The 115,343-nt window shown below is 64.1% G+C and carries 92 protein-coding genes, 2 tRNA genes and 3 pseudogenes (1 of these 97 running past the window's edge); 54 read left to right on the plus strand and 43 right to left on the minus strand.

The features are described 5' to 3' along the window. Positions 1-2: 2 nt before the first annotated feature. Both ASF61_RS05570 and ASF61_RS23920 read left to right on the plus strand, forming a co-directional pair. A partial coding sequence (locus ASF61_RS05570) for an IS66 family transposase (RefSeq protein WP_229205731.1) occupies positions 3-1,437 on the plus strand: 1,435 nt, incomplete at its 3' end. 1 nt (position 1,438) lies between these two features. After that, positions 1,439-1,643, plus strand: a pseudogene (locus ASF61_RS23920) (transposase domain-containing protein); the annotation flags it as partial. 393 nt (positions 1,644-2,036) lie between these two features. Here the strand turns inward: ASF61_RS23920 and ASF61_RS05575 are convergent. Continuing rightward, on the minus strand, positions 2,037-2,435 hold the full coding sequence (locus ASF61_RS05575; protein ID WP_156369469.1) for a hypothetical protein: 399 nt from the start codon (positions 2,433-2,435) through the stop codon (positions 2,037-2,039). A 1,210-nt stretch (positions 2,436-3,645) separates the two neighbouring features. On the opposite strand from ASF61_RS05575, the gene ASF61_RS22590 reads away from it, so the two are divergent. Further along, complete coding sequence (locus tag ASF61_RS22590) at positions 3,646-5,388, plus strand: retron Ec67 family RNA-directed DNA polymerase/endonuclease (protein WP_162241971.1); 1,743 nt, start codon at positions 3,646-3,648, stop codon at positions 5,386-5,388. A gap of 182 nt (positions 5,389-5,570) precedes the next feature. Here the strand turns inward: ASF61_RS22590 and ASF61_RS05585 are convergent, their stop codons facing one another. The 7 genes from ASF61_RS05585 to ASF61_RS05610 form a co-directional block, all read right to left on the minus strand. Next, complete coding sequence (locus ASF61_RS05585) at positions 5,571-8,987, minus strand: DEAD/DEAH box helicase family protein (RefSeq protein WP_056152580.1); 3,417 nt, start codon at positions 8,985-8,987, stop codon at positions 5,571-5,573. Between the two features lies 1 nt (position 8,988). Next, positions 8,989-10,107 carry a restriction endonuclease subunit S gene (locus ASF61_RS22595; protein WP_082491234.1) on the minus strand — a complete coding sequence of 373 codons (1,119 nt, stop codon included), beginning with the start codon at positions 10,105-10,107 and terminating at the stop codon, positions 8,989-8,991. Beyond that, positions 10,104-11,654 carry a class I SAM-dependent DNA methyltransferase gene (locus tag ASF61_RS05590; RefSeq protein ID WP_056152267.1) on the minus strand — a complete coding sequence of 517 codons (1,551 nt, stop codon included), beginning with the start codon at positions 11,652-11,654 and terminating at the stop codon, positions 10,104-10,106. Before ASF61_RS05590 ends, ASF61_RS22595 begins: the two co-directional genes overlap by 4 nt. Before the next feature lie 499 nt (positions 11,655-12,153). Continuing rightward, positions 12,154-12,229 (minus strand) — tRNA-His (locus tag ASF61_RS05595). Positions 12,230-12,371: 142 nt separating this feature from the next. Then, positions 12,372-13,211 carry a glutamate racemase gene (gene murI / locus ASF61_RS05600; RefSeq protein ID WP_056152269.1) on the minus strand — a complete coding sequence of 280 codons (840 nt, stop codon included), beginning with the start codon at positions 13,209-13,211 and terminating at the stop codon, positions 12,372-12,374. Continuing rightward, entirely contained in the window at positions 13,211-14,740 is a 1,530-nt protein-coding gene (locus tag ASF61_RS05605) for a fumarate hydratase (RefSeq protein WP_056152272.1), read from the minus strand. Before ASF61_RS05605 ends, murI begins: the two co-directional genes overlap by 1 nt. Positions 14,741-14,774: 34 nt before the next feature. Further along, positions 14,775-15,371 (minus strand): YqhA family protein, encoded by a 597-nt coding sequence (locus ASF61_RS05610; protein ID WP_056152274.1) that lies wholly within the window; start codon positions 15,369-15,371, stop codon positions 14,775-14,777. A 195-nt stretch (positions 15,372-15,566) separates the two neighbouring features. Here ASF61_RS05610 and acs point away from each other — a divergent pair, with 195 nt between their 5' ends. Next, positions 15,567-17,555 (plus strand): acetate--CoA ligase, encoded by a 1,989-nt coding sequence (gene acs, locus ASF61_RS05615; RefSeq protein WP_056152277.1) that lies wholly within the window; start codon positions 15,567-15,569, stop codon positions 17,553-17,555. A gap of 16 nt (positions 17,556-17,571) precedes the next feature. Here the strand turns inward: acs and ASF61_RS05620 are convergent, their stop codons facing one another. Beyond that, complete coding sequence (locus ASF61_RS05620) at positions 17,572-19,638, minus strand: PAS domain-containing sensor histidine kinase (RefSeq protein ID WP_056152280.1); 2,067 nt, start codon at positions 19,636-19,638, stop codon at positions 17,572-17,574. 291 nt (positions 19,639-19,929) lie between these two features. Here ASF61_RS05620 and ASF61_RS05625 point away from each other — a divergent pair. Together ASF61_RS05625 and ASF61_RS23700 are read left to right on the plus strand one after the other, a co-directional pair. Further along, positions 19,930-20,019, plus strand: a tRNA-Ser gene (locus ASF61_RS05625). 379 nt (positions 20,020-20,398) lie between these two features. Further along, a complete protein-coding gene (locus ASF61_RS23700; RefSeq protein ID WP_200919807.1) occupies positions 20,399-20,572 on the plus strand; it encodes a hypothetical protein in 174 nt (57 codons plus the stop codon). A gap of 1 nt (position 20,573) precedes the next feature. On the opposite strand, the gene ASF61_RS05630 is transcribed toward ASF61_RS23700, so the two are convergent. The 7 genes from ASF61_RS05630 to ASF61_RS05655 form a co-directional block, all read right to left on the minus strand. Next, positions 20,574-21,707: a PQQ-dependent sugar dehydrogenase gene (locus ASF61_RS05630; RefSeq protein ID WP_082491235.1), complete on the minus strand. Its 1,134-nt coding sequence runs from the start codon at positions 21,705-21,707 to the stop codon at positions 20,574-20,576. A gap of 192 nt (positions 21,708-21,899) precedes the next feature. After that, entirely contained in the window at positions 21,900-22,103 is a 204-nt protein-coding gene (locus ASF61_RS24535) for a GNAT family N-acetyltransferase (protein ID WP_373994533.1), read from the minus strand. Positions 22,104-22,117: 14 nt separating this feature from the next. Next, entirely contained in the window at positions 22,118-22,345 is a 228-nt protein-coding gene (locus ASF61_RS23575; RefSeq protein WP_162241970.1) for a GNAT family N-acetyltransferase, read from the minus strand. A 25-nt stretch (positions 22,346-22,370) separates the two neighbouring features. Then, complete coding sequence (locus tag ASF61_RS05640; RefSeq protein ID WP_056152282.1) at positions 22,371-22,790, minus strand: YeeE/YedE family protein; 420 nt, start codon at positions 22,788-22,790, stop codon at positions 22,371-22,373. 9 nt (positions 22,791-22,799) lie between these two features. After that, entirely contained in the window at positions 22,800-23,267 is a 468-nt protein-coding gene (locus ASF61_RS05645) for a YeeE/YedE family protein (RefSeq protein WP_056152285.1), read from the minus strand. Positions 23,268-23,380: 113 nt separating this feature from the next. After that, positions 23,381-25,123 carry a methyl-accepting chemotaxis protein gene (locus ASF61_RS05650; protein WP_056152288.1) on the minus strand — a complete coding sequence of 581 codons (1,743 nt, stop codon included), beginning with the start codon at positions 25,121-25,123 and terminating at the stop codon, positions 23,381-23,383. A 240-nt stretch (positions 25,124-25,363) separates the two neighbouring features. Beyond that, positions 25,364-26,935, minus strand: a complete 1,572-nt coding sequence (locus tag ASF61_RS05655) for a glycoside hydrolase (RefSeq protein WP_056152291.1) — start codon at positions 26,933-26,935, stop codon at positions 25,364-25,366. A gap of 211 nt (positions 26,936-27,146) precedes the next feature. Between ASF61_RS05655 and ASF61_RS05660 the strand changes: the two genes are divergently transcribed. From ASF61_RS05660 to ASF61_RS05715, 13 genes and pseudogenes are all read left to right on the plus strand, one after another. Next, positions 27,147-27,584, plus strand: coding sequence for a hypothetical protein (locus tag ASF61_RS05660; protein ID WP_056152294.1), 438 nt, complete (start codon positions 27,147-27,149; stop codon positions 27,582-27,584). A gap of 124 nt (positions 27,585-27,708) precedes the next feature. Then, complete coding sequence (locus ASF61_RS05665; RefSeq protein WP_056152297.1) at positions 27,709-31,263, plus strand: GDSL-type esterase/lipase family protein; 3,555 nt, start codon at positions 27,709-27,711, stop codon at positions 31,261-31,263. Between the two features lie 157 nt (positions 31,264-31,420). Beyond that, positions 31,421-32,620, plus strand: a complete 1,200-nt coding sequence (locus ASF61_RS05670; protein WP_056152301.1) for a DNA-binding transcriptional regulator — start codon at positions 31,421-31,423, stop codon at positions 32,618-32,620. A gap of 119 nt (positions 32,621-32,739) precedes the next feature. Next, positions 32,740-33,846 (plus strand): annotated as a pseudogene (locus ASF61_RS23705) (fumarylacetoacetate hydrolase family protein); the annotation flags it as partial. A gap of 105 nt (positions 33,847-33,951) precedes the next feature. Continuing rightward, a complete protein-coding gene (locus tag ASF61_RS23710; RefSeq protein WP_304438291.1) occupies positions 33,952-34,668 on the plus strand; it encodes an SDR family NAD(P)-dependent oxidoreductase in 717 nt (238 codons plus the stop codon). 71 nt (positions 34,669-34,739) lie between these two features. Further along, entirely contained in the window at positions 34,740-36,530 is a 1,791-nt protein-coding gene (locus ASF61_RS05680) for an IlvD/Edd family dehydratase (RefSeq protein WP_056152587.1), read from the plus strand. A gap of 73 nt (positions 36,531-36,603) precedes the next feature. Continuing rightward, positions 36,604-37,608 carry a D-xylose ABC transporter substrate-binding protein gene (xylF, locus tag ASF61_RS05685; RefSeq protein WP_056152305.1) on the plus strand — a complete coding sequence of 335 codons (1,005 nt, stop codon included), beginning with the start codon at positions 36,604-36,606 and terminating at the stop codon, positions 37,606-37,608. Between the two features lie 90 nt (positions 37,609-37,698). Continuing rightward, on the plus strand, positions 37,699-39,219 hold the full coding sequence (gene xylG, locus ASF61_RS05690) for a D-xylose ABC transporter ATP-binding protein (RefSeq protein ID WP_056152309.1): 1,521 nt from the start codon (positions 37,699-37,701) through the stop codon (positions 39,217-39,219). Positions 39,220-39,260: 41 nt separating this feature from the next. Beyond that, entirely contained in the window at positions 39,261-40,403 is a 1,143-nt protein-coding gene (locus ASF61_RS05695; protein ID WP_056152312.1) for a sugar ABC transporter permease, read from the plus strand. Between the two features lie 405 nt (positions 40,404-40,808). Next, positions 40,809-43,799: a TonB-dependent receptor gene (locus tag ASF61_RS05700; RefSeq protein WP_056152315.1), complete on the plus strand. Its 2,991-nt coding sequence runs from the start codon at positions 40,809-40,811 to the stop codon at positions 43,797-43,799. Between the two features lie 12 nt (positions 43,800-43,811). After that, entirely contained in the window at positions 43,812-45,458 is a 1,647-nt protein-coding gene (locus ASF61_RS05705) for a DUF5597 domain-containing protein (protein ID WP_056152593.1), read from the plus strand. Between the two features lie 39 nt (positions 45,459-45,497). After that, entirely contained in the window at positions 45,498-48,374 is a 2,877-nt protein-coding gene (locus ASF61_RS05710; RefSeq protein ID WP_056152319.1) for a TIM-barrel domain-containing protein, read from the plus strand. Positions 48,375-48,388: 14 nt separating this feature from the next. Next, positions 48,389-50,764, plus strand: coding sequence for a glycoside hydrolase N-terminal domain-containing protein (locus ASF61_RS05715; RefSeq protein WP_082491237.1), 2,376 nt, complete (start codon positions 48,389-48,391; stop codon positions 50,762-50,764). 42 nt (positions 50,765-50,806) lie between these two features. Here ASF61_RS05715 and ASF61_RS05720 read toward each other — a convergent pair whose 3' ends face one another. Further along, positions 50,807-51,571 (minus strand): alpha/beta fold hydrolase, encoded by a 765-nt coding sequence (locus tag ASF61_RS05720; RefSeq protein WP_200919808.1) that lies wholly within the window; start codon positions 51,569-51,571, stop codon positions 50,807-50,809. A gap of 156 nt (positions 51,572-51,727) precedes the next feature. Between ASF61_RS05720 and ASF61_RS05725 the strand changes: the two genes are divergently transcribed. Then, on the plus strand, positions 51,728-52,579 hold the full coding sequence (locus ASF61_RS05725) for an alpha/beta hydrolase (RefSeq protein ID WP_056152322.1): 852 nt from the start codon (positions 51,728-51,730) through the stop codon (positions 52,577-52,579). Between the two features lie 14 nt (positions 52,580-52,593). Here ASF61_RS05725 and ASF61_RS05730 read toward each other — a convergent pair whose 3' ends face one another. Together ASF61_RS05730 and ASF61_RS05735 are read right to left on the minus strand one after the other, a co-directional pair. Continuing rightward, positions 52,594-53,985: a DUF3422 family protein gene (locus ASF61_RS05730; RefSeq protein ID WP_056152326.1), complete on the minus strand. Its 1,392-nt coding sequence runs from the start codon at positions 53,983-53,985 to the stop codon at positions 52,594-52,596. A 253-nt stretch (positions 53,986-54,238) separates the two neighbouring features. Then, positions 54,239-54,994: an HAD family hydrolase gene (locus ASF61_RS05735; protein WP_056152329.1), complete on the minus strand. Its 756-nt coding sequence runs from the start codon at positions 54,992-54,994 to the stop codon at positions 54,239-54,241. A 96-nt stretch (positions 54,995-55,090) separates the two neighbouring features. Here ASF61_RS05735 and ASF61_RS05740 point away from each other — a divergent pair, with 96 nt between their 5' ends. The 3 genes from ASF61_RS05740 (at position 55,091) to ASF61_RS05750 (ending at position 57,210) form a co-directional block, all read left to right on the plus strand. Beyond that, positions 55,091-56,044, plus strand: coding sequence for a LysR substrate-binding domain-containing protein (locus ASF61_RS05740; RefSeq protein WP_056152331.1), 954 nt, complete (start codon positions 55,091-55,093; stop codon positions 56,042-56,044). Between the two features lie 119 nt (positions 56,045-56,163). Then, the gene (locus ASF61_RS05745; protein WP_056152334.1) at positions 56,164-56,763 is read left to right on the plus strand and encodes a LysE family translocator; all 600 of its coding nucleotides are present in this window, start codon (positions 56,164-56,166) and stop codon (positions 56,761-56,763) included. Positions 56,764-56,823: 60 nt separating this feature from the next. After that, positions 56,824-57,210, plus strand: coding sequence for a hypothetical protein (locus ASF61_RS05750; protein ID WP_056152337.1), 387 nt, complete (start codon positions 56,824-56,826; stop codon positions 57,208-57,210). A gap of 381 nt (positions 57,211-57,591) precedes the next feature. Here the strand turns inward: ASF61_RS05750 and ASF61_RS05755 are convergent, their stop codons facing one another. Then, positions 57,592-59,100, minus strand: a complete 1,509-nt coding sequence (locus ASF61_RS05755) for a CYTH and CHAD domain-containing protein (RefSeq protein ID WP_056152340.1) — start codon at positions 59,098-59,100, stop codon at positions 57,592-57,594. Between the two features lie 20 nt (positions 59,101-59,120). Continuing rightward, positions 59,121-60,044, minus strand: coding sequence for a tRNA glutamyl-Q(34) synthetase GluQRS (gluQRS, locus tag ASF61_RS05760; protein WP_056152343.1), 924 nt, complete (start codon positions 60,042-60,044; stop codon positions 59,121-59,123). A 116-nt stretch (positions 60,045-60,160) separates the two neighbouring features. Between gluQRS and ASF61_RS05765 the strand changes: the two genes are divergently transcribed. Beyond that, positions 60,161-61,801, plus strand: coding sequence for a M28 family peptidase (locus ASF61_RS05765; protein ID WP_056152346.1), 1,641 nt, complete (start codon positions 60,161-60,163; stop codon positions 61,799-61,801). Between the two features lie 273 nt (positions 61,802-62,074). On the opposite strand, the gene ASF61_RS05770 is transcribed toward ASF61_RS05765, so the two are convergent. Beyond that, positions 62,075-63,235 (minus strand): MFS transporter, encoded by a 1,161-nt coding sequence (locus ASF61_RS05770; RefSeq protein ID WP_056152349.1) that lies wholly within the window; start codon positions 63,233-63,235, stop codon positions 62,075-62,077. Between the two features lie 370 nt (positions 63,236-63,605). Then, entirely contained in the window at positions 63,606-64,616 is a 1,011-nt protein-coding gene (locus ASF61_RS05775; RefSeq protein WP_056152602.1) for an LLM class flavin-dependent oxidoreductase, read from the minus strand. Positions 64,617-64,903: 287 nt separating this feature from the next. Here ASF61_RS05775 and ASF61_RS05780 point away from each other — a divergent pair, with 287 nt between their 5' ends. Continuing rightward, entirely contained in the window at positions 64,904-65,824 is a 921-nt protein-coding gene (locus tag ASF61_RS05780) for a TraB/GumN family protein (protein ID WP_056152353.1), read from the plus strand. 25 nt (positions 65,825-65,849) lie between these two features. Here the strand turns inward: ASF61_RS05780 and ASF61_RS05785 are convergent, their stop codons facing one another. The 3 genes from ASF61_RS05785 to ASF61_RS05795 all read right to left on the minus strand — a co-directional run bounded on the left by ASF61_RS05785 (position 65,850) and on the right by ASF61_RS05795 (position 68,230). Next, positions 65,850-66,416 carry a hypothetical protein gene (locus ASF61_RS05785; protein WP_156369472.1) on the minus strand — a complete coding sequence of 189 codons (567 nt, stop codon included), beginning with the start codon at positions 66,414-66,416 and terminating at the stop codon, positions 65,850-65,852. A 339-nt stretch (positions 66,417-66,755) separates the two neighbouring features. Then, positions 66,756-67,148 (minus strand): VanZ family protein, encoded by a 393-nt coding sequence (locus ASF61_RS05790; RefSeq protein ID WP_056152358.1) that lies wholly within the window; start codon positions 67,146-67,148, stop codon positions 66,756-66,758. 320 nt (positions 67,149-67,468) lie between these two features. Then, complete coding sequence (locus ASF61_RS05795) at positions 67,469-68,230, minus strand: SDR family NAD(P)-dependent oxidoreductase (RefSeq protein ID WP_056152361.1); 762 nt, start codon at positions 68,228-68,230, stop codon at positions 67,469-67,471. A gap of 93 nt (positions 68,231-68,323) precedes the next feature. On the opposite strand from ASF61_RS05795, the gene pyrF reads away from it, so the two are divergent. Beyond that, positions 68,324-69,142 (plus strand): orotidine-5'-phosphate decarboxylase, encoded by an 819-nt coding sequence (pyrF, locus tag ASF61_RS05800; RefSeq protein ID WP_056152364.1) that lies wholly within the window; start codon positions 68,324-68,326, stop codon positions 69,140-69,142. 412 nt (positions 69,143-69,554) lie between these two features. Here the strand turns inward: pyrF and sbcB are convergent, their stop codons facing one another. After that, the gene (gene sbcB / locus ASF61_RS05805) at positions 69,555-70,997 is read right to left on the minus strand and encodes an exodeoxyribonuclease I (RefSeq protein ID WP_056152367.1); all 1,443 of its coding nucleotides are present in this window, start codon (positions 70,995-70,997) and stop codon (positions 69,555-69,557) included. A gap of 79 nt (positions 70,998-71,076) precedes the next feature. Between sbcB and ASF61_RS05810 the strand changes: the two genes are divergently transcribed. After that, positions 71,077-71,754, plus strand: coding sequence for a DUF5610 domain-containing protein (locus ASF61_RS05810; protein ID WP_056152369.1), 678 nt, complete (start codon positions 71,077-71,079; stop codon positions 71,752-71,754). Between the two features lie 117 nt (positions 71,755-71,871). Here ASF61_RS05810 and ASF61_RS05815 read toward each other — a convergent pair whose 3' ends face one another. Then, on the minus strand, positions 71,872-72,855 hold the full coding sequence (locus ASF61_RS05815) for a GGDEF domain-containing protein (RefSeq protein WP_056152372.1): 984 nt from the start codon (positions 72,853-72,855) through the stop codon (positions 71,872-71,874). Positions 72,856-73,061: 206 nt separating this feature from the next. Here ASF61_RS05815 and ASF61_RS05820 point away from each other — a divergent pair, with 206 nt between their 5' ends. Next, a complete protein-coding gene (locus ASF61_RS05820; RefSeq protein WP_056152605.1) occupies positions 73,062-73,838 on the plus strand; it encodes a helical backbone metal receptor in 777 nt (258 codons plus the stop codon). A 24-nt stretch (positions 73,839-73,862) separates the two neighbouring features. Here the strand turns inward: ASF61_RS05820 and ASF61_RS05825 are convergent, their stop codons facing one another. The 4 genes from ASF61_RS05825 to ASF61_RS05840 form a co-directional block, all read right to left on the minus strand. After that, positions 73,863-74,240, minus strand: a complete 378-nt coding sequence (locus ASF61_RS05825) for an HPF/RaiA family ribosome-associated protein (protein WP_056152376.1) — start codon at positions 74,238-74,240, stop codon at positions 73,863-73,865. A 99-nt stretch (positions 74,241-74,339) separates the two neighbouring features. Continuing rightward, positions 74,340-74,999, minus strand: a complete 660-nt coding sequence (locus ASF61_RS05830) for a DUF1345 domain-containing protein (RefSeq protein WP_056152379.1) — start codon at positions 74,997-74,999, stop codon at positions 74,340-74,342. Between the two features lie 10 nt (positions 75,000-75,009). Next, on the minus strand, positions 75,010-76,269 hold the full coding sequence (locus ASF61_RS05835) for an MFS transporter (RefSeq protein WP_056152381.1): 1,260 nt from the start codon (positions 76,267-76,269) through the stop codon (positions 75,010-75,012). A gap of 61 nt (positions 76,270-76,330) precedes the next feature. Continuing rightward, positions 76,331-77,374 (minus strand): CDP-6-deoxy-delta-3,4-glucoseen reductase, encoded by a 1,044-nt coding sequence (locus ASF61_RS05840; protein ID WP_056152385.1) that lies wholly within the window; start codon positions 77,372-77,374, stop codon positions 76,331-76,333. Between the two features lie 12 nt (positions 77,375-77,386). Between ASF61_RS05840 and ASF61_RS05845 the strand changes: the two genes are divergently transcribed. Then, complete coding sequence (locus tag ASF61_RS05845) at positions 77,387-78,277, plus strand: SDR family oxidoreductase (RefSeq protein ID WP_056152388.1); 891 nt, start codon at positions 77,387-77,389, stop codon at positions 78,275-78,277. Positions 78,278-78,559: 282 nt separating this feature from the next. After that, a pseudogene (locus tag ASF61_RS05850) lies at positions 78,560-78,796 on the plus strand (hypothetical protein); the annotation flags it as partial. Positions 78,797-78,902: 106 nt separating this feature from the next. Here ASF61_RS05850 and ASF61_RS05855 read toward each other — a convergent pair. The 4 genes from ASF61_RS05855 to ASF61_RS05870 all read right to left on the minus strand — a co-directional run bounded on the left by ASF61_RS05855 (position 78,903) and on the right by ASF61_RS05870 (position 83,583). After that, on the minus strand, positions 78,903-79,094 hold the full coding sequence (locus ASF61_RS05855; protein WP_056152391.1) for a hypothetical protein: 192 nt from the start codon (positions 79,092-79,094) through the stop codon (positions 78,903-78,905). 54 nt (positions 79,095-79,148) lie between these two features. Further along, positions 79,149-79,751 carry a glycine-rich domain-containing protein-like gene (locus ASF61_RS05860; protein ID WP_056152393.1) on the minus strand — a complete coding sequence of 201 codons (603 nt, stop codon included), beginning with the start codon at positions 79,749-79,751 and terminating at the stop codon, positions 79,149-79,151. A 76-nt stretch (positions 79,752-79,827) separates the two neighbouring features. Further along, positions 79,828-81,666 (minus strand): CHASE domain-containing protein, encoded by a 1,839-nt coding sequence (locus ASF61_RS05865; protein WP_200919809.1) that lies wholly within the window; start codon positions 81,664-81,666, stop codon positions 79,828-79,830. 141 nt (positions 81,667-81,807) lie between these two features. Continuing rightward, the gene (locus tag ASF61_RS05870; protein WP_056152396.1) at positions 81,808-83,583 is read right to left on the minus strand and encodes a glutamine--tRNA ligase/YqeY domain fusion protein; all 1,776 of its coding nucleotides are present in this window, start codon (positions 83,581-83,583) and stop codon (positions 81,808-81,810) included. 175 nt (positions 83,584-83,758) lie between these two features. Here ASF61_RS05870 and ASF61_RS05875 point away from each other — a divergent pair, with 175 nt between their 5' ends. From ASF61_RS05875 to ASF61_RS05890, 4 genes are read left to right on the plus strand one after another with little or no spacing between them, the layout of a single operon-like run. Then, entirely contained in the window at positions 83,759-84,052 is a 294-nt protein-coding gene (locus ASF61_RS05875) for a DnaJ domain-containing protein (protein WP_056152399.1), read from the plus strand. A gap of 29 nt (positions 84,053-84,081) precedes the next feature. After that, positions 84,082-84,582, plus strand: coding sequence for a hypothetical protein (locus ASF61_RS05880; protein ID WP_056152401.1), 501 nt, complete (start codon positions 84,082-84,084; stop codon positions 84,580-84,582). 3 nt (positions 84,583-84,585) lie between these two features. Next, positions 84,586-85,365, plus strand: coding sequence for a hypothetical protein (locus ASF61_RS05885; protein WP_056152404.1), 780 nt, complete (start codon positions 84,586-84,588; stop codon positions 85,363-85,365). 14 nt (positions 85,366-85,379) lie between these two features. Continuing rightward, positions 85,380-86,288, plus strand: coding sequence for a hypothetical protein (locus ASF61_RS05890; protein ID WP_056152406.1), 909 nt, complete (start codon positions 85,380-85,382; stop codon positions 86,286-86,288). A gap of 145 nt (positions 86,289-86,433) precedes the next feature. Here ASF61_RS05890 and ASF61_RS05895 read toward each other — a convergent pair whose 3' ends face one another. After that, positions 86,434-87,324 (minus strand): LysR substrate-binding domain-containing protein, encoded by an 891-nt coding sequence (locus tag ASF61_RS05895; protein WP_056152409.1) that lies wholly within the window; start codon positions 87,322-87,324, stop codon positions 86,434-86,436. A 102-nt stretch (positions 87,325-87,426) separates the two neighbouring features. Between ASF61_RS05895 and ASF61_RS05900 the strand changes: the two genes are divergently transcribed. Together ASF61_RS05900 and ASF61_RS05905 are read left to right on the plus strand one after the other, a co-directional pair. Then, positions 87,427-88,701: an MFS transporter gene (locus ASF61_RS05900; RefSeq protein WP_082491240.1), complete on the plus strand. Its 1,275-nt coding sequence runs from the start codon at positions 87,427-87,429 to the stop codon at positions 88,699-88,701. A gap of 119 nt (positions 88,702-88,820) precedes the next feature. Then, positions 88,821-89,159 (plus strand): hypothetical protein, encoded by a 339-nt coding sequence (locus ASF61_RS05905; RefSeq protein ID WP_056152412.1) that lies wholly within the window; start codon positions 88,821-88,823, stop codon positions 89,157-89,159. A 253-nt stretch (positions 89,160-89,412) separates the two neighbouring features. Here ASF61_RS05905 and ASF61_RS05910 read toward each other — a convergent pair whose 3' ends face one another. Further along, a complete protein-coding gene (locus tag ASF61_RS05910; RefSeq protein ID WP_056152415.1) occupies positions 89,413-90,642 on the minus strand; it encodes a CaiB/BaiF CoA-transferase family protein in 1,230 nt (409 codons plus the stop codon). Between the two features lie 107 nt (positions 90,643-90,749). On the opposite strand from ASF61_RS05910, the gene ugpQ reads away from it, so the two are divergent. The 6 genes from ugpQ to ASF61_RS05940 all read left to right on the plus strand — a co-directional run bounded on the left by ugpQ (position 90,750) and on the right by ASF61_RS05940 (position 98,604). Continuing rightward, positions 90,750-91,502 (plus strand): glycerophosphodiester phosphodiesterase, encoded by a 753-nt coding sequence (ugpQ, locus tag ASF61_RS05915; RefSeq protein WP_056152418.1) that lies wholly within the window; start codon positions 90,750-90,752, stop codon positions 91,500-91,502. An 83-nt stretch (positions 91,503-91,585) separates the two neighbouring features. After that, positions 91,586-94,195: an alanine--tRNA ligase gene (alaS, locus tag ASF61_RS05920; protein WP_056152421.1), complete on the plus strand. Its 2,610-nt coding sequence runs from the start codon at positions 91,586-91,588 to the stop codon at positions 94,193-94,195. 262 nt (positions 94,196-94,457) lie between these two features. Further along, a complete protein-coding gene (locus tag ASF61_RS05925; protein WP_026637260.1) occupies positions 94,458-94,685 on the plus strand; it encodes a sulfurtransferase TusA family protein in 228 nt (75 codons plus the stop codon). Between the two features lie 193 nt (positions 94,686-94,878). Continuing rightward, positions 94,879-95,628 carry an electron transfer flavoprotein subunit beta/FixA family protein gene (locus tag ASF61_RS05930; protein ID WP_056152426.1) on the plus strand — a complete coding sequence of 250 codons (750 nt, stop codon included), beginning with the start codon at positions 94,879-94,881 and terminating at the stop codon, positions 95,626-95,628. A gap of 10 nt (positions 95,629-95,638) precedes the next feature. Next, on the plus strand, positions 95,639-96,577 hold the full coding sequence (locus ASF61_RS05935) for an electron transfer flavoprotein subunit alpha/FixB family protein (protein WP_056152429.1): 939 nt from the start codon (positions 95,639-95,641) through the stop codon (positions 96,575-96,577). Between the two features lie 236 nt (positions 96,578-96,813). Then, positions 96,814-98,604 (plus strand): acyl-CoA dehydrogenase, encoded by a 1,791-nt coding sequence (locus ASF61_RS05940; protein ID WP_056152433.1) that lies wholly within the window; start codon positions 96,814-96,816, stop codon positions 98,602-98,604. Positions 98,605-98,649: 45 nt separating this feature from the next. On the opposite strand, the gene ASF61_RS05945 is transcribed toward ASF61_RS05940, so the two are convergent. The 4 genes from ASF61_RS05945 to ASF61_RS05960 all read right to left on the minus strand — a co-directional run bounded on the left by ASF61_RS05945 (position 98,650) and on the right by ASF61_RS05960 (position 101,247). After that, complete coding sequence (locus ASF61_RS05945; RefSeq protein ID WP_156369473.1) at positions 98,650-98,901, minus strand: hypothetical protein; 252 nt, start codon at positions 98,899-98,901, stop codon at positions 98,650-98,652. A 150-nt stretch (positions 98,902-99,051) separates the two neighbouring features. Continuing rightward, a complete protein-coding gene (locus ASF61_RS05950) occupies positions 99,052-100,113 on the minus strand; it encodes a TIGR03118 family protein (protein ID WP_082491241.1) in 1,062 nt (353 codons plus the stop codon). Between the two features lie 103 nt (positions 100,114-100,216). Next, entirely contained in the window at positions 100,217-100,807 is a 591-nt protein-coding gene (locus ASF61_RS05955) for a glycine zipper 2TM domain-containing protein (RefSeq protein WP_056152442.1), read from the minus strand. A 23-nt stretch (positions 100,808-100,830) separates the two neighbouring features. Next, complete coding sequence (locus tag ASF61_RS05960) at positions 100,831-101,247, minus strand: NINE protein (protein WP_056152446.1); 417 nt, start codon at positions 101,245-101,247, stop codon at positions 100,831-100,833. A gap of 238 nt (positions 101,248-101,485) precedes the next feature. Between ASF61_RS05960 and rpsP the strand changes: the two genes are divergently transcribed. From rpsP to ASF61_RS06000, 8 genes are all read left to right on the plus strand, one after another. Then, entirely contained in the window at positions 101,486-101,731 is a 246-nt protein-coding gene (rpsP, locus tag ASF61_RS05965; protein WP_019921707.1) for a 30S ribosomal protein S16, read from the plus strand. Positions 101,732-101,745: 14 nt separating this feature from the next. Further along, on the plus strand, positions 101,746-102,306 hold the full coding sequence (rimM, locus tag ASF61_RS05970; protein ID WP_056152449.1) for a ribosome maturation factor RimM: 561 nt from the start codon (positions 101,746-101,748) through the stop codon (positions 102,304-102,306). A gap of 22 nt (positions 102,307-102,328) precedes the next feature. Further along, complete coding sequence (gene trmD / locus ASF61_RS05975; RefSeq protein ID WP_056152452.1) at positions 102,329-103,087, plus strand: tRNA (guanosine(37)-N1)-methyltransferase TrmD; 759 nt, start codon at positions 102,329-102,331, stop codon at positions 103,085-103,087. A 106-nt stretch (positions 103,088-103,193) separates the two neighbouring features. Beyond that, positions 103,194-103,583, plus strand: coding sequence for a 50S ribosomal protein L19 (gene rplS, locus ASF61_RS05980; RefSeq protein WP_056152455.1), 390 nt, complete (start codon positions 103,194-103,196; stop codon positions 103,581-103,583). 65 nt (positions 103,584-103,648) lie between these two features. Further along, complete coding sequence (locus ASF61_RS05985) at positions 103,649-104,317, plus strand: CoA pyrophosphatase (protein WP_056152458.1); 669 nt, start codon at positions 103,649-103,651, stop codon at positions 104,315-104,317. 83 nt (positions 104,318-104,400) lie between these two features. Then, a complete protein-coding gene (locus ASF61_RS05990) occupies positions 104,401-105,366 on the plus strand; it encodes a CobD/CbiB family protein (protein ID WP_056152460.1) in 966 nt (321 codons plus the stop codon). 167 nt (positions 105,367-105,533) lie between these two features. Continuing rightward, the gene (locus tag ASF61_RS05995) at positions 105,534-105,869 is read left to right on the plus strand and encodes a DUF3579 domain-containing protein (protein ID WP_056152464.1); all 336 of its coding nucleotides are present in this window, start codon (positions 105,534-105,536) and stop codon (positions 105,867-105,869) included. 95 nt (positions 105,870-105,964) lie between these two features. Beyond that, positions 105,965-108,706, plus strand: a complete 2,742-nt coding sequence (locus ASF61_RS06000) for a pitrilysin family protein (protein WP_056152467.1) — start codon at positions 105,965-105,967, stop codon at positions 108,704-108,706. A gap of 7 nt (positions 108,707-108,713) precedes the next feature. On the opposite strand, the gene ASF61_RS06005 is transcribed toward ASF61_RS06000, so the two are convergent. Continuing rightward, complete coding sequence (locus ASF61_RS06005; RefSeq protein ID WP_056152470.1) at positions 108,714-109,838, minus strand: mechanosensitive ion channel family protein; 1,125 nt, start codon at positions 109,836-109,838, stop codon at positions 108,714-108,716. 181 nt (positions 109,839-110,019) lie between these two features. Between ASF61_RS06005 and ASF61_RS06010 the strand changes: the two genes are divergently transcribed. From ASF61_RS06010 to ASF61_RS06025, 4 genes are all read left to right on the plus strand, one after another. Then, positions 110,020-112,308: a trehalose-6-phosphate synthase gene (locus ASF61_RS06010; RefSeq protein ID WP_056152473.1), complete on the plus strand. Its 2,289-nt coding sequence runs from the start codon at positions 110,020-110,022 to the stop codon at positions 112,306-112,308. After that, entirely contained in the window at positions 112,308-113,078 is a 771-nt protein-coding gene (gene otsB, locus ASF61_RS06015) for a trehalose-phosphatase (protein ID WP_082491242.1), read from the plus strand. Before ASF61_RS06010 ends, otsB begins: the two co-directional genes overlap by 1 nt. Then, complete coding sequence (locus ASF61_RS06020) at positions 113,075-114,940, plus strand: glycoside hydrolase family 15 protein (protein WP_156369474.1); 1,866 nt, start codon at positions 113,075-113,077, stop codon at positions 114,938-114,940. The genes otsB and ASF61_RS06020 overlap by 4 nt, the downstream gene beginning before the upstream one ends. Positions 114,941-115,006: 66 nt before the next feature. Beyond that, on the plus strand, positions 115,007-115,343 hold the 5' portion of the coding sequence (locus tag ASF61_RS06025) for an Rrf2 family transcriptional regulator (RefSeq protein WP_056152476.1). Its footprint extends 128 nt past the window's final position; only the first 337 of its 465 coding nucleotides appear in the window; its start codon is at positions 115,007-115,009; the stop codon falls past the right edge of the window.

A 115,343-nucleotide genomic window follows, 5' to 3' on the forward strand; every position in this document is an offset into this window, starting at 1 on the left:
GCATGCTCAGCCCAGCCGACCTGCCCAACGACATCGCCGCCTTGAAGGCGCTGCTGCTCGCCCAAGACGTTGTGGTGGAAGGGCTGCGTGAACAACTGAACACGCGCGCCGTCGAGATCGAGCATCTCAAGCTGCAGATCGCCAAATTGCGGCGCATGCAGTTCGGCCGCAAGTCGGAAAAGCTCGACCACCAGATCGAGCAGCTGGAGTTGCAGCTGGAAGACTTGCAGGCCGACGAGGCCGAGGCGGCGCGCGAGATGCCGGCGGTCGACCAGGCACCGCGCAAGAAATCGGTGCGCCGACCGTTGCCCGATCATTTGCCGCGAGACGAGAAGGTCTATGCACCGACGACCGATGCCTGCCCGGCCTGCGGGGGCGGCCTGCGGCCGCTGGGCGAGGACGTGGCCGAGCAACTGGAATTCGTGCCGGCCAGCTTCCGCGTGATTCGTCATGTGCGCCCCAAGCTGGCATGCGCCTGCTGCGACGCCATCGTCCAGGCCCCGGCACCGAGCCGGCCAATCGAGCGCGGCATCGCCGGCCCAGGTTTGCTGGCGCACATCCTGGTGGCCAAGTTCGCCGATCATCTGCCGCTGTATCGCCAGTCCGTGATTTACGCGCGCGAGGGCGTCGACTTGGATCGTGCGCTGCTGGCGAGCTGGGTCGGCGCAGCCAGCGCGTTGCTGCGCCCGTTGGTCGACGCCATTCGCCGCCACGTACTGGCGGCATCGAAGTTGCATGCCGACGATACGCCGATCCCGGTGCTGGCACCGGGCAACGGCAAAACCAAGACGGCGCGCCTGTGGACTTATGTGCGCGATGACAGGTCTTCCGGCGACACCACGCCCCCAGCGGTCTGGTTTGCCTACACGCCCGACCGAAGGGGCATCCATCCGCAGACCCACCTGGCCAAGTTTGAAGGCGTGCTGCAAGCGGACGCCTACGCCGGCTTCAACGCCTTGTTCGAGGACGGCACGATCCGCGAAGCGGCATGTTGGGCGCACGCGCGGCGCAAATTCCACGATCTGCACGCCGCCCGCGCGACGCCGCTGACCACCGAGGCGCTGCGCCGGATCGCCGAGCTCTATGTGATCGAGGCAGAGATCCGGGGCAAGCCGCCCGACGAACGAAAACAAGTTCGACAAGTCCGCTCGCGCCCGCTGCTCRACGATATGGAGCGCTGGCTGCGCGCCACGCTCGATACTTTATCGCGCAAATCCGACACGGCGGCTGCGATCCTGTACGCGCTCAAGCTGTGGCCGGCACTGCTGCGCTACCGCGACGACGGCGCAATCGAGATTGATAACTCGGCGGCAGAACGCGCCTTGCGTGGTGTCGCCATCGGCCGCCGCAACTACCTGTTCGCCGGCGCCGACAGCGGCGGCGAACGCGCCGCTGCGATCTACTCGCTGATCGGCACGGCTAGGCTGAACGGTGTCGNCGGCCGCCGCAACTACCTGTTCGCCGGCGCCGACAGCGGCGGCGAACGCGCCGCTGCGATCTACTCGCTGATCGGCACGGCTAGGCTGAACGGTGTCGCCGCCGAAGCCTGGCTGCGTCACGTGCTAACGCATATCGCCGATCATCCCGTGAACCGGGTTGATGATTTCTTGCCTTGGAACTGCAACCTGCCAGCAGCCCTCTGAGATTACGCCGCTTCCCAGCGGTGTGACGCCATCATCGATCAAAACGCCCCTGCGCTCAATACGGCGCTGAGCGGGCGCTTACTGCCAGCAGCCCTCTGAGATTACGCCGCTTCCCAGCGGTGTGACGCCATCATCGATCAAAACGCCCCTGCGCTCAATACGGCGCTGAGCGGGCGCTTACAGAAAATCGAAGCCTATAGGGTTTGATGCCCCCGCAGCCTTCGAAAATGAGCAAACCCTATCCTGTGTAGGGTTCGACAAATTCGTGCCACCTTTTACATTTCCAAACGAGCCAGCCGGCGTCAGCAACGGAATGCAGTGATGACTGAAGCGAACGTCGTGAAACTGTGCAACGATGAGCTAACACGGCAACGCATTCAGTCTGTCTTTGGCTCAACTGTATCGACCCACCTTTTTCGCAAATTCGGCAGTAAACCAGTCCTTTGCAGCGGTTTTGGCCTGCATTATGAGGGGGTAGTAAGGACATTCTGGGTCGGTGTACTCCTTTGCCAGCGCAGCAAGTCGGTCGGTTACTGCCTTGTCGTAGAAATTCACGTCGCCTTTCGCTGCCAGCGAGAGAAAATCGCCATTGACCGAATCATCGGATTCTTGCGCATTTTCGGTCTCGGTGCTTACGGGCGCTACCTGCACTTCTGGCTTGTGTTTTTTTTCCTCGGCGATGCTTTCCGGTGGCTCGCCTTCAATAAACAAATTGAACACTAGCTCGCTGTCCCATACACCATCTTCGGAAGACTGCACTGCGCTGTGGTCTCGTTCTTCTAGTTCACTCATCAAATCATCCAATGTTGGGGCGATGTAAATACCAACGTTCTTGGACTGGCAAAAGCCATACATCTCGGCCGGTTCCAGCGTGTCGAATCGAATCAGCTCGAACCCAACCCAGCGATGGAATTCAGGGATAGGTAGCCCTTGAAATAGGTAAATGCGACGGGTAGCAGTTGAGCTGACTCAATGCTACATCCAATCGGTGCTGGCTGCCAATGCTCGATTTGGTGGCAGCATAATGTAATGCGCAGTTACCTACTGCGCACTGGAAGGCGAGGCTGGATGGGCGAGCGAGATAAGGCGCGAAGCTTGTCAACAAGATGCCGGTCCGTACACGCCTTCAAACCCGACGTGGTCCGGTAGGCCCGAGGTTGATGGCGAGGCCATTACCTCATGTGTAGCCGCGCCTGATATGGCTATTGATGCGGTTTAGCGGGCAAAGCCGCCGAGCGGCGGAAAACAAAAGATTGCATTGAAAACGTTGGCCCAAATCGTTGTCAAAATCTGAGGTGTTCAACAAAGACGGGGCACCAAATGGACACCATGCGTCCAAACGGATGATGCTACGAGCTTCATTGCCGCGCGCTCGACGTGCGAGACTAAACGCCGCACAGAACGTGCTCAACAATCGCTGACCGTACAGGTGGCAACGGAGGTCTTCAGATTGAACGGGGAATGGCTGTGGCGTGCCTAATCGCCGCCCGCTCCATTAGAACCTACGAAGATGCAACATACTGAATCTCCCGCTCATGTTCTCGCTATTTCCCACCCTATATAGGGTGTGTGGGGAAAACGGAAAATGACACCTCCCACAAAATCCTCAAACTAGAGCGTGCGGGAAACGGGAAGCGTCTGCACCCACTTGCTGCCGTTATTGGTAACGCTGCTCTGCGGCGGCCAACGATGTTACGGGGCGAAACTTTCGGGAATTTTCTTACCCACATGCGCGTGCGTGCGCGTACGCGCGCGAACGGAAAATTGCTAGCTTTAATCTGCCGTAGGGGAAAACGGTTGGGCCAACGCGCGTGGCTTTTCCTGTTGCAAAGAGTCTTTTCCCATAGTATATTGCACTTGCTTGCGGATAGATTTTTTGCCATTGTTTCATGGCATGTGAAATAAATGTTCCCGGGATATGCCCCTCGGTATCCCTCTGTATCGTCATCCGATAGTAGCGCGAGGTTGCGTAAGAGTATCCGCAAGCATCTTCCTTATAATAATGTCTTCTCTCCAAGCCCTTAAAGCAGCGTCCGCACGTCGAGACTTGGCTGATTTGCTCGGTGTAAAACCAGGTATGCTTACCTATGCAATTTACATCACACCAGAAGCCGACAGATATACTCGTTCAACTATACCCAAAAAACATGGCGGCGACCGTGAAATATGCGCTCCAAATAACGACCTTAAGTTGATTCAGCGTCGACTTTCTACTTTGCTTCAAGATTGCCTCGATGAAATCAATGTTGCAAGAGGTCACAAAGAGGACAGGGTACGATTCGGAATTGCACACGGTTTTAAGCGCAACCACACGATTATGACGAATGGGCGCGCTCATATTACGCGGCGGTTCGTTTTTAACGCGGACTTACATGATTTCTTTGGAACCATAAATTTTGGTCGCGTTAGAGGATTCTTTTTAAAGGATAAGAATTTTTCCCTTCAGCCGGAGGTCGCAACAACGATTGCCCAGATAGCGTGCTTTGAAAATAAGTTGCCTCAAGGCAGTCCGTGTTCGCCGATAATTTCTAATTTCTTGGCCCACCCGCTCGATATCCGTCTCGTCCGCCTCGCGGCGAAACACGGCGTCACTTATACTCGGTATGCTGATGACCTAACATTTAGCACAAATAAACCTGCTTTTCCGGTCGAGATTGCCTCGCCTATTGACTCCCATGGATGGATTCCCGGGCCGGAACTGGAATGCGTCGTAACAGAAAGTGGGTTTAGTTTTAACCCTTCCAAAACTCGCCTGCAATATCGCGATTCGCGACAAGAGGTGACTGGACTCACGGTGAATCGTAAAGTCAATGTCCCTGCGACATATCGTTATACGGTCAGGGCGATGGTAAATACCCTCTTCAAAACGGGTTCATTTGAGTTTATTTACCGAAAAAGGGGCGATGACGGAAAGGTGACAAGCGAGAATCGGGAGCCAGGCACAATGCCGCAGCTGCTGGGAATGCTTTCATACATTGACCAAGTTGATTTATTCAACGAAAAACTTTGCAAGGACAATGACCGAGAGCCACAGCCAGTGGTTGGAAGAACTGCACTTTTCCGCCGTTTTCTCTACTTCGATACATTTTTTTCTGCGCAACGTCCTACTATTGTCTGCGAGGGAAAAACAGATAACGTTTATATGCGTTGCGCGATTAAGAGTTTGGCTGCCGCATACCCTCGGTTAATCGGCGGCGAAAAGCTGCTTGTTCGTTTTTTTAAGTACACAGAATCTAGGACTGGCCGGGTTATGGACCTGACCGGCGGCGTCGGAGGTATCTGCAATCTGCTCAAAAGCTACCATGAAGATTTGAAGTTCTATTTCAAAGCGCCAATTTCCAAATTTCCGGTTATCGTGCTGATTGATAATGATAGCGGGGCGCATAGCATTTACGAAGCAGTTGCGGGTATTACCAAAAAGAAAAAGCCTCAAGGCGTCGCAGATTTCATTTACGTAACGGGGAATGTCTACATTGTGCCAACGCCTTTTGGACCTGGTAAATCCTTCACAGCAATAGAGGATTTTTTTGACGCCAAGACGTTGGCTACCGAGCTAAACTCAAAGAAATTTAATCGGAAAAATAAGAAAGAAGACTCGGAAGATTTTTACAGCAAAGCGGCGTTTGCTCGCGATGTAGTTGCCAAGGGCGCTAGTACTATCGATTTCGGCAATTTCAAGGTTATTCTAGATAGAATTGAAAAGGTACTTGATGACTATGCGGTCCGACGAAAGACAATGACGTAACTGCGTCTGGCGGGCCTAAGTAGCTTAAGGTGTTCCGGTAGGAGAAAGCGGAACCCTGAGTCGCAAGCAGATGCTGGTCTTTGTTACCGTCGCTCGTCAAAGATGTCAGGGCATTTCTTAGCCGCAACAACACAAGTCACTCGTTCCCGCCACCACGCGCTTCGAATTCTGGCGATGCTGTGTTATCCGACGGCATGCTGACGGATTTCCTCTAGCACCCGAACCATCTCGGTTACGCGAAGAGGCAAGAATAACGCCTCCGGCCCGTGCTGACTGATATCGGTAAACGGAGATTCATACAGCCGTGCAGCATCCATAACGCCGTTCTCCGTCAGATATTGCACTATGAGGTCAATGAACTCCAATTGACTGGCGGTGACGTTGGTACCAACCACAAATTGGCTGAACGCCTGCTTGGCTGTCTCCCGGTCCAAGCCCACTAGCGAGCGGATGAAGATTCCCAGACCATGGCTTTCTTTTGTGGCCTGCTGAATAACTTCGGACGAACCGCCAGCGTCCTCCAGCATGCGCCCCAGCTCTTCGAGGTCAGATGGCGTCAATGGTTGGTTGCGGCGCAGCCGCTGCAAAGACAGGTGACTGTCATGCGCTCGCAGAAACTGCCGGGCCTTATCCTTGAATTTGACGAGATTCATACCTGTACTGACACCCGGCAGCGTGATGGTGGTCTCCGCGCCAAACTCGTCCTGAAAGTCAGTGTAGACGATGTTCTTCTTACCTTTTTCAATCAGCTTGACCAAAGCACGCAACTTCTTACGGGCGTTTTCAAGCATGGAGATGGTCACGTCTACCCACCAGTCCTCGCCAGCAATCGACTGAATCAACACCATGTGCTCCCGGATGGCAGGAATGGCCTCCTGCTCTTCGAGTGCGCTGGCAATAGCCTGCATACGCTCGCGCAAGACCGGATATTCAAGTCGAGCCTGCAAAATCGCCAGTTGGGTACGCAATACCAACAAATCGAAACGCTTGGCCTCTTCATCGTTGTCCAGTAGGCTCGACGGCAGGGTAGCGACCCGCTGGTTTAGTTCTTCTAAACTGCCGCCGTCGAGCTTGTTCCAGGCTTCCATCTTGGTGAATTTCTCGACGTATTTTCGTTGAGGTCGCACCACGAAGTTGTCCACGTTCATTGCAGTGACCTGCTGGTTCAGCAAGCCGGTCAACTCGCCGCGCAACTGCGCATCGGTTAGCTGGTTGCCGTATGTGGAAACTGTCTCCGCAACCTTCGGCACGTCGTCATTTCGGCTGTCGAGTTCGGAAATCAATTCGAGCCGAGCGCGGAACAGCAAGGTACTCAGCGGCACAGGAGCCTTGCCTGAATCGGGCGGCAACTCTTGGCTGAAATACTCCAGGTTCTGGCAGTAGTCAAAGACGTTGAAAAACTGCTTGTGCTTTCCAGGCCCGTACAGATTGAGGCACAGGCGCGTTCCCCGTCCTATCATTTGCCAGAACTTGGTCTTAGACCGGATGATTTTGAAAAACACCAGATTGACCACTTCGGGCACGTCGATGCCGGTGTCGAGCATGTCCACCGAGATGGCGATATGGGGCGCGTCCTCCTTCCGCGAGAATTCGTCAATCAGGCTCTGGGCGTACTCGGTCTTGTAGGTTACAACCCGGGCAAATTGCCCCTTGTAGTGCGGGTAATTGATATTGAAGCGCGCCGCAATAAAGTCGGCGTGAGCATTGCTCTTGGCGAAAATGATGGTCTTGCCCAAGCGGTCGCCCCCGGCCACCTTCTCGCCGTTGGTCATCAGGTGTTCGAGCACCTTGTCCACGGTGTCGATATTGAAAAGCCACTTGTTCAGCGCTGCTGAGTCGACCGCGTCAGGCACATTGCCATCCTCGTCCCACTCCAGCGCGTCCCACTGCTCTTTTTCTTCATCCGACAATTCAATGTACTTGATGCCTTCCCGCTGGAATTTGAGCGGTACGGAAACGCCCCTGGGCGGAACCAGATAGCCTTCCGAGACCGCCTCGTCCAGGCCATACACATCGGTCGGAACACCACTCTCCAGGTCGAACAGCCCGTAGGTATTGTGGTCAATTTCGTCTTTTGGCGTAGCCGTTAATCCAACCAGCATTGCATCGAAATAGCCAAAAATCGCGCGATATTTCTGGTAAACAGACCTATGGGCTTCGTCGATGATGATAAGGTCGAAATGGCCCACGCCGAAGCGACGCTGGCCATCGGCAGCATCATCAATCAGCCCCATCATGGTTGGGTAGGTGGAGACGTACACCCGGCCTTCGGTATTTTTCTCGGACACCAGATTCACGGGTGCAGAATCAGGCAAGTGTTTCTTGAATTCCCCCACCGCCTGTTTGACAAGCGCCACACGGTCGGCCAGGAACAGGATGCGCTTCGCCCAGTTACACCGCATCAGCAAGTCAGCCAGCGCGATAACTGTGCGTGTCTTGCCGCTGCCGGTCGCCATGACCAACAAGGCCTTGCGCTGGTTTTCTACCTCGAACGTTTCCCCTATCCGGCGTACCGCACGATGTTGGTAGTAGCGCTCGATAATGCCGTCATTGATGACGCCTTCGGCCAGCTTCTTGCGACTGGTGCGCCGCTGAATCAATAGTTCCAGTTCGGGCTTCTTGAAAAAGCCTTGCACCGGGCGCGGCGGGTAACTGGCATCGTCCCACATCCAGTGCTCATAGCCGTTGGAATAGAAGATGATGGGACGTTGGCCGTATTGCGCTTGCAAGCAATCGGCATAAAGCTTGGCCTGTTGTTGGCCCACCATGGCATCCTTGCGGGTTCGCTTGGCTTCCACCAGCGCCAGCGGTTTTCCGTCGTCACCCCACAGTACATAGTCCACGAAACCGATGCCCTGATTGTTGGGCATGCCGGTGACTTCTATCTCGAAATTCTTGGCATCGACTTGCCAACCTGCCTCCTTCAGAAGCAGGTCGATGAAGTAGTCCCGTGTTTCGGCTTCCGAATAATCATGCGTGTCAGGCTGGGCCGCGTTGACCTTTTTGGCAGCGGCGACCTCCTCGCGTAACGCCTTCAGCTCATCGTCCAGCGCCGCCTTATCCGAAAGCAGCAGAGACAGTTTCTCGTCGCGCTCCCGCAACTGAATTTCAAGTTTCTGGAGTTGCTCAATCGACTGCGCGGGAGCGACCGATTTCGCCGGTGACTGCGGGGCCTGCGGCATTAAGGAAGGGTCGAAGCGCAGACAAGGGTCGGGACGGTTGCGCTGCCCATAGGTGCGCGCCAGCCAGTAGCAAATATGGAAAAGTTCGCGTGTCGTAACTAGGGAGTCGTTGCGCGAGATAAGCCGCGTGCTGTGCACCGCCTGGTTACCCACGTCTTTAACCAGCTTTGCCTTGGTGAAAATGGCGTCGCCCACAGCAGTCTTAAAGCTGGGTTCGTGAATCAGCGCGCTTAGATGGTCCTGGTATGGCAGTCGCAAGGACTTGTCATGTTTATAGAGCCAGTCCACCGCAAGTTCGAGCGTACGCCTGGCATAGAAGCAGGACGTGCGTGCGTCCGTGTTCGCCATTTCCTCGGCCTTGGTGGCCGAACCGTATAGGGAAGACCACTCAGACTGAAGGAAGACGAAATTACTCATTTTATAATTCACCTCGGAAAGCGCGATATTGGAGGGCACTGAAAAGGGCATCCAATTCAGTTTGGGCGGCGCGATGCTGTGTTCTTAGTATTTCTATCGAATGAACTAATGATGTGAACGCCTTTTGAAGGTTCTCGGGAGGTTGCAGCACGCGGATTTCCCTCAAGCCCGCAGCGTCCAGCCGTTTAGTACCATGTCCAGCTTCCGAAACTTGCTTCAGTACAAACTCTGATTGGGCGCGGAGGCAAGCCGCTAAGTACTGTGCGTCTAGCGGCTTCTTAGGCAAGAGTGCTTTCAAGTCCTGATTAATCGTTGCCGGGATTCTTAACACCGAGACAGGAAATGTATGAGCCAAAATCATTCCCCGAACACAAATTGTGACTGTGTTTGCTGGGAGTAATTTCAAGCTCGTAGTTTCTGGAACGGACTCTGCAATGTGGTCCTGTGAATCAAATAGGTCGTTTTTTTTCAAGTCTTTCGCACTGAACCACGGCAACTTACCCAGCCACAACTCAGTGAGCGCCTTGGACGGCGTACCACCACTGTAGCAATGACAAATGTCGGTCAAAGACACCACTGGCCATCCTTTTGGATTGGTAACTGGGTCGCCAAACATCTCCAGGAAAATCGACTGCGACAAACTGTCCAGTTGCGCCAAGGCTTCCCTGCGTTTGCCTCGTAGCGCATCGGCTTTGTCCAAGATGGCTGAGATGCGTCGTTGTTCTTCGGGCGAGGGGAAACGAATCTTCAATGGAGCTAAAGACTGACGTGTAATTTGGGGCTGTGCCGCGCCAGTTATCACAGCGGTCAGGTTCAAACCGCCTTTAAATAGGTGTTTAAGATAGTCAAGTTCTACCGACGGCCCCCTTGGTTTGACGACCATTGCGTTTCCGTTAATCCAAGAGTTCGGCTGGGAAATATTTACCGAGCCGCACGTTGCTCCCCGACAGGTAACGAGAAGCTGAGGCTCCGCATGGTTAAATTTATTAAACCGCCCAATCACTCCATTTGCGCCATAAACGGCGTACTCGCCGCCATCCACCAAGTCGGCTGATGAAATGGTCTTTGGTTGGTAAAGCTCGCAGACATCGCCAAGCGTCGTTTCTTGCCAATGCATCATCCGAGCATACCTTCAAGCTCTTTCGTTCCTGCCTGAATTTCAGCTTCCAGAACTGCCAGTTTCGCCAAAATTTCTTTCGGCGGAAGGTGCTCACTGACCGAGTGCACGACTTCCTTGTAGCGATTAATCGACAAGTCGTAGTCGTTACCGACAATGTCGCATTTGGGTACGCAGAAGCTCTGGTCGGTGCGGCCGCGTGCTAGTTCGGAGTCACCCCGTTGTCTCCAGCGAGTCAGTAAATCGGGCAAATTGTTTCGGGCATGGTCGGCATCTGATAATCGAGTATGCCCCGCTAACAGTGACTGTAAGCCCAATTTAGCTTCAGACAACAACGGTTGGCGTTTGTCGTCCAAGCCCCATCCATCGGCCTTCATATCGTAGAACCAGACGTTTTCCGTCCCACCCGAGTTTGTCTTGGTGAATAGCAGTATTGCCGTGGACACGCCTGCATATGGCTTGAACACGCCTGATGGCAGCGAGATGACGGCGTCGAGTTTCTGGTCCTCCACAATCAAGCGGCGAAGTTCTTTGTGGGCCTTGGAAGAACCAAATAACACGCCATCGGGCACGATGACTGCGGCCCTGCCACCAGGTTTAAGCAGGCGGAGGAAGAGCGCTAAGAACAGCAGCTCGGTCTTCTTGGTCTTGACGATGTCCAGCAAGTCCTTCGCCGTTCCCTCATAGTCGAGCGAGCCGGCAAAGGGAGGATTTGCCAAAATCAAGGAGTACTTTTCTTCGTCCCCTGCATGGTCCTGCGCTAACGAGTCCTGATAGCGGATATTCGGATTATCGACGCCATGCAGCGCCATATTCATGCTACCGATGCGAAGCATGGTGTTGTCGAAGTCGTAACCATGAAACATTCCATGGTGAAAGTGCTCGCGTGCTTTCGCATCGCGCAACATTTCCGGGTGGTTCACGCGCAGGTACTCACCAGCAGCAACGAGGAAGCCGCAGGTCCCACTTGCCGGGTCACAAATCACGTCCTTGGGGGTGGGTGCTGTCAACTCCACCATTAGCTGGATGAGGTGACGCGGCGTACGGAATTGGCCATTCTGTCCTGCGCTGGCAATCTTTCCGAGCATGTACTCGTATAAGTCACCCTTGGTGTCGCGGTCCTCCATTGGCACATGGTCCAGCATGTCGACCACTTTGGAGAGCAAGGCAGGCGTAGGAATGGTGAAGCGTGCATCCTTCATGTGTTGCGAGTAAGTGGAGCCGTCGCCTCCCATTTCACGCAGGAATGGGAACACACGTTCGCCCACCACTGCGTACATCTCGGCTGCAGCAAAGTTCTTGAAACGCGACCATCGCAGGTCGTTGTAGTCGCGTCCCTTGTCGTCTACGCCCTCAGGGAAGGTGCGGCGCTCGATGGGCTTTCCCAGACGCAGCGACTTGTTCTCTTCTAGTGTATGCAGGTCGTCGAGGCGGCGCAGGAAGAGGAGATAAGTGAGTTGCTCCATTACCTCCAAAGGGTTGGAGATGCCGCCGGTCCAGAATGCGTTCCAGATGGCGTCGATTTGGCTGCGTAATTCGCCAGTAAGCATGTAATGTATTCCTTGGTATGGGCCTGCTCGTTCCTGCGTCATCAGACAGGCAACGCCGCGCCAAATGGGTTCGCCCCTAGTTGTTGGCGAGAATAGGCTGCTTCGCGTATCACCGAATTCATGCACTGGCCATCGACGAAAAACGATACAGTGAGTAAGTGAGCATAATGGGGCGACAGTTAATGCGTGTCAACAAAGTTCCCCGCACCTTGCCAGTTCTTGTCGGTGAATAGGGCGCCAGAAGTAGCGCGCGACAAACAGGTGCGCAAGTTGCGCGGTTCGACTGCGAGGCTGCGAAATTCCGCATCCGCTGAAAGCGCCGGTGGGGCAGTGAACCGAAGGCAGGTTGCCACTGTCATGTCCCAGACGACTGCACAACTAGGCAGGAGTATTTATTGAATCGGGTTACACAGCGGTTACATGGAAGGACATGCGACGCTGAAAACAAAAAAGACTCACAAGCCGAGGCGTGTAAGTCTTTGATTTTTTGCGTATTCTTTGGGGTGGCTGATGGGGCTCGAACCCACGACAACAGGAATCACAATCCTGGACTCTACCAACTGAGCTACAGCCACCACTGACTTACGACACTTCTTTACTACACCGTTTTACTACCTTGTCTGCTTCGCGCTTTGCTGGGCAGGTGCCGCATTATACAAGCCAGTTTGGAAACCTGCAAATCTAAATGCGAGGTTTTTTTCGCGCCGGCCGTTTTTTCTAAACATCGGCCTCGGCGACCGGCGGGTCGAGATCGAGCAGGGCGCGGAATGCTGCCGACAGGGCGGCCGGCCTGGCGGTCGTGTAACCGTGCAGCGTGGCAGCGCTGTCCGGTGAGGCCGGGCGCAGCAGCGCGGCGGTGTCGAGCAGGCGCACCAGCTGGCGCGCCACGGCGTCGCCGGTGTCGATCAGCGCCACGTCGGTGCGGCCATGCGCTGCCAGCACCTGTTCGATGCCGCTGCGCACGAACGGGTAGTGGGTGCAACCGAGCACCAGGGTATCGGCGCCCTGGTCCAGCAGCGGCGCCACGTATTGTTCGAGCAGGGCAGCGATGGCCGGCGCCTGCAGGTCGCCCAGTTCGATCTGGTCCACCAGCCCCACGGCCGGCTGCAGCAGGAAGGTGGCGCCGGTGCTGGCCGTGACCTGTTCGCGCAGTTGCAGGAATTTGTCGCCCTTGAGCGTGCGCGCCGTGGCCAGCACGCCGACCTTGCCGTTGCGGCTGGCCGCCGCAGCCGGTTTCAGGCCCGGCTCCACGCCCACCACCGGCAACTGTGGATAGCGCGCACGCACGGCCTTGATGGCGGCCACGGTGGCCGTGTTGCAGGCCACCACCAGCGCCTTGGCGCCCAGGTCCAGCAGAAAGGCCGTGACGGCCAGCGCGCGCGCGACCACGAACGCCTCGGTCTTGTCGCCGTACGGCGCGTGGCCGGTGTCGGCAAAGTACAGCAGGTGTTCAGCGGGCAGCTGCGCGCGGATATGGCGCAGCACGGACAGCCCGCCCACACCCGAGTCGAACACGCCGATCGGGCTGTCGGCGGGGTGGGGGCGGGGGACGTTCATCAGGCCGTGACGATGGGCACGTTCAGCTGCTCGATCCTGGCCTTCCACTCGGCAGGTCCGGTGGTGTGGACCGAGGTGCCGGCTGCATCGACCGCCACGGTGACCGGCATGTCTTCGACGTCGAACTCGTAGATCGCTTCCATGCCCATGTCGGCAAAGCCGAGCACCTTGGCGCCCTTGATCGCTTTCGAGACCAGGTAGGCCGAACCGCCGACCGCCATCAGGTAGGCCGACTGGTGCTTCTTGATCGATTCGATTGCGACCGGGCCGCGCTCGGCCTTGCCGATCATCGCGATCAGGCCGGTTTTCTCGAGCATCATGTCGGTGAACTTGTCCATGCGGGTGGCGGTGGTCGGGCCGGCCGGGCCCACCACTTCCTCGCGCACCGGATCGACCGGGCCGACGTAGTAGATCACGCGGTTCCTGAAATCGACCGGCAGTTCTTCGCCGCGGGCCAGCATGTCCTGGATGCGCTTGTGGGCGGCGTCGCGGCCGGTCAGCATTTTGCCGTTCAGCAGCAGCGTCTGGCCCGGCTTCCACGAGGCGACTTCTTCCTTCGTCAGCGTGTTCAGATCGACGCGCTTCGATTTCTCCGTGTCCGGCGCCCACGAGACGTCGGGCCAGGTGGACAGCGGCGGCGGCGTCATGTACGCAGGGCCGGAGCCGTCGAGCACGAAGTGGCCGTGGCGGGTGGCGGCGCAGTTCGGGATCATGGCCACCGGTTTCGATGCCGCGTGGGTCGGGTGCATCATGATTTTCACGTCCAGCACCGTGGTCAGGCCGCCCAGGCCTTGCGCGCCGATGCCGAGCGCATTGATCTTGTCGCACAGCTCGATGCGCAGTTCTTCGAGCTTGCTCTGCGGGCCGCGCTGTTTCAGCTCGAACATGTCGATGTCTTCCATCAGCACTTCCTTGGCCATCAGCATGGCTTTCTCGGCCGTGCCGCCGATGCCGATGCCCAGCATGCCGGGCGGGCACCAGCCGGCGCCCATGGTCGGCACGGTTTTCAGCACCCAGTCCACCAGCGAGTCGGACGGGTTCATCATGATCATCTTCGACTTGTTTTCCGAGCCGCCACCCTTGGCAGCGACCTTGACGTCCACGGTATTGCCTTCGACCAGCTCCATGTGCACCACGGCAGGCGTGTTGTCCTTGGTGTTCTTGCGGTCGAAGTGCGGGTCGGCCACGATTGAGGCGCGCAGCTTGTTGTCGTCGTAGTTGTAGGCGCGGCGCACGCCTTCGTTGACGGCGTCGGTGACGGTGCCGCTAAAGCCTTCGAAGCGCACACCCATGCCGATCTTCAGGAAGACGTTGACGATGCCGGTGTCCTGGCAGATCGGGCGCTTGCCTTCCGCGCACATGCGCGAGTTGGTCAGGATCTGCGCGATGGCGTCCTTGGCGGCCGGACTCTGTTCGGATGCATACGCGCGCGCCAGGTGCTCGATGTAATCGGCCGGATGGTAATAGCTGATGTACTGGAGGGCGGCGGCAACCGATTCGATCAGGTCTTCTTGCTTTATGATGGTCATGATGTTCTCGCGTGGTGGATGGGATGGTTCGGTATCAGTGCGACTTGCTGTCGTGGTGCGTCAGCGTGGTCAGGCGGTCGGTGTAGGCGATCGCCATGGCCGACAGCAGGAAGGCGATGTGGATCCCGGTCTGGGCGATCAGCACCTTGGCGTCGTAAGCGCTGGCGTTGATGAAGGTCTTGAGCAGGTGGATCGACGAGATGCCGATGATGGCCATCGCCAGCTTGGTTTTCAGCACCGACGCATTCACGTGCGACAGCCATTCCGGCTGGTCCGGGTGGCCGTCGAGGTTCATGCGCGAGACAAACGTTTCGTAGCCGCCGATGATGACCATTACCAGCAGGTTGGAAATCATCACCACGTCGATCAGGCCCAGCACCACCAGCATGATGGTGGTTTCGTTGAGGCGGGTGGGGGCCACCGTGCCCGGCACGGCCACGGCCTGGATGATGTGCTGCAGCGCTTCCTCGTTGCCCATGGCTGCGCCGATCAGGTCTTTCAGTTCCACCCAGAAGTGGAACACGTACACGCACTGGGCCAGGATCAGGCCCACGTACAGCGGCAGCTGCAGCCAGCGCGTCATGAAAATGAAGTGGGGAAGGGGACGCAGCTTGGGCTTGTGCTCGGACATACGGCGGGACTCCGGAAAATGGTGCAGACTATGAGATGGCGACATTTTACACGCGCAGCCCGGCTGTGGCACCGCGGCGTCGGTCGCCATGCCATGGCGGAAATATTGATAGAATCATCTGCCAGCGGCATGTAAGGGCGCAGTAAGCGATCAAGTTTATGTTTGTGGCAAACGATTCCAACAACGGAGACTAGTATGAGCAGCACGACCACCCAGCAAGGCCCACAGGAAACCCGCGTCTTCGCGCCGCCAGCCGCCTTCGTGGCGCAGGCCGCCGTGTCCGGCATGGACGGCTACAACGCGCTGTGCGCGCAAGCCGAAGCCGACTACGAAGGCTTCTGGGCGCGCCTTGCCAACGAACACCTGACCTGGCAGACCCCGTTCACCCGCACCCTGAACGAAGACGACGCGCCGTTCTACAAATGGTTCGAAGGCGGCAAGCTCAACGTTTCGTACAACTGCCTCGACCGCAACCTCAGCAACGGCAATGCCGACAAGACCGCCATCATCTTCGAGGCCGACGACGGCAAGTCGGTCCATGTCAGCTACAAGGAGCTGCACGAAAAGGTGTGCAAGTTTGCCAACGGCCTGAAGTCGCGCGGCATCAAGAAGGGCGACCGCGTCATCATCTACATGTCGATGTCGGTCGAAGGCGTGGCCGCCATGCAGGCGTGCGCGCGCATCGGCGCCACCCACTCGGTGGTGTTCGGCGGCTTCTCGGCCAAGTCGCTGCAGGAGCGCATCATCGACGCCGGCGCCGTGGCCGTGATCACCGCCGACGAGCAGCTGCGCGGCGGCAAGCAGCTGCCGTTGAAGGCCATCGTCGACGAAGCGCTGGCGCTGGGCGGCTGCGACACCATCAAGGACGTCATCGTCTACCAGCGTACCGGTGGCAACATCGCTTTGACCGAAGGGCGCGACCTGTGGCTGCACGAGCTGGTGGCCGACCAGTCGGCCGACTGCGAGCCGGAATGGGTCGATGCCGAGCACCCGCTGTTCATCCTGTACACGTCCGGCTCCACCGGCACCCCGAAAGGCGTGCAGCATTCGAGCGGCGGCTACCTGCTGTGGGCCGCGCTGACCATGAAGTGGTCGTTCGACATCAAGCCGGACGACGTCTACTGGTGCACTGCCGACATCGGCTGGGTCACGGGCCACAGCTACATCGCCTACGGCCCCACCGCCGTCGGCGCCACCCAGGTGATCTTCGAAGGCGTGCCCACCTACCCGAACGCCGGCCGCTTCTGGGAGACCGTGGCCAAGCACAAGGTCAGCATCTTCTACACGGCGCCCACGGCGATCCGCTCGCTGATCAAGGCGTCCGATGTCGATCCCAAGGTGCATCCGAAAAATTACGACCTGTCGTCGCTGCGCCTGCTGGGCACGGTGGGCGAGCCGATCAACCCGGAAGCGTGGATGTGGTACTACACGCAGGTGGGCGGCGAGCGTTGCCCGATCGTGGATACCTTCTGGCAGACCGAGACCGGCGGCCACATGATCACGCCGCTGCCGGGCGCCACGCCGATGGTGCCCGGTTCGTGCACGCTGCCGCTGCCGGGCATCATGGCCGCCATTGTCGATGAGGCGGGCGCCGATGTGCCGAACGGGCAGGGCGGCATCCTGGTCGTCAAGCGTCCGTGGCCGTCGATGATCCGCACCATCTGGAACAACCCGGACCGCTTCAAGACCAGCTACTTCCCCGAAGAACTGGGCGGCAAGATGTACCTGGCCGGCGACGGCGCCATCCGCAACAAGGACACCGGCTACTTCACCATCACCGGCCGCATCGACGACGTGCTCAACGTTTCCGGTCACCGCATGGGCACGATGGAAATCGAGTCGGCGCTGGTGGCCAACCCGCTGGTGGCCGAAGCAGCCGTGGTCGGCCGTCCCGACGACACCACCGGCGAATCGATCTGCGCCTTCGTGGTGCTCAAGCAGGCGCGCCCGACTGGCGACGAGGCGAAAAAGCTGGCGCTCGAACTGCGCAACTGGGTCGGCAAGGAAATCGGACCGATCGCCAAGCCCAAGGAAATCCGCTTCGGCGACAACCTGCCGAAAACCCGCTCGGGCAAGATCATGCGCCGCCTGCTGCGCGTGCTGGCCAAGGGCGAGACCATCACGCAGGACGTCTCCACGCTGGAAAACCCGGCCATCCTCGAGCAGCTGAAGGAAGCGTCGTAGCCGCTAGCGTTAGCGCCTAATGCTGCGGTGGCGTGCCCACCGCAGCGAGCAGTTCCGCCACCCGCGCCGCCAGCGCATCGATATCGAACGGCTTGGTCATCACGGCCATGCCGTCGGCCAGCTTGCCGTTGCCCAGCACCGCCGTTTCGTCATAGCCGGTCAGAAACAGCACGCGCAGCTGCGGCCTGCTGCGCAAGCCCAGCTCCGCCATCTGCCGCCCGTTCATGCCGCCAGGCAGGCCGATATCGCTGACCAGCAAATCCACCTGGGCGTCGGACGCCAGCACCGCCAGACCGGCCGCGCTGTCGGCCGCCTGCAGTACCGTGTACCCCATGCCGGCCAGGACATCAACGATCAGCAGGCGCACGCCCGGTTCGTCGTCCACCACCAGCACGGTGGCATTGCGGATGGGCTGCGTCACGGCGGCCGGGCCGGTGGCGGCGTCGCCGTCCTCGGCCGGACCTTCGTGGCGCGGCAGGTAGAGGCAGACGGTGGTGCCGGCGCCCGCTTCCGAGTAGATGCGCACGTGGCCGCCCGACTGCCTGGCGAAACCGTATACCATCGACAAACCGAGGCCTGTGCCTTCGCCGACCGGCTTGGTGGTGAAGAACGGTTCGAACACGCGTGCGATCAGTTCCGGTGCAATGCCGGTGCCGGTGTCCTGCACGCTGAGCGACAGGTAGGCGCCGGCCGGCAAATCGTCGGTCTCGGCAGCCTCGCCGGTCAGCCAGTGGTTGGCCGTGGTAATGCGGATACGGCCACCGCCCGGCATGGCGTCGCGCGCGTTGATGCACAGGTTGAGCAGCGAATTTTCCAGCTGCGACGGATCGACCAGCGCGGTCCACAAATCGTCGGCGCCATGTGCCTCCACCTGCACTGCCGGTCCCACGGTGCGCTGCACCAGCTCTTCCAGGCCGCGCACCAGCCGGTTGACATCGGTGGGCTTGGGATCGAGCGTCTGCTGGCGCGAGAACGCCAGCAGACGGTGGGTGAGGGCGGCCGCGCGCTTTGCGGCGCCGCTGCCGACTTCCACGTAACGCTGGATGTCGCCATAGCGGCCCTGGCTCACGCGCTGGGCGATCAGGTCGAGACTGCCCTGGATGCCGGCCAGTAGGTTGTTGAAATCATGGGCCAGCCCGCCCGTCAGCTGGCCTACCGCTTCCATCTTTTGCGCCTGGCGCAGCGCATCCTCGGCCGCGCGCAAGGCCTCGGCCTGTTCCTTCTCGGCCGTGACGTCGCGGCCCACCGCGTAAATGCTCTCGGCATCCGGGCGGATCGACCACGAAATCCAGCGATAGCTGCCATTGCGGTGGCGGTAGCGGTTGTCGAAGCGCCGCAGCGTGCCGCCCTGGGCCAGCAGTCGCGCCGCATCGGCGGTGCGGGCCACATCGTCGGGATGGATATGATCGATCAGATTGGTGCCGACCAGTTCGCGCTCGTCCAGTCCCAGCACGTCCTGCCAGGCCGGGTTGACGGTATTGATCAGGCCATTGAAGGCGCAGCGCAGCATGATGTCCGCCGACAGTTCCCACAGCCGGTTGCGGTCGCGCGTGCGCTCGTCCACGGCGCGCACCAGGTTGGCCTGCAGGTGGTGCGTCTCGCGTTCCTTGCGCACCTGCTCAGTGATTTCCTGGCCCTGGTTGAGCAAGCCGGCCACCGTGCCATCTTCGCCGACGATGGGCGTACCGGAAAAATTCCAGAAGGTGCGTTCGCGCTGGCCATGCCGTTCGATCAGCAGTTCGACATAGTTATGGGAAAACCCCAGGCCGGTCGCCATGGCCCGGTGAAAATCGGGCGCCACCTGGTGCCACGCGCTGCCCCACACGCTGGCGACCGGCTGGCCCAGCGCAGCGGGATGACGATCGGCCAGCGACTCGGCATACGCATCGTTGTAGAACATGTACAGCTCGGGACCCCACAGCACCGCCCCTAGAACGGGCGAATTGAGGCAGGCCGACAGCGAAGACCGCAACGATTGCGGCCAGGTGCGGGGATTTCCCAGCGGCGTACGGTCCCAGTCGTGGGCCCGCATCAAGGCGCCCATGTGGCCGCCGTTATCCAGGAAAGAAAGCGAACTCGTCATAACTGATCATCAGAACCCGGGTTGACCCACGCTGACAGTAAGCGCAGTGAGGTTATACGGAGTAGCGAATGCAGCACGCTGATCGGGGCGGTAGCGGGGAGCCAGGACGGGAGCGGGGACCTGGCAGAGGTAGGGTCGTAGCCGTGAAGTTTGGGCCGGGAAGGCGTCGGGCAGCGACCGCGTCATTGTAACTTATGAAATCACTATCACAGAAGGAGTGGCCAAATAAAGTTGGTGCTGTGTGGATTCTTTGCTATAATTCGCGGCTTCTCCGACAGGGGAAATGATGCAGGAGAGGTGGATGAGTGGTTGAAGTCGCACGCCTGGAAAGCGTGTATAGGGTCAAACCTATCGGGGGTTCGAATCCCCCTCTCTCCGCCAAGGATAGAAATGTGAAAAAGGCTACCCTCGGGTAGCCTTTTTTTATTTCTTTCGTGGCGGAGAGAAGCAAGGCCCCTGCGGGCCTTGCGCGGGGGATTCGAAAGGCATGGCCCTGCAGGGCCATCCCGCTTCGAATCGTCGATCTGCCACCGCAAAGCGGTGGCGCGCCGCAGGCGCCGCGCGAAGCGCTTGCAAGACTGCCGCATCGCGCCTGCCGCAGCGCTGCAGCGAGACGCGCTGCGTCATCGATATCCCACTTGGAAATACCGCGACCATCGCGCATGATTGCATGATGTTTGACGCCTGTTCTGGGATACACTACAGCGGATGAACTTCGGCCTCCGGCCAGAAGCCTTTCGACGCCACACCAAGGGATACCATGAACGACGCACGCGACCAGAAAACAAGCCGATTCATCGCTGCCGGACTTGCTCTTGGTGTAGCGATCGGATGTGCCATCGGTGTCGCGATCGGCAACCTTGCGCTTGGTATCGGTCCGGGCATCGCGATTGGTTTCGCGGGCGGTATCCTGCTGTCGAAATCCAGGCGCTGAGCTATGTCTTCGGTGTCAGCATCAGCAGCCGGCCGCGCGGGCCGTCTTCCAGCAGCCACAGCGCGCCATCCGGCCCCGTGCGCACAGCGCGGATGCGTTCGCCCATATCCCAATGGTCTTTCTTGGTCGCGTTCTCGCCGTCGAGGGCGATGCGGTCCAGCGACTTGCCGGAGAGACCGGTGATGAACAGGGAATTCTTCCACTTCGGGAACAGGTCGGCATCGTAATAGGCAAGGCCGCCCGGCGAAATGGCCGGGTTCCACGATACTTTCGGGGCTTCGAAGCCGTCGCCCGGCGCATGGTCGGGGATGTCGCGGCCATCGTAGTGGCTGCCGTTCGATGCCTTGGGCCAGCCATAGTTGAGGCCTGGCTTGATCAGGTTGATCTCGTCGCCGTGGCGCGGGCCCATCTCCATTTCCCACAGGCGTCCCTGCTTGTCGAAGGCGATGCCCAGCAGGTTGCGGTGGCCGTATGACCAGACGGCCGGATCGAAGCCCTTGGCCGCGAGCGGGTTGCCGGCGGCCGGCGTGCCGTCGAGGTTCAGGCGCAGCACCTTGCCGAGCGTCGATTTTGGATCCTGCGCCGGATCGAACAGCTGGCGGTCGCCACTGGTGAAGAACAGATACCTGCCATCCGGCGAAAAGCCGATACGGCCTGAATAGTGCCCGCCGGTCGACGCATCCTGGCCGCGGAAAATCGTCTTGGTCTCCCTGAGCGTGCCGCCTGCCTGATCCAGTACGGCAGTGGCAAGCGCGACGCGGCTGCTGTCACCGGAACCCGCTTCCGAATAACTGAAGTAGAGCCGCTTGCTGGTGGCGAAATCCGGGGCGGGCACGATATCCATGAGGGCACCCTGGCCCTTGCTGCTGACGGCCGGTGTACCGGCAACCGTGCGCCTGCTGCCGCTGGCGGGATCGAACAGGATCATCGATCCTTCCTTTTGCGACACCAGCAGGTTGCCGTTGGGCAGGAACGCCATCGCCCATGGGCTGTTGAACGTCGCAAGCGGCTTGACCTCGAACGGCAGGCCGCCGGTCGCTGACGCACCGGCCTGCGCGTTGGCGGCCACCGGGGCGGCAACCGCGAGCAGGGTGAGCGAGAAGGTGGTGGCAAGGCCGGGCATGTTCACGTTCATGTTTTTCAGATCTCCCTTTGCAGAATTGATGGCAGGTTGTTGTGGCGAAAAGTATGCCTGCCAAGATTGCGCTCTATATCGTGCCAGCACCTGATCCCAGCTTTGGCGTGAAAAGACGGACGTTCACGCAGCACGCTACAACACCCTCGACCAAACTGCCGAGGTATCGGCTGCCTCAATCCGGACAAACCCTCAACCCGAAAACAACCGTTCCGACCGTGCGTTCCCTACATCGATCTCGGCTTCCAGCCGCACCAGACCAATGTCGTGCGCGAAACCCAGTAATGCCGACAAAGCCTCTGTCATCAATCTCTGTCCCCAATACCGTCTGGCCAACAGACATCCAACCTCCGCCTGGCTTCCCTCGAAATGATGAAGTCCCATCACGCCTATCATCGTGCCGCTCGACTTTAGCACCAAACCCCATTCGATGGCGATTCTTTCCACCAGCTTACGCTTGATACTGGCACCGTCTGCAGGTCATCTGCATCCTGTGAAAAAGCCGGATCCGAGCCGTAGCGCATAACGTCGGGATCGCCATACACGGCCCTTAAATCATCGATATCATCCATGGTGACCGCGCGCAGGACCAGGCGCGCGGTGTGCAGCACAGGCAGAGAGGAGGGCAGGGCCGGCATGCCATTCATTCGCTGCTTGGCCGTTTCAGCTAGGCCGCCAGCGCTCGACCACCTCGAAACACCCCATCCCCACCAGCATCGCCGCCACAAACAGCAGCACCTTGGCGTTGCCGGTAACCAGCAGCGCCAGCGCCGGACCCGGGCACAGGCCGGCCAGTCCCCAGCCGGCGCCGAAGGCCAGTGCGCCTGACACCAGGCGGCGGTCGATGCGGGTGGCGGTGGGCAGTTGCAGCGGGGCGCCGGACAGCGTGCGCTGGCGCCTGGCGGCGATCGCGAATGCGGGCAGCGCCACCGCGATGGCGCCGCCCATCACGAACGCCAGCGACGGGTTCCAGCGGCCGGCCAGGTCGAGAAAGCCCAGCACCCGCGCCGGGTCGGTCATGCCGGAAATAATCAGGCCCAGCCCGAACACCAGGCCCGCCAGCAGGGAAATCAACAATGGCATGGTCCGCTCCTAGGTCAGCACGTGGCGCACCACGTACACGGTGACGAAGCCGGCCAGCATGAAGGTGGCCGTGGCTGCCATCGAGCGGGGCGAACGGCGCGACAGGCCGCACACGCCGTGGCCGCTGGTGCAGCCGGCGCCGTAGCGCGTGCCGGCCCCCACCAGCAGTCCGGCGCTGATCAGCACGACGGTGTCTGTATCGATCGTGGAGGCGGGCAGGGGCGCTGCCAGCCCGTACACCACCGGTGCGAGCAGCAGGCCGCCGATGAAGGCGGCGCGCCAGCCCAGGTCTGCGCCTTTGGCGGTTACACGATGGCTCGACAAGCGATCCATCAACCCACCAAGCAAGCCGCCGAGCACGCCGCTGATGCCCGCGATTTTGCCATTGAATAAAATCAGCGCGGCACAGGCGGCGCCGATCAGCAGGCCGCCGGCCAGCGCCGGCCACGGGGCGAAGTTGATCCAGTCTATCGTCATGACATCCTCTCCAAGAAGTCAGCTTGTAGCGGCATCGGACCGGTGGCAGCGGGCAAAAAAAATGCCGCAGCGGCAGGGGCCGTGCGGCATGGCTCAGCGCAGACAGCGCTGGCTCAGAATTCTTCCCACTCGCCTTCCGCTACCTTGCTGGCGCTTGTTGCAGCTGCGGCCGGCCGGCGCGGTGCGGCGTCGAGCACGGGCTTGATGGACGGCTTGACGGATGGCTTGAGCGCGGGCGCCGGGCGCGCCAGCTGTGGCGCCGGCGTCTGCCTTGCGGCGGATGCGGCCGTCGGCGATGGCGCTGCCATGCCATCGAGCTTGAACACGCTGACCACCTGCGCCAGCTTGCCGGCCTGTTCCTGCAGGGCGGACGTGGCGGCAGCCGCTTCTTCCACCAGTGCGGCGTTTTGCTGGGTCACGGTATCCATGGCCGTGATCGCTTCGTTGATCTGCTCGATGCCCACTTCCTGCTCGTGGCTGGCGGCAGTGATCTCGCCGACCACGCCAGTGAGCTTCTGCACGCTGGCGACCACTTCGTCCATGGTCACGCCGGCGCTGCTCACCAGCTTGTTGCCCGCTTCCACTTTTTCCACCGAGTCGCCGATCAGCACCTTGATTTCCTTGGCGGCGCTGGCCGAGCGTTGCGCCAGGTTGCGCACTTCCGACGCCACTACTGCGAAGCCGCGTCCCTGTTCGCCGGCGCGGGCCGCTTCCACGGCCGCGTTCAGCGCCAGGATATTGGTCTGGAAGGCAATGCCGTCGATCACCGAGATGATGTCGACGATCTTGCTGGCCGACGTGTTGATCGACTCCATGGTCTGCACCACTTGCGATACCACGTCGCCGCCCCTGACCGCCACTTCGGCGGCAGACCGGGCCAGCTGGTTGGCCTGGCGGGCATTGTCGCTGTTCTGCTTGACGGTGGAAGTGAGTTCTTCCATCGACGAGGCGGTTTCCTCCAGCGCACTGGCTTGTTCCTCGGTGCGCGACGACAGGTCCATATTGCCGTTCGCCACTTCGGTGGTGGCAGTGGCGATTTCCTCGGTGCCGTAGCGAACTTCGGTGACGATGCTCTTCAGGCTGTCGTTCATCTCGGACAGCGAGGCCAGCAGTTTGCCGATCTCGTCCTTGCTATCGACCGTGATGCGGCTGGTCAGGTCGCCGGCTGCCACGGTGCGCGCCAGGTCCACCGCGCGGTTCACCGGCACCGTGATCGAGCGCGTGATCAGCCAGCCGATGATGAGGGCGGCGATTGCTGCAATGCCGGACAGCACCAGCGTGAAGACGATGGCGGCATGGCCGTGATCACGCGCCTCGTCGGCCGCTTCCTGCATCATCTTTTCCTGCAGCGCTACCATGGCTTTGAGTTCGTCGAAGAACTTGTTCTGTGGCGGACGCAGGTCTTTCAGCACATACTTGCCCGCTTCCTCGGCCTTGCCTTCGCGTAGCAGCTTGGCGGCCGTGTCGCGCGCCCGGCCGTAACCGGCGCGCGACTCGATCAGCGCGTCGAACTGGCGCCTGCCGGCGTCGCTGTTGATCATGCCCTTGAACTGCTCGAGCATTTTGGTGTTTTTCTGGATCGAGTCTTCCAGCTTGGCCAGTGACGAGCTGACCTCGGACGGATCGCTGGCGCCGATCGTGGCGTTGCGGATGTACCGGGCCTGGACATTGACCTCGTCCTGTACATTCCTGATCAGGTTGACCTTGACGTAGCGGTCTTCCAGGATGGTGTCGGTGGCGCTGTTGATTTTCTGGATGCGGGTGATGGCCATCGCGCCCACCAGCACCAGCAGGAGCAGCACGATGCCGAAACCGGCGGCAAGCCGGGTGCTGATGTTGAGATTGGAGATTTTCATGTGATTGCCCCGTAGGGTAAGGAAAAGTGCTGGATCCCGGGGGCGAGGGGAATGGCTGTGTCGTAGTGGGTCCAGGCGCAGGTGGCGGGCGGCTGGACGCGAGATTAACTGTTCCCTCAGTCTATTTAACTAATTGCCGCAGCACAAGTGTTAACGGAAATCGCCTGCGCTGCCGTTGTAAAAACAGCAGCGCAGGCGATGACGGACAAAGGCTGACCAAAGCAGGCTCGTGACGCCCGCTCAGCGCTGTACTCGCTGCAGGTTGAGCAAATACACATCGTTTTCGCGCAGCGGCAGGCTGGTGGCGTAGCGGCCGTCGGCGCCCACCTGCACCGTGGTGCGCGACGACGGCTGACCGGTCGCCGTGGCCTTCAGTGCCTGCACCTGGCCGCGCGTCAGCTGCGCGGGCGACCCCATGCCGATGTAGGCGCTATAGGCGTCGTTGCGGCGGTAGCCCACCTGCGAAATGCTGAGCGTGTAGGCGCCCGGCGTCAGGCCGCCCACATTGACGGTCACCTTGCCCTTGTCCCTGGCCGGCAGGTCCTGGATGAAGTACTGCTGGTTGTTGATCTTGTCGGGCAGCGTATGCGTGTAGTCCCACAGCAGCACCAGGGCGTTGCCGGCCTGGTCGGTGGTGGCGTAGGAGCGGGCGTCGGCGTTTTTCAGCTCGGTCGGCGCCAGCTGGTGCAGGAACTGGTAGGCGAAGTACGCGGGCTTCTTGATGCCCTGCGTGTTCATCAGGCCGAAGCCGCCGTGGAACACGCTGCTGCGCGGCCCCGCCTCCTCGAAGATGTCGGTAAAGACCCAGTACGACATCGACTGCGCCGCCGTGCCCACCTGCTTGAGCTTTTGCAGGATGTAGGCCGCCTGGTGGTAGCTGTCGTGCGACGGATCGGACGGCGTGTACGACGAGCTCCATTCCGTGTAGTGCAGCGGCAGCGTGGGCATGGCCGAAGCGCCGATCTCCTTGCGGTTGCGCAGCACGTCATCGCTGATCGCGCCATCTTCCTTGTTCAGCACCGTGCCGGTGGTGCCGTATTCGTCGAGGAAGCCGCGGCTCACGCCGTAGGTGTGGGTGCTGACGAAATCGAGCGGCACCTTGTGTTGCGCGGCGTAGGCGATGGTTTCGGGGATCCACGCGGCGCCGGCGGTGGCGGGGCCGCCCACGCGGTAGCGCGCATCGACGCTCTTGATCGCGCGCGCCGCGTGCGCATACAGCTTGAAGTAGTCGGCCTGGCTGCCGGCCCAGAAGCCATCGAGATTCGGTTCGTTCCACACTTCGAAGTACCAGCTGGCCACTTCATCGGCGCCATAGCGCTCGGTCCAGTGCGCGGTGAGCGCCTTTACCAGCCGCTCCCACGCTTCGTAGTTCTTCGGCGGCGTGACGTTCCCGCGCCACCAGAAGATGGTCTTGTCGCCGCTGGCCATCTGCGACGGCATGAAGCCCAGCTCCACGAACGGCTTGACCTTGATGCTCAGCAGGTAGTCGTACAGCGCATCGATGTACTGGAAGCTGTAATGCTCCTTGCCCTGGGCATCGACGCGGTAGACGCCCATGTCGTCGGACAGCAGGCCGTGCATGCGGATGTAGCGAAAACCCGCGTCGCGCTTGATCTCGGCCAGCTGCTGCTGCCAGTCGGCGCGCAAGCCTTCGTTAGCGCGGCCGGCGCCCACGGCGAAATTGAAGGTCGTCGGCAGCGGGCCGGCCACCTGGCTGACGTTCACGTCGATCAGGCGGTTCTGGGCGCCAGCCAGCACGGGCGCCAGGCAGGCGGCAGTGATGATCAGTTGCGTAATTTTTTTGATGGTCATGCGTCTTTGTCTCCCTTTTTTATCCATACCGGCGCCAGGGCCAGCGGTGTTCCATTCTGAGAGCGACGCATGCTTGCCGCAACACCGAAAATGCGCAGCCGGGGTTACGAAATTCGCCAACCGGTTACAACGAATCGGCATTTACAAGGCGATATGAAAATACTATATTGATAAGTCTTCGCCATCTGGCGCGTCTTAGGAGAAGAACATCATGGCCATCCGCACGCTCAACGTCACCTGGAACGCCGCTGACGGCAGCACTGGCAGCGCCACTGCCGTCATCACGCTCGATACCGACCTGGTGACCACCTCGCCGGGCAATACCATTCCGATCGGGCAGATCCAGGACCTGACCGTGACGGTGCAGGGTGCGCGCGCCGGCAATGGCACCTATGGCAAGGCCGATTACACCGGCGTGCAGTTCTACGCCGGCTTTGCGCTCGACTTCAGCCAGGAGCTGGTCGGCCAGACCGGCGACGCCGGCAGCCTGGCTTACGGCACAGCCGATGCGCAAGGCGGCGCCGGCGACTTCAACCTGGCCTCGGCCGGCGGCGCCACCGCACCGGCCGGCGTGGCCGCATTCACGCTGGCCACCAATGGCCGCAGCGACCCGTCCGACGTGCTGGTGGTCGCTTCCATCCGGCCCTGACGCCACGCGGCCGTCGCCTGCGGCAGACGGCCAATATCATTCGTCCGCTTGGTGAATTTCGCAATTGCGGCAGCCGTGCGCTGCTTGCAGAATGATCGCAAAATAAAACCAGGCGAGATACTTCATGACGTATTCCCTCGCGCGTGCCCGTGCCCGCGGTCTGTTCACGCCCGCGCTGCTGTCCTTTCTTGCGCTGGCCGCGCCTGTTGCTGCATCGGCCCACGCCGGCGCGCCGGTTGCCACTATGCCGGCCGCGAAGCCGGCAGCCGCCAGCTCCGGCCCGCTCGCGATTTACGCCGGTGCGCCGCTGGCCGGCTATCGTCTCACCATTGCCGATGACGAATCGAGCACCGTGCTCGCTGGCGACTCGGCTTCGGTCGCACCGCCGGCCGCCACGCCCACGCGGCAGGTGCGTGCCACCCGCAGCGGCAAGGAGCTGGCGCTGCAGTGGAAGGACGCCTGGTACGCGGCGCTGCGGGTCGATGGCGGCGCGCCGCGCGACTTGCGTCCCTATCTGGCGCGCGGCGTGCTGTCGCTCGAGGTCAGGGTCGACGAGCTATCCAACGGTGGCCTGGCCTTCAAGGTGGGCTGCGGCGAACAATGCGAGCGCGCCGTCTCTTACGTGGTGCCGGCGCGGGCAGCGCAGGGCAAGGGGTGGCAAAAGCTGTCGTACGCGATGCGCTGTTTTGTCCGCGACGGCGCCGATTTCAGCGCCGTGCGGCAGCCGTTCGCACTGGAAGCGACCGGCGCCGGCAAGGTGGCGATCGCCAACGTGCGCATCCTCGCGCAGGGCAGGCCGAATATGACATGCCCCGATTACCGCACGGCCTCGGTCACGCCCGATAAACTGAACGAGTCGTGGTCGGTGGGCTGGTGGACCGGACGCCACGAGCAAAAGCTCAAGGAAGCCGCTGCCCTCGGCAAGAAGGCGCAGGTGGTATTCATCGGCGACTCGATCACGCAGGGCTGGGAAAAGGATGGCGCGCCCGTGTGGCAGCGCTACTACCAGCCGCTCGATGCGCTGGCGCTGGGCTTCGGCGGCGACCGTACCGAAAACGTCCTGTGGCGCCTGCAGCACGGCGAAGTCGACGGCCTCTCGCCCAAGGTGGCGGTGCTGATGTTCGGCACCAATAACACCGGCCACCGCAAGGAAAATCCGGCGACCACCGCTGCCGGCATCAAACGCAATATCGACGAGCTGCGCCAGCGCCTGCCGGACACCAGGATTTTGCTGCTGGCGATCTTCCCGCGCGGTGCCACGCCCGACGATCCGGGGCGGCGCCTCAACGACCAGGTCAACGCCATCATCGCCGGCTATGCGGACAACCGCCACGTGTTCTACCGCGATATCGGCCCGGCTTTCCTGGCGCCCGACGGTACGCTGTCCACCGACATCATGCCAGACCTGCTGCACCCGAACCGGAAAGGATACGAGATCTGGGCGCGCGAGATGGCGCCGATGCTCGATCAGCTGCTGGGCCGCCAGGCGGATGCCAGCGGCAGTGCCAGCACCGGTACCGGCGTCAGCGCCAACGCCAACGCCAGCGCCAGCGTCGCCGCCCCCTATGCCTGGCGCCCGATCGCCATCGGCGGCAGCGGTTTCATTTCCGGGATTGTCCCCAGCAAGACGCAGAAAGACCTGGTCTATCTGCGCACCGACGTCGGCGGCGCCTACCGCCGCGATCGCGCCAACGGGCGCTGGGTGGCGCTGCTGGACTGGGTGTCGGACCGCGAGACCGGCATGCTGGGCGTGGAGTCGATCGCCACCGATCCGTCGTCGCCGAACAAGCTCTATCTGTCCACCGGCATCGCCTACCTGAACGGCGGCGCCAGCACCATCCTCAAGTCCGACGACTACGGCAACACTTTCAGGAAAATCGACGTCACCGGCCAGTTCAAGGTGCACGGCAACGGCATGGGCCGCGGCAATGGCGAGAAGCTGCAGGTCGATCCGGCCAACGGCAGCATCCTCTACATCGGCACGCGCGCCAACGGCCTGTTCAAGAGCGTCGACGAGGGCCTGAGCTGGCAGCACCTGCCGGGACTCGATGTCGGCGCCACGCCGCCCAACAACAACGGCGTGAGCTTCGTGCTGCTCGATCCGGCCAGCAAGCGCCCTGGCGCCAACGGGAAAGCGGAAACCGGCCGCCTGTTCGTCGGCGTATCGCGCTACGGCAAAAACGGCCCGAACATGTTCGTCTCCGACGACGCCGGCCGCACCTTTACGCCGATGGCGGGCGGTCCGGCGCACCTGATGCCGCACCGCGCGGTGCTGGCCGCCGGCGGCCTGGTGGTGACCTTTGCCAGGGGCGCCGGTCCCTGGGGCGACGTGGCCAACGGCGAAGGGCTGGAGGCGGGCGGCGTGTGGCGCTACGATATCGCCGCGCGCACCTGGCGCGACATCTCGCCGCCGCTCAACCGCGCCTATGCCGGCATCACCGTCGATCCGGGCAATGCGCAGCACATGATCGTCACCACCATCAACTACTACCGCTACAGCAAGGGGCGGATGGGCGACCAGTTCTACGAGACGCTGGACGGCGGCAAAAGCTGGCGCAGCATCGTCGACCAGGGCGTGAAAATCGATCCGAATGGCGTGAGCTGGATTGCCGGCAGTTTCATGCACTGGGCTGCCAGCATCGAGTTCGATCCCTTCGATGCGCGCAAGCTGATGGTCGTCTCCGGCAACGGCTTGTTCGTCTCCAGCGATGTCCACGCAGCGCCGGCAATCTGGAAGTTCGACGACGACGGTATCGAGGAATCGGTCCCGCTCAACCTGGTCAGCATTCCTGGCGGGCCGCTGATCTCGGCCATCGGCGACTACGACGGCTTCCGCCACACGGACGTTACGCAGTACGCACCGATCCACACGCCGACCATGGGCACCACCTGGGGCCTGGACTTTGCGGCGCAGCAGCCGAGCGTGGTGGCGCGCGCCGGCAGCGCCATCTACCTGTCGCGCGACATGGGCGTCAGCTGGAACAAGGCCGCCACCATGCACGGCACCAAGGGCCAGCTGGCGCTCGGCAGCGACGGCGCCACCATCATCCACAGCCCGGAACACTCGCAGCGCAGCTTCGTCAGCCGCGACGGCGGCGACAGCTGGACTGCGGTCCCGGGCCTGGACGGCGCGCGGCCGGTGGCCGATCCGCGCGACGCGCGCCGCTTCTACGCCGTCAGGGAGCGCAGCTTCCTGGTCAGCCGCGACGGCGGCGCCACGTTTGCGTCCGCCGCCACGCTGACGGCAGCGCCCCCTGGCGACGCGATGGCGCGCGCCGTGATCAGGGCCGTACCGGGCCGCTCGGGCGACGTCTGGGTGCCGTTGTACGACGGCGGCCTGGCGCGCACGGTCGATGGTGGCGCCACCTTTGCCGGCGTGCCGGGTGTCCGCTACGCCGCTGCCGTCGGCTTCGGCAAGGCGGCGCCTGGCGCCGATTTCCCCACCGTGTACCTCTGGGGCGCAGTCGACGGGGCAGGTGACGGGCGCGGCATGTTCCGCTCGACCGACGGCGGCGCCAGCTGGCTGCGGATCAACGACGACCGGCACCAGTACGGCGGCCCGGGCGACGCCCAGTTCGTGGTCGGCGACGCCAATACCTTTGGCGTGGTGTACATGAGCACCGCCGGCCGCGGTATCGTGGCCGGCCGGCCTGCTGCCAGCACCATGACGGGAGACTAGCCAGCCAGCAACCAACCATCTCTGCGGGCATCTGCCGGAAGTGACGGGATTTGCCCGATTTTCTCAGTTCGTGACGGAACCATGTCACAATACCGGTCGCGTCAAAATTCTGGCGTGCTGGATTGTCTCGTCCCGATAGAGGTGGTTGAAGATGCAGATGAAGTCTCATCGTATCGCACTGTTATTTAACGCAAACAAGATTTTCGACCGCGAGATCATCGCCGGCGTGGCTGCCTACCTGGGCAGCACCCGCGCTGCCTGGGATCTGTTCCTGGAAGAGGATTTCCGGCTGCGCCTGTCCGGCCTGGAGAGCTGGCACGGCGACGGCATCATCGCCGATTTCGACGACCCCGCCGTGGCGGCAGCGCTGTCGCGCAGCCGCATCCCGGTGGTGGCGGTCGGCGGCTCCTATGCCGACGACAGCAACTATCCGGTGGGCGTGCCGTATGTCGCCACCGACAATTTCAAGCTGATCAAGCTCGCGCGCGACCACCTGATCGAGGCGGGCCTGCGCAATTTCGCCATGTTCAGCCTGCCCGAAGCGCAGGAAAACCGCTGGGCCCAGGAGCGCGAGCGGGCCTTCCGCACCGTAATGGCCGACGACAAGATGGAAGCCCAGGTGTACCGCGGCCTGGGCACCAGTGCTGCCGCCTGGGACGAGGCGGTGGAGCAGCAGATCCAGTGGCTGCACAGCCTGCCCAAGCCGGTCGGCATCATCGCCGTCACCGACGCCCGCGCGCGCCAGCTGATGCAGGCCTGTATCATCGCCGGCATCGAGGTGCCGGAGCAGGTGGCGCTGATCGGCATCGACAACGATCCGCTGGCGCGCATGCTGACCCGGATACCCCTGAGTTCCGTGATCCAGGGCGCGCAGGAGATGGGCCGCACCGCTGCCCAGCTGCTCGACCAGATGCTCAACGGCGCGCGCCTGCAGGGCACGCGCGTGCTGGTGCCGCCGATCGGCATCAATGTCCAGACCTCCACCCGCCACGAAGCGCCCAAGCATCCGCACGTGATGCGCGCGCGTCACTTCATCCGCCAGTACGCGTGCCAGGGCATCAAGACCCACCAGGTGGCCGAATACGTGGGCATTTCGCGCTCGTCGCTGGAATCGTATTTCCGCCAGGAGCTCGACTCCAGCGTGCACGACGTGATCCTGCGCTTCAAGCTCGATGCCGCCACCGCCATGCTGGCGCAGGGCGACCGCACGATTGCCGACGTGGCGCTCAGCTGCGGGTTCACGTCGGTGCAGTATATGCACGCGGTATTCAAGCGCGAACTCGGATGCACGCCGCGCGCCTACCAGGACCAGGCCCGGCACCGGGCGCCGGGCGAACAGCTGGCGGGTTGCGCGTAAATCATGAACGCGCTTGGTGAGTTTCATAATTGCCGCCCCCGGGGAATCGGGTCAAAATCCTTTCGCTGTTTGCCTGCAAGCCTGGAGAGAGAGAGACCTTGGAAAATAATATCAATGCAATGCTGCCGGACGACCTGAGCCGCGCAGTCATGGTAGGCCGTGTCTGGAATAACGACGGTCCCTGTGTGGTCGCGGTACGCAACGGCGAGGTGGTCGACATCTCCGGCCATGCTCCCACCATGTCCGACCTGCTCGAACGCGACGACGCGCTCGACATCGCGCGCAGCGCGCCCGGCCCGTCGCTGGGACCGGTGCAGCAGCTGCTGGCCCATGCACTCGCACGTCAGGCCGGCACGCCGCAGCTGCTGGCGCCGTGCGACCTGCAGGCCGTCAAGGCCTGCGGCGTGACGTTTGCCGTCAGCCTGCTCGAACGCGTGATCGAGGAGCAGGCCAAGGGCGACCCGGCCCGCGCCGCCGCCCTGCGCGCCGACATCCAGACCATCATCGGCTCCGACCTGTCGGCCATCCGCCCCGGCTCGGACGAAGCGCTGAAGCTCAAGGAAAGCCTGATCGCACGCGGCCTGTGGTCGCAGTACATGGAAGTGGGCATCGGCAAGGATGCCGAAGTGTTTTCCAAGTCGCAGCCGATGTCCTCGGTCGGCAGCGGCGCCGACGTGGGCCTGCACCCCGATTCGAAGTGGAACAACCCCGAGCCGGAAATCGTTTTGGCCGTCAACAGCCGCGCCGAAGTGCGCGGCGCCACGCTCGGCAACGACGTCAACCTGCGCGACATCGAGGGCCGCAGCGCCCTGTTGCTGGGCAAGGCCAAGGACAACAACGGCTCGTGCGCGATCGGCCCATTCATCCGCCTGTTCGACGAACACTTCACCATCGACACCGTGCGCAACGCCGAAGTGCGGATGCTGATCGAAGGCCTCGATGACGACTTCCGCCTCGAGGGCAGCAGCCGCATGCGCGAAATCAGCCGCGACCCGCTCGACCTGGTGCGCCAGACCTGCGGCGCGCACCACCAGTATCCGGACGGCTTCATGCTGTTCCTGGGCACGATGTTCTCGCCGATCAAGGACCGCGATGCGGCCGGCGGCGGCTTCACCCACCACCTGGGCGACCGCGTCACCATTGCCACGCCGGCCCTGGGCGCGCTGGTCAACACCGTGCAGCGCAGCGACCAGATCGCGCCGTGGACCTACGGCACCCGCGCGCTGCTGCACCGCGCCCGCGGTACCGGCGTCGCCGCGCCAGGCGCTGCCCAGGCCAAGCCGAACACCACGTTCGAGCAGCCGATCTACCCCAGCCTGGCCGGCAAGCGCGTGATCGTCACCGGCGGCGGCAGCGGCATCGGCGCCGGCATGGTCGAGGCGTTTGCCCGCCAGGGCGCCCGCGTGCACTTCCTCGACATCGCCGACGCCGATTCGCGCGCGCTGGAAGCCAGGCTGGCCGGCCTGGCCGTGCCACCCGTGTACCTGCCGTGCGATCTGACCAACCTCGAGACCGTGTCCCGCGTGTTCGCCACCATCGGTCCGGTCGATGTCCTGATCAACAACGCCGCCAACGACGACCGCCACACGCTGGCCGACGTCACCGCGCAGTACTGGGAGAACCGCATGGCCGTCAACCTGCGCCACCAGTATTTCTGCGCCCAGGCCGTGGCCAAGGGCATGCAGGACCAGCGCGACGGCGTGATCCTCAACTTCGGTTCGATTTCATGGCACCTGGCGCTGCCGGACCTGACCCTGTACATGACCGCCAAGGCAGCCATCGAGGGCATGACGCGCGGCCTGGCCCGCGACCTGGGCCAGCACAATATCCGCGTCAACTGCATCGTGCCGGGCGGCGTGCGCACGCCGCGCCAGGAAGCGCTGTGGCACACGCCGGAAGAAGAAGCGCGTATCCTGGCCGGTCAATGCCTGAAACAGCGCGTCGAAGTCGATGACGTGGCAGCGCTGGCGCTGTTCCTGGCGTCGGACAGCGCGCGCCGTTGCAGCGGCCGCGATTACTATGTCGACGCCGGCTGGTACGGCGCCTGAACACTGTCACTACGGTGAATACGATAAAGACCATGAGCAATCAGACCAACGACCAGAACGAGATGAACGACATGAGCAAGCGGGAGGTCGGCGAAGCGCCGCGCCGCTACCGCTCGCAGGACTGGTTCGACAATCCCGACCATATCGACATGACCGCGCTCTACCTCGAGCGCTTCATGAACTACGGGATCACGCCGGAAGAGCTGCGCTCGGGCCGCCCCATCATCGGCATCGCCCAGAGCGGCAGCGACATCAGCCCGTGCAACCGCATCCACCTGGAACTGGCCAAGCGCGTGCGCGACGGCATCCGCGACGCCGGCGGCATCGCCATGGAGTTTCCGCTCCATCCGATCTTCGAGAACTGCCGCCGTCCCACGGCCGCCATCGACCGCAACCTGGCCTACCTAGGCCTCGTCGAAATCCTGCACGGCTATCCGATCGATGCGGTGGTGCTGACCACCGGCTGCGACAAGACCACGCCGGCGCAGGTGATGGCCGCATCGACGGTGGACATTCCTGCCATCGTGCTGTCCGGCGGCCCGATGCTCGACGGCTGGTTCGAAGGCGAGCTGGCCGGCTCCGGCGCGGCAATCTGGAAGGGCCGGCGCCAGCTGGCCGCCGGCGCCATCGACAACGAGAAATTCCTGCAGATCGCTGCCGCCTCGGCGCCGTCGGCCGGCCACTGCAACACCATGGGCACGGCATCGACGATGAACGCGATCGCCGAAGCGCTGGGCCTGTCGCTGACCGGCTGTTCGGCGATTCCGGCGCCTTACCGCGAGCGCGGCCAGATGGCGTACGAGACCGGCCGCCGCATCGTCGAGATGGCCAAGCTGAACATCAAGCCGTCGAGCATCCTCACGCGCGACGCCTTCCTCGACGCCATCGTCACCAACGCCGCCATCGGCGGTTCCACCAACGCCCAGCAGCACATCGTGGCCATGGCGCGCCACGCGGGCGTGGAACTGAAGTCGAGCGACTGGATGGAATACGGCCATGCCGTGCCGCTGCTGCTGAACATGCAGCCGGCCGGTAAATTCCTCGGCGAGCGTTTCCACCGCGCGGGCGGCGTGCCGGCCGTGATGTGGGAACTCGAGCAGCAGGGCATGCTGCGCTCGGACCGCGCCACCGTCACCGGCCGCACCATGCGCGAGAACCTGGCCGGACGCGAGACCACCGACCGCGAAGTGATCTACCCGTTCGCCGCGCCGCTGAAAACCGATGCCGGCTTCTTCGTCCTCAAGGGCAACCTGTTCGACTTTGCCATCATGAAGACCTCGGTGATCTCGGAGGCGTTCCGCGCCCGCTACCTGAGCGAGCCGGGACGCGAAAACGTGTTCGAGTGCCGCGCCATCGTGTTCGACGGTTCGGGCGACTACCACGCCCGCATCAACGATCCTGCGCTCAACATCGACGAGGACTGCATCCTGGTCATCCGTGGCGCCGGCCCGGTCGGCTGGCCCGGTTCGGCCGAAGTGGTCAACATGCAGCCGCCCGATGCGCTGGTCAAGCGCGGCGTCAACTGGCTGCCCACGCTGGGCGACGGCCGCCAGTCCGGCACGTCCGACAGCCCGTCGATCCTCAACGCCTCGCCCGAGAGCGCGGTAGGCGGCGGCCTGGCCTGGCTGCGTACCGGCGACCGCATCCGCGTCGACCTGAACGCCGGCCAGTGCGATGCGCTGGTGCCGGAAGCGGAATGGGAAGAACGCAAGAAGGGGCCGATTCCCGCCTATCCGGCCAGCCAGACGCCGTGGCAGGAACTCTACCGCAGCACGGTCGGCCAGATGGAGCAGGGGGCGGTGATGGAAATGGCCATACCGTACCGCGCCGTGGCCGAGACGCTGCCGCGCCATAACCACTGAGTCAACCACCAAGTACGAGCCGGGCGCAGACCCGGCATACCGACAAATAACAGCATTCACAGGAGACGAAACAATGAAAAAGCTGCTCACTTCCGCCGCCGTTGCGGTGATGATGGTCTGCGCCGGCGGCAACGCCATGGCGGACGCCAAAAATCCGAAGATCGGCTTCTCGATCGACGACCTGCGCCTCGAGCGCTGGGCCCGCGACCGCGACTACTTCGTCGCTGCCGCCGAGAAGCAGGGCGCAAAGGTGTTCGTGCAATCGGCCGACGCCAGCGAACAGCGCCAGATCGCCCAGATCGAAAACCTGATTTCGCGCGGTGTCGACGTGCTGGTGATCGTGCCGTACAACGCCACGGTGCTCAACAACGCCATCCGCGAAGCGAAAAAAGCCAAGATCAAGGTCGTGTCGTACGACCGCCTGATCCTCAACGCCGATGTCGATGCCTACATCTCGTTCGATAACAAGAAGGTCGGCGAGCTGCAGGCCAAGGGCGTGGTGGCCGTCAAACCGAAGGGCAACTACTATCTGCTGGGCGGCGCGCCGACCGACAACAACGCCAAGATGCTGCGCGAAGGCCAGCTGGCCGTGCTGCAGCCGCTGATCGACAAGGGTGACATCAAGGTCATCGGCAAGCAGTGGGTCAAGGACTGGAGCCCGGCCGAGGCGATGTCGATCATCGAGAATGCGCTGACCGCCAACGGCAACAAGCTCGATGCCGTGGTGGCCTCGAACGATGCCACCGCCGGCGGCGCGGTGCAGGCGCTGGCCTCGCAAAAACTCGACGGCAAGGTGGCCGTGTCGGGCCAGGACGCCGACCTGGCCGGCGTGCGCCGCGTGATCGCCGGCACCCAGACCATGACCGTCTACAAGCCATTGAAGCTGATCGCCACCGAGGCGGCCAACCTGTCGGTGCAGCTGGTGCGCGGCGAGAAGCCGGCCTTCAACGCCAAGATCAACAACGGCTTCAAGCAGGTCGATGCGCGCCTGCTGGAACCGACCCTGCTGACCAAGGCCAACGTCGATACGGTCGTGACCGACGGCTTCTACACCAAGGCCCAGCTGGGCGCCAAGTAAGCCGGCGCCAGCGCTCTGTACACCGCGCTTCCTGCGCGCGGAGGGCATGCGCCGCATGCCCTCCCATCTTCACCTCTGCGAGAACTTTGTATGTCCGGCTATTTGCTAGAAATGAAGGGTATCGCCAAAAAATTTGGCGGTGTCCCTGCGCTCGACGGCATCGACCTGTCCCTGCGGGCCGGCGAGTGCATCGGCTTGTGCGGCGAGAACGGCGCCGGCAAATCGACGCTGATGAAAGTGCTGTCCGCCGTGTACCCGCACGGCACCTGGGACGGCCAGATCCTGATGGACGGCAAGCCGCTCGAGGCGCAGTCGATCCGCGAAAGCGAAGCGGCCGGCATCGTCATCATCCACCAGGAACTGATGCTGGTGCCCGAGCTGTCGGTCACGGAAAACCTGTTTCTTGGTAACGAGATCACGCTGCCCGGCGGGCGCATGGATTATCCGGCCATGAACCAGCGCGCCGAAGCGCTGCTCAAGGAACTCAATCTCACCGACGTCAACGTCGTACTGCCGGTATCGACCTACGGCGGCGGCCACCAGCAGCTGATCGAGATCGCCAAGGCGCTCAACAAGAACGCCCGCGTGCTGATCCTCGACGAGCCGTCGTCGTCGCTGACCGCCAACGAGATCGCGGTGCTGCTCAATATCGTGCGCGGCCTGAAAGCCAAGGGCGTGGCCTGCGTGTACATCTCGCACAAGCTCGATGAAGTGGAAGCGATCTGCGACACCATCGTGGTGATCCGCGACGGCAAGCACATCGCCACCACGCCGATGGAGAAAATGGACGTGGCCCAGATCATCGCGCAGATGGTCGGGCGCGAGATGAACCAGCTGTATCCGTCGCTGCCGCGCACCCCGGGCGAGGTCGTGTTCGAGGCGCGCAACGTCACCTGCTACGACGTCGACCGCCCCGAGCGCAAGAAGGTCGATGACGTCTCGTTCTCGCTGCGGCGCGGCGAGATCCTCGGCATCGCCGGCCTGGTGGGCGCCGGTCGCACCGAACTGGTGACGGCGCTGTTCGGCGCCTACCCGGGCCGCTGCGAAGCCGAGGTATGGCTCGAAGGCCGGCGCATCGACAGCCGCACGCCGTTGAAGGCGATCCGCAGTGGCCTGGCGCTGGTGCCGGAAGACCGCAAGCACCACGGCATCGTGCGCGACATGGACGTCGGCCAGAACATCACCTTGTCGGTGCTGGGGCGCTTTGCGCGCTTCACCCGCATCGACCGCGAAGCGGAACTGGCGGTGGTGAGCGAGGAAATCGCCCGCCTGGGACTGAAGACGGCCAGCCCGTTCCTGTCGATCACGTCGCTCTCGGGGGGCAACCAGCAAAAGGCCGTGCTGTCGAAGATGCTGCTGACCAAGCCGAAGGTGCTGATCCTCGACGAGCCGACGCGCGGCGTGGACGTGGGCGCCAAGTTCGAAATCTACAAGCTGATGCTCGAGCTGGCGGCGCAGGGCATGTCCATCATCATGGTGTCGTCGGAACTGGCCGAGGTGCTGGGCGTGTCCGACCGCGTGCTGGTGATGGGCGAGGGCAAGCTGCGCGGCGATTTCGTCAACGACAACCTGAGCCAGGAAACCGTGCTGGCCGCCGCGCTCACGCATTGAGCGCACAGTAAAAAACACAGCACAACCGAACCGTGAAGACCATGCAAACCAATAAATTCAAACAGCTGTTCACGCAATATAAAATCCTGGCGCTGCTGATCGCGATCGCCATCATCTGGGCCTTCTTCAGCTGGAAGACCGAAGGCGGCTTCACGTCGCCGCGCAACTTGTCGAACCTGATGCGGCAGATGGCGGTCACCGGCATCGTCGCCTGCGGCATGGCGTTCGTCATCATCGCCGGCGAGATCGACCTGTCGGTCGGCTCGCTGCTGGGCTTACTGGGCGGGATCGCGGCCGTGCTCGACGTCACGCATGGCATGCCGCTGCCGGCCACCATTGCGGTGGTGCTGGCCTGCGGCCTGGTGCTCGGCCTGTTCAACGGCTACCTGACCGCCTACAAGGGCATCCCGTCGTTCATCGTCGGCCTGGGCGGCATGCTGGCCTACCGCGGCATCGTGCTCGGTGTGACGGGCGGTTCCACCATCGCGCCGGTGTCCGACCCGCTGGTGAACCTGGGGCAGGGCTACCTGTCGCCGCAGATGGGCGTGGTACTGGGCGTGGCGCTGTTCGTGCTGGCGGCCGTGCTGACGCTGCGCCAGCGCGCCAGCCTGGCGCGCCATGGTTTGCCGGTGCACCCGGTATGGCAGGACGGACTGCGCCTGGTCGCCATCGGCGCCGTGCTGTTCGCCTTCGTGCGCACCCTGAACAGCTACGAGGGCATTCCGCTGCCGGTATTGCTGCTGCTGGCGCTGCTGGGCATCTTCAGCTATGTCGCCACCCAGACCGTGTTCGGCCGCCGCATCTATGCCGTCGGCAGCAATATGGAGGCCACCCGCCTGTCGGGTGTGAACGTGCAGGCGGTCAAGCTGTGGATCTTCGGCCTGATGGGGCTGATGTGCGCACTGGCAGGCCTGGTCAACACGGCGCGCCTGGCGGCCGGTTCGCCGTCGGCCGGCACCTCGGGCGAACTCGATGCAATCGCCGCCTGCTTCATCGGCGGCACGTCGATGCGCGGCGGCTCCGGCACCGTGTACGGCGCCCTGATCGGCGCACTGGTCATGGCCAGCCTCGATAACGGCATGTCGATGCTGGACGTGGACAGCTACTGGCAGATGATCGTCAAGGGCGCCATCCTGACGCTGGCGGTGTGGGTCGATGTGGCGACCCGTTCGGCGCGCAGGTAAGCGAGCGCAGCGCGCGAAACTTCACCTTGTTTAGCAAACGGCCCGCTGTTGCGGGCCGTTTGCTTTCTGGTCGTCCGATTATCGCGACGCTTATTCATTATCATTCCCGCGCTTGGTGAATTTCGCAATTGCCGCACGATTGGGTAACTTGCAGAATCTCGGCTTAGGTCGCCGGTTGCCTGCAGCCCTGCAGCGTCGGACGACAAAAAAATAAATCACAGCGAGACACACACACCTGACGACGATCGCGCTTCTGCGCCGGTGAGCACCACTGAGCGACGCTGAGGCACGTGCCTGCCCCGCTTTGCAAACGATTTCACGTGCAGCGTTGCTGCCAACCGCAGTCTTTGCACCGCCTTTGCGCGACGCAGAACCCGATCGGCCGTTTAACCTGAGAGAGCATCGATGAACCACACCTTCAAAAAAACCGCCATCGCCATGGGCCTGGCCCAGATGACGATGATGCTGGGCGCCGCGACAGCACAGGCCCAGACCACCGACAACACCGCCGGTACTGGTAGCGCTATCAACAGCGCCGACGCCAACAAGCCGCCGGTCTCGGTGGTTGTCACCGGCCAGCGCGCAGCGCTGCAATCGGCGCAGAAGATCAAGCAGAACGCCGACGAGGTGGTCGATTCGATCGCCGCCGACGATATCGGCAAGCTGCCGGACCGCTCGGTGACGGAAGTGCTGCAGCGCGTCTCGGGCGTGACCATCGACCGCGCCATGGCGCGCAACGACCCCGATCACTTCTCGGTCGAAGGCTCGGGCGTCTCCGTGCGGGGCCTGAGCTACGTGCGCTCGGAACTGAACGGCCGCGATTCGTTCTCGGCCAACGGCGGGCGCTCGCTGAACTTCGAGGACGTGCCGCCGGAGCTGATGGCGGGCGTCGACATCTACAAGAACCCGTCGGCGGAGCAGGTGGAGGGCGCCATCGGTGGCCTGATCAACCTGCGCACCGCCATGCCGTTCGACTACAAGGGCTTCAAGGCCGCGATCTCCGGCTCCGAGACCCACTCCGAACTGCGCAAGGGCAAAGCCTCGCCATCGACGTCGGGCATGGTGTCGAACCGCTGGAAAACCCCGTTCGGTGAAGTCGGCGCCCTGATCGACCTGGCCTATTCGGAATCGGCCACCCGCACCGATGCCGTCCAGGTCGAGCCGTACTACCAGATTCAGGACAACGGCCGCACCGTGTGGGTGCCCAAGGGCGCGCAATGGCGTTCGCTCAACTTCGACCGCACCCGCGAAGGCGCGTACGGCGCCCTGCAGTGGAAGCCGAACAGCACCCTGACCACCGGCCTGACCTTCTTCAAGTCCAAGTACAAGATGCAGTGGGACGAGCAGGCGATCTTCGGTTCGGCCGATCCGTATGCGATCAAGGTCGTCGATGGCGTGTATGGCGACAACGGCGCGCTGCTCAAGGGCACGCTGACCAACAGCGATCCGACCAAGGGCATCAACTTCAACAACGACACGCGCACCGCCTGGCGCAAGTCCGACACCACCGACATTTCGTGGAATGCGCGCTGGCGTCCGAACGACCGCTGGACCATCGTCGCCGACCTGCAGAAAATCCGCGCCAATACCCACAGCGTCGATTCGACCGTGGCCACCGGCCTGAAGATGCCGAAGGAGCAGCTGGACCTGACCGGCAGCGTGCCGACCATCTCGTTCGACGCCACCGACCGCGCCTACCTGGCCAACCCCAATAACTACTACTGGGCGTTCACGATGGAGCACCTCGATCGTGCGAAAGCCGATTCCAAGGCCGGCAAGATCGACCTCAAGTACGACTTCGACAGCCCGGTCCTGCGCGACATCCGCTTCGGCGCCCGCATGACCGACCGCGATTCGACCACAGAGAATTCGAACCCGAGCTACAACTGGCAGGGCATCACCCAGGACTGGATGGGCGGCCTGCAGGGCAAGCTGGCCTACCTCGGCGACCCGCGCTTCTCCGGCTCGACCAACGTCCATTCGTTCAACAATTTCTTCAACGGTAAGATCGATGTGCCGGCGGTGGCCTTCCCCGATGTGTCGCTGGCCCAGGGCTACCCGGACAGCTACGCCAAGCTGCACGCGTACCGTGGCATCCTGTGCGCCGAAAACGGCACTACCTGCGATCCGTGGACGCAGGCCACCTTTGGCGGCGATCCGCGCGGCATCAACCAGCAGTCGGAAAAGACCAAGGCCTTGTACGCCCAGGCGCGCTTCGGTTTCGACGAGCTGAAATACCCGATCGACGGTAACGTCGGCCTGCGCATGGTGAAGACCGATTCGCACGCTGCCGGCTACACGCTGTTCAGTTCTTCGGCCACGCCGGGTCCCGGCATTCCGGTCATCGTGCCGTTTGCGCGTCCCGAGAATTTCGATAACTCCTACCGCAACTGGCTGCCCAGCCTGAACCTGCGCCTGAAGGCGACCGACAACCTGCAGTTCCGCTTCGCCTTTGCCTCGGCGCTGTCGCGGCCCGACCCGTCGCAGCTGCAGGCCTACACCAAGCTGACCCAGAGCGTGGACAACAACTCGCAGGTGGTCAGCTACACCGGCGAAGCCGATGGCAATCCGAACCTGCGGCCGATCACCGCCAAGCAGGTGGACCTGACCGCCGAGTGGTATTTCTCGCGCGTGGGTTCGGTCACGCTGGCCGTGTTCAACAAGCGCCTCAAGGACGTCATCGTCAAGCAGACCACCATCAACCAGCTGCCCGACACCGCCGGCGTGCTGCATGACTTCACCACCACCGCGCCGGTCAACGGCGCCAAGGGCCGCGCACGCGGTTTCGAACTGGCCTACCAGCAGTACTTCGACATGCTGCCGGGCGACTGGTCGGGCCTGGGCCTGCAGGGCAACTTCACCTTCGTCGACAGCAAGCGCACCTTGTACAACGGCGTGTACTCGCCGTACTGCACCGGCGCCGCCGGCGGCGCGGCCAACCTGAACCTGAACCTGAACGGCTGCGATACCAACGGCACCACGTTCGGCAATCTGCCGCTGGAAAACCTGTCGCGCCAGTCGTACAACCTGGCCCTGATGTACGACAAGGGACCCTGGTCGGCGCGCCTGGCCTACAACTGGCGTTCCAAGAGCCTGCAGGCGGTCAACGTGAGCGGCACCAATGGCACCGACGGCACCGACACCAACCCGGCCAGCGCCACCTTCGGCCAGCGCAACCTGGCCTGGGGCGTGCCCACCTGGGCCGACGACTACGGCCAGGCCGATGCCTCGGTGTCGTACAAGATCAATGACCGCATCCAGATCGGCCTCGAAGCGCAGAATCTGACCGACGCCAAATACAAGGTCCTGATGCAGCAAAGTACCGGTATGATGGGCCGCTCATGGTTCTCGTCGGGACGCCGCTACACCGCCCGTCTGACCTACAACTTCGAATAAGGAATGCAGCGCATGAAAACAACCGCCCGCCAGCTGGTCGTATCGCTTGGTCTTACTGTTATGGTGGCAGCTGGCGCGGCAGCCGCGCCGATTCCGGAACTGGTGCAAAAGGATGGCCGCTATGCGCTGATGGTGGACGGCGCGCCGTTCGTCATGTTCGGCGGCCAGGCCCAGAACTCCAGCAATTACCCGCAGGCGCTCGACAAGGTGTGGGCCGCCATCAGGGACGCCAACGCCAACACGCTGGAAATCCCGGTGGCGTGGGAGCAGATCGAACCGGTCGAGGGCAAGTTCGATTTCAGTTACGTCGATACGCTGGTGGCGCAGGCGCGCCAGAACAAGGTGCGCCTGGTGCTGCTGTGGTTCGGCACCTGGAAAAACACGGGACCGAGCTACACGCCGGAATGGGTCAAGTTCGACAACGCCCGCTTCCCGCGCATGCTGGACCAGCAGGGCAAGCCGATCTACTGCCTGTCGCCGCAAGGCGAGCAGACCCTCAACGCCGACAAGAAGGCCTTCGTGGCGCTGATGGCGCACATCAAGAAGATCGACGAGGTGCAGCGCACCGTGATCATGATGCAGGTCGAGAACGAGGTGGGCACCTACGGCTATGCGCGCGACTACGGTCCGAAAGCGCAAGCGCAGTTCGACCAGCCGGTGCCGGCCGAAGTGCTCAAGCATAAAAAGTCGCCGGTGGCGCTGGCCGCCAGCGGCACCTGGAAGCAGGTCTATGGCGATTATGCCGACGAATACTTCCACGCCTACTCGGTGGCGAAATACATCGGCGATATCGCCAAGGCCGGACGCGCGGTGTACAACCTGCCCATGTACGTCAACAACTCGATCCGCGACCCGCTCGAGCAGCCGCTCAAGCCGTGGAACAAGAACTTCGCCAGCGGCGGCCCGACCTTCGACGTGATCGACATCTACAAGGCGGCCGCACCGGCAATCGACTTCGCCGCGCCCGACATCTACAGCCCGGACTACCGCAAGTTCGTCGCCACGCTCGACAAGTTCCAGCGTCCCGACAATCCGCTGGCGGTGCCGGAGATGAGCAACGGCGCCGATTACGTGCGCTACGCCTACCTGGTGCTGGGGCGCGGGGCGATCAACTTCTCGCCGTTCGGCATCGACTACGCGGACTACAGCAATTACCCGCTCGGCCACAAGGCCACCGACAAGACCATGACCGCGCCGTACGGCAAAATCTTCGGCGCGTTCCGGCCGATGGAGCGCCAGTGGTCGAAGTGGGCGTTCGAAGGCCGCACCTACGGCGTGGCCGAAGGCGACGACCGTCAGCCGCAGCAGATCGCCATGCAGGGCTGGAAGGCGACCGTCTCGTTCCGCGAATGGCAGTTCGGCGAAAAGGAGTACTTCAAGGACGTCAAGGACCTGCCGGCCAACACCGAGCGGCCCAATGGCGGCGTGGCGATGGCGCAGATCGCCGACAATGAATTCATCATCGTCGGCCAGCATGCGCGCGTCAAAATCGATAGCGCGGACGGCAAACCCACGATGTGGGCCCGCGTGGAAGAGGGGCGCTTCGATGCGTCCGGCAAGTGGATGATGGAACGTAACTGGAACGGCGACCAGACCGATTATGGCCTCAACCTGACCGGCAACCCGGTGGTCTTGAAGGTCAAGGTCGGCACCTACTGAGCGCCGGTCCGGCGACACTATAAAAACTGAGGAGAAAACATGCAATTCAAAGCTATCGTGCCTGCGGCGTCCTGCCTGGCGGTGCTGATGTCGGGCCACGCCATGGCCGGCACCTTCGAGAAGACCGCCACCGGCGTCGTGGTCAAGCCCGACAGCGGCGCCAAGGAAGTGCGCCTCGAGGTCATGAACGACAACATCATCCACGTCGTCAAGACCGACCAGGCGGGCAAGCAGCTGACGCCGTCGCTGATGACGGTGGCCGCGCCGGTCCAGGACAATTTCCAGGTCACGTCGCAAGGCAAGGACAAGGTCACACTGAAAGCGAAAAAAATCTCGGTGGCGGTGTCGCTCGCTACCGGCCAGGTGCAGTTCTTCAACGCCGCCGGCAAAGCCTTCCTGACCCAGGCCGCCGAGAGCATGACGCCGGTGCAAGTGGGCGGCAAGCCGTTCATGGCAGTCACCCAGGGTTTCAACCACGGCACCAAGGACGCGTACTATGGCCTCGGCCAGCACCAGAACGGCCAGATGAACCTGAACGGCGAAGACGTGCTGCTGATGCAGCACAATATGGTCATTGCCGTGCCGTTCGTGGTCTCCGATAAAAACTACGGCGTTTTGTGGGACAACAATTCGATCTCGCGCTTCGGCGATCCGAAGCCGTACGGTTTCCTCTCGCGCGACCTGAAACTGGCCGACGCCGACGGCAAGGCCGGCGGCCTGACCGCGCGCTACTACGTCAACGACAAGCTGGTGCTCACGCGCCAGGAAAAGGACATCGATTACCAGTACCTGAAGGACGTGGCCGAGCACTGGCCGAAGGAACTGGGCGACCCGAAAACCGCTACCGGCGTCAAGGTCGTGTGGGACGGCACGCTCACGTCCGACAAGCCGGGTGTGCACAAGATGCAGCTGTATTCGTCCGATTACGCCAAGCTCGATATCGACGGCAAGCAGATCATGGATGTCTGGCGCCAGGGCTGGAACCCGTGGTATCACAATTTCGAACTGTCGTTCGAAGCGGGCAAGCCGCGCAAGCTGCACCTGGAATGGAAGCCGTCGGGCGGCATGATCGCCATGACCCATAACGATCCGCTGCCGGCGCCCGAACGCCACTCGCTGACCTTCTCGTCGGAAGTCGCGCAGAGCATCAACTACTACGTGATCAACGGCGAAACCAGCATCGACAAGGTGATCGCCGGCTATCGCCACCTGACCGGCGAAGCGCCGATGATGCCGAAATGGGCGTACGGCCTGTGGCAATCGCGCCAGCGCTACGAAACCCAGGAGCAGCTGCTGGGCGTGCTCAAGGAATACCGCAAACAGGGCTGGCCGATCGATAACATGGTGCAGGACTGGTTCTACTGGCCGCAGGATGGCTGGGGTTCGCACGACTTCGACAAGGTCCGCTTCCCGAATCCGAAAGGCATGGTGGACGAAGTCCACAAGAACAATGCGCGCGTGATGATTTCGATCTGGGGCAAGTTCTACGAGAACACCAAGAACTACCAGGAGCTGAAAAACGCCGGCTACATGTGGACCAAGAACGTCGAGAACGGTGACCTCGACTGGGTTGGCCCCGGCTACAAGAACAGCCACTACGACCCGTACACCAAGGGCGCCCAGGACATGTACTTCCGCCAGATGAAGCCGAAGCTGGTGGACCTGGGCTTCGACGCCTGGTGGATGGACAACACCGAACCGGACGTGCTGTCCAACACCCGCCTCGAAGACTTTAAAAAGCTGATCGGTCCGACCGTGTACGGCGCCGGCGAAGTGACGTTCAATCCCTACAGCCTGGTGCACACCGAGGGTTTCTATAACCACCTGATCAAAGACCAGCCGCAGAAGCGCCAGTTCATCCTGTCGCGCTCCGGCTTTGCCGGCATCCAGCGCAACGGCACCGCGCTGTGGAGCGGCGATACGGTCGGCCGCTGGAACAACCTGTACGACCAGATCTCGGCCGGCGTGCAGATCTCGATGTCGGGTATTCCGAACTGGACCCACGATATCGGCGGCTACGCCCAGGAGCTGCGCTTCCAGACCGGCGACGTCGGCGCGGCCCAGGAAAACCGCGTCGTCGCTGCCAACCAGGGCACGCCGGAAGACCTGAAGGAATGGCGCGAGCTGAACCTGCGCTGGTGGCAGTTCGGCGCATTCTCGCCGCTGTTCCGGTCGCACGGCGAAGTGGTCAAGCGCGAGATCCACATCATCTCGCCCGAAGGTTCGCCGATGCGCGAATCGATGGTCTGGTACGACAAGCTGCGCTACCGCCTGATGCCGTACATTTACTCGACCGCCGCCACCACGCACCACGAGTCGGGCACCATCATGCGCGGCCTGGTGATGGACTTCCCGAACGACGACGCGGTGAAGAACATCGCCGACCAGTACCTGTTCGGCCACAGCTTCCTGGTGGCGCCGGTGTACGAGTACGGGGCGCGTGAACGCAGCGTGTACCTGCCCAAGGGCGCGGACTGGTACGACTTCTATACCGGCGAGCTGCACAAGGGCGGCACGCGGGTAGCGATCAAGGCGCCGGAAACGCGCATGCCGCTGCTGGTCAGGGCGGGCGCCATCATCCCGGTCGGGCCGGTCACGCAATACGTCGACGAGAAGCCCGATGCGCCGATCACGTTCAATGTGTATGCCGGCGCCGACGGCAGCTTCAGCCTGTACGAGGACGACGGCGTGTCGAACGCCTACCTGCGCAAGGAGTTCAGCCGCATCCCGGTCAGCTACAACGACAAGACCGGCGTGGTGACGATCGGTGCGCGCGATGGTGCGTACAAGGGCATGATAGCCAAGCGCGAATTCCGCGTGCGCTTCATCAAGCCTGGCGTGTCGAGTTCGGACAACTTCGACGCCGCCGACAAGGTGGTGGCCTACGAAGGCAAAGCCGTCACCGTCAAGCGTTAAGTCCCGGAGCCGCTTTGTTCAACTTCGTGAATAGGGCGGCGCCGTGGCTGGCGTTGTCTTGTGCCCTGGTGGGCGCCAGCCCGGCAGCGCTTGCCGTCTCGCGTCCCGACGGCGCTGCTGCCAACCTCGCGCTGCGCTACCTGCAGCCGGCGCCGGACACCGACGCCGGCTGGGAGCGCGAGGCACTCCCGATCGGCAACGGCCGCATCGGCGCCATGCTGTTCGGCCAGCTGGCGCGCGAGCGCATCCAGTTCAACGACATCACGCTGTGGACCGGCGACGGCCAGGCGATGGGCGCCTACCAGCCATTCGGCGACGTGTACATCAACCTGCCGGGCCACGACAAGGCGACCCAGTACGCGCGCCAGCTCGACATCGGCAACAGCGTGCACCGCGTCAGCTATACCCACCGGGGCGTGCGCTTCACGCGCGAGGCGCTGGCCAGCTATCCGGCCCAGGTGATTGCCGTGCGCCTGTCGGCCAGTCGGGCGGGCCAGTACACCGGTTCGATCGAACTGGCCGACATGCACGGCGCGAGCATCGTCGCCGATGGCAACCGCATCACCGCCACCGGCAACCTGCGTGGCAAGGGCAGCACGCCGTCCGGCAACGCCATGGACTATGTCAGCCAGGTGCAGGTGCGCCACGAAGGCGGCCGCATCGCCATCGACGGCAACACGATCACCTTCACCGCTTGCGACGCCGTGACCCTGGTGCTGGGCGCCGGCACCAGCTACGTGCTGGACGCGGCAAAGAAATTCCAGGGTCCGCATCCCGGCGCGCGCGTGGCCGCACAGGTGGCTGCCGCACCGGCGTGGCCGGCGCTGCTGGCGCAGCACCGCCAGGACTACCGCAGCCGTTTCGACCGCGTGGGTGTGGACTTCGGTCGCACTGCCGCCGCGCGCCGCGCGCTGCCCACCGACCGCCGGCTGCAGTCCTACACGGCGCACGGCGGCGACCCGGAACTGGAAGCGCTGTTCTACCAGTACGGCCGCTACCTGCTCATTTCGAGCTCGCGCGATGCGCTGCCCGCCAACCTGCAGGGCTTGTGGAACAACAGCCTGACGCCGCCGTGGAATGCGGACTACCACACCAATATCAATGTGCAGATGAATTACTGGCCGGCGGAGACGGCCAATCTGTCCGAGCACGCACTGCCGTTCCTCGACTTCGTGCAGGGCGTGGCGCCCGTTTACCGAAGCCTGCTCGCCGACACCGCCGCGCGCGCGATGGCCGATCCGGCGTCGGTGCCGATGGCGGCGGCAGACCTGAGCGGCGCCGCCGTGCAGCGCGAAGAAACCTTCGTGACGGCGGCCGGCAAGCCGGTGCGCGGCTGGACCCTGCGCACCGAATCGAACCCGTTCGGCGCCATGGGCTATATCTGGAACAAGACCGGCAACGCCTGGTACGCGCAGCATTTCTGGGAGCATTACGCGTTCACCCAAGACCGCGCCTATTTGCGCGATGTCGCCTACCCGGTGATGCGCGAAGCCGTCCACTTCTGGCAGGACACGCTCAAGACGCTGCCGGACGGGCGCCTGGTGGCGCCGCTGGGCTGGTCGCCCGAACATGGGCCGATCGAGGATGGCGTGACCTACGACCAGGCCATCGTCTGGGATCTGTTCAACAACACGGTCGAAGCGGCCGGCGTGCTCGGCGACACCGCATTCGGCACCGAGGTGGCGGCGCTGCGCGACCGCCTGGTCACGCCGCGCGTGGGCAGCTGGGGCCAGCTGCTCGAATGGATGGACGAGAAGCGCGATCCGGTGCTGGACCAGCCGGGCGATACGCACCGCCACGTGTCGCACCTGTTCGGCCTGTTCCCGGGACGGCAGATATCGCCGACCACCACGCCGGCGCTGGCCGCTGCCGCGCGCGTGTCGCTGGCCAGCCGCGGTGACGCCGGCACCGGCTGGGCCATGGCGTGGAAGACCGCCTACTGGGCGCGCCTGCTCGATGGCGACCATGCCTACACCATGTTGCGCGGCCAGCTGGCCACGCCGGGCGCGCGCGCCGCGCAGCAGGCGGGGCAGGGCACGGAAGTGAACAATGCGGGCGGCACCTACGCCAACCTGTTCGACGCCCATCCGCCGTTCCAGATCGACGGCAATTTCGGCGCCACGGCAGCGATCAACGAAATGCTGCTGCAGTCGCAGAACGGCGAGCTGCATCTGCTGCCGGCCCTGCCGTCCGCGTGGAAGACCGGCACCGTGCGCGGCCTGCGGGCGCGCGGCGGCTACGAGGTCGATATCAGCTGGCGCGACGGACGGCTGCTGACCGCCACCGTGCGCCGCACGGCCGGCGTGGGCGCCACGCGCGTGCGCTACGGCGACACGGTGCTGCCGCTGACATTGAAGGTTGGCGAGCGACGGACAGTGGTGTTCAAGTAAGTTTCGATCCCCGCCGCACGGGCAGGAGGCCAGCGCCGGCGGTCAATGCCGGCCTAAAAATTCTGCGATAACGGGATTGATCGCGTCCGCATGCGTGATCGGTCCCATGTGCGCGCCGCATGTTTCCAGCATGGTCGCATTGGGCAGGGCGGCGGCCAGCTTCGGCGCCAGGCCGCGCGTGGAGATGGGGCTGTGCTGGCCGGCCATCACCAGCGTCGGCACCGTGAGCGCGGCCAGGTCGGCGAACGACACCGGTTCGCCCAGCAGCGCCTCGAAGTCCAGCCGCACCTTGGCGATCATGGCGATCATCTTGTCCTGCGCGGCCGGCGGCGCGGCGTCGAAGGCGCCCGGACGGTTCCAGTAATCGATGAAGGTGCGGGTGGCGTCGCGGTCCGAGCCGGCGCCGAGGATGGTGCCGACCACGCCGGTGATTTCCATTTTCGACGGATCGTCGTCGGGCAGCAGGTGGAAGGCCACCGGCTCGTGCAGCGCCAGCGACAGCACGCGGTCGGGCATGCTGCGCGCCAGGTGCAGGGCCGAGACGCCGCCGTACGAGTGACCGACCAGGTGAAACGGCTCGTCGGGCGCCAGCGTGGTGGCCAGCGCCGCCTTGATCGCCTCGGCCTCGTGGGCCAGCGTGTGGACGTAACCGCTACCGGCGCCGGCGCCGGCCGGGAACGGCGCGGCGCCGTAGCCGAGCAGGTCGAGCGGCAGGCAGCGGTAGGTGTCGGCCAGTTGCGCCGTCAGGGCAGCCCACTGGGCCTTGGAACTCATGGAACTGTGGAGCAGGACGATGGCCGGTTTCATGGTACGCACGCGGTAACGGGGAAGCGGCGATTATACCGATTATGCCGATAGCTGCGGGCGTGGTCCGCTCGCGACGGTTTTCCCGGGTTCCCTTGAGGGAAAACGTTTTGTACGTTTGTGAACCGACCATCGGGCGAAAAAGAGTAAAGTGTCGGTATGAAACCAATTAAGAAAGTCGCCGGCCTGGCCGGCATGCTGGGCGTGGTCTGGCTGGGCTTGACGGCTGCGGTGGCGGCCAGCCAGAGCAGGCTTCTGTTCAATCCGCTGGGCAGCCGGCGCGAAGTGCGCAACCCCTACAGCGCCGGCCACCGCACGCGCGCGGTGGTGATACGCGCCAAGGATGGCACGCGCCTGTCCGGCTGGCTGATGACGCCGCGCCTGGCCGGCCCGCATCCCGGTGTCGTGTATTTTGGCGGGCGGTCGGAAGAAGTGTCGTGGGTGGCGCGCGACGCCGGCAAGCTGTTTCCGGGCATGGCCGTGCTGGCCGTGAACTACCGTGGCTACGGCGACTCGCACGGCGACCCGGCCGAAACCCATTTCGTCGAGGACGGGCGCATGCTCTACGACTGGCTGGCCGACCGCCATCATGTCGATGCCAGGCGCATGGCAGTGGTGGGGCGCAGCCTCGGTTCGGGGGTGGCGGTGCAGGTGGCGATCGACCGCGAGCCGTGCGCCGTGGTGCTGCTCACGCCCTACGATTCGATCCTGGCGATCGCCAAGCGCCGCTTCCGCACGCTGCCGGTCGAGTATGTGCTGCGTCACAAGTTCGAGTCGGTGAAATACGCGGAAAAGATCAGTGCGCCCGTCTACGTGCTGCGTTCGGAACACGACGACATCGTGCCGCATGCGCATACCGACCTGCTGGTGCAAAAACTGGGCACGCTGCAGGCCGACGAAATCGTGCCCGGCTCCAATCACATCAACATCCCCTACCTGCCGGAGACGCAGGAGCGCATCGCCTACTTCCTGACCGACCGCTTCTATCCGCAAGCGGTATTGCCGGTGTAAGGGCTGCGAGCTTTTCAGGCCGGGTGGCGCGGCGTGCCGGCGCTGCGCTCGGCGATATGGTGGTGCACGCGTCGCAGTCCCAGCCACACGGCCGCGATCACCACCGGCACCGCCACCCCCTGCAGGATGTCCGGGTTGACCGGCATGCCGGCAGCCTTGAGCGCCTTGCCGGCGTAGCCGATCAGCCCCAGCGTGTAATACGAAATCGCTACTGCCGACAGGCCTTCCACCGCCTGTTGCAGGCGCAGCTGCTGGGCCGCGCGGGCGTCGAGCGATTGCAGGATGCGGCGGTTCTGGCCTTCCTGCTCGATGCCGACGCGGGTGCGCAGCAGGTCGTTGCTGCGGCCGATACGCTTGGCCAGCGCTTCCTGGCGCAGCGCCACCGAAGTACAGGTGTGCATGGCCGGCGCCAGCCGGCGGCCCATGAATTCGGCCAGGGTCTGGATGCCGGCGATCCGTACTTCGCGCAGTTCGTGGATGCGCGCCTGCACCAGGCTGAAATACGCCTGCGAGGCGGCGAAGCGGTAGCTGTTGTTGACCGAGATTTTTTCCAGCCGCGCCGCCAGGCTGGTGATGTTGTGCAGCAGGCGGCTTTCCTCGCGGGCGTCGATGCGCGCGGCCGGCGCGGGCTGGTCGGCCTGCACCAGCGTGGCGGTCAGGTCGGCCAGCTCGCCTTCGATGCCGTTCAACAGCGGCTGCGACGCTTCCGCGTTCGGTAGTCCCAACAAGGCCATCATGCGGTAGGTTTCGATTTCCAGCAGGCGGCTGACCAGGCGCCCGGACTGGAACTCGCGCAAGCCGAGGTCGCGCACCACGAAGCGGCTGAAGCCATCGGGCTGGATCAGGAAGTCGGTCCACACTTCGGCTGCGCCGGCCGCATTGCTGCCGACCAGCGATTTGCCGTGAAACAGGGCTGCAATCGATTCGGTCTTGTCGCTGCCGGCCACGCCGCTGCACAGCAGCACATGGGCCGCGACGATGATCTTGCCGTGCAGGCCAGCCAGCCACTCCTGCGGCACGTGCCGCAGCGGCACCTGCTGGAACGCCTGGCGGAAATCGGGATCGATGTCGGCGCCTTCCACGAACGTGAAGGTGGCAAACTCGGTATGGCATTCCCACTTGAGGCGGAAGCGGCCGAAGTCGTGATAAAAGTAGCGCGCCTGGGCGCCCGGCGCCGCCACGCCATAGTGGCCGCACAGCTGCTGCAGGATCGCGTGCTGGGTGCTGCGGTGCAGCTGTTGCGACGGATGGTCTTGCTGCACGTACAGCGCGAAATGGGTCAGGCTTTCCGGCGCCTGCAGCTGCAGAAACGGGCGGGAATGGATCTCAGCCGACAGCGGCACCCGCAGCGGGTGATTGAGCCTGGCAAAATCGGCAGTGGCGCGGTAGGCAAGCGGCTGGGGCATGACGTCCTTGGGAAGTAAGTAAATATGTTGCAGTGCAGTATATGACGGCCGCACGCGGGCCACAACCGCGCGGTATGGACACGGGTCAACAGCGTTATCGGTAGGCGGCTGGCAGATGGCGCGCACCGGCGTTGCGCGCCAGTCGCCCGCACCAGGTGGTGAGACGCGCCGCGCCTGCCGCGATCGCGGGTTGAACTGCGCTGCGTCGGCTTGCGACGTCACCGCGTGCGGCGTAGCGTCGCAAGTGGTCGCATCAGGCAGCGAGCTTGCGGGCCGGTGCAGCCGTCGCCGCTGCCGGCAGCGGCGCCGACATCGGCGCAGGCTGCGGCGCCTGGTGGCCGTACGGGCCGCCGTGCAGCTCGCGCAGCGCATCGTAGGTGATGAACTGGCGCGGGCGCACCACGTCGGCGCCATGCCCGGCCGGGGCGATGCTGACCGTCCACAGGCCGGCAGCTTGCGCTGCGTCCAGGGCCGGGGCGCCAGCGTCGATGGCGATGGCGTCCGACGCGTGCACGCCGATGGCGTGCAGGGCGCGTGCATACGGGCCGGTGCCGGCCGGGCCGTCGAAACTGGCGCCGCCCGTGACCACCGTAAACAGGCTGTTGACGTCGGCGCCGAACGCGTGCGACAGCAGCGCGGATGCGGTGGCGGCAGGCAGGTCGGTCACGATGCAGATCTTGCAGCCGTCGGCGCTCGCATCGGCGATCAGGGCCAGCGCCGCCGACAGCGCCGGCAGCGGCGCGGCGACGATCGCCTGGTGAAACGCGCGGTGCTTGTCGTGCTCCATCGCGGCTGCGCGCTTGCGGTCGCGGGCCGCCAGGTTCGGTGGCAGGGCGCCGCGGAGGGCGCAGGCGTAGCCACAGGTGGCAGCGGCGTGGCGCAGGGCGCGCGCGTCCCAGTGCAGCGACAGGCCGGCCGAGGCGAAAGCGGTATTGCAGGCTGCCAGATGGGATGCTTCGGTGTCGAACAGCACGCCGTCCAGGCCCAGGAAGATCACGTCTATGCTCATGGAATACCTCGCTAAACTGTGTCAATCCCGCCAATATACCGGTAGTATGGACAAAAGAAAAATTAAAGATTTTCAGTAATTGATAAGGATAGACTGATGCAATACCCGAGTTTCCGCCAGCTGCAATCGCTGATCCTGGTGGCGCGCCACGAGAGCGTATCGCGCGCGGCCGATGCGATGCACGTCACGCAGCCCGCCATTTCGCTGCAATTGCGTACGCTCGAGGACATCGCCGGCCTTGCGCTCACGCGCAAGGTGGGGCGCAATATCCAGCTGACGGCAGCCGGCGAGGTGATGCTCGATTTTTCCGAACGCATGCTGCGCCTGTGGCAGCAGGCCGAGGAAGAACTGGCGGCGCTGCAGGGCGTCACCAGCGGCACGCTGCGCATCGGCGCGGTCACCACTGCCGAGCACCTGCTGCCGCCGCTGCTGGTGCCGTTCACGCTCGAGCGCCCCGACGTCCGGCTGAAGCTCCAGGTAGGCAATCGCGCCGAGATCATCAGCATGCTGGCGCGCCACGAGATCGACCTGGCCATCATGGGCACGCCGCCGCGCGAACTGCGCACCAACGCGGCCCGTTTCGCGCGCCACCCGATGGCCTTCGTGGCCAGCCCGGCCCACCCGCTGATGAAGAAGAAGCGGCTGACGCTGGCCGATGTGAAGGGCGCCAACCTGATGGTGCGCGAGCGCGGCTCGGGCACCCGCACCGCTGTCGAGCGGTTGTTGCGCGACGCCGGTCATCCGCTCGAATTCGGGTCGGAAGTGTCGAGTAACGAGGCGATCAAACGCATGGTGTCGGCCGGCCTCGGGCTCGGCTTTCTGTCGGTGCACGCGTGCGGCCTCGAATTCGAGGCGGGCCTGCTGGCCATTCTGCCGATGGCCGGCAACCCGGTCGATGCAGACTGGCAGATCATGCACCTGACCGATCAGCCGATTCCCAAGGTGGCGGCGTCGTTCCAGGAATTCGTGATCGAGAACGGCCAGGACCTGGTGGCGCGCGAACTGGAAAGCGTCTATAAATTGCTGGGACGGCGGCGCACGCGCGCCTGAGTGCCACGGCTGTAACGGTGGTTCGACCGGCACAGTACGTGACATTGATCGCAAGACTGTACTGGTACACGCCGGCACACCGGCGCATACAATCGCTGATCTCCCTTTCAGGAAACGCCATGTCCCCAGACCTGCTGCTGCCGCTGTGTACCTTTGCCGTCGCCAGTTCCATCACGCCCGGCCCCAACAACACCATGATCCTCGCATCGGGCCTCAATTACGGCTTCCGCCGCTCGCTGCCGCACCTGTTCGGGATTTGCGGCGGCTTCTCGTTCATGGTGATCGCGGTCGGTGTCGGCTTGCAGGCCGTGTTCGCGCAGGCGCCGATACTGCAGCTGATCCTCAAATACGTGGGCGCCCTCTATCTGCTGTGGCTGGCATGGAAGCTGGCCCATGCGGCGCCCATGGCTGCCGAACAGGCGCGGCTGTCGAAGCCGATGGGCTTCTGGGGCGCTGCCGCTTTCCAGTGGGTCAACCCGAAGGCATGGATGATGATCGTCGGCGCCATCAGCACCTATCTGCCGGCGCCGGCGCAACTGAACGATGTGGGCCTGCTGGCGCTGGTGTTCCTGCTGGTGGGCATCGTGTGCGTGGGGGCGTGGGCGCTGTTCGGCGTGGTCATGCGCCGCTTCCTGCACGATCCACGCTCGGTGCGCATCTTCAACGTCAGCATGGCCTTGCTGCTGCTGGCGTCGCTGTATCCGATCCTGCGCAGCTGACGCCCCTCGGTTGCGAAGACTGCTACCATGGCGGCTCGATTTCACTTTTTAGGAATGCCGATGTCCCGTCGATTGTCCCTGGCCGCCCTGCTGGCCTGCACCCTGGGTTCCGCTGCCGCCGCCACCTTGCCGTCGAACCTGATGCTGCCCGATCCGGAGCTGGCGGCCCACGGCATCGTCGAGCGCTGGACGCTGACCATCAAGCTCGAGTCGGACGACCTGAAAGCCATTGCACCCTGCCGCCAGGTGCTCACCGAGCGCGGCTTCGCGCCGGTACTGTCGAAGATGGCCAGCTCCAGCCAGCCGCAGCTGCACTTCAAGATCGAAGGCAGCAAGGAATACCCGCAGGCCACCACCGAAGCCGACGACGCACTGGCCGCCGTCCAGCAGGCGCGCTGCAAGACCGCCGTCAACTGGGTGGTGGTCGCGCGGCAGCTGCCGCGCTAACGACGCCATCGGCGGGCGAGCGCTGAGCGGCCGACGGCGAACGGCAACCGCTGCCGCCGGGCAGCCTGTGCCGGCGGACGCCACGCGCAGCGCCATCCGTAAGGGGACGGCCGCTACCGAGCAGCCTGGGCCGACGGGCGCCACGCGCAGCGCCATCCTGCAGGGGTACGACCGCTAGCGGGCAGCCTGGGCCGACGGGCGCCACGCGCAGCGCAGTCTGTAGGTGACAGCCGCTACGGCGCAGCCTGGGCTGGCAAGTGCCACGCGCAGCGCCATCCTGCAGGGGGACGGCCGGCCCGGGCAGTTCGCCCGGGCCGGCGCAACGCTGGCCGCAATCCTCCAGGCCGATGGCCGCCGCCGTGCAAGCCGCCAGCAGCCGGCTCAGTCCGGGCGCGGCAGGCGCAGCAGGTGCAAGCTGTTGCGGATGGCGTCCAGATCGACCGGCTCGCGCGCCTGCAGCCCCTGCAGGTAGCCGCGCGCGAAACTGATGGCGTCCAGCGCCTCCGGGTGGCGCTCGGCGAGGTCGCGCAGCAGCGTTTCCGCCACCACCAGGTCGTTGTGCTGGCCCAGCGCCGACTGGATCGCCGCCAGCACCTTCAGGTACTGGCGCACCGGTTTTTCGCGGTACAGGGCCTGGAAGAACTGCAGCGCATAGCGGGCGCGCTTGGCTGCGATGCGGGTGGCGTGGATCGAGGCAGGATCGGCCTCGTCCATGCGCCGCGCGCGTTTGAGCAGGCGCTTGTGCAGGCGCTGCAGCGTGGTCTTGGCAAAGCCGGCCAGCGGTGCGTCGGGCACGTCGGTGGGCAGGTGTTGCATCCACAGGCCCAGGCGCAGCAACAGCTGCGTGTAGCGCGGCGAGCGCAGCGCCTGCGCTGCCGCCGAGCGGTGCGCCTGCGCTGCGCTCAGCGCCAGCTGTTGCAGCGCCATCAGGCCGTTTTTGCCACCCGGGTTGGCCTGCACCAGGGGCAGGGTGTCGGTCAGCAGCACGTCGGCGTCGCGCGCGGCGCCCAGTTCGCCGTTGAGCCAGGCGATGTCGTCGGCCAGTGCGGGCGGACACGGTGCAGCATCGCCGAACAGCTTCAGTGCCGAACGCATGCGGCGCAGGCCGACGCGCATCTGGTGCAGCGTTTCCGGGTCGTCGCCGTCGATCACGGCCTGCTCGTTGTGCTGGATATGCTGCAGGCAATTGCCGAGGATCGCTTGCAGGGCCTGGGCCACGGTGGCGTCGGCATCGAGCGTGAGCGCCCGGGCACGGTAGGGCGTGGTACCGGTCTCCCGGCACAGCTGGTAGCCGCGCTGGGCCTTGTTGACGTTGCTGACCCGCAGCGGCAGGTACTGGTGCAGCGCCAGCGCGAACGAGAACAGCGCGGACGGATCGCCGTCCTTGAGTTCGAGCTCGATTTCATTGATGGCAAGCCGCCTGCCGAGCCGCTCGATATGGCCCTGGTCGAGCACCAGCTCGATGCGGCTGCCTTCGATATCGAGCTGCCAGGCGTGGCGTTCCACCTCGACCGTGAACAGGGCTTCCAGGCGCTGCTTGAGTTCGGGCGCGGCCAGCATGTCGCGCCAGCGGCTGTCGTCACCGACCTGCTTGCGCAGCTTGCCCAGTTGCGGCCAGGGCCGGCTGACCGGACCTTCCCATTCGTTGCGGCTGTGCAGCCCGCTCTGGACGCTGCCGCCGGCCTTCATGGTCTGTATCCAGACGCCATCCTCCTGGCGCACGCGCAGGCCGGCGCCATGACGCAGCAGGTGCAGGTCCGGCGTATCGAAATAATGCGCGGACAGGTGCTGGCGGTGCGGACTGCCGTCGGCATGGTCGGCAATCAGCGGCAGCGCCATCAGGGTGGCGTTGTGGGCGGGGTCGAGCAGCAGTTTGAGTTCGATTTCCATGGGATCAGTGTAGGCCAGATTCAGCGTACGGGGGCACACGTATGCGCCAGTACATTTTCCCAGGCCGGAATCGCCTGGCGCCAGAAGTCGGCGATCGACGTCGCCGCGATGTCCATGCCGAGGAAACGCGCGGCCGGCAGCAGTGCTTGCGTCAACAGTTGCTGCGGCGCGGCGCCCGTATCGAAGGCCTGAGCACCGGTCTGTTTCGACAGTTTTTCGCCGAGTTCGTTGACCACCACCGGCACGTGCAGGTAACTCGGATGCGGCAGGCCCAGCACCTGCTGCAGGTACAGCTGGCGCGGCGTCGAATCGAGCAGGTCGGCGCCGCGCACGATGTCGGTAATGTCCTGCGCGCCGTCGTCCACCACCACGGCCAGCTGGTAAGCCCAGAAGCCGTCGGCGCGCCGGATGACGAAGTCGCCCACGTCGTCGGTCAGGTCCTGGCTGATGTGGCCGGCCCAGCGGTCGTCGAAAGCGCGCACGCAGTGCGGCGACTGCGGCACTTTCAGGCGCAAGGCGCGCGCGGTCTTGCCCGGCGCCAGCCCGTGGCGGCAGGTGCCCGGGTAGATCAGCGCCTGCGCCTGGCGGCCGCCGAGGCGCAGCTGCGAATCGGCGATCTCGCGCCGGGAACAACCGCAGGGATAGACCAGGTCGCCAAGCTGGCGCAGCGCTGCGTCGTACAGGGCGGTGCGCCGGCTTTGCCAGGTGACGTCGCCGTCCCAGGCCATGCCGCAGCGCTCCAGCGACGCCAGGATGTGCTGGTCGGCGCCGGCCACGTTGCGGTCGCCATCGACATCTTCGATGCGCACCAGCCACCGGCCATGGTGGACCTTGGCGTCGAGGTAGCTGGCCATGGCCGCGACCAGCGAGCCCAGATGCAGCGGTCCGGTGGGCGAGGGCGCGAAGCGGCCGACGTAGCGGCGATGTGCGGTGCAGTCTGTCATGACACCATTCTAGCGCGCCGCGTGCTGCGCACCCACTGCCGACACCGGCGATGCAATGTCATACAATGTGTGCGCGGCAAATTTTGACCGGGCCGCGACCACCACCTCAGGACATCATGCACAAAATGACCCCTTCCTTCGTTGCCTCCGCACTGGCCATGAGCCTGGCGCTGGCGTTTCCTGTCAACGCTGCCCAGGCTGCCGCTACCAGCGCTCCGGCCCTTGTGCAGGAAGCGCCGCTGCGCGCCCACCTTGCTTTCCTGTCCAACGATCTGCTCGAAGGCCGCGGCACCGGCCAGCGCGGCGCCGACCTCGCTGCGCTCTACCTGGAAACCCAGGCGCAGGCGCTGGGCCTGACGCCCGGCAACGGCAACAGCTTTCGCCAGTCGGTGCAGATCGCCGGCGTCAAGACCCTGCCTGCCGAGAGCTCGCTGAAGCTCGAAGCGAACGGCAAGGCGCTGCCGGCTGCCTTCGGCAAGGACTGGGTGTTTGCACCCGGCGACGCCACTGCCGTGCACCAGCTGAACGCCGGTCTGGTGTTCGTCGGTTACGGCATCAAGGCGGCCGATGAGAAATGGGATGATTTCAAGGGCGTGGACCTGAAGGGCAAGATCCTGGTGGCGATGGTCAACGATCCGCAGCCGACTGCCGAGCAGCCCAACCGTTTCAACGGCAAGGGCCTGACCTATTACGGCCGCTGGACCTATAAATTCGAGGAAGCGAAGCGCCAGGGGGCAGCCGGCGTGATCCTGATCCACACCACGCCCACGGCGTCGTACGACTGGAGCGTGATCCAGAACAGCTGGTCGGGCGTGGAGCGCTTCCAGCTGGCCGCCGGCACGCTGGGCACGCCCTTGCAGGGCTGGATGACCGACGACACGGCGCGCGCCCTGTTCAAGGCTGCCGGCCAGGACCTCGACACGCTGCGCGCCGCTGCCGAGCGCGCCGACTTCAAGCCGGTGCCGCTCAACGCCAGCGTCAACGGCGAGATGAAGGCAGCCGTGCGCAAGGTCGAGCAATTCAATATCGCGGCCGTGGTGCCCGGTACCGATCCCACGCTCAAGGACGAGGTGGTGATCTACAGCGCCCACTATGACCACCTCGGCAAGCAGGGTGACAGCGGCGACACCATCTTCAATGGCGCGGTGGACAATGCCTCCGGCAGCGCTGCCCTGCTGGCGATGGCGCAGGAAGCCAGGCGCGCACCGACCAGGCGCAGCCAGATGTTCCTGTGGGTGGCAGCCGAAGAGCAGGGCCTGCTGGGCAGCGCGGCGTATGCCACGTCGCCGCTGTGGCCGCTGGCAAAGACGGCCGCCAACCTCAATCTCGACAGCCTGAACTTCGTCGGCGCCACGCGCGACATCGGCACCGAGGGCAGCGAGCGCACCGAGCTGGGCAAGATGGCCACGGCGGCTGCCAAGGCCATGGGCATGCATATCGCCAAGGCCGAACCGGACCTGGCCGGCGGCTATTTCCGCAGCGACCACTTCAGCTTTGCCAAGAACGGCGTGCCGGCCTTTTCGATCGAATCGGGCAGCGAGTACATCAAGGACCCGGCCGGATCGGCCGAAAAAGCCAAGGCTTACGGCAAGCGCTACCACCAGGCCAGCGACGAATACGATCCGGCCTGGGATTTGTCGGGCATGCTGCAAACGGCGCAGTTCACGCTGAACCTCGGCCGCATCATCGCCAACAATCCCAAGCTGCCGGAGTGGAAGGCGGGCGATGCTTTTGCCCGCCCGCGCAACGTCAAGTGATGCGGTTGCACCGGCGCGCCGATGAGGGCGCAGCCTTCACGCGCCGGTGCCGGCAGCGGCGCTCGGCATGCGCGGGGCGCCGCTGCTGTGGCGCGCTGGTCGATGGGCAGCGCCCCGCACAACCGGCTGCCCGAGTGACTGGACCGGTTGCGCAGCGCAATTGCTTGGCGCAGTTGCGTAGATCAGTTCCGTAGATCTGTTGCGCGGCGCATCGACGTGGCGCGGTCATGCAGATCGCTGGCGCGGATCCGTCAGCTTGCGCGCCGGTGTAAATCAGGCGCGTGGCTCGGTGGCATAGACGGCCAGTCCGATCAGCGGAAACGCCAGGCCGGTCAGCAGGACGCCGTGCCAGCCGTAGTGGGCGAACATCCAGCCGCCCAGCGACGAGCCGATGGCGCCACCCATGAAAAATAATGCCATGTACAGGCCGTTCAGGCGGCTGCGCACGTCGGCCGGCAGCGAGAAGATCGCGCGCTGGCCGGTGACCAGGCTGGCCGAGACGCCGGCATCGAGGATGATCGAGGCGGTCACCAGGATCGCCAGGCCCGCGCTGCGGCCGAGGTCCAGCTGGGTGGCCGTCAGCCATGGCGTTGCGAATGCCAGCGCACCGAGTAGCAGCGCCGCCAGCGTATTGGAGCGGCTCTTGCCCTGGTCGGCGCGGCGGCCGGCGATCGGCGAGGCGATGGCGCCGGCCACGCCAGCCAGTGCAAAGAGGGCGACGCCGCTCTGGCTGATGCCGAAATTCGGTCCCATCAATTCCAGTGGCACGCAGGTCCAGAACAGGCTGAAGGCGCCGAACATGCAGGCCTGGTAGGCGGCGCGGCGGCGCAGGATGGGTGTGGTCCTGAGCAGATGCCACATCGACCCGAGCAGCGCAAAATAATGCATGCCACCTTGCGGCTGGCGCTGCGGCAATCGCGCGCGCAGCAGAAACGCCAGCGCAATCGTTACCACCGCCGACAACACGAAGATCGCGTGCCAGTCGAACGCATCGGCCACCAGGCTGGCGACCGGGCGCGCCAGCATGATGCCCATCAGCAGGCCGCTGACGACCTTGCCCACGGCCTGGCCCCGTTCCTCGGGGCGCGCCAGGTGGGCGGCAAACGGTACGATGATCTGGGCCGCCACGGAACCGAGGCCGATGCACAGGGCTGCTGCCAGGAACACCAGCGGATTGCCGGCCACGGCAGCGGCGACCAGCGCCAGCGCGCACACCACCAGCGAGCTGAAGATCAGGCGGCGGTTTTCCACCAGGTCGCCGAGCGGCACGATGAACAGCAGGCCCAGGCAGTATCCGATCTGGGTCAGGGTGACGATCAGTCCGGCAGCGCCGGGATCGAGGCCGGTCGCACGGCTGATGGGGCCGATCAGGGTCTGGGCGTAATACAGGTTGGCGACGATCAGGCCGGTCGCGATGGCAAACAACCAGACCATGCCGGGAGTAAGTTCTTGCTGGGCGTGGGACTGGCTCACGGGAATTGCTCCTTTTTTGAAAAGGCGGCAATTTTACAGCGGGCAGATGATTACTGCTGACGGCGGCGTCTCAAGCGAACCATCGCAGCATCGCGCATGCCGCGTGATGACTGCGATAACAGCTGCAGCGACGCCTGCGGTGGTGAACAGGTCATGCACCGGCGATGAACAGGCTCTGGCGCGCCGGGCAGGGGGAACGGCGCCAGCGTGCCATTCAACCACGAACCGAGGTCAGGCAGTTCCGGCGTCGGCGCGTTAAGGCGACCGGCAGACTGGCTGACGCGCTGCATGGGAGCGGCGCCAGCGTGCCGTTCACGAGCGAACCGACTGCTCAGGCAAAGCCGGCTTCGGTGCGCTGAAGCGACTGGCGCACTTCAGCCGTGATTTCGTACGAGCGCAGCCGGTGCTGGTGGTCGAAGATTTGCGACGTGATCATCAGTTCGTCGGCGCCGGTGCGGGCGATGAATTGCTGCAGGCGCTGGCGGACCGTGTCCGGCGCACCGATGGCCGTGCACGACAGCACCGAATCGAGCATGGTACGCTCGGCAACGCCAAGCGACTCCAGGTAGCCGGCGCGTGGCGGCTGCAGCTTGCCGGGGTTGCCGGTGCGCAGATTGACGAACGCCTGCTGCATCGACGTGGCGCGCAAATGCGCTTCCTCGTCGGTGTCGGCGGCAAATACGTTAAACCCGAGCATCACGTAAGGCTTGTCGAGTTGCGCCGACGGCTGGAAATTGCTGCGGTACAGGGTAATCGCCTGCTGCATCATCGACGGCGCAAAGTGCGACGCGAATGCGAACGGCAGCCCGAGGTGCGCAGCGAGCTGCGCGCCGAAGGTGCTTGAACCGAGTATCCACAGCGGCACCTTGGCGCCTTTGCCAGGCACGGCCAGCACGCGCTGGCGCGGCGTATCGCTCATATAGTCCTGCAATTCCAGCACGTCCTGCGGGAATGCGTCCGAGTCGGACTCGAGGTTGCGGCGCAGCGCGCGCGCCGTGGTGTGGTCCGAGCCCGGCGCCCGCCCCAGACCGAGGTCGATCCGGCCCGGGTGCAGCGCCTCCAGCGTGCCGAATTGCTCGGCAATCACCAGCGGCGAGTGGTTCGGCAACATGATGCCGCCAGCACCGACGCGGATGGTGGACGTGCCGCCCGCCACGTGGGCCAGCAGGACGGCCGTGGCCGCGCTGGCAATCCCGGGCATGCCATGGTGCTCGGCCAGCCAGTAACGCTGGAAGCCCCAGCGCTCGCCGTGCTGGGCGAGGTCGAGTGTGTTACGGAACGATGCGGAAGCGTTGCTGCCTTCGGCGATCGGCGACAGGTCGAGTATGGAAAATGGAATCATGCAGTCCATATCGGGCCGTCACCGACAGTTTCAAGCGAGTCCCTGGAATCGGTGTGGTTATTGCCACGCTGAAGATTGGTGCTGATATCGAATTGGTATCGAAGTGGATCAAAACAGACGCCTGCGTGGAAATAAGTCACAAAAACCGGCAGCTGCGTCACAAATAGTTTTTCCCTGCAGCCTGCCTGATTTACCATGGGAAACAGCGCGGCATCCGGCCGCAGCTCGCCCATCTCCTTTATCGAATCTTATTTCGATGGCATCGGCTGCCATCGTCGGGAACGCGCATGCCTGCCAGAATGATTGTCTTGTTTGCATTGGTGCTGGGCCTGCTGGGCCAGGCGGGACAGGTTGCCTACGCGGCCGGGGTAGCCGAAGCGGCTGCGCCGCGCCGCGGCCAGCTGTACAAGGTCACGCTCGATGGCAAGACCAGCTATCTGTACGGCACCATCCACGTCGGCAAGGACGGCGTTTATCCGCTCGATGCGCAAGCCGCGCAGGCGCTGCTCGGTGCCAGGGCGCTGGTGATCGAGCTCGATATCCGCGAAAATGCCGCCTTCCAGCAAGCCATGACGCGGCATGGCCGCTACGCTGCCGGCGACCAGGTGCAAAACCATGTGCAGCCCGCCACCGTGCAAAAGCTGGTGCCGGCGCTGGCGCGCGCCGGGCTGTCGCTGCAATCGGTGCAGCAATTCAAGCCATGGCTGATTGCCAACCTGCTCATCGGTACCGAACTCGATGCGCGCGGATTCAAGCGTGCCCAGGCGGCGGAATACGCGCTGCTGGCCGCAGCGCAGCAGCAGGACAAGGCCGTGCGCCAGCTCGAGAGCGCAGACTATCAGCTGGGCTTGTTCGATACGCTGGACCCGCGCCAGCAAGAGCAATATTTGCTGGAAAGCCTGGCCGACCTCGACAACGGCACGGCAATGAAGAAATCGCTGGCGCTGATCGAGGCCTGGAACGCTGCCGACATCCCCGGCATCGAAGCTGCCTGGCGCAATGCCACCAGCGGCAACTCGATAGCGGCCGAATTCATGCAGCGCGTCCTGCTGGGCAAGCGCAATCCGGAAATGGCGGCCAATATCGAGCGCATCATGCAGCAGGACCGGGTTGCCTTCGTGGGCGTCGGATTGCTGCACCTGGTCGGCGACGATGGCCTGCCGCAACTGCTCAAGCGCCGCGGCTACCGGGTCGAGCAGTTGTATTGACGCCGTTCATCGGCCTTGACAGGACTTAATAGGCGGTGAGCGCGCCGCTGCTGTAGCGCACCCGGTCGCCCACCTTGTACGACGGCAGGGTATCGACAACGATGCTCTGGCTGCTGCCATCGTCCATGCGCACGCTGATGCGGTACGGGGTGGGGCCGCCGGCCGTTGCACTGGTGGCGCTGCTCCCGGTCGTGTCGCCCATGCCCGCCGGCAGCTGATCGATCGCTTGCACCACGCCGTACGAGGCTTGCGTCGTGCTGCCGGTGCCGGCCGCGTTCCCGCTCATGCCGCTGCTGTCCGCACTGCCGCTGCCGCTCATGCCCGAGCTGCCGGTCCCGGCGCCGGCAGTGCCTGCGGCCGGCACGCCTCCGCCCCCGCCGGGGCCGGCGCCCGTGGCTGCCGTACCCGAGCCGCTGCTGCCGCTCGACGTGTAGCCGCTGGTGCTGCTGGTGCTGCCGGAGCCGCCGGAGGTATAGCCGCTGTTTGCGCCGCCGCGCATGGAATCGGACGCGCATCCCGCCAGTCCCGCGAGCAGCAGCATACTCATTGCTATGGTCAGCCTGCCCTGTTTGCCGAATGTTGCACGGTTCATCTCTGCCTCCCTTGAAGTATCAAAACAGGTCAGAGCCGAACCGCCGTACTTCGTTCATGCACCGGTCCGGACGCTTGATGTACATCAATTGAATCATGCTACCCACAAGCAATAATTGTCCGGTATCACTTTTAAAGGACATCGATATGTTGACACGCGTAACAGATACCATTATCGAACAGTTAATTACGTCGACCTGCGGAGAGCAGACTGATCCGCGCTGCAAGCACCTGATGACGCATGCATTGCACGGCCTGGTACGCGTGGCCCAGGCTGAGCAACTTCAACAACTGCAGGAGGATGTCGAGCGGGCCTGCGGGAACGGCCGCTGTGGCGAGGTCAGCCTGACGACCGGATGCGATAGTGCGACCACAAGACGCACATGACCACGGTCATCAGCACGGCAGCGCTGCAATCGACCAGCCAGTCCGAGACCGCACCGTGGCGATACGGAAAAAAGCTTTGCACGTATTCGTCCAGGGCGCCCATGGCAGCGATGGTCAGCACCGACTTGACGGCGCGCTGGGCCAGCGAACCGGTAGTGCCGGTGAATAGCAGGAAGGTCAGGCCCGCGTAGGCGGTGGAGTGAAGCAGGACGCCGGAGGCCACCTGGCCGATTTCCTGCCGGGCGCCGGGCAGGGAACCTAGCACCAGGATCATCAGGAAGAGGAAGATGGCAGTCCAGTAACGAAGGCGGGCATGCGAGGAGGAAAGAATAATTTGCTTGATCATGAAGCAAACCTTACCACGCGTGCCAGGAATTGGGGAGTGGTGCACCGCTGCCGGTGCACCTTTCTTCAGTCATGCCTATCGGTTGCATGTACTCAAGATGGACCCAGTATAAGCAGCGATTGTGACGCCGCCATGACAAGCGACAACCATTCGGACGACGAGCCCAAAAAAAAAGCCCGCTGATGAAAGCGGGCTTAAAACTATTTTCTTGGAGGAGAATAGTGGAGACAGGTGCAATTATGCGCGTCCCCAAGATATGTGTCTAATTGATGTTTCGGATACCAGACATTTGATTCCCGAATAACAGCCGGGTTTCCCGTTTATTTGACCGCCACCGTGTAGTTGAGCGCCATGCGGCCGCCGTCCACGTACAGCGTTTGTCCGGTCATGTAGCTGGCGTCGTCGCTGGCCAGGAAGGCGGCAATCGACGCCACTTCCTCCGGGTCGCCGCAGCGTCCCATCGGCGTGCGCGACAGGATCGTGTGGCGCGCCTCCGGGCTCGACATCACTGCCTGCTTCGCCAGCTCGGTCAGGATGGTGCCGGGTCCGATGCCGTTGACGCGGATGCCGTGCGGGATCAGGTTCAGCGACATCACCTTGGTCAGCTGGTTGATCGCGCCTTTCGACACCACATAAGGCACCTGGTTGGGGATGGCCAGCTCGGCGTTCACGCTCGACATATTGATGATCACGCCGCTTTGCTGCTTGACCATCTCGCGCGCCACGGCCTGGCCGCACAGGAACATCGATTTCAGGTTGATCCGCAGCACGCGATCGAAGTCGTCCTCGGTGACGTCGAGGAAGTCGGCGGCGTGGGTCACGCCGGCGTTGTTGATCAGGATATCGACGCGGCCGAACGCGGCCAGGGTATCGGCCAGCATGGTGTCCACATCCGCTTTCTGGCTGACATCGGCAGCGAAGAAGCGGGCGGCATCGCCCAACGCGGCGGCAGCCTGTTCGCCGTCGGGCTTGATGTCCACCAGCATGACCCTGGCGCCTTCGGCGACCAGGCGGCGGGCGCAGGCCAGGCCGATGCCCTGGGTGGCGCCGGTGACGATGGCGACTTTTCCGGATAATTTCATGGTTGTGCTTTCGATGGGATGACGGGCGAATTCTATCAGTCGGACATGGCCGCGCTACAATAGAGGGTTTGCAACAGACCAGAAGGGTGCGCCGTGAATTTCATCAACAAACTGTCCGCCGCGTGGACCAGCAACGACTCGCTGCTGTGCGTCGGCCTCGATCCCGACATGGCCAAGCTGCCGGCGCAGTTCCGCAACGATCCGCAAGGCATTTTTCATTTTTGCCGCGAGATCATCGACGCCACCGCCGACCTGGCCTGCTCGTTCAAGCCGCAGATCGCCTATTTTGCTGCGCTGTCGGCGGAAGACCAGCTCGAGCAAATCTGCGCCTATCTGCGCGAGCACTACCCGCACATTCCGCTGATCCTCGACGCCAAGCGCGGCGACATCGGCGCCACCGCCCGCCAGTACGCGCGCGAGGCATACGACCGCTACGGCGCCGACGCCGTCACCGTCAACCCCTACATGGGATCCGATTCGGTCGAGCCTTACATGGAGTGGCGCGAGCGCGGCGTGATCATCCTGTGCCGCACCTCGAACGCGGGCGGCTCGGACCTGCAATTTCTCGACGTCGGCGGCCAGCCGCTGTACCAGCACGTGGCGCGCCTGGTGGCCGAGAAGTGGAACAGCAACAGCCAGTGCGCGCTGGTGGTGGGCGCTACCTACCCGGAAGAGCTGGCGCAGGTGCGCGCCATCGTCGGCGACATGCCCTTGCTGGTGCCCGGCATCGGCGCCCAGGGCGGCGATGTCGCTGCCACTGTGCGGTCGGGCAAGAGCGCTGCCGGCACCGGCATGATGATCAATTCGTCGCGGGCCATCCTGTACGCGGCGCCGCAGGCCGGCGAAGACTTCGCCAGCGCTGCGCGCCGCGTGGCGCTGGACACGCGCGACGCGATCAATCTGCATCGCTGATCGTCAACGTTTGCTGCGAGTCCGTTATCCCCGCGCAGGCGGGGATGCACATCGAACGCCAGCATATCGGACGCGATGTTCCGTCATCCCCGCGCAGGCGGGGATCCAGTTCTTCAGACTATCCGAATGGAACCGGCAGGCGCTACGCCTGTTCAGGCGTTCCTTGGATTCCCGCCTGCGCGGGAATGACGATTTTAGCGGACGGGGATGCGGTTTCAACGCGGTGCGCTCCGTCATCCCCGCGCAGGCGGGGATCCAATTCTTCAGACAATCCGAATAGAACCGGCAGGCGCTACCTCTGTCAGGTGTTCCCTGGATTCTCGCCTGCGCGGGAATGACGTTCGAGCAGGCGGGAAATGACGGCTTGGATCGTCGGGCATGACTGGCGCAGGCGTGCCAGGCAAGGTTGTTGTCAGTGCGCCGGCGCGACCATTTCCGCGTAGTCGTACAAATCCCCGAGGATCTGTTCGGCCCGTTCGTCGGCGTCCTGCTGCAACTGATCGATCTCGCCGAAGAACTGGTCGATGGTGCGGGCGCCGCCTGCGCCTTCGTAGAAGCGTTCGGCGCGGTGCTGTTCCCACTGTTCCGTTTCCGTCTCCGACAGGGTCTCCGGGAAGTTGCGTGCGCGGTAGCGGAACACCAGTTCGGCCAGGCGGGCGTCGCCGAATGACGGCGAGGCGGCGGCCAGGCGCGCCGGGCTTTCCTGGCGCAGGCTGTCGAGCGTGCGGCGGTCGTCGCGGCTGACGAAGCCGTTGTACAGGTCTTCGTCCACGTCGAGCGGCGCGCCGGCCGGGCGGTGGAACACCTGCGACCACTCGGCGTCGAGATTGCGGCCGGCGGCGGCAATGGCGGCATGGGCCTTGCCCTGTTCGAGATCGATGCCCCAGCGCGCGGCCATGGCCGGCGACAGGGTTTTCAGGTTGGCAACCAGCATCGGCGACTTGTTCAGGTGGATGCTCTTGATCGGCAGCCGCGTCATGCCCTCGGGCAGGGCGTCGGCGCGGGTAAAGATGCGGGTGCGGATGGCGTCGGCGTCGAGCGTGAACAGTTCGGTCGGGTCGTAGCTGCAGTCCCAGACGATCACCTCGTTTTTGTTGGTCGGGTGCGTGGCCAGCGGCCAGACCAGCGCCAGGCAGCCGCGCTCGGCCGGGAACATGCCGGACACGTGCAGGAACGGCGCGCGCAGCTGCGGCGCCAGGTGCATGCCGATCTCGTCGGCCACGCGGTCCTTCTTGTGCAGGGCCAGGCAGAAATCGAACAGCTTGGGCTGGCGCTGGCGGATCAGGCGCGCCAGCGCGATGGTGGCGCGCACGTCAGACAGCGCATCGTGCGCCGCTTCATGCAGCAGGCCGTTGGCCTTGGCCAGGTGTTCGAGCTTGAAGCTGGGCTTGCCGTCTTCCCTGACCGGCCATTCGATCCCTTCGGGGCGCAGCGCGTAGGTCATGCGCACCACGTCGAGCAGGTCCCAGCGGCCGCAGCCGTTTTGCCACTCGCGCGCATACGGGTCGATCAGGTTGCGCCAGAACATGAAGCGGGTGATCTCGTCATCGAAGCGGATCGTGTTGTAGCCGACGCCGATCGTGCCCGGCTCGGCAAACGCCTGCTCGATGGTGCGGGCGAACTGGTGCTCGGGCACGCCCCATTCCAGGCACTGCTGCGGAGTGATGCCGGTGATCAGGCACGATTGCGGATCAGGCAGGAAATCGTTGGCGGGCTGGCAATACAACATGATCGGATCGCCGATTTCATTGAGCTCGGCATCGGTGCGGATCGCGGCAAATTGCGCCGGGCGGTCGCGGCGCGCCACGGCGCCGAAGGTTTCGTAATCGTGCCAGAGGAAAGTCTGTGTGGTCATAGAGGCGTGTTCAGGGGGGCTACAGTTATTGGTAAAACTGCCGATAATCGGAATTCAGGCACTCACAGGGAGCATCATCATGGCGACTCCGGTATCCATTACTCCAGGTAGCAGCAACGTCGGCAGCAGTAGCGTCGGCGCAGTCAAGGCCAGCGCCACCGGCAGCGATAAAACCGCCGACGTATCGCCGACCGCCAAGGCCAAGGCCCAGCTCAACGCATCGATCGTGCAGGCATCGCTGACGGTGTCGCTGAAAACGGCCAACGATCCGATGTCGGTGGTGTTTAAGACTGCGCTCACCGGCATCAACGAGGCGCTCGAGGCCGATTTCGGCAAGGATGCGATCCAGAATGCGGCGTCGCAGGACAATACGCCGGAAGCGACGGCGAACCGCATTGTAGCGCTGTCCACCGGTTTTTACGAAGCGTACAAGCGGCAGAACCCCGGCCAGGACGACGAGACCGCGCTCAACAACTTCATGGATACCGTCAAGAAGGGCGTGGAGCAGGGTTTCAAGGAAGCGCGCAGCATCCTCGAGGGCTTCAAGGTGCTCAACGGCGAGCTGTCGGCCAACATCGACAAGACGTACGACCTGATTCAGAAGGGCTTTGCCGATTTTGCCGCTGCGCAAAAGGCGCCGCCGGCCGGGGCAGAGGCTACCGGCGCAGTCGGCGTCAGCGCCGCGGTCACGCCCAAAGCGCCCGGCAACGGCGACAGCGGCGCCGGCGTGCGCCAGATCGATCCGCCCGCCGTCTGACCAAATGGCTGCTGAGGCTGGCTGCCGAAACGCGCATCGTATTTGCTAAAGCAGTGGCAACCACAGCGTGGGTGGGCGCCAGATCGGACGGTTGCTGAAAAACCGGCTGCTGAAAATTCAGCTGCCGGCGGCTTGCTGCGCCACCTGGTTGCGGCCCAGCTCCTTGGCGCGGTACAGGGCGGCGTCGGCGCTGGCGATCAGGTCCTGCTCGTTTTGCCGCGCCTCCAGCGTGGCGACGCCGAACGAGGCCGTGATGTGCGGCAGCGGCAGGCGCATGTCGGCAAACACCTGCGCCTGTTGCATGCGTTCGCACAGGCGTTCGGCCACGGCGACCGCCATCGGGCCGCTGGTGTCCGGTAACAGCACCATCATTTCCTCGCCGCCGTAGCGCACCGCGAAATCGGTGGGCCGCAAGGCCCCGCTCAGTACCTGCGCGGCAGCGCGCAAGGCCTGGTCGCCGGCCAGGTGGCCATGGCTGTCGTTGAAGCGTTTGAAATGGTCGAGGTCGATCATGATCAGCGCCAGCGGCGCGCCCGTGCTGTGGGCCGTGGTGGTCAGCCGCGGCAGCACGTCGTTGAGCCAGGCCCGGTTGTACAAGCCGGTGAGGGCGTCGTTCATCGACATTTGCCGGTAGAACTCGCCGACCTTCTGGCGCCGGCGCAGCTGGGCATTGGCAGCGCGGATGCGGAACGACAGCAGGCGCAGCAGGTTGCGCGCGAGCACGTTCGATTCGTCGATCAGCTGCCATACCAGGTGCGCTTCGATCACCAGGATGTCGCTGTCTTCGAGCGCGGTGATGCTGGCCAGGTTGGCTTCCTCGTCGAGCACCGACTGCTCGCCCACGCTCTCGCCGGGCAGCACTTTGCTGACCGTGCCGTCGGTCATGCCGGTGCTGGTATCGGTCTCCACGGCCAGTGCGCCGCGCAGCACGATATAAAGCCGCGCCTGGTTCGACTCGGCGACGGCCTGGCCCGCGTTGAGGCGCATGATGGGGCAGGGGGCCAGCAGCCGGGCGACAGCAGCGTCGTCGCCGGCGTCGCGCAGCAGCTGCAGATCGCCGGGCTGGTAGCCGGCGCTGCCGAAGGTACTGATCTGTTTCAAGTCGGTTCTTTCAATAGCGCAGCAATAGGTGCTGGCAAGCACCGCCAGGCACACCCCATGATAGCCCAAAGCCCCCCGGCGGTCACGCCGGCGCCTGGCGCCGCGTTCGATAAGCGGTGTAAATGTTACACAGGCAGCCCCGGCATGCGGTAGTCTATCCGGCAACGCACGAGCGAGGAGCCGATTTGACCACCACCACCGACCCGATGTTCACCGACGCGCTCGGTACCGCGCACCGCCCCGATCCGAACGCCCGCATCGTCTCGCTGGTGCCGTCGCTGACCGAGATGCTGTGCGACCTGGGCCTGGCGCCACAGCTGGTGGGCCGCACCGGCTTTTGCATCCACCCGGCCGACCTGGTGCAGACCATCCCGAAGGTAGGCGGCACCAAGGACGTCAACCTCGACAAGATCCGCCAGCTGGCGCCGACCCACTTGGTGGTCAATATCGACGAGAACGAAAAAGACACGGTCGACCTGCTGGCCCAGTTCGTTCCCCACATCGTCGTGACCCACCCGCTGGGACCGCAGGACAACGTGGCGCTGGCGCGCCTGCTGGGCGGCGTGTTCTGCCGCGCCGAGGCGGCTGCGCAGTGGTGCGCCGCATTCGAGGCCGAGCACGCGGCCCTGCAGGCCGCCCCGAAAGGCCCGCCGCAAACGATGTTGTACGTGATCTGGCAAGATCCGTGGATGACGATTTCGCCCGACACCTATATCGCCCGCATGCTAGCCGAAATCGGCTGGCAGGTGCCGCTGCTGGGCGACGTGCGCTACCCGCAGTTCCGCTGGTCGCCGGAACTGGTGCAGGGGATCGATGGGGTGTTGTTGTCGAGCGAACCGTACCGGTTCACCGAAGCGCATGTGCACGCGCTTGAGCAGCAGATCGGCAAGCCGGTCATGCTGGTCGATGGGGAGCTGTTGTCGTGGTACGGCAGCCGCGCGCTGCCGGGTTTGCGGTATCTGCGGCAACTGGCCCGCGCCTGATGGCGGGCCGTCGCCGGTCCACGGTTATTCGCGGGTTTCTTCGATGTCGTCGGCAGCGACGGCGTCCTTGGCCGGCGCGTGGTGTTTGTCCTTGTCGTGCAGGCGACCGAGGGCGCTGTCGATAGCGCGCTTGAGCTTGGCAGAGGCGCCGCCGATGGCCTGGTGCAGGGTGGCGTTATGGTCGCTGACGGCAATCGGCTTGTAGCCAGTGATGCGCGCTTCCATCAGGCAGCGGTTGTCGCCGTCGGCCGATTTCTGGCCCAGGTTGTCGCTGAGGTGCACTTCGACGCTGGTGATCTGTTCGCCGAAACGGTGGAGTGAATCGCTGACGACGGTGCGCACATGCTCGTGAAGGCCGGCATGAACGGCAACGGTCTTATCGGAATTGACGTTGATTTGCATACGATTGCTCCTGTCTTTTTGTTGATGTGCGAAATCATCTTACTCCTTTTATCCTTAGGTTCGCGTTAAGTAGCCCACCTTCGAAAGCAACCGTGCTGGTCAGTTGATCAGCGACGCGGCAATGTTGATCGACAGTCCCAGGATGGCCAGGTTGTAGAAGAAACACAGCACCGACTGGCCCAGCACCACTTTGCGCATGCCGCGGTCGCGCACGCTCACGTCCGAGGTCTGCACCGCCACCGAGATCGTGAACGAGAAGTACAGGAAGTCCCAGTAGTGCGGCTGCAGGTCGCGGTCCGGGAAACCCAGCGGCGGTTCGCCTTGCCCGCTGGCGTAATACAGGTGGGCATAGTGCGAGCAGAACATCACGCCCACCATCAGCCAGGAACCGATCACCGTCAGCGCCACGAATGCATACTGCAGCGGCAGGTCGTCGGGGTGGTTTTTGACCGACGCCAGTTGCAGCACGACGGCGGCCAGCGACACCATGATCGCCACCGACAGCGTGGCCAGGATCACCGGCCCCTTTTCGTCCTGGCGCTTGGCAGCGTGGCGGATGTCGTGGTGGTCGGCGCGCAGCATCATGGCCCCCATGGTCACCAGGTACAGCCAGACCGTGACGTCCCATGCCGTGAGCAGGCGCGTAAGCGCGTGCCAGTCGCCGGGCAGCAACGGCCAGACCGCGGCGCCGATCGCCACTGCCAGGCTCAGGTGGGGGCGGCTGTGGATGATGCGCGGCAGGGTGGGGCGCCAGCTCATAGGATCACCTTCATGTCGTTACCTTTTTCTGGTCATGGGGAAAGCGGTCCATGCGCGAGAGTACTGGGAATAAATAGGCCCACAGGCCCGTCACTGCCAGCGTGGCGGCGCCGCCGAACAGCACCGCGCGTGTCAGGCCCATCCAGCCGGCAGTCACGCCCGATTCGAATTCGCCCAGCTCGTTGGAGGCGCCGATGAAGACCGAGTTGACGGCGCTGACGCGGCCGCGGATTTCATCGGGCGTTTCGTACTGCACCAGCAGATGGCGCACGTACACGCTGACCATGTCGCCCATGCCCATCAGGAACAGCGCCACCAGCGCCACCGCGAAGGTGGACGTGGCGCCCAGCACCAGCGTGCCGAGACCGAAGACCGCGACGCCGCCGAACATCCAGGCACCCACGCGGCGCGTGATCGGGAAAAACGCCAGCGCGATCGAGCACAGGGCGGCGCCGATGCCGGGTGCGGTGCGCAGCATGCCGAGGCCCTGCGGCCCCACGTGCAGCACGTCGTGCGCCAGCGCCGGCAGCAGGGCCGTGGCGCCGCCGAACAGCACCGCGAACAGGTCGAGCGAAATCGCTCCCAGCACCACCGGGCGCGATCGCACGAAGCGCAGGCCCTCGAGCACCGTGTGCCAGGTAGCCGGTGCGCGGTTGCTCGGCTGTTTGACCGACTTGACCAGGCACATCAGGATAACCGAGAGCGCCAGCATGGTCGACGACACCAGGTACACGGCCTTCGGGCCGGCCAGGTAGAACAGGCCGCCCAGCGTGGGGCCGAGGATCACCGCCACGTGCATGCTGGACGAGCTCAGGGCCACCGCGCGGGCGAAACTGTCGGGCGGCACCAGGTTGACCAGGATGGCCTGGGTGGCCGGGCCCATGAAGGCACGCGCGCTGCCGAACAGCACCAGCACCGCGAACACGGGCCACACCTGGGTCAGGCCGGCGTAGGTAAAAGCCAGCAGCGACAGGCCGCACAGCAGTTGCGCAGCGAGCGCGACAGCGATCAGGTTGCGGCGGTTGTAGCGGTCGGCCGCGTGGCCGGCGATCAGGATCAGCAGCAAGAACGGCGCAAACTGCGCCAGGCCGATCAGGCCCAGGTCGAACAGGTTGCCGGTCATCGAATAGACCTGCCAGCCGATCGCGACATTCTGCATCTGCACGGCCAGGGTGCCGAGCGTGCGGGCCAGCAGGTAGAAGGTGAAATTACGGTGGCGCAGGACGCTGAAGCCGTTGGCGGAAGGTGCAGGGGTGGGACTGTCGGACATGCAGGCTTTCAGGATGCAGAGTGCCGGGACTCTACATCCCGGGCCCTGCGGGTGGATGCGGTCAGGACTGTACTAATCCGGGCTGGTGCAGATCGGCCTCGGTGGTAAAGGCGTCGGCGTAGAACTCCTGTTCCGGCAGGGCGCAGCGGGCGACGAAGTCGCGCTGCGCCGCCTCGACCATCAGCGGGGCGCCGCAGGCATAGACCTGGTGGCCCGACAGGTCGGGCAGGTCGGCCATCACGGCCTGGTGCACGAAGCCGGTACGGCCGGTCCAGCCGTCGTCCGGCAGGGCGTTCGACACCACCGGCACGTAGCGGAAGTTGGGCATGCTGGCGGCCCAGTCGCGGCACAGCGCGTCCATGTACAGGTCCTGCGGCCGACGCCCGCCCCAGTACAAGGTCATCGGGCGGGTGGCGCCTGCCGCGCGCAGGTGTTCGACGATGGCCTTGATCGGTGCGAAACCGGTGCCCGAGGCCAGCAGCACCATCGGCTTGTCGCTGTCGTCGCGCACGAAGAACGTGCCCATCGGCCCTTCGAAGCGCAGGATGTCGCGCTCCTTCATGGTGGAGAATACCTGGTCGGTGAACAGGCCGCCCGGCAGGTGGCGGATGTGCAGCGACAACGGCTGGTCGGCGCCCGGCGCAGTGGCGATGCTGTAGCTGCGGCGCTTGCCGTCGCGCAGCAGGAATTCGATGTACTGGCCGGCCCGGAACTTGAGCGTCTCGTTGGCCGGCAGCTGCAGCGTCATGACGATCACGTCGGGCGCCACCTTTTCCAGGGTGCTCACGCGCGACGGCATCTTGCGGATCGGGTATTCGGCGCTGCCGGCCACTTCGCGCGCCTCGATGACCAGGTCGCCGGCCGTGGTGGCGCAGCAGAACAGCGCGAAGCCGGCCGCTTCCTCGTCCAGGCTCAGCGCCCGTTCCTGGTGCGCCTTGTGGGTGACGGCGCCGGCCAGCACCTTGCCCTTGCAGGAGCTGCAGGCGCCATTCTTGCACCCGTAAGGCAGTCCCACGCCGGCGCGGATGGCGGCCGCGAGGATGGTTTCGTCCTCGTCGCACGGGAATCGGTGGCCGCTAGGCTGTACAGTAATTTGAAACGTCATACAATCCTTCAGATGAAAAACCCTACTTGTCCTATGCGCGCTGCCTTCAATCTTCCGCGCCTGCTGATCGTGGGCTGCGGCGACGTCGGCAAGCGCCTGTTGCCGCTGCTGCGCGGCCATTATCGCGTGTTTGCCACCACCAGCAGTCCCGAACGCTGTGCCGAACTGCGGGCGCTGGGCGCCGTGCCCATCGTGGCCGACCTCGACCGGCCGGCCAGCCTGCGCCGCCTGGCCGGGCTGGCGCCGACCATCGTCCACCTGGCGCCGCCGCAGGGCGAGGGACCGCTGGACCGCCGCACGCGCAACCTGGCCGCCATTCTACCCGAGCACGCCCGCATGGTTTATGTAAGCACGACCGGCGTGTACGGCGACTGCGGCGGCGCCCTGTTCGATGAAACCCGGCCGGTGGCGCCGCGCAATCCGCGCGCCACGCGCCGCGTCGACGCCGAGAACGTGCTGCGGCGCTGGGCGGTGCGCAACCACGCCACGCTGTCCATCCTGCGCGTGCCGGGCATCTATGGCGCCGAGCGGCTGCCGCGCAAGCGGCTCGAGCAGGGTACGGCGGCGCTGATCGCCGAGCACGACGTGTACACCAACCACATCCACGCCGACGACCTGGCCGCCATCATTGCGCGCGCATTGCGCCTTGGCCGAGCCAACCGTCTCTACCATGCAGTGGACGACAGCCACATGAAGATGGCCGATTATTTCGATGCGGTGGCCGATGCGCTGGGCCTGGCCCGTCCGCCCCGCCTGCCGCGCGCGCAGCTGCAGCAGGTGGTCACGCCGGCGCTGCTGTCGTTCATGTCGGAGTCGCGCCGGCTCGACAATCGCCGCATCAAGCGCGAACTGGGCGTACGCCTGCGCTACCCCACGGTGGCCGCGATGCTGTCGGCACTTTAATTTTTATAGATCAATATCTGTTGCATTTGCACATCGTTCAATAAGATTACAGCCTTCTATACTTTTTTTTACAATTATTTTTTGTTCTAGCACAAGGAATAGCGTTAGAATCTCACACATTGTCACGGATCCGCATTTTTTGCTTATCCGTCGAATAACAAAGATGTGTAGTAGCGGGGAACGGCGCCCATCGCGGGCACATGACTTCACTAACTGCACCGATCGTTTTCTTCGTTAATGTGTCGTTTTTTTCCAACTGCGACCCCGAACCTGCTAAACACCATGTCCATCAAAGAAATCACCTCCTCCCCGACCTACAACCCGAATCGCGTCCTGGACGCCATCATTGAAAAGCTGCAGCTGAAGAACGATGCAGCGTTGTCGCGTGCACTCGAAGTGGCGCCACCGGTCATCAGCAAGATCCGTCACAACACGCTGCCGATCGGCGCCACCATCCTGATCCGCATGCATGAAATCAGCGATTTCAGCATCCGTGAGCTGCGCGAAATGATGGCGAACTAAGTAGCGAACCCCGTGGCGCGTTGAGAAGCCTGCCTTGCGTTAAAACGGCGCGTCACCCTCGCGGGGACGCGCCGTTTTTCGTCGGCTGCCGCTTGCGCAGCGCCTAGGCGGTGGTGTTGATCATGCTGCCCAGGCGCTGGCCGCTGGTATTGACCATCGGCTGCGGCGGTGGCTGCTGTTGCTGCTGGGGCGGCGGCGCCACAGGCTGGGCTTGCCGCGCTGCCGGTTCCGGCTGGCGTGCGGGCGGCGTGGTCTGGATGTTAACATTGCCGGATGCGACAGAATTGATGGCCATGACGGGCTCCTGACATCGGTTGAAGCCCGAGTATGCCACTTTTTTTGGCAGATGTCAGCCCAGGCGCGGCCGTTCCGTGTACAGCGACGCCGCGACCGGCTGGCCGGGCGGCATCGCGCAATAGGCTGCCTGCGCGGTTTCCCCGGCGCAGTACGCTGCCTGCGCCGCCTCTCTGGCGCAGTATGCGGGTTGTGCGCTTTCTCTTGCGCAGTAAGCTGCTGCCTGCGCTTCGCGGGCGCAGTAGGCTGGCGTGGTCTTGGCGCAATACGCTGCGGCGATGCCGGCCGTCACGCTGCCGTACGCCACGCCGAATTCCTGTTCGTACAGCTGCTTCATGCGGTTGCCCATGCGCGCCAGGGTGGCCGCATCGTCGGCGCCGCGCATGCCGATGTAGGGGAAGTGGTGCAGGAAGTAGCCGAACACCGCCTGGCAGTCGGCCGCGTACTTCATGGTGTCGAGGATGTGGTAATGCCAGAAGGTGTCCACATCGACCGTCGGCGACGTGTCCTCGCGGGGGAATTTCTGCATCAGGATCAGGAAGCGGCGGTATTCGAGTTCGACCGCGTTGGCGCGCTCGAGGGTCCAGCCTTCGCCGGATTCCTTGTGCATGAGTTTGACTTTGATCGGTTCCAGGTCCAGCGCAGCGATGGCGTTCATGATCTTCCTTTGCGATTGGGATTGATGGTTAACAACATTGCCGATTTTGTCATCCACCCCATGCGCGCCATTGATGTTAATCAATAGGTGTAAGGGAATTCTTATCGCCGTGCGATTCTGCTGCAGCTGCAGCCGATGGCGGGGCCGCCCGCGCGCGCGGTACCGAGATCGCCACCACGGTGCCGCCGTTGGGGCCGTTCGCAATGGTGCAGGTGCCACCCAGCAGGGTGATGCGTTCCTCGATGCCGACCAGGCCGAACGATCCGGTCTTGCTGCGGCTGTTGGGGCGCAGGCCCACGCCGTTGTCGCTGATGGTCATGGTCAGCGTGTGGTCGGTGGCTGCCAGTTCCACCCGCACCACGCTGGCGCGGGTATGCTGGGCGATATTGCTGAGCGACTCCTGCAGGATGCGGAAAAACGCGGTGGCGCAGCGGTCGTCCACGCGGATATCGTGCTGGTGCTCGATCAGCTCGCACACCATGCCGGACCGGGTGCGGAACTGGGCGATCTGCCACTCGACGGCAGCGCTGAGACCCAGGTCCAGCACGGTGGGGCGCAAGTCGTTGATGATGTTGCGCACGCTCTTGATGGTGCTGTCGATCTGGCGCAGCGTGCCGACGGCGCGCGCGTGCAGGCGCGGGTGGCGGTGGCGCGTGCGCGTGGCCAGCAAGTCCGCTTCGATGCGCAGCACCAGCAGGTTCTGGCCGAGGTCGTCGTGGATTTCGCGCGCGATGCGCTTGCGCTCGAGCTCCTTGATCTGTTCCGCATGGGCAGCCAGCCGGCGCAGCTTGTGGTGCGACAGCTGCAGCTTGGCCTGGCTGTCGCGCAATTCGCGCGTCATGGCCTTGGCCATGCGGATCGCGCGCAGGCGCGACGACGACAGCGTGTGGAACAGCAGGTAGAACATCAGCGTGCCGATGAAACCGGCCCCCATGGCCAGCCAGGGCAGGAACAGGTCGAAGCGGCTCGACCAGGCGTGCTTGGGGGCGCTGAACAGCGTCTGCCACTGGCGGCCGTGGAAGTCGAGCGGCAGCACCACCGAGTACAGCTGCCGCCCGCGCGCCTCCCTGGCGCGGGGCTGGCTGTCGAACAGCAGTGCTGCCTGCGCCATCGGCGCGTGCGCGCTGCCGCCGTCGTACAGGCGCAGGCGCACATCGCGCACCTGCATCTGGTCCATGGCCAGCTGCACCAGGCGCGGCACGCTGATGCCGATGCCGACCGAGCCGACGAAATTGGCGCGGCGCTGGGCCAGCGTGTCGTGCGGCAGGCCACGCCGGTACACGGCCAGCCGGATCGCCATGCCGCTGCCGCCATGGCCCGGGCCGGCCATGTCGATCATGCGGCCGGAGGTGCTGGCCTCCCCCGTATCGCGGGCGCGCGCCAGCGCCGCGGCGCCGGCAGCGGGAGCGGCGATGTCCAGGCCCACCCGGTTGTGGAACGCGCCGATCGGCTCGATCATCGTGATCACCGAATAGTCGGGCCGGCGCCCGGGCGGGCGGATCGTGATACCGCCGGTGGCGGAACGGCTGCCGCTGTGGGGCGCAGCGCGCTCGAAGGCGTCGCGGGCGGCGTCGGTCACGTACGGGGCGTAGTTGATGCTGTCGAGCGCGGGGAAACGGACGGGCAGCTGCAGGCCGCTGACGAAGTTGCGGAAGTCGTCAGGCGTGACGCTGTCGCTGGCGTCGAAGTAGCTGGCGGTGGCGCGCAGCACATTGGTATAGGAATCGATATGGGCGCGCAGGTGGAACTGGGCGTTGCGCGCCTGCTGCAGGAAGCGGGCATTGGCATCGGCCTCGACCGCGTGGTCCGCTGCCACGTGGCACAGCACGCCCACGCCCAGCGAGAGCAGTACGCCCACCCACCACACCGGCTGGGACGGCGAATACCAATGCCGGTGCGCGAAAAATCCCCTCATCGACTCTGCCTTTCTTGCGCTCCGTCGTCTTCATGTTTGTTGAATATAAAAAATATTCCATATGCAAGTCAAGTAGAAGCGCCGACAAAAAAAGCCGGCGCCCCCACGGGGGATGGCGCCGGCTGCCGCAACGCGCGCGACTTATTTCGCTGCGAAACTGTCCTTGAGCGTGACGATGCGGTTGAACACCGGCTTGCCCGGCTGGCTGTCGACGCGGTCGGCGACGAAATAGCCGTGGCGCTCGAACTGGTAGCGCTGGTCGGGCAGGGCGGCGCTCATGCCCGGCTCCAGGTAGGCGGTGATCACTTCGCGCGCGTTCGGGTTGAGCAGCTCCTTGAAATCCTTGCCGCCGGCGTCCGGGTGCGGATCGGTAAACAGCCGTTCGAACAGGCGCACTTCGGCCGGCAGCGCGGTGGCGGCCGAAACCCAGTGGATATTGCCCTTGACCTTGTAATTGTCCGACCCTGGCGTGCCGGACTTGGAGTCGGGGAAGTAGTTGACGTGCACGGCCACCACGTTGCCGTTGTCGTCCTTGTCGAAGCCCGTGCACTCGGTCACGTAGCCGTGGCGCAGGCGCACCCGGCTGCCCGGCTTGTCGCCGCTCGGCGGAGTGTAGCGGAAGTAACCCTTGCTCGGCACTTCCATGAAGTCCTCTTCCTCGATCCACAGCTCGCGCGAGATCGGGAAGGTGCGCACGCCCATCTCCGGGTGGTGCGGGTGGACCGGCGACGAGCATTCTTCGCTCTGCCCTGCGGGGTAGTTGTCGATGATGAGCTTGAGCGGACGCAGCACGGCAGTGGCGCGCGGCGCCTTGGGGTCGAGGTCTTCGCGCAGGCAGCCTTCCAGCGTGCTCATGTCGATCCAGCCGTCGGACTTGGTCACGCCGATGCGCTCGCAGAACAGCTGGATCGCCTCGGGCGTGTAGCCGCGCCGGCGCAGGCCGACGATGGTGGGCATGCGCGGATCGTCCCAGCCATCGACGATTTTCTCGTCGACCAGCTGGCGCAGCTTGCGCTTGGACGTGACCACGTAGGTGAGGTTGAGGCGCGAGAACTCGTACTGGCGCGGCACCGGCAGCTTGAAGAAGCCGCCTTTCGACAGCGTTTCCAGCAGCCAGTCGTAGAACGGGCGGTGATCCTGGAATTCCAGCGTGCAGATCGAGTGGGTGATGTTTTCCAGCGCGTCCGAAATCGGGTGCGTGTAGTCGTACATCGGGTAGATGCACCAGGCGTCGCCGGTGCGCACGTGGTGGGCGTGGCGGATGCGGTAGATGGCCGGGTCGCGCAGGTTCATGTTCGGCGAGGCCATCGCGTCTTCGCTGATCTTGGCGCGCAGGATGTGCTCGCCGTCGGCGTACTTGCCGGCCTTCATGTCGCGGAAGATCTGCAGCGACTCGGCCACCGGGCGGTTGCGGAACGGCGAGTTGGTGCCGGGCGTGTTGAAATTGCCGCGGTTGGCCGCCATATCGTCTGCCGACTGGCTGTCCACATAGGCGTAGCCCTGCTCGATCAGGTACTCGGCCATCGCATACAGCTGGTCGAAATAGTCCGAGGCGTAGTGCAGGTGGTGTTCGACGCTGCCGTCGGCCTGCGGGTAATCGTAGTCGAAGCCGAGCCACTTGACGCTGTCGATGATGGTGTCGACGTATTCCTGCTCTTCCTTGGCAGGGTTGGTGTCGTCGAAGCGCAGATTGCAGCGGCCCTGGTAGTCGCGCGCCAGGCCGAAGTTCAGGCAGATCGACTTGGCGTGGCCCACGTGCAGGTAGCCATTCGGTTCCGGCGGAAAGCGGGTGATCACGGTCGGCAGGTCGTCGCGCACATAGGTGCCGGCTGCCTGGTCGTGGTCGATGATGGCGCGCAGGAAGTTCGACGGGGCGGACGGCGAATCGGCCGCCGGGCTGTTTTTATCGTTGCTCATCTGGAAGATTGACTTTGGGAAGTTCGTGTAAAGGCCATTTTACCGTATCCCTTGCCAGCGGCCAGAGGGAAATGCTGCGTTGCGGCGACCGCGGACACAGGGGCGCAGCCGGCGGCGGTGAGGTCGCAGGTATAATTCGCCTTTGGTTCTTAACATCAGTTTCGGAGTTTCCCAAATGGAAAATCATTACAACACGCTGGGAATCGCGCCGAACGCCACCGAGGACGAGATCAAGAAGGTCTACCGCTCGCTGGCGATGCGTTTTCACCCGGACCGCAACCAGGCGCCCGGCGCCGAAGCGCGCTTCAAGGCCATCACCAAGGCCTATGAAATCCTGTCCGATCCGGTCAAGCGCGAGGAATACAACCAGAGCGTGAACCACCGCATCATCATCGATGCCGAAGCCGAAGCCTACCAGCTTTGGCGTTCGCTGTTCAGCCTGCACGGCACGACGCTGCCTGCCGCCTGACGCCACCTCATACTATCGAAAGCAAGCACATGAGAAAAGTACACCCGGAGTTCGCCTACCAGTCGCGTGAGCTCGAAGGCCAGATCGAGGGCATCCTCGGCGATCCGCCCGACCGCAAGAACTACCAGCGCATGATCGACGCGCTGATCGACGAGTACGCGAGCGGCAGCGGCATCGAAGACGTCAACATGCTGGCCTTTGCGCTGGTCGATGCGCTCGAGTTTTCCGATCCCAAGGGCTTGCTGGCCGAGGCCGGCGATTACGGCTTCGGCGACGCCGCGCGCGTGTTTGCCATGGCCTCGTGCAAGGGCGAAGCGGCCGGCCGCATGTACGCGGCGCTGCAGGAAAACCTGCCCGACCTGGCGCGCCAGGCCATCATCACCGCCTTCCTGTATAAAAATCCGCGCAAGTGGGACGACGACGACCAGTCGCTCGAGCAGCTGTCTGCCAACGACGATGGCGACGATATCGAGGACGAAGACAACGCATCCGACGATTTCGCGCAAATGTTCGACAAGGATGGAGAATAAACCATGTCCGACGACCAACCAACCCGCAACCTTCCGGCCCTGAGCAAGCAAGTGACCGAACTGGTGCTGGCCGGCTCGCTGGGCCACGCCGAGCAGGCGTTTGCCGAAGCGGCCGACCAGTACGGCGACCTGGCCGTGGTGGAAGTGCTGTCCGCTATTCCGCCGCAGGTGACCGCGCTGCACATGGCCGGTTTTGACGGCGGCAAGATGTCGCTGGCCACGCTGCTGGTGCCGCCCAAGGCCTGGGCCGACAGCCTGGCCTTCATCGCGGCCACCTGGCCCGACGACCAGATCGAGGACGATCCCGAGCGCATCGCCGAATCGCTGTTCGCCCACGTGCACGGCGTGGTGTTTGCCACCGACGACGAAGACCGCCGCAACGAGCTGCTGGCCGCTGCCTCGGCTTCCGATCATGGCGCCACCATGTTTGCCATCCTGTTCTCGATGGCGCCCAAGGAAATTCTCGAAGTGGCCGGCGAAATCATTTCGAAAGGCCCGTACCTGACCGGCCAGACCTCGTCCGACAACGACGTCGTGCCGCTGGCGATCGCGCTGGCCCAGGCCTCGGAAGACGGCTGGGACCGCGCCCTGTTCGAGCTGTTCCCCGAATTCCGCCACAGCGCCGACCTGGCCGACGCCGAGTTCAACGACGACCCCGACGAGGAACAGAATTTCCTGCAGCGCTCGACCAAGGAATTGCTGTACCGGCTGCGCAAGCAAATACCGAGCACGCGTGCGGTCAAGGCCTCGCGCCGCAGCGTCGGCACCGGCATCTTCTCGTGAGGGAACGCTGATCCATGCTGCCAGCAATCGTCAAAGAAAACCTGCCGCGCCTGACGCGCGCGATCCAGCAACTGGCCACATCGCCCGATCTCGATCGCGACCCTGACGCCGCCTACACGCTGGCCGACGAACTGACCGGCATCACCGCCATGGTGGCCGAAAAGTTCACCAACGACCGCACCGCCGACGGCATCCAGAAGGCGCTGCAGCTGACGGTGGGCGCGGTGTCGCTGGGGCTGGACCAGGCGCTGCCCGAGGCCGAGGTCCAGGCCGGCGGCGAAGACCCGGACCTGCGCGCGCTCGAACTGCTGATCGACGAGGGCGCCGAGCACGCGTTCCAGATCGGTTTCCGCATGATCAAGGATTTGTCGGCCTTGCCCGAGGACGCCCTGGTCGGCGAGTACGACACCGACCCGGTCTACGCGGCGCGGCGCCTGCGCGAGCTGTTCATCGACCTGTGCCAGACCGATCCGAACCAGAACTGGAACGGCAGCGAACGCTATGCGGTGATGCTGCGCCAGCGCAAGGAAGTGCAGGCCATCGTGCGCCTGGCCAACTGGCTGCGCCGCCACCACAGCGAAGGCCCGGTGTCCGACACCGACCTCAATGCCGAGGGCGTGATCGCGCTGGCCGTCATTTTCGCGGTGGAAGGCGGGGGCAGGGTGGTCGCCCGCACCGGCCAGAAGGAGTTCGAGCGCTTCGTCAAGTCGGTGCGCAAGAACAAGCCGGACTTCGAAGAAGGCTGGGCTGCGCTGGTGGCCGCCGTACCGGCACAGCACCATCCGGTGCTGCTGGAGCGTATCGCCAGCTACCGCCAGGCCTGCACCGTGCTCGATCACATCCGGGGACGGACGGCAATGAAGACCTTGTTTGCGGAGCTCGAGAATTACGCCGGCTCGGAACTGGACGCCGATTACTCGTAACAGCCGCAGTGCAGCGGCGGCCGTCCCGCCTGCGCGGCGGCCGGCCGCTGCGCAGTCACGACGGCGCCAGGACATCTGCCGTCGTCGGCCGTCGCTTCGTCATTGCCGCGCAGCCGGCAATGACGTCGGTGGCGCTGCCGGCACCTCATTTTGCAGCTTCTTCCGCCACCGCCACAAACCCTGCCACCAGCGGCGAATGCTCGTCCGCGCGCCGCGCCAGCAACAGCGCCGTATTGGCCTCCGGATCGGCCAGCGGCCGGTAGCACACGCCTTCCATGCGGATGATCTCGAACGAACTCGGTAACACTGAAATCCCGCTGCCGGCCGCTACCAGGCCGATGATGGTCGAACCTTCCGCCGCCTCCACCGCGATATTCGGCACGAACCCTGCTTCCTTGCACAGCCGGAAAATCTGCGGATGGAGGCCGGTGCCGGCCGTCTTCGGAAACATCACCAGTGGCAGCCCCTTGAGGTCGCTGATCGCAATGGCCGGCTTGTGCGCCAGCGCATGCCCGACCGGCAGCACCAATACCAGCGGATCGCGCCGCAATTCGGTCAATACCACGCCATCGGGCAGCGCCTGCTCGGGCGGACGCACCAGGCCCAGGTCCAGCCGGCGCTTGCCGATGGCGTCGAGCTGCTCGAAAGTGGACAGCTCGTGCAGCGTCAGCGTCACGCCCGGATAGCGCTGGCGGTAGCGGTTGATCACGGCGGCAAACAGCGGCGTCAATGGCGTGGAAAAGGTAAAACCGACCCGCAGTTCGCCCGCCTCGCCGCGTTCGGCCCGGCGCGCCGTCAGCACCGCCTGGTCGGACAGGGCCAGCACGCGCCGCGCATCGTCCAGGAACAGCTTGCCCGCTTCCGTCAGCCGCACCCAGCGCTTGCTGCGCTCCAGCAGCTGCGCGCCCACTTCCGCTTCCAGCATCTGGATCTGGTGGCTCAGTGGCGGCTGACCGATGTGCAGGCGCTCGGCGGCGCGGGTGAAGCTCAATTCTTCAGCCACGGCAACGAAGTAGCGGAGGTGACGCAATTCCATTTTCTTATCTTTTAAAAGTATGACTGACGGCTTAAATATATATTGGACACTAGGATCGTGCAATCCTAAGATGGATTGTCCCTCTGCTTCAGATTGCTTGCCATGACTACCGCAGCCTCCCACATCGACCAGCGCAGCGCCCCGGATGCCGCCGGCGCACCGGCCCAGCGCCTGCCGGCGCCGCGCATCGCTGCCGGCACCGCCGATTTCAAGCGCAGCAACCGCGCCCTGTTCTTCGGCGGCTTCTCGTGTTTTGCCCTGCTGTACTGCGTACAGCCGCTGATGCCGCTGCTGTCGCGCGAGTTTGCGCTCAGTGCGGCGCAAAGCAGCCTGGCCTTGTCGATCTCGACCGCCGCACTGGCCCTGTCGCTGGTGGTGTCGAGCGCCATCTCCGAGCGGCTCGGACGCAAGCCGCTGATGGTGGCGGCGATGGCGGTGGCTGCCGCGATGACGGTGCTGTGCGCGTTTGCCCACAACTATCACCAGTTGCTGGCGCTGCGCGCCTTGCTCGGTGTGGCGCTGGGCGGCATGCCGGCCATTGCCATGGCTTACCTGGGCGAGGAAATCGAACCGGCCTCGCTGGGCCTGTCGATGGGGCTGTACATCAGCGGCAGCGCATTCGGCGGCATGGCGGGCCGTGTTCTCACCTCGGTGCTGAGCGACCACTTTTCGTGGCGGCTGGCGGTCGGCGTGGTTGGCTTGGCCGGCATCGTGGCGGCGTGGGAATTCTGGCGCAGCCTGCCGGCGTCGCGCCACTTTACGCCGTCGAACGGCGGCTGGCGCGCATTGCCGGCCGGCTTCCGGCTGCACCTGGGCGACGCCGGCCTGCCATGGCTGTTCGCGCTGGCCTTCCTGCTGATGGGCGCGTTCGTCAGCCTGTACAACTACATCGCCTACCGCCTGCTCGGCGCGCCGTTCGGCCTGAGCCAGAGTCTGGTGGGCACGGTGTCCTTCCTGTATTTGCTGGGCATCTACAGCTCCGTGTGGGCCGGCAAGCTGGCCGACCGGTTCGGGCGCCGCCACGTGCTGTGGGCGGTGCTGGCGCTGATGCTGGCCGGGCTGCTGCTGACGCTGTCGAACTGGCTGCCGCTGATCGTCGCCGGGGTGGCCCTGTTCACCTACGGCTTCTTTGCCACGCACTCGGTGGCCAGCAGCTGGGTGGGGCGGCGCGCACTGTCGAACAAGGCGCTGGCGTCGGCGCTGTACCTGTTTTTCTATTATCTCGGTTCCAGCGTGGTCGGTTCGGCCACCGGCATGATGTGGGAGCGCGGCGGCTGGCCCGGCGTGGTGACGGTGCTGGGCGCCGCGCTCGGCCTGGGCCTGCTGGTGGCGGTGCGGTTGCGCAGCCTGGCGCCGCTGGGCGCGGCCGAGAAGTAAGCGGGCGTCCGTAGCGCTCTGATCCACGTCAACCCGTCGCACGGAATCTGTCGGCCGCAGCCGGTGTCGAATCAAGACAGGAACGCCGTTCGTTTCTTCTTCATTGCGGAGGTGACACCATGCAGCACACCAACGACCGGCGCACCGACATCGGCCGCCGTTTCCACCTGGTCGAACAGGCCATCGCCCAGGCTGCGGAAGCCAGTTCGGCCGAACACCAGCTGCCCAGCGAACTGCGCGACAGCATCCAGCGCGTGGACCGCCTTGGCGACACTGCGCGCGACGTGCTGCTGTCCGACGACCCGGCGCGCCTGCGCAAGCTGGTCGCCGACATGACCGGCGCCGCCGAACGCGCGCGCCGCGTCTGTACCAATATTCCGCAGCTCTCGGCCCGCATCCGGGGCGCGGTCAGCCACATGGCCAGCCAGATCCAGGAACTGCAGCGCGACGTGCAGTAGCCGGAGCGGCGCAGTTTGCCGTGCCGGGGCGGGCAATGTTGCGGCGGCCCGACGTGGGGCGCCGGCCTGCCAGGCCTGGACGGTCGCCGGCCGCACCGGTCTGCGGCTTTGCAGCACCGGCTTCACAGCACCGGCTCACCGCACCGGCTCACGGGGGCCCGTTCACCGGATCCGCTCACGGGACCCGTTCACGGCACCGGTTCACCGCACCGGCTCACGGGGCCCGTTCACCGGATCCGCTCACGGGACCCGTTCACAGCACCCCCTTGGCGCGCAGCGCGGCGATCTCGTCATCGCTGCGCCCGAGCAGGCCGCGTACGATGTCGTCCGTGTGCTGGCCCAGCAGCGGCGGCGCCACGGCATTGTCGGCGGGCGAGGCGGACAGGCGCATCGGGTTGCGTACCAGCTTGACCTTGCCGGCGGTGGGGTGGGGCACCTCGGTGACGATGCCGCGCGCCAGCACTTGCGGATTGCTGTACACGTCGTCGAGGTTGTTGATCGGGCCGCATGGCACGCCCACCGCTTCCAGCGTCGTGATCCAGAAATCGCGCGGGTGTTGCAGCACCATCTCGGCCAGCAGCGGCACCAGCTCCTCGCGGTGCTGGACGCGCAAGGGATTGGTGGCGTAGCGCGGGTGCAGGGCCAGGTCGGCGCGCCCGCCCGCCTCGACGAATTTCTGATACTGGCCATCGTTGCCGGTGGCGACGATGATGTAGCCGTCGGCACAGGCAAAGGTCTGGTACGGCACGATGTTCGGATGCGCATTGCCCCAGCGCCTGGGCGGCTTGCCGCTGTTGAGGTAGTTGCTGCCCATGTTGGCCAGCATCGCCACCTGCACGTCGAGCAGCGCCATGTCGATGTACTGGCCCTCGCCGCTGCGGTCGCGGTGGGTCAGGGCGGCCAGGATGGCGATGGTGGCGTACATGCCGGTCATCAGGTCGGTCAGCGCCACGCCCGCTTTCTGCGGGCCGCCGCCGGGCAGGTCGTCGCGTTCGCCGGTCACCGACATCAGGCCGCCCATGCCCTGGATCAGGAAATCGTAGCCGGCGCGGTGCGCATACGGTCCGTCCTGGCCGAAGCCTGTCACCGAGCAATAGACGAGATCGGGCTTGATGGCCCTGAGTGCGTCGTAATCGAGGCCGTAGCGTTTCAGCTGGCCCACCTTGTAATTTTCCAGCACCACGTCGCAGTGCGGCACCAGCTCGCGCAGCAGCGCTTGCCCCTCGGCGCTGGCAATGTCGATCGTCACCGAGCGCTTGCCGCGGTTGGCGGCCAGGTAATAGGCTGCCTCGGTGGTGTCGTTGCCGTCGGCATCTTGCGCGTACGGCGGACCCCAGGCGCGCGTGTCGTCGCCGCTGCCCGGACGCTCGACCTTGATCACGTCGGCGCCCAGGTCGGCCAGGTTTTGCGAACACCAGGGGCCGGCCAGCACCCGGCTCAGGTCCAGCACGCGCAGGTGGCCCAGCGCTTTCGGTACAGTCATCGTTTTCTTTCTAAGTGGTTCGTCTCGCCCGTCAGTGTAGTGTCTGGGGCGCGATCGTGATAGTGTCAGGGTTCCAGTGCTCCCAATTCGAGAATTCATTCGGCATCATGTGGCCTTATCCGAAAATTGTTGCGCATCGCGGCGGCGGCACCATCGCGCCCGAGAACACGGTGGCCGGCTTGCGCGCCGGTCTCGCGTACGGCTTTCGCGCCGTCGAGTTCGATGTCATGCTGTCGCGGGACGGCATCGGCATGGTGATCCACGACCCCGAGTTCGGCCGCACGGTGGCAGGGCTTGGCGCCGTGGCGCGCACGCTGGCGCGCGACCTGGCCGCAATGGACGCCGGCAGCTGGCACAGCGCGCCGTTCAAAGGCGAGCCGGTGCCGTACTACACGCAATTCATCGCGTATTGCAGGCAGCACGGCATCTGGATGAACGTGGAAATCAAGCCGTCCGACGGCGTCGAGGCGGCCACCGGCGCCTGGGTGGCGCAGGTCACGCGCGACGCCTATGCGCAAGAGATTGCGGCGGGGCAGGTGGCGCGGGTGCCGCTGCTGTCCTCGTTCAGCCATGCGGCGCTGGCCGCCGCCCGCGACGCCGCGCCCGAGGTGCCGCGCGCCTGGCTGCTCGACCGCCTCCCGCCCGACTGGCAGGCCCCGGCCCGGGCGCTGCAGGCGGTGGCGATCCACACCAATCACCGCCATTTGACGCAGGCGCTGGCGGCAACCGTCAAGGCCGCCGGCTTCGGCCTGTTTTGCTACACGGTCAACGATCCCGACCGCGCCCGCGAGCTGCTGAGCTGGGGCGTGGACGGCTTGTGCACCGACCGCATCGATTTGATCGGCCCGACCTTTACCTGAAACCATCCCGAGGTAGAGGTCATATATAATCAACCCTTTGCATCCAACCTTTGCTTCGGCCAGCTACCCTCCCAGCCTACGACATGAAATCATCTGAAATCCGCGAGAAGTTCCTCAAGTTTTTTGAATCCAAGGGGCACACGATAGTCCGTTCCAGCCCGCTGGTACCTGGCAACGATCCGACCATGCTGCTCACCAACAGCGGCATGGTGCAATTCAAGGACGTGTTCCTGGGCCTGGATACGCGTCCGTATTCGCGCGCGACCACCGTGCAGCGCTGCGTGCGCGCCGGCGGCAAGCACAACGACCTGGAAAACGTCGGCTACACGGCGCGTCACCATACGTTCTTCGAAATGCTGGGCAACTTCAGCTTCGGCGACTATTTCAAGCGCGATGCGATTCAATACGCCTGGGAACTGCTGACCAAGGTCTATGCCCTGCCGGCGGAAAAGCTTACCGTCACCGTCTATTTCGAGGATGACGAAGCCTACGATATCTGGGCCAACGAAATCGGCGTGCCGACAGAGCGCATCATCCGCATCGGCGACAACAAGGGATCGCGCTACGCGTCCGACAACTTCTGGCAGATGGCCGATGTCGGTCCCTGCGGCCCGTGCACCGAGATCTTCTACGACCACGGTCCCGAGATCTGGGGCGGTCCGCCGGGCTCGCCTGAGGAAGACGGCGACCGCTTCATCGAAATCTGGAACCTGGTGTTCATGCAGTTCAACCGCGACGAAGCGGGCAATATGAACAAGCTGCCCAAGCCCTGTGTCGATACCGGCATGGGCATGGAGCGCCTGGCTGCCGTGCTGCAGCACGTGCACAGCAACTACGAAATCGACCTGTTCCAGAACCTGATCAAGGCTGCCGCGCGCGAAACCGGCGCCACCGACCTGGAATCGAAGTCGCTGCGCGTGATCGCCGACCACATCCGCGCCGCCTCGTTCCTGATCGTCGACGGCATCATCCCTGGCCCGGAAGGCCATGGTTACGTGCTGCGCCGCATCATCCGCCGCGCGCTGCGCCACGGCCACAAGCTGGGCCAGACCAAGCCATTCTTCTACAAGCTGGTGGCAGACCTCAACCTCGAGATGGGCGCTGCCTACCCGGAACTGGCCGACGCCAAGGACCGCGTTGCCGCCACCCTGAAGGCCGAGGAAGAGCGCTTCGGCGAGACGCTGGAAAACGGCATGAAAATCCTCGAAGCGCAGCTGGCCAAGGATCCGACCAAGCTCGACGGCGGCACGGCGTTCACCCTGTACGACACCTACGGTTTCCCGCTGGACCTGACCGCCGACATCTGCCGCGAGCGCAACATCACGCTCGACGAAGACGGTTTCAACGCGGCCATGGAACAGCAGAAGAAAACCGCGCGCGCGGCCGGCAAGTTCAAGATGGCTGCCAACGTCGAGTACACGGGCGAAAAAACCAAATTCGTCGGTTACGACGACCTCAGCGTCAATGCCAAAGTGATCGCGCTGTACGCCAATGGCGCGGCCGTGCAGGAATTGAAGCAGGGCGAATCGGGCATCGTGGTGCTCGACACCACGCCGTTCTACGCCGAGTCGGGCGGCCAGGTCGGCGACCAGGGCGCGATCAAGTCGGCCGGCGCGCTGTTCGAAGTGGAAGACACGCTGAAAATCCAGGCCGACGTGTTTGGCCAGCACGGCGTGCTGACCCAGGGCAGCCTGAAAGTGGGCGACGCCGTGTCGGCGGAAGTGGACCTGCACAAGCGCGGCCGCACCATCCGCAACCACTCGGCTACCCACCTGATGCACAAGGCCCTGCGCGAAGTGCTGGGGGGCCACGTGGCGCAAAAAGGTTCGCTGGTCGATTCCGATAAAACCCGTTTCGACTTCAGCCACAACGCGCCGCTGACGGCTGAACAGATCGCCGAAGTGGAAGCCAAGGTCAACAAGGAGATCCTGGAAAACCACGCGACCAAGGCCCAGCACATGTCGTTCGACGACGCCGTCAAGCATGGCGCCATGGCGCTGTTCGGCGAAAAATACGGCGACGAAGTGCGCGTGCTCGACATCGGCACCTCGAAAGAGCTGTGCGGTGGCGTCCACGTGCAGCGCACCGGCGATATCGGTTTGTTCAAGATCGTCGGCGAAGGCGGCGTGGCGGCCGGCATCCGCCGCGTGGAAGCGGTGACGGGCGAGGGCGCGCTGGCGCTGGTGCAAGGCCTGTCGCGCAAGCTCAACGAAGCTGCTGCAGCGTTCAAGGCCAACCCGGACGAGCTGATCGTCAAGATCGGCGCCGTGCAGGACCAGGTCAAGTCGCTCGAGAAGGAACTGGCGGCATTGAAGTCGAAACTGGCGTCGGGCCAGGGCGACGAGCTGGCCACCAAGGCAGTCGATGTCAACGGCATCAAGGTGCTCGCTGCCACGCTGGAAGGCGCCGATGTGGCCACCCTGCGTGCAACCATGGACAAGCTCAAGGACAAGCTGAAGACTGCCGCCATCGTGCTGGCCGCCGTCAATGACGGCAAGGTCAGCCTGATCGCCGGCGTGACGGCGGACGCCACGGCCAAGGTCAAGGCGGGCGAGCTGGTGAACTTCGTTGCACAACAAGTGGGCGGAAAAGGCGGCGGACGCCCCGATATGGCGCAGGCCGGCGGCACCGATCCGAGCGGCTTGCCCACCGCCCTGGCAGGCGTGGTCGCGTGGGTGGGCGCCAAGGCGTAACGCAAAAAAGCAGTCCTGATCTGCAAGTAACCCTGTAGAATCAGGGGTGGCGACGGCCCGCGTGTCAAGCGCGGGCCGTTGTTGTTTGATTGCTCTGATTGTATACTTGCAAGTTCCCGTTGCAAAATTGCAACGTGCTACGAACTATTTTGGTGCAGCGCGTCAAGCGCGCCGAAAAGGAGTAGTATGGCGTCACTGCCAAACAATTCACTAGCTCATTAGCGGGTTCTCAATGACCGACACGATACTAGACAACGACATCATGGAATTCCACATGGAACTCGATGCGCGCGAACTGCACTGTCCTCTGCCCATCCTCAAGGCCAAGAAAGCCCTGGCGGAACTGCAAAGCGGCGAAGTGCTGCGCATCATGGCAACCGACCCTGGCTCCGTTCGCGACTTCCAGGCATTCGCCAAGCAAACCGGCAACGCGCTGCTCTCGCACGTGCAGACCGGTCGTGAATTCGTCTTTTTGATGCGCCGCAAATAAGTCTGGCGCACCGCTCCCTCCTGTTCTGTTACCCGGCTTGACCTGTGGATCGATCGTCTAAGTAGTTTTTAGACGATTTCCACTAACTAAAAATCGCACGATCGTGCTTTAATTTATTGTGTCCGGCGGATTTCTCATATAATCTAGCCCACTAATTTAGTCCGTTATTTACTATTTTCCCAAAGGCACAGCTATGAAAGTCTTGGTACCCGTCAAACGCGTGGTCGACTACAACGTCAAGGTGCGCGTCAAATCGGACGGCACCGGCGTCGATATCGCCAACGTCAAAATGTCGATGAATCCGTTCGACGAGATCGCGCTGGAAGAAGCCACGCGCCTCAAGGAAGCAGGCAAGGTCACCGAAGTGGTGGCAGTCTCGTGCGGCGTAGACAAGTGCCAGGAAACCCTGCGCACCGGCATGGCCATCGGCGCCGACCGCGGCATCCTGGTGCAGACCGACGTGGAACTGGAACCGCTGGCCGTGGCCAAGCTGATCAAGGCGCTGGCCGACAAGGAACAGCCGCAGCTGATCATCCTGGGCAAGCAGGCCATCGACGACGACTCCAACCAGACCGGCCAGATGCTCGCTGCCCTGCTGGGCTGGCCGCAAGCGACGTTCGCGTCGAAAGTGGTGCTCGAAGACGGCAAGGCGACCGTCACCCGCGAAGTGGACGGCGGCCTGGAAACCCTGGCGCTGACGCTGCCGGCCATCATCACCACCGACCTGCGCCTGAACGAGCCGCGCTACGTCACTTTGCCGAACATCATGAAGGCCAAGAAGAAGCCGCTGGACGTGACCAAGCCGGAAGACCTGGGCGTCGATGTGACCCCGCGCCTGAAGACGCTGAAGGTTGCCGAGCCTGCCAAGCGCTCGGCCGGCATCATCGTGCCGGACGCCGCCACCCTGGTCGCCAAGCTGCGCACCGAAGCCAAAGTCATCTAAAGGAATCATCATGGTCGCATTAGTTATCGCAGAACACGACAACGCCAGCCTGAAAGGCAGCACCCTCCACACCGTGACCGCAGCTGCCCAGTGCGGCGGCGACGTGCACGTGCTGGTGGCCGGTTCCAACGCCGGTGCTGCCGCTGCGGCTGCCGCGCAAATCGCCGGCGTGTCGAAAGTCATCGTGGCCGACGCGCCGCACTTTGCCGACGGCCTGGCCGAAAACGTGGCCGAGCAGATCCTGGCGCTGGTCCAGGGCGACGCTTACAGCCACATCCTGGCTCCGGCCACCGCGTACGGCAAGAACATCCTGCCGCGCGTGGCTGCCAAGCTGGACGTGGCGCAGATTTCCGAAATCACCAAGGTCGATGCGCCCGACACCTTCGAGCGTCCGATCTACGCCGGTAACGCCATCGCCTACGTGCAATCGTCGGACAAGATCAAGGTCATCACCGTGCGCGCCACCGGCTTCGACGCCGCAGCTGCCACCGGTGGCTCGGCTGCCACCGACACCGTCACTGCCGTGGCCGATTCGGGCAAGTCGAGCTTTGTCGGCCGCGAACTGGCCAAGTCCGACCGTCCGGAACTGACCGCCGCCAAGGTGATCGTCTCCGGTGGCCGCGGCATGGGTTCGGGCGAAGCGTTCAAGGTGCTCGAGCCGCTGGCCGACAAGCTGGGCGCTGCCATGGGTGCGTCGCGCGCAGCGGTCGATGCAGGCTACGTGCCGAACGACTGGCAAGTGGGCCAGACCGGCAAGATCGTCGCCCCCAACCTGTACATCGCGGTCGGCATCTCGGGCGCCATCCAGCACCTGGCCGGCATGAAGGACTCGAAAGTGATCGTGGCCGTCAACAAGGATCCGGAAGCGCCGATCTTCTCGGTGGCCGATTACGGCATCGTGGGCGACCTGTTCGAAGTGGTACCGCAGCTGGTGACCGAGCTGGGCTAACGGTTAAATACCGACGTCACCAACGAGCCACGCTGGTAGGGAAACTGCCACCGTGGCTTTTTTTAAACCCAAACCTGCGCGCCGTCATTCCCGCGCAGGCGGGGACCCGGTTTGTACGCGCAATGTTGGCTGTTGTGCAGGACAACACGGGTCACCGTCATTGGATTCCCGCCTGCGCGGGAATGACGGTGCCAGCGTCAGCGGCTGCGTTCGCTGCAAACAAATACGGAGACAATATGCCCTACCAAGCCCCCCTCAAAGACATGCTGTTCGTGATCAGCGAACTGGCCGATCTGGCCGCCGTCAACGCGCTGCCCGGCAATGAAGACGCGACCCTGGACACGGCCGAAGCCATCCTCGAAGAAAACGGCAAGTTCGTCAGCGGCGTGATCGCGCCGCTCAACCATGCCAGCGACAAGGAACCGAGCTACTGGCACGACGGCCAGGTCACGACCTCGAAAGGTTTCAAGGCGGCATTCAAGGCCTTCGGCGAAGCCGGCTGGCAGGGCGTGCAGCACCCGGTCGAGTTCGGCGGCCAGGGATTGCCGAAACTGCTGGCCACGCCGTGCATCGAGATGCTGAACGCGGGCAGCATCTCGTTCGCACTGTGCCCGCTGCTGTCGGACGGCGCCATCGAGGCACTGCTGACCGCCGGCAGCGAAGAGCAGAAAGCCACCTACCTGGAAAAACTGGTGTCGGGCGAATGGACCGGCACCATGAACCTGACCGAGCCGCAAGCCGGTTCCGACCTGGCCGCCGTGCGCACCCGCGCCGAGCCGCAGGGCGACGGCACCTATAAAGTGTTCGGCACCAAGATCTACATCACCTACGGCGAGCACGACTTCTCCGACAACATTGTGCACCTGGTGCTGGCGCGCACGCCCGATGCCCCGGCCGGCGTGAAGGGTATTTCGCTGTTCATCGTGCCGAAGTTCCTGGTCAATGCCGACGGCACGCTGGGCGCGCGCAACGACGCCCACTGCGTCTCGCTCGAACACAAGCTCGGCATCAAGGCCAGCCCGACCGCCGTGCTGCAGTTCGGCGACCACGGCGGCGCCATCGCCACCCTGGTCGGCGAGGAAAATCGCGGCCTCGAATACATGTTCATCATGATGAATGCAGCGCGCTTTGGCGTCGGCCTGCAGGGCATCGGCCTGGCCGAGCGCGCGTATCAGAAGGCGGTGGCGTTCGCGCGCGAGCGCGTGCAGTCGCGCGACGTGGCGGGCTCTGCCGGTCCGGTTGCCATCATCCACCACCCGGACGTGCGCCGCATGCTGATGAACATGCGCGCGCAAACCGAGGCCGCGCGCGCGCTCGCTTACGTCGGTGCCGGCCTGTCCGACATCGCTCACCGTCACGCTGATGAAGCCGTGCGCAAGCACAACCTGGCCGTGTACGAGTACCTGGTGCCGGTCATCAAGGGCTGGTCGACCGAGATGGCGCAGGACGTCACGCGCGACGGCGTGCAGGTGCACGGCGGCATGGGCTTCATCGAAGAAACCGGCGCTGCCCAGCACTACCGCGATGCCAAGATCCTCACCATCTATGAAGGCACGACCGCGATCCAGGCCAACGACCTGGTCGGTCGCAAGACCGTGCGCGACGGCGGCGCCGTGGCCAAGGGACTGATCGACCAGGTGCGTGCCACCCAGGCCCAACTGGCCGCATCGGGCGACGCCCAGCTGCAGGCGATTGCCAAACAACTGGCCGCCGGCGCCGACGACCTGGCGGCAGCGGTGGACTTCGTGGTCGCCAACGTCAAGAGCGACGTCAAGGCCGTGTTTGCCGGCAGCGTGCTGTACCTGAAACTGGCCGGCGTGGTGCTGGGCGGCTGGCAGATGGCGCGGGCGGCAGCGATCGCGCAGCAAAAGATCGCGGCAGGCGAGGGGGATGCGGCGTTTTACCAGGCCAAGATCGGCACCGCCCGCTTCTTTGCCGACCACATCCTGTCGCAATCGGCCAGCCTGCGCACGGCCATCGTCGACGGCAGCGCCGGCGTGCTGGCGCTGGACGCAGCGCAGTTCTGACACGGTTGCCGGATCGTTGCGACGATCCGGCAACCTGCGCCCACGTCAAAGTCCGCCCGTTGGCAGCGTCACACCGGCCACGCGCGTCGTGCGGTGAGCCAGCGACAGCGCGGCAACCAGCGTTTCGCAGGCCACGCGCATCCTGCCATGAGCCAGCGCCAGCGCGGCAACCAGCGTTTCACCGGCCGCGAGCATCCTGCCATGAGCCAGCGCCAGCGCGGCAACCAGCGTTTCACCGGCCGCGAGCATCCTGCCGTGAGCCACCGACAGCGCGGCAACCAGCGTTTCACCGGCCACGCGCGTCCTGATGTGAGCCATTACCAGCGCGGCAACCAGCGTTTCACCGCCCGCGAGTCCCGCCGTGAGCCAGCGGCAGCGCGTCACCCGCCGTCGTACCCGCGCAGGCGGGCACCCAATTCACTCGTGCGGGATGGCCGCAACGCCGTTTTATTTCACGTCGATACGCCCATACAGCCCGTGCGTGCTGCCGTTCGGGCCGGCCGTGTAGAACAGGGTGTTGGTCGGCTGGTTGTTGACGCCGTTACCGAAGGCCAGGCCCCACAAGCCGTCGATGGCGATCTTGCTGCCATCGGCTTTCTGCAACATGCCTGCTGCCGCGCCCGTGTCCGGATCGTAGGCCTGGATCAGGCCGTCACCGAAGTTACCGACCAGCAGTTTGCCGCTCAGGCTGCCGAAATTGGCGGGCGCCTGGGTCATGCCCCATGGCGCGTTCAAGGTGCCGCCCACCACCAGCTGCTTGAGCAGGTTGCCGCCCGTATCGAACACATCGATCACGCCGGAGCCGACCGCATGTTCGGCGAAGCGGCCGGCGTGCTTGGCGTAGGCCACGTAGATGCGGCTGCCGATGGTCTGGATATTGTAGGGACCGTAACCGGCCGGCAGCTTGGGATCGGTAAAGCTGCCGGGCAGGGTGGCCTTGGCGAACTTGGCGTCGAGCACGTCGATCTTGTCGTTGGCAAAGTCGGCAGCATACAGGTAGTTGGCGCCGTTGTAGGTGGCGAGGGCCAGGCCCAGGTAGGAAGTACCGCTGGCGCTGTTATCGACCACGGTGGCGGCGTTGGCCGCATCGGTGGCCGGCGACCAGGCGGCGATCGCGCCCAGCGCGGTGCTGAACACGAACGGGCTGCCGTTGAAGTCGGTGCCGCTGCCATTGAAGACGATGCCGATCGGCGCCGGCGGCGTCTTGACCACCAGCGGTTGCGGCACGCCATTGCCGTCATACAGGGTCGAGGTGCCGGTGCCGGTGTTGGCCACCCAAACATAGCCGGTCGGATTGAAGGCGATGCCCCAGGCGTTGATCAGGTTGGCGTCGGTGTTGGGCGCGGTGCCGGCCACGTCGGCCACCAGCCTGGTGTCGGCATACGCGCTCGGTGGCGCGCTGGTGGCGGTGGAGCCGCCGCCACAGGCGCTGAGCAGGCTGGCTGCGGCCAGCGACAGCGTGGCCGTCAGTTTCACGGAAGGACGGAGAGTGCGGGCAGGGCGTTGCATGATGAACCTTTGGACGGGAAGAGGAACCTCTTAATGCGCTCTCGCCGCCCGCAGGTTTTAATGATTCTTGTAACAAGTTTGTTACATGGCCCCGCGCAAGGCGTCAGCGGCGCACCAGCGTGCCGTGCTGCTTCTGGACCCGTTCGCCGTTGACCATCTGCGGGTCGTTGTCATAGACAAAGGTGTCCTGCTTGCCGTCGTCGTAGCGCACGTGCACGGTCCACTGCTTGGTGGTGCGCGCCTGCTCTTCCACTTTCTTGCCGGCGTAGGCGCCACCTGCGGCGCCGGCCAGCGTGGCCAGCTTCTTGCCGCCGCCGCTGCCGACCTGGTTGCCGAGCAGGGCGCCTGCCACGCCGCCGGCGATCAGCCCCACGGCGCCGCCTTCACCGGCTTTTTCGCTGACCACCACCGACGTCACGCGGCCGCAGTCGTGGCAGGCCGCGGCCTTGGGCGCCTTCCGGTTGTAGCGCGCCTTGGCGTCGGCGTTGTGCTGCGTGTATTCGGTCTTGGCGTCGCGCAGGCACTGCATGCGTGCGCTCGCCGTGGCTTCGTCGGCGCACAGCTTCTTGTCTGCTGCGTAGCGGTTGGCGATGCGTTTGGTCTCGGCGTTGTATTCGGACTTGCTCATCTGGGCATAAGACGTGGATGTCAGGGTGGCCATGGCCACTGCCAGCAGGATGGAGTGCTTGTTCATCTTGTTTTCCTTGTAGTTGGTTTTCAGCCGTAGGCGCCGCCAGTGTATAGCAGATCAAAAAAGCGTGAAATTGTGGCAATCAGGCTGGCGGCGCCGACCATCATGGTGGCCACCAGCACGAGGGCGATCGGCCAGCGCGTGTTGGACTGCCTGCCCGAATGCGGGTTGAAGCGCGCATCCCATTGTTGGTCCGGCATCAGGCCCAGCACCAGCGCTTCGAGAAAGCCGGCCAGGCCCGACAGCATCAGCGGCAGCAGCTTGTAAAAGCCGTCGGCGTGCGGCGCCAGCGCGGTCACCAGCCAGGCGGCGGGCAGGGCGGCCAGGTGCAGCCACAACCACGGGTCGCGCCAGCCGCGCAGGTACAGGCGTTGCGCGCCGAGACCGCCGAACAGGAAGGCGAGCAGAGCGGCGATGGTCTTGTTTTTGTGGCGAGCAGTCATCGAAGGCGGCAAAAAAGTCCGGGGAGGCCCAGTATCGGCGATAATGTCGTCCCCGGCCTACTTTTTTGGCAAGAATCCAGGCAACTTTCCTACGCAGGTATTGCTCCGTTGGCCGGAACGGGGGATAATCTTCGATTACCCCAATCTGCCCGATTATTTCATTAACGCTTGCTGCTTTGCGGTCAGGCGCGCTATAATTTGCGGCTTTTTCCGTCCTAGCACACTTTTTGGAAATATTATGGTCGTTATTCGTTTAGCTCGTGGAGGCGCCAAGAAGCGTCCGTTCTTCAACATCGTTGCAACCGATTCGCGCAATCGTCGCGATGGCCGTTTCATCGAACGCATCGGTTTCTACAACCCGATGGCGCAAGGCGGCGAAGTGCCACTGCGCATCACTGCTGACCGTCTGGCTCACTGGCAATCGGTCGGCGCACAACTGTCGCCAACCGTGGCACGCCTGGTTGCTTCGAACAAAGCAGCTTAATTCAGGTTGCTGGTTTGACCGATAAGCAAGCATCCGGGGTGCAAGTCCCCGACGATCTGGCACAGGTAGGCTTTGTCTTCGGTGCTTACGGCGTCGCTGGCTGGGTGAGGATACGTCCTTTCTCGGAAGATGCGGATGCGCTGCTCTCGGTAAAAACCTGGTGGATCGACAAGCCCACCCTGCACGATGTCGATGTCAGGCAGTGCAAGCTGCATGGCGGCGACGTGGTCGCACAGCTGGTTGGCGTCACTGACCGGAATGTCGCAGAAGCGCTCAAGGGCGCCGCTGTTTCCATTCCGCGCAGCCGCTTCCCGGTATTGTCGGAAGACGAGTTTTACTGGGCCGAGCTGATCGGTCTGGAAGTGGAAAACCTGCAAGGCGAAGCGCTCGGCACGGTCACTGACATGATGAGCAACGGTCCGCAGTCGATCTTGCGCATCCAGCCAGCAGAATCTGCCGAAGCAGCACCCGACGACACGGCGCCCGAGCGCCTGATACCGTTTGTCGACGCGTTCATCATCAAGGTGGACAAGGCGGCGAAAAAGATCACTGTCGATTGGGGTCTTGATTACTAGTGAACACAGAGGGCGGCCCGCCATGCAATTCGATGTCGTGACCCTGTTCCCCGAAATGTTCGCCGCACTGACGCAGTCGGGTGTCACCCGGCGCGCGTTCGAACAGAATAAATGTGGCTTGTCGTTGTGGAATCCGCGTGACTTCACGACCGACAATCACCGCACCGTGGATGACCGCCCCTACGGCGGCGGCCCCGGCATGGTGATGCTGGCCAAACCCCTGGAAGCGACGATCAACGCAGCGAAAGCGCGGCAGCAGCAAGCCGGCCTGCCGGCGCCGCGCGTGGTGTTCATGTCGCCCCAGGGCAAGCAGTTAACGCACGAGCGCGTGGTGCAGCTGCAGCAGGAACCCGGCCTGGTGATCCTGTGCGGCCGCTACGAGGCGGTCGATCAGCGCCTGCTCGACCGCTGCATCGACGAAGAAATCAGCCTCGGCGATTTCGTTCTGTCGGGCGGCGAGCTGCCGGCGATGGCCCTGATGGATGCCGTGATCCGCCTGATTCCGGGCGTGTTGAACACGGACGCCTCGGCGGTCGAAGACAGTTTCGTCAACGGCCTGCTCGACTCGCCGCACTACACGCGGCCCGAGACGTACGAAGGCGTGGGCGTGCCGCCGGTGCTGATGGGCGGCAACCATGCCGAGATCGGCAAGTGGCGCCGCCAGCGCATGCTGGAAGCGACCGCGCGCAAGCGGCCGGACCTGCTGGTCAAGGCGCGGGCGGCAGGGCAGCTGAGCAAGATCGATGAAAAGTTTTTGGCAGGTTTAGCAAAACCTGTGTAGTTCCCCGGCAGGTTCGCCTGTCGATTGATCGCAGTACCACCATCCTCTACCGGGCATCGGGTGTTTCCCACAGCGCGCCGGCACGATGGCTTTTGGAGTTATAAAAATGAACGTGATTCAACAACTCGAGCAAGAAGAAATCGCTCGCCTGGGCAAGAACATTCCTGATTTTGCCCCTGGCGATACCGTGGTCGTGAACGTTAACGTCGTCGAAGGCACCCGCAAGCGCGCCCAGGCATACGAAGGCGTCGTGATCTCCCGTCGCAACCGTGGCCTGAACTCGAACTTCATCGTTCGCAAGATCTCGTCCGGCGAAGGCGTCGAGCGTACCTTCCAGCTGTACTCCCCGCTGATCGCTTCGATCGAAGTGAAACGCCGCGGTGACGTACGTCGCGCTAAACTGTACTACCTGCGTGATCGTTCCGGTAAATCGGCACGTATCAAGGAAAAACTGCCAAACCGTCGCCCAGCGGCGAAAAAAGCAGTCGCCGCTTAATTGTAGCGATTGGGTTTGGAGAGAGGGGCGCCGTATCGGTGCCCCTCTTTTTTTAAGGAGCTCACTTGGCAACGTTGTTATTCGATCCCCGCACCCTGCCGATCGACGCCATCGCCGGCGAGCCCGGTCTGGCGCTCGAACGGCTGCACCCGGACTGGCTGCGCCAGCGCTTTGCCGAGCAGCCGCAATGGTCGCCCGAAGCGGCTGAAACCAGTTATGCGCTGCGCGCGGACGGCTCGCCCGCCACGGCCGCCTCGGTCCTGATCGCGCTGGTCAGGCGCGCCGAGGGCCTGAGCCTGGTGCTCACCCAGCGCAATGCCGACCTGACCGACCATCCGGGCCAGATCAGTTTTCCCGGCGGGCGCGCCGAAGCGTACGACGCCAGTCCGGTGGACACCGCGCTGCGCGAGGCGGAAGAGGAAATCGGTCTCGATCGCACCCACGTCGAAGTGCTCGGCACCTTGCCCGATTACTACACCGGCACCGGCTACCGCGTGACGCCGGTGGTGGCGCTGGTCACGCCGCCGTTGTCGCTGCAGGCCGATCCCGGCGAAGTCGAAGAGATTTTCGAAGTGCCGCTGGCCTTTCTGATGGATGGTCTGAACCACCAGCGCCTGTCGGTCGAACTGCCGTCGGGGCGGCGCAGCTTTTATGCGATGCCGTACGGGACCTATTACATCTGGGGCGCGACCGCCGGCATGCTGCGTAACTTGTTCCATTTCCTGCGCGCCTAATAATTTGATTCCGTTACACGTCTAGGTTATCGTAACGGGCAACGAGGTATGGCTGGACGAAGTACCGAACCAAAGGATCATCGATGACATTTCTTTCCATTCTGTGCGCGCTGCTGATCGAGCAAATGAAACCGCTGCGGGCGGATAATTTTATTTACGCGGAGATCAAGGCCCTGGCGTTGCGGATGGAGACCTGGTTCAATGCCGGGCAGGCGACGCACGGGCGCATCGGCTGGTTCCTGATGATGGCCGTGCTGCTGGTGCCGGTGGCCCTGATCTCGTGGCTGCTGCACTACTACGACTGGTTCCTGGCATCGTTCGCGTGGAATGTGCTGATCGTGTACCTGACGCTGGGCTTTCGCCATTACAGCCATTACTTCACCTCGATCCAGCTGGCCCTGAACGCCGGCGACGATACCGCCGCCCGCGCACTGCTGGCCGAATGGACGCGCCAGGACACCATCGGCATGGACGCCAACGAGATCTCGCGCGTGGCCGTGGAAAAGGCGCTGATCACCACCCACCGCAACGTGTTCGGCGTGTTCTTCTGGTTCCTGATCCTGGGGCCGGTGGGCGCCATCCTGTACCGCGTGTCGGAATACGTGGCGCGCGCCTGGAACGAACCGGAGCACATGCGCAACGAGGCGTTCGGCCTGTTTGCCGGCCGCGCCTATTACTGGATCGACTGGCTGCCAGTGCGCCTGACGGCCGTGGCGTTTGCCGTGGTCGGCAACTTCGAGGATGCGATCTACGCCTGGCGTAATTTCTCGCGCCGCTGGGCCGACGAGGCGATCGGCATCATCCTGTCCGCCGGCGGCGGCGCCATGGGCGTGCGCCTGGGCTCACCGGCCGAACACGCGATCCGCGTGACGCTGATCGATTCGGCCACGGTCGATATCTCCGACGTCGAAGCGGACACGCTGCCGGGCGACGAGCCGACCGTGCGCGCGCTGCAAAGCACGGTCGGCCTGGTGTGGCGTGCGCTGCTGCTGTGGATGATGTTGCTGCTGCTGCTCTCGGGCGCGGTGTGGCTGGGCGCCGCCCCGTAGCACGGTACAATAGCGTCTGCGTTTGGTGCGGCGTCGCAGAGTCCTGCACCATTATGCCGTTTTGAAATAAAAATCCGCGTCAAATCAAGGGCTTAAGTATTCGGGTCTTCTATAAGATATAATACGTAGGTTCCTCATCCACACGTCTCATCGCAGAGCAGCCGCCCATGGCAGAGTCAGTTCAAAAACCGGTCGAACAGCAGGATTCGTTCTTCATTCTTGGCCAAACCAGCAATGGCCGGGCGTTCCGTCCCAGCGACTGGGCCGAACGCCTGTGCGGTGTGATGGCGTGCTTCAAGCCCCCCGGCAGCGGCGGCGGACGCAATTCCCACCTGCAGTTTTCGCCGTACGTCACGCCCACCGTGGTCAACGGCGTCAAGTCGGTGGTGGTCAACGGCAAGCTGCGCGACCTCGAGCCGATGGCGTACCACTTCGTGCTGTCGTTCGCCAAGGACAACGACCTGCAGGTGGTCGATGCCTGTCTGCTTCCCGAGAAAAAATAATTTAAGCGCTTCCTCAGTAAAAATGCGCCGTTGCGGCTAGCAGGGTGTGCGGGGCAGGGCGTATGCTGTGCGCTTCCGTATTCTCGCGAGACACCATGAATGCCAGCCGTCTGAAACACCTTGCCGCCGCCAGCATGCTGCTGTGCGGCTTTTCGTTTGTCGCCGCCGGCAGCGCCTGGGCCGCCACCGCTTCCAGTACCGCGCTGCCGGCCGGCGTGGTCCAGGGGCCGGCCGTCGAAGGCATCACCGAGTACCGCCTGCCCAATGGCTTGAAGGTGCTGCTGTTCCCCGACGCCTCGAAGCCCACGGTCACCGTCAATGTCACCTATCTGGTCGGCTCGCGCCACGAAAACTACGGCGAAACCGGCATGGCCCACCTGCTCGAACACATGATGTTCAAGGGCTCGCCGAAGAACCGCAGCATTCCGCAGCAATTCGCCAGCCGCGGCATGGACTTCAACGGCACCACGTCGTACGACCGCACCAACTACTACGAAGTCTTCCCTGCCGGCGCCGACAACCTCAAGTGGGCGCTCGACATGGAAGCGGACCGCATGGTGCATTCCTACGTCGCCCGCAAGGATCTCGATTCGGAGATGACGGTGGTGCGCAACGAGTACGAGAGCGGCGAGAACAGCCCGTTCTCGGTCATGATGAAGCGCATGCAGAGCGTGGCCTACGACTGGCACAGTTACGGGCGTTCGACTATCGGCAACCGTAGCGACATCGAGAACGTGCGCATCGAGAACCTGCAGGCGTTCTACCGCACCTACTACCAGCCCGATAACGCCGTGCTGCTGGTGGCCGGCAAATTCGACCCGGCGCAAACGCTGGCGTGGATCAGCAAGTCGTTCGGCGCCATCCCGAAACCGAAGCGCGTGCTGCCGCCGTTCTGGACCGTGGAGCCGCAGCAGGATGGCGAGCGCAGTTTCGTCGTGCGCCGCAAGGGCGACATGCAGATCGTCATGCTCGGCTATAAAATCCCGTCGGCCCTGCATCCCGATGCGGACGCCCTGTCCATCATGAGCGAGATCCTCGGCGACACGCCGTCGGGCCGCCTGCACAAGGCGCTGGTGGCGACCGGCAAGGCCAGCGAGGTGTTCGCGTTCGGCCAGACCGGCTATGCGCCGGGACTGGAAATCGTCGGCGCCATCGTCAAGGCGGGCGAGCCGATCGAACCGGTGCGCGCAGCACTGACCGAAGCGGTGGAAAGCTTTGCCGCCACCCCGCCGACGGCCGAGGAAATGGAACGCGTGCGCCGCAGCTACGCCAACAGCGTGGAAAAGTCGCTCAACGATCCGCAGCAGGTGGGCGTGGCGCTGTCGGAGGAGATCGCGCTGGGCGACTGGCGCCTGCTGTTCCAGACCCGCGACAAGCTGCCGCAGGTGACGGCCGAGCAGGTAAGCGCCGCTGCCGGCCGCTATCTGCGCCGCGACAACCGCGTGACCGGCACCTTCATCCCGGACGACCAGCCGCAGCGCGCCGTGATCACGGCCGCGCCGCCGGTGGCCGAGGTGATGAAGGACTTCAAGGCCAGGCAGAGCGTGCTGACGTCCGAAGTGTTCGACCCGAGCCAGGACAATATCGACGCCCGTACCGAGATCAGGACCATCGGCGCCCTGAAAGTGGCGCTGCTGCCGAAGAAGAACCGCGGCCAGGCGGTGTCGGTGGATTTGCAGCTGCACTACGGCGACGAGAAAAACCTGTTCAACCAGCAGGTGGTGGCGGCGTTTGCCGACGCGATGCTGATGCGCGGCACCAGCCGGTACACGCGCGAACAGCTGGCCGATGCCTTTGAAAAACTGAAGATCTCGGGCGGCGTGTATGGTTTCGAGACCACCGGTCCCAACCTCGACGCCGCGCTGCGCCTGGTGGCGCACGTGCTGCGCGAGGCCAGCTTCCCGCAGGACGAATTCGAGCAGTTGCGCCAGCAGTGGCTGGTCGGGATCGAGTCGTCGCGCAACGAGCCGGAATCGCTGGCCCACAACGCCATCGACGAATATTTCGACACCCATCCGAAAGGCGACTTCCGCGCTGCCATGTCAGTCGATGAACAGCTGGCCGCCGTCAAGGCGCTCAGGCGCGACGACGTGGTCGCCTTCCACCGCGATTACTACGGCGCCAGCCACGGCGAGCTGGCCATCGTCGGCGACTTCGACAAGGCTGCCATCAGCAAGACCATCGACGACAGCTTCACCGGCTGGCACAGCAAGGTCGCTTACGCGCCGCTCAAGGACACGCCGGTGGACAAGCCTGCCGTGCACCGCGTGATCGACGCGCCGGAAAAGGAAAACGGCATGCTGGCCGCGCGCCTGAACCTGGACCTCAATGTCAACGATCCGGCCTATCCGGCGCTCGATCTGGCCAACTACATCTTCGGCGGCGGCAGCCTGAAGTCGCGCCTGATGGACCGCATCCGCCAGAAGGATGGCCTGTCCTACGGCGGCGGTACATCCGTGCACGCGGGCGATATCGACCGCGCCGGCTACTTCACCATCGACGCCATCGCCGCGCCGCAGAACCTGAAAAAACTCGAGGCGGCCATCCGCGAGGAACTGGGCCGCGCGCTGCAGCAGGGCTTTACGGCGCAGGAACTGGCACAGGCCAAGTCGGGTTTGCTCCAGCAGCGGCTGCAGAACCGTTCGCAGGACAAGGTAGTGGCCGGCGGCTGGACGCGCAACCTGTACCTGAACCAGACCTTCGGCTGGAGCAAGGCCTACGAGGCCAGGCTGCAGGCGACCACGCTGGAACAGGTCAATGCGGCGTTCCGCAAGGCGGTCGATCCGGCCAAACTCACGGTGGTGGTGGTCGGGGACGAGAAGAAGGCGGGGAGGTAAGCGCTGCTTACGGTGGCGGGCTGTCCGCCACCGTTACCGGGCGCCTGCCCAGCGTCTCGTCCTGCGGCGCCGGCGAATCGAGCACAGGCCGCAGGCGCGGCAGCGAATCGGGGTAGTTGGCTGCGACGAAGGCGATCATCGCCTCGCGGATCTCGCAGCGCAGATCGAAGGCCGTGCCGGAATCGACCGCGCTCACCAGCAGGCGCAGCTGCATGCCTTTTTCGTTGGCGTCGGTAACGTGCAGCACGCACACACGCTTGTCCCAGCGCGTGGACGCGTGTGTGATGCGTTCGAATTCGGCCCGTACTTTTTCCACCGGCACGCTGAAGTCCAGCCACAGGAACACCGTGCCCAGGATGCTGGCCGAGGTGTGGGTCCAGTTCTCGAACGGGTTTTCGATAAACCACTGCAGCGGCACGATCATGCGCCGCTCGTCCCAGATGCGCACGACGACATAGGTGCCGGTGATGCGCTCGACGCGGCCCCACTCGCCCTTGACGATCAGGACGTCGTCGATGCGGATCGGCTGCGAAAAGGCGATCTGCAGGCCGGCGATGAAGTTGCCCAGCACCGGCTTGGCGGCGATACCGGCCACCAGGCCCGCCACGCCGGCCGAAGCGAGCAGGCTGGCGCCGAACTGGCGCGCACCGGGCAGCGTGAGCAGCATGAAGCCGATGCCCAGCAGGACGATGATGCCGTTGGCGCTGCGCGTGAGGACCGAGGTTTGCGTGAGCACGCGGCGCGCGCGCATATTGTCGAGCACATCGACCGGATTGAGGTCGGAAATGGTGCGGTTGATCGAATTGATGCAGGCAATCGCCAGCCAGGTCAGGCAGATGATCAGCAGCACGCTGACGATGCGCGAGAGCGACGTCAGAAACGGCGTGGTTTCCGGCGCGCCCGTCAGCACCAGGCGCAGCGCGAACAGCACGGCCGCGATCTGGCTGGGCCGGTACGCAAACTTGATGGCGTTGGTGGTGTAGGGACGGTGGCGCGCGATGCGCTTGAGCAGCTCGATGCCGGCGCGGTGCAGCACCAGCGCAATGGCCACGAAGATGACGGCGGTGATTGCCACCGCTGCTGCGGCGCGCCAGGGGCCCTGCTGCAAATCATTAAAATATTCTATTTCCATGAGCTGAGATTGTAGTGAATGGGGCCTTATTGCGTCGCACAATTCCCCTTATGCGTGCGCTAACGAACAAATGCATTCCCGTCAATAATGAAACAATAGGCGGGCTGAGGTCGATTGTACGCATCCATCCGAAGATGTCGCGATTCGCTGCCACTCTGCAATCTCCTGAGAGGAATTCTTCATGTTGTCACGTTCAGTAAAATTATCTCTACGCTTCATCCTGCCGTTGGCGATCCTGCTCTGCCTGTTCGCCTACATCGTTGTACCGTTGATGGACAAGCTCACGCTGCGCTGGTCGCTGCGCGATCTCGACAACCGTTCGCAGCTGCTGGCCACCACCTTGCAGGTGCCGCTGCGCGAAGACGTGCTGCTCAACGACAGCGCCCACATCAAGCGCCTGTTCGATGGCGCCATCGAGGACGAGCGCCTGTTCGCGCTGGGCTTCTGCGATGCGTCGGGCAAGCTGCTGTACAAGACCTACACCTATCCGCAATCGCTGGGCTGCTGGAATACGCCGGCCGACGGCACTGCGCGCAAGTCGCTGGTGCAGCTGCCGCGCGGTCCGGTGCACGTGGCCGAAACCCCGATCATGGATGCCGGCACCGAGCTCGGTCGCCTGATCCTGGTGCACGACATGAGCTTCATCGAGCGCCGCAGCGCCGAGACCACCAAGTACGTGCTGGGCTTCTTTGCGCTGCTGGCCGTGGCGATTGCCTTCCTGACGCTGCTGGTATCGCACCTGAGCTGGCGCGGCTGGCTGGCCAGCCTCAATGACGTGCTGCGCGGGCAGCTGATTCCGCGCGCCACCGCCAAGCCCGATCCCGATGCGCCGCCGCCGCCGCCGGAGATGGAGCCGCTGATCGGCGAGCTGCGCAGCCTGCTCGAGGAATACCACCAGGAGCGCCAGCACAGCGACAGCGGCAGCTACTCGAGCAACGGCGCCGACTGGGCGCCCGAAAAACTCAAGGCCCTGCTGCAGCAGGACCTGGCCGGCGACCAGGTGCTGGTGGTCTCCAACCGCGAACCGTACATCCACGAAAAGTCGGCCGATGGCAGCGTCAAGGTGCGCCGGCCCGCCTCCGGCCTGGTGACCGCGGTGGAAGCGGTGATGCGCGCCTGCTCCGGTACCTGGATCGCCCACGGCGCCGGCAGCGCCGACCGCGAGACCGTGGACAAGAACGACCACGTGCCGGTACCGCCGAAAAATCCGAGCTACACGCTGCGCCGCGTGTGGCTGACCGAGGAAGAAGAGAAGGGTTATTACTACGGCTTCGCCAACGAGGGCCTGTGGCCGCTGTGCCATATCGCCCACGTGCGTCCCGTGTTCCGCTCGTCGGACTGGGAAGAATACGTAAAGGTCAACCGCCGCTTCGCCGACGCCGTGATCAAGGAAGCGCGCACCGACAACCCGGTGGTGCTGGTGCAGGACTATCACTTCGCCCTGCTGCCGCGCATGGTGCGCGAGGCGCTGCCGAAGGCGACGATTATCACGTTCTGGCACATCCCCTGGCCGAACTCGGAATCGTTCGGCATCTGCCCGTGGCGCGAAGAGATCCTGGAAGGCATGTTGGGCAGCACCATCCTCGGCTTCCACACGCCGTTCCACCGCAAGAACTTCCTCGACACGGTGGACCGCTACCTGGAAACCCGCATCGAGCCGGAAGCGTCCACCATCTCGTATGGTAACGAGCTGACCCAGGTGGAGGACTACCCGATCTCGATCGCCTGGCCCGACTACCCGGACACCGTGCCGGTGGACGTGTGCCGTACCGAGATCCGCCAGATCCTCGGCGTACCGGAAGACCACCTGCTGGCGTTCGGCGTCGACCGCCTCGATTACACCAAGGGTATCCTCGAGCGCTTCCAGGCCGTGGACCGCATGCTGGAAATGCATCCGTCGATGATCGGCAAATTCAGCTTCGTGCAGATCGCCGCGCCGAGCCGCTCCGACCTCGAGGAATACATGAACTTCGAACAGCGCGTGCGCAAGCTGGCCGACAAGGTCAACCAGCGTCACGGCAAGGACGGCTACCTGCCGATCATCCTGAAGATCGAGCACCACGACCAGAACGAACTGCAGCGCTACTTCCGCGCCAGCGAAGTGTGCATGGTGACCAGCCTGCACGACGGCATGAACCTGGTGGCCAAGGAATTCATCGCCGCCCGCGACGACGAACGCGGCGCGCTGGTGCTGTCGCAGTTCACTGGCGCAGCGCGCGAGCTGCACGAAGCGCTGATCATCAACCCGTATCACATCGAGCAGGGCGCCGATGCGCTGTACCGCGGTCTGACCATGCCGGTGGTCGAACAGGTCGAGCGGATGCGCAGCATGCGCGACCGCGTGCGCCGCTTCAATGTGTATCGCTGGGCAGGCCATATGCTGCTCGACGCCGCACGCTTGCGCAAGCGCGAGAAAGTGATGCAGAAGATCCGTGCGCACAGCCGCAGCAACTTGCGCCGGGTGGGGTGATGATGACGCCTGCAACAGAAGATTTTCACCTGAACCAATGGCTCGATGGCGCAGTGTTCCTCGACTTCGACGGCACCCTGGTCGAGCTGGCCGAAACCCCCGACACGGTGCTGGTGGCGCCCGGCCTGGTGCAGGTGCTGGCCGCGCTGGCCGCCAAGCTGGAAGGCCGGCTGGCCATCGTCAGCGGCCGTCCGATCGCGCAGATCGACGCCATGCTGGCGCCATTGAAACTGCCGGTGGCCGGCGTGCACGGCGCCGAGCGGCGCGATCACGCGGGCCAGCTGCACATTGCCAGCGCACCGTCGCTCGACGCTGCGCAGGCGATCCTGCGCGCGCTGGTGCTGGCCCATGACGGCTTGCTGCTCGAAGAAAAGCGCGGCGCCCTGGCGCTGCATTACCGGCTGGCGCCGGGCCTGCGCGGGCAGTGCGAACAGGCGATGGCAGCAGCGCTGGCGGCGGCCCCGGGTACCGTCCTGTTACATGGCAAGATGGTGCTGGAGTTGAAACCGGCAGCCACCAACAAGGGCAGCGCCGTGGCCGAGTTTTTGCAGGAGGCCCCGTTCAAGGGCCGCAGGCCGGTCTTCGTCGGCGACGACACCACCGACGAAGCCGGCATCGCCTACGCGCAGCAACTGGGCGGCGTGGGCGTGAAGATCGGCGCGGGACCGAGTGCGGCGCGCTGCCGCCTCGCCTCGCCGCAGGCCTTGCATGCGCAACTGGCGCAGGCCGCCGCATCCACCAGTCCAACCAGCGAAGGAGACACGCCATGACCACCACCACCGGCACACCGGTCACCCCGGGCATTCCGGTCGCACCGACTGCACTGGGCCCCGTGCGCGCCCCGGTCACTCCCGAAGCGTCGCTCAACTGCGGCGTGATCGGCAACTGCTCGTATAACGCCATGGTGGACAAGAGCGGCAACATCGTCTGGTGCTGCCTGCCGCGCTTCGACGGCGACCCGGTGTTCAATGCCTTGCTCGACAACTCCGATAACGGCAGCGTGTGGAGCATCGAGCTGGAAAACTGCGTCAAGACCGAACAGTTCTACGATCCCAATACCGCCGTGCTGCGCACGCGCCTGACCGACGCCGACAACCACGGCATCGAGATCACCGACTTCGCGCCGCGCTTCATGAGCCGCGACCGCATGTTCCGCCCGCTCATGCTGATCCGCCGCATCCGCATCCTCAACAGCGCCGTGCGCATCCGCGTGCGCGTGCGCCCGCGCTTCGACTGGGGCCGCATCACGCCGCAGATCACGCGCGGCAGCCACCACATCCGCTACGTGGGACCGGAGCAGACGCTGCGCCTCAACACCGATGCGTCGCTGAGCCACCTGCTGTCCGAATCCTGGTTCCTGGTGAATAATTCGCTGAACTTCACGCTGGGGCCGGACGAAACGCTGAACGACGGTATCGAGGACATCTGCCTGCGTTTTGAAAAAGAGACCATCAACTACTGGCGCAACTGGAGCCGCCGCCTGGCGCTGCCGTTCGAGTACCAGGACGTGGTGATCCGCGCGGCGATCACGCTCAAGCTGTCGCTGTATGAGGATACGGGCGCCATCATCGCGGCCATGACCACCAGCATTCCAGAAGCGCCCGGCAGCGAGCGTAACTGGGACTACCGCTTCTGCTGGCTGCGCGACGCCTTCTTTGTCGTGCGCGCGCTCAACAGCCTGTCCGAAGTGGGGACGATGGAAGAGTACCTGCGCTGGCTCAGCAACATCGTTGCCAGCTCCAAGGGAGGCCACATCCAGCCGCTGTACGGCATCGGCCTGGAAGAACAGCTGCCGGAATCGACGCTCGACCATCTGCCCGGCTACCGCGGCCACCGTCCGGTGCGCGTCGGTAACCAGGCGCAGGAACACTTCCAGCACGACGTGTACGGCAACGTGGTGCTGGGCGCGGCCCAGGCTTTCCTCGACCACCGGCTGCTCAACCGCGCCGGCGTGGCCGAATTCGCGCTGCTCGAAGCGGTGGGCGAACAGGCGTTCCGCGTGCACGACCAGCCCGACGCCGGCATGTGGGAGCTGCGCACCCGCGCCCGCGTCCACACCTCGTCGATGCTGATGAGCTGGGCCGCCTGCGACCGCCTGTCGAAGATCGCCCACGTGCTGGAGTTGCCCGAGCGCGCCGCCTACTGGCAGGGCCGCGCCGACCAGATCCGCGAACCGCTGCTGCGCGACGCCTGGAGCGAGGAGCGCCAGGCGTTCGTGGAAAGCCTGGGCGGGCGCGACCTCGACGCCAGCGTGCTGCTGATGGTGGAAGTGAACTTCATCGACCCGATGGACCCGCGCTTCATCAAGACCGTGGAAGCGCTCGAGAAGACCCTGTGCGACGGTCCGTACATGCGCCGCTACGAAGCGCCCGACGACTTCGGCAAACCGGAAACCGCGTTCAACATCTGCACCTTCTGGCGCATCGACGCGCTGGCCCGCATCGGCCGCAAGGACGAAGCGCGCGCCATCTTCGAGACCATGCTCAAGGCCCGCAATCACCTGGGGCTGCTGTCGGAGGACACCCATCCCGTCACCGGCGAGATGTGGGGCAACTTCCCGCAGACGTACTCGATGGTGGGCCTGATCAACTGCGCGATGCGGCTGTCGGCGCCGTGGGACAGCGTGGTGTAAGCGCCTGCGCCGGCTGATTTTGCGGCCGGCGTGCACGATCGCGTTTTATGTACTATCATTAGTTACATGAGACGCGACAGCAAACTATCTTCCATCCTGCACGTGCTGCTGCACATGGCGCAGGCCGACCGCCCGTTCACCTCCGAGGAGCTGTCCGGCTTCCTCGATACCAACCCGGTGCTGGTCCGGCGCGTGCTGGCCGGCTTGCGCGAGCGTGGCTATGTCGGTTCCGGCAAGGGCCATGGCGGCGGCTGGGTCATCACCTGCGACCTGGCGCAGGTCACGCTGTGGGACATTTATTCGGCGCTCGGTTCGCCCACCGTGTTCGCCATGGGCAACCGCAGCGAACAGCCGCAATGCCTGGTCGAGCGGGCCGTCAACGACGCCCTGGCCACTGCTTTCG

The sequence above is a fragment of the Duganella sp. Leaf126 genome (genome assembly GCF_001423125.1).
GTDB lineage: Bacteria > Pseudomonadota > Gammaproteobacteria > Burkholderiales > Burkholderiaceae_D > Rugamonas.

Bases quoted from the DNA above. Each gene is read 5' to 3' on its own strand.
- ASF61_RS05575 (WP_156369469.1), bottom strand. From the start codon at position 2,435: ATGAGTGAACTAGAAGAACGAGACCACAGCGCAGTGCAGTCTTCCGAA.
- ASF61_RS22590 (WP_162241971.1), top strand. From the start codon at position 3,646: ATGTCTTCTCTCCAAGCCCTTAAAGCAGCGTCCGCACGTCGAGACTTG.
- ASF61_RS05585 (WP_056152580.1), bottom strand. From the start codon at position 8,987: ATGAGTAATTTCGTCTTCCTTCAGTCTGAGTGGTCTTCCCTATACGGT.
- ASF61_RS22595 (WP_082491234.1), bottom strand. From the start codon at position 10,107: ATGATGCATTGGCAAGAAACGACGCTTGGCGATGTCTGCGAGCTTTAC.
- ASF61_RS05590 (WP_056152267.1), bottom strand. From the start codon at position 11,654: ATGCTTACTGGCGAATTACGCAGCCAAATCGACGCCATCTGGAACGCA.
- murI (WP_056152269.1), bottom strand. From the start codon at position 13,211: ATGAACGTCCCCCGCCCCCACCCCGCCGACAGCCCGATCGGCGTGTTC.
- ASF61_RS05605 (WP_056152272.1), bottom strand. From the start codon at position 14,740: ATGACCATCATAAAGCAAGAAGACCTGATCGAATCGGTTGCCGCCGCC.
- ASF61_RS05610 (WP_056152274.1), bottom strand. From the start codon at position 15,371: ATGTCCGAGCACAAGCCCAAGCTGCGTCCCCTTCCCCACTTCATTTTC.
- acs (WP_056152277.1), top strand. From the start codon at position 15,567: ATGAGCAGCACGACCACCCAGCAAGGCCCACAGGAAACCCGCGTCTTC.
- ASF61_RS05620 (WP_056152280.1), bottom strand. From the start codon at position 19,638: ATGACGAGTTCGCTTTCTTTCCTGGATAACGGCGGCCACATGGGCGCC.
- ASF61_RS23700 (WP_200919807.1), top strand. From the start codon at position 20,399: ATGAACGACGCACGCGACCAGAAAACAAGCCGATTCATCGCTGCCGGA.
- ASF61_RS05630 (WP_082491235.1), bottom strand. From the start codon at position 21,707: ATGAACGTGAACATGCCCGGCCTTGCCACCACCTTCTCGCTCACCCTG.
- ASF61_RS24535 (WP_373994533.1), bottom strand. From the start codon at position 22,103: ATGATAGGCGTGATGGGACTTCATCATTTCGAGGGAAGCCAGGCGGAG.
- ASF61_RS23575 (WP_162241970.1), bottom strand. From the start codon at position 22,345: ATGCCGGCCCTGCCCTCCTCTCTGCCTGTGCTGCACACCGCGCGCCTG.
- ASF61_RS05640 (WP_056152282.1), bottom strand. From the start codon at position 22,790: ATGCCATTGTTGATTTCCCTGCTGGCGGGCCTGGTGTTCGGGCTGGGC.
- ASF61_RS05645 (WP_056152285.1), bottom strand. From the start codon at position 23,267: ATGACGATAGACTGGATCAACTTCGCCCCGTGGCCGGCGCTGGCCGGC.
- ASF61_RS05650 (WP_056152288.1), bottom strand. From the start codon at position 25,123: ATGAAAATCTCCAATCTCAACATCAGCACCCGGCTTGCCGCCGGTTTC.
- ASF61_RS05655 (WP_056152291.1), bottom strand. From the start codon at position 26,935: ATGACCATCAAAAAAATTACGCAACTGATCATCACTGCCGCCTGCCTG.
- ASF61_RS05660 (WP_056152294.1), top strand. From the start codon at position 27,147: ATGGCCATCCGCACGCTCAACGTCACCTGGAACGCCGCTGACGGCAGC.
- ASF61_RS05665 (WP_056152297.1), top strand. From the start codon at position 27,709: ATGACGTATTCCCTCGCGCGTGCCCGTGCCCGCGGTCTGTTCACGCCC.
- ASF61_RS05670 (WP_056152301.1), top strand. From the start codon at position 31,421: ATGAAGTCTCATCGTATCGCACTGTTATTTAACGCAAACAAGATTTTC.
- ASF61_RS05680 (WP_056152587.1), top strand. From the start codon at position 34,740: ATGAGCAAGCGGGAGGTCGGCGAAGCGCCGCGCCGCTACCGCTCGCAG.
- xylF (WP_056152305.1), top strand. From the start codon at position 36,604: ATGAAAAAGCTGCTCACTTCCGCCGCCGTTGCGGTGATGATGGTCTGC.
- xylG (WP_056152309.1), top strand. From the start codon at position 37,699: ATGTCCGGCTATTTGCTAGAAATGAAGGGTATCGCCAAAAAATTTGGC.
- ASF61_RS05695 (WP_056152312.1), top strand. From the start codon at position 39,261: ATGCAAACCAATAAATTCAAACAGCTGTTCACGCAATATAAAATCCTG.
- ASF61_RS05700 (WP_056152315.1), top strand. From the start codon at position 40,809: ATGAACCACACCTTCAAAAAAACCGCCATCGCCATGGGCCTGGCCCAG.
- ASF61_RS05705 (WP_056152593.1), top strand. From the start codon at position 43,812: ATGAAAACAACCGCCCGCCAGCTGGTCGTATCGCTTGGTCTTACTGTT.
- ASF61_RS05710 (WP_056152319.1), top strand. From the start codon at position 45,498: ATGCAATTCAAAGCTATCGTGCCTGCGGCGTCCTGCCTGGCGGTGCTG.
- ASF61_RS05720 (WP_200919808.1), bottom strand. From the start codon at position 51,571: ATGAAACCGGCCATCGTCCTGCTCCACAGTTCCATGAGTTCCAAGGCC.
- ASF61_RS05725 (WP_056152322.1), top strand. From the start codon at position 51,728: ATGAAACCAATTAAGAAAGTCGCCGGCCTGGCCGGCATGCTGGGCGTG.
- ASF61_RS05730 (WP_056152326.1), bottom strand. From the start codon at position 53,985: ATGCCCCAGCCGCTTGCCTACCGCGCCACTGCCGATTTTGCCAGGCTC.
- ASF61_RS05735 (WP_056152329.1), bottom strand. From the start codon at position 54,994: ATGAGCATAGACGTGATCTTCCTGGGCCTGGACGGCGTGCTGTTCGAC.
- ASF61_RS05740 (WP_056152331.1), top strand. From the start codon at position 55,091: ATGCAATACCCGAGTTTCCGCCAGCTGCAATCGCTGATCCTGGTGGCG.
- ASF61_RS05745 (WP_056152334.1), top strand. From the start codon at position 56,164: ATGTCCCCAGACCTGCTGCTGCCGCTGTGTACCTTTGCCGTCGCCAGT.
- ASF61_RS05750 (WP_056152337.1), top strand. From the start codon at position 56,824: ATGTCCCGTCGATTGTCCCTGGCCGCCCTGCTGGCCTGCACCCTGGGT.
- ASF61_RS05755 (WP_056152340.1), bottom strand. From the start codon at position 59,100: ATGGAAATCGAACTCAAACTGCTGCTCGACCCCGCCCACAACGCCACC.
- gluQRS (WP_056152343.1), bottom strand. From the start codon at position 60,044: ATGACAGACTGCACCGCACATCGCCGCTACGTCGGCCGCTTCGCGCCC.
- ASF61_RS05765 (WP_056152346.1), top strand. From the start codon at position 60,161: ATGCACAAAATGACCCCTTCCTTCGTTGCCTCCGCACTGGCCATGAGC.
- ASF61_RS05770 (WP_056152349.1), bottom strand. From the start codon at position 63,235: ATGGTCTGGTTGTTTGCCATCGCGACCGGCCTGATCGTCGCCAACCTG.
- ASF61_RS05775 (WP_056152602.1), bottom strand. From the start codon at position 64,616: ATGATTCCATTTTCCATACTCGACCTGTCGCCGATCGCCGAAGGCAGC.
- ASF61_RS05780 (WP_056152353.1), top strand. From the start codon at position 64,904: ATGCCTGCCAGAATGATTGTCTTGTTTGCATTGGTGCTGGGCCTGCTG.
- ASF61_RS05785 (WP_156369472.1), bottom strand. From the start codon at position 66,416: ATGAACCGTGCAACATTCGGCAAACAGGGCAGGCTGACCATAGCAATG.
- ASF61_RS05790 (WP_056152358.1), bottom strand. From the start codon at position 67,148: ATGATCAAGCAAATTATTCTTTCCTCCTCGCATGCCCGCCTTCGTTAC.
- ASF61_RS05795 (WP_056152361.1), bottom strand. From the start codon at position 68,230: ATGAAATTATCCGGAAAAGTCGCCATCGTCACCGGCGCCACCCAGGGC.
- sbcB (WP_056152367.1), bottom strand. From the start codon at position 70,997: ATGACCACACAGACTTTCCTCTGGCACGATTACGAAACCTTCGGCGCC.
- ASF61_RS05810 (WP_056152369.1), top strand. From the start codon at position 71,077: ATGGCGACTCCGGTATCCATTACTCCAGGTAGCAGCAACGTCGGCAGC.
- ASF61_RS05820 (WP_056152605.1), top strand. From the start codon at position 73,062: ATGTTCACCGACGCGCTCGGTACCGCGCACCGCCCCGATCCGAACGCC.
- ASF61_RS05825 (WP_056152376.1), bottom strand. From the start codon at position 74,240: ATGCAAATCAACGTCAATTCCGATAAGACCGTTGCCGTTCATGCCGGC.
- ASF61_RS05830 (WP_056152379.1), bottom strand. From the start codon at position 74,999: ATGAGCTGGCGCCCCACCCTGCCGCGCATCATCCACAGCCGCCCCCAC.
- ASF61_RS05835 (WP_056152381.1), bottom strand. From the start codon at position 76,269: ATGTCCGACAGTCCCACCCCTGCACCTTCCGCCAACGGCTTCAGCGTC.
- ASF61_RS05840 (WP_056152385.1), bottom strand. From the start codon at position 77,374: ATGACGTTTCAAATTACTGTACAGCCTAGCGGCCACCGATTCCCGTGC.
- ASF61_RS05845 (WP_056152388.1), top strand. From the start codon at position 77,387: ATGAAAAACCCTACTTGTCCTATGCGCGCTGCCTTCAATCTTCCGCGC.
- ASF61_RS05855 (WP_056152391.1), bottom strand. From the start codon at position 79,094: ATGGCCATCAATTCTGTCGCATCCGGCAATGTTAACATCCAGACCACG.
- ASF61_RS05860 (WP_056152393.1), bottom strand. From the start codon at position 79,751: ATGAACGCCATCGCTGCGCTGGACCTGGAACCGATCAAAGTCAAACTC.
- ASF61_RS05865 (WP_200919809.1), bottom strand. From the start codon at position 81,666: ATGAGGGGATTTTTCGCGCACCGGCATTGGTATTCGCCGTCCCAGCCG.
- ASF61_RS05870 (WP_056152396.1), bottom strand. From the start codon at position 83,583: ATGAGCAACGATAAAAACAGCCCGGCGGCCGATTCGCCGTCCGCCCCG.
- ASF61_RS05875 (WP_056152399.1), top strand. From the start codon at position 83,759: ATGGAAAATCATTACAACACGCTGGGAATCGCGCCGAACGCCACCGAG.
- ASF61_RS05880 (WP_056152401.1), top strand. From the start codon at position 84,082: ATGAGAAAAGTACACCCGGAGTTCGCCTACCAGTCGCGTGAGCTCGAA.
- ASF61_RS05885 (WP_056152404.1), top strand. From the start codon at position 84,586: ATGTCCGACGACCAACCAACCCGCAACCTTCCGGCCCTGAGCAAGCAA.
- ASF61_RS05890 (WP_056152406.1), top strand. From the start codon at position 85,380: ATGCTGCCAGCAATCGTCAAAGAAAACCTGCCGCGCCTGACGCGCGCG.
- ASF61_RS05895 (WP_056152409.1), bottom strand. From the start codon at position 87,324: ATGGAATTGCGTCACCTCCGCTACTTCGTTGCCGTGGCTGAAGAATTG.
- ASF61_RS05900 (WP_082491240.1), top strand. From the start codon at position 87,427: ATGACTACCGCAGCCTCCCACATCGACCAGCGCAGCGCCCCGGATGCC.
- ASF61_RS05905 (WP_056152412.1), top strand. From the start codon at position 88,821: ATGCAGCACACCAACGACCGGCGCACCGACATCGGCCGCCGTTTCCAC.
- ASF61_RS05910 (WP_056152415.1), bottom strand. From the start codon at position 90,642: ATGACTGTACCGAAAGCGCTGGGCCACCTGCGCGTGCTGGACCTGAGC.
- ugpQ (WP_056152418.1), top strand. From the start codon at position 90,750: ATGTGGCCTTATCCGAAAATTGTTGCGCATCGCGGCGGCGGCACCATC.
- alaS (WP_056152421.1), top strand. From the start codon at position 91,586: ATGAAATCATCTGAAATCCGCGAGAAGTTCCTCAAGTTTTTTGAATCC.
- ASF61_RS05925 (WP_026637260.1), top strand. From the start codon at position 94,458: ATGGAATTCCACATGGAACTCGATGCGCGCGAACTGCACTGTCCTCTG.
- ASF61_RS05930 (WP_056152426.1), top strand. From the start codon at position 94,879: ATGAAAGTCTTGGTACCCGTCAAACGCGTGGTCGACTACAACGTCAAG.
- ASF61_RS05935 (WP_056152429.1), top strand. From the start codon at position 95,639: ATGGTCGCATTAGTTATCGCAGAACACGACAACGCCAGCCTGAAAGGC.
- ASF61_RS05940 (WP_056152433.1), top strand. From the start codon at position 96,814: ATGCCCTACCAAGCCCCCCTCAAAGACATGCTGTTCGTGATCAGCGAA.
- ASF61_RS05950 (WP_082491241.1), bottom strand. From the start codon at position 100,113: ATGCAACGCCCTGCCCGCACTCTCCGTCCTTCCGTGAAACTGACGGCC.
- ASF61_RS05955 (WP_056152442.1), bottom strand. From the start codon at position 100,807: ATGAACAAGCACTCCATCCTGCTGGCAGTGGCCATGGCCACCCTGACA.
- ASF61_RS05960 (WP_056152446.1), bottom strand. From the start codon at position 101,247: ATGACTGCTCGCCACAAAAACAAGACCATCGCCGCTCTGCTCGCCTTC.
- rpsP (WP_019921707.1), top strand. From the start codon at position 101,486: ATGGTCGTTATTCGTTTAGCTCGTGGAGGCGCCAAGAAGCGTCCGTTC.
- trmD (WP_056152452.1), top strand. From the start codon at position 102,329: ATGCAATTCGATGTCGTGACCCTGTTCCCCGAAATGTTCGCCGCACTG.
- rplS (WP_056152455.1), top strand. From the start codon at position 103,194: ATGAACGTGATTCAACAACTCGAGCAAGAAGAAATCGCTCGCCTGGGC.
- ASF61_RS05990 (WP_056152460.1), top strand. From the start codon at position 104,401: ATGACATTTCTTTCCATTCTGTGCGCGCTGCTGATCGAGCAAATGAAA.
- ASF61_RS05995 (WP_056152464.1), top strand. From the start codon at position 105,534: ATGGCAGAGTCAGTTCAAAAACCGGTCGAACAGCAGGATTCGTTCTTC.
- ASF61_RS06000 (WP_056152467.1), top strand. From the start codon at position 105,965: ATGAATGCCAGCCGTCTGAAACACCTTGCCGCCGCCAGCATGCTGCTG.
- ASF61_RS06005 (WP_056152470.1), bottom strand. From the start codon at position 109,838: ATGGAAATAGAATATTTTAATGATTTGCAGCAGGGCCCCTGGCGCGCC.
- ASF61_RS06010 (WP_056152473.1), top strand. From the start codon at position 110,020: ATGTTGTCACGTTCAGTAAAATTATCTCTACGCTTCATCCTGCCGTTG.
- otsB (WP_082491242.1), top strand. From the start codon at position 112,308: ATGATGACGCCTGCAACAGAAGATTTTCACCTGAACCAATGGCTCGAT.
- ASF61_RS06020 (WP_156369474.1), top strand. From the start codon at position 113,075: ATGACCACCACCACCGGCACACCGGTCACCCCGGGCATTCCGGTCGCA.